This window comes from Solwaraspora sp. WMMD1047 (genome assembly GCF_029626155.1).
GTDB lineage: Bacteria > Actinomycetota > Actinomycetes > Mycobacteriales > Micromonosporaceae > WMMD1047.
Genome location: NZ_JARUBL010000001.1, coordinates 2,512,802 through 2,628,144, shown reverse-complemented (window position 1 = coordinate 2,628,144; position 115,343 = coordinate 2,512,802). Strand labels below are relative to the sequence as shown.

At 69.0% G+C, this 115,343-nt stretch carries 105 protein-coding genes, 5 pseudogenes and 1 riboswitch (2 of these 111 running past the window's edge); of the genes and pseudogenes, 42 read left to right on the top strand and 68 right to left on the bottom strand.

Annotated features, from left to right (window positions below):
- The 5 genes from O7627_RS12130 to O7627_RS12110 form a co-directional block, all read left to right on the top strand.
- Positions 1 to 665: the 3' end of a GAF domain-containing sensor histidine kinase gene (locus tag O7627_RS12130; RefSeq protein WP_278093601.1), read on the top strand. The gene continues 1,219 nt to the left of window position 1, outside the view; only the last 665 of its 1,884 coding nucleotides appear in the window; the start codon falls outside the window, past its left edge; it ends in the stop codon at positions 663 to 665.
- Between the two features lie 311 nt (positions 666 to 976).
- The gene (locus O7627_RS12125) at positions 977 to 2,014 is read left to right on the top strand and encodes a radical SAM protein (RefSeq protein WP_278093600.1); all 1,038 of its coding nucleotides are present in this window, start codon (positions 977 to 979) and stop codon (positions 2,012 to 2,014) included.
- A 62-nt stretch (positions 2,015 to 2,076) separates the two neighbouring features.
- A complete protein-coding gene (lanL, locus tag O7627_RS12120; protein WP_278093599.1) occupies positions 2,077 to 4,884 on the top strand; it encodes a class IV lanthionine synthetase LanL in 2,808 nt (935 codons plus the stop codon).
- A 50-nt stretch (positions 4,885 to 4,934) separates the two neighbouring features.
- On the top strand, positions 4,935 to 5,039 hold the full coding sequence (locus O7627_RS12115; RefSeq protein WP_278093598.1) for an ALQxL family class IV lanthipeptide: 105 nt from the start codon (positions 4,935 to 4,937) through the stop codon (positions 5,037 to 5,039).
- A gap of 124 nt (positions 5,040 to 5,163) precedes the next feature.
- Positions 5,164 to 6,921 carry a prolyl oligopeptidase family serine peptidase gene (locus O7627_RS12110; RefSeq protein ID WP_278093597.1) on the top strand — a complete coding sequence of 586 codons (1,758 nt, stop codon included), beginning with the start codon at positions 5,164 to 5,166 and terminating at the stop codon, positions 6,919 to 6,921.
- Positions 6,922 to 6,954: 33 nt separating this feature from the next.
- On the opposite strand, the gene O7627_RS12105 is transcribed toward O7627_RS12110, so the two are convergent.
- The 4 genes from O7627_RS12105 to O7627_RS12090 all read right to left on the bottom strand — a co-directional run bounded on the left by O7627_RS12105 (position 6,955) and on the right by O7627_RS12090 (position 11,207).
- Positions 6,955 to 8,421 (bottom strand): DUF3237 family protein, encoded by a 1,467-nt coding sequence (locus O7627_RS12105; protein WP_278093596.1) that lies wholly within the window; start codon positions 8,419 to 8,421, stop codon positions 6,955 to 6,957.
- A 148-nt stretch (positions 8,422 to 8,569) separates the two neighbouring features.
- Positions 8,570 to 9,214 (bottom strand): response regulator transcription factor, encoded by a 645-nt coding sequence (locus O7627_RS12100; RefSeq protein ID WP_278093595.1) that lies wholly within the window; start codon positions 9,212 to 9,214, stop codon positions 8,570 to 8,572.
- A complete protein-coding gene (locus O7627_RS12095) occupies positions 9,205 to 10,380 on the bottom strand; it encodes a histidine kinase (RefSeq protein WP_278093594.1) in 1,176 nt (391 codons plus the stop codon). Before O7627_RS12095 ends, O7627_RS12100 begins: the two co-directional genes overlap by 10 nt.
- Positions 10,381 to 10,400: 20 nt before the next feature.
- The gene (locus tag O7627_RS12090; RefSeq protein WP_278093593.1) at positions 10,401 to 11,207 is read right to left on the bottom strand and encodes a DedA family protein; all 807 of its coding nucleotides are present in this window, start codon (positions 11,205 to 11,207) and stop codon (positions 10,401 to 10,403) included.
- 351 nt (positions 11,208 to 11,558) lie between these two features.
- Between O7627_RS12090 and O7627_RS12085 the strand changes: the two genes are divergently transcribed.
- The 9 genes from O7627_RS12085 (at position 11,559) to O7627_RS12045 (ending at position 19,752) form a co-directional block, all read left to right on the top strand.
- Positions 11,559 to 11,837: an MSMEG_0570 family nitrogen starvation response protein gene (locus O7627_RS12085; protein ID WP_278093592.1), complete on the top strand. Its 279-nt coding sequence runs from the start codon at positions 11,559 to 11,561 to the stop codon at positions 11,835 to 11,837.
- A complete protein-coding gene (locus O7627_RS12080; RefSeq protein ID WP_278093591.1) occupies positions 11,834 to 13,162 on the top strand; it encodes an MSMEG_0569 family flavin-dependent oxidoreductase in 1,329 nt (442 codons plus the stop codon). The genes O7627_RS12085 and O7627_RS12080 overlap by 4 nt, the downstream gene beginning before the upstream one ends.
- Positions 13,159 to 13,971 carry an amidohydrolase family protein gene (locus O7627_RS12075; protein ID WP_278093590.1) on the top strand — a complete coding sequence of 271 codons (813 nt, stop codon included), beginning with the start codon at positions 13,159 to 13,161 and terminating at the stop codon, positions 13,969 to 13,971. Before O7627_RS12080 ends, O7627_RS12075 begins: the two co-directional genes overlap by 4 nt.
- Positions 13,972 to 13,985: 14 nt before the next feature.
- Positions 13,986 to 14,498: an MSMEG_0572/Sll0783 family nitrogen starvation response protein gene (locus tag O7627_RS12070; protein ID WP_278093589.1), complete on the top strand. Its 513-nt coding sequence runs from the start codon at positions 13,986 to 13,988 to the stop codon at positions 14,496 to 14,498.
- A 10-nt stretch (positions 14,499 to 14,508) separates the two neighbouring features.
- Positions 14,509 to 15,561 (top strand): MSMEG_0568 family radical SAM protein, encoded by a 1,053-nt coding sequence (locus tag O7627_RS12065; RefSeq protein ID WP_278093588.1) that lies wholly within the window; start codon positions 14,509 to 14,511, stop codon positions 15,559 to 15,561.
- Between the two features lie 34 nt (positions 15,562 to 15,595).
- Entirely contained in the window at positions 15,596 to 16,954 is a 1,359-nt protein-coding gene (locus O7627_RS12060) for an MSMEG_0567/sll0787 family protein (RefSeq protein ID WP_278093587.1), read from the top strand.
- 73 nt (positions 16,955 to 17,027) lie between these two features.
- On the top strand, positions 17,028 to 17,873 hold the full coding sequence (locus O7627_RS12055; protein ID WP_278093586.1) for a carbon-nitrogen hydrolase family protein: 846 nt from the start codon (positions 17,028 to 17,030) through the stop codon (positions 17,871 to 17,873).
- Positions 17,873 to 18,700, top strand: a complete 828-nt coding sequence (locus O7627_RS12050; RefSeq protein ID WP_278098255.1) for a carbon-nitrogen hydrolase family protein — start codon at positions 17,873 to 17,875, stop codon at positions 18,698 to 18,700. The genes O7627_RS12055 and O7627_RS12050 overlap by 1 nt, the downstream gene beginning before the upstream one ends.
- Positions 18,700 to 19,752 (top strand): MSMEG_0565 family glycosyltransferase, encoded by a 1,053-nt coding sequence (locus tag O7627_RS12045; RefSeq protein ID WP_278093585.1) that lies wholly within the window; start codon positions 18,700 to 18,702, stop codon positions 19,750 to 19,752. The genes O7627_RS12050 and O7627_RS12045 overlap by 1 nt, the downstream gene beginning before the upstream one ends.
- A gap of 172 nt (positions 19,753 to 19,924) precedes the next feature.
- Here O7627_RS12045 and O7627_RS12040 read toward each other — a convergent pair whose 3' ends face one another.
- On the bottom strand, positions 19,925 to 20,572 hold the full coding sequence (locus O7627_RS12040) for a hypothetical protein (protein WP_278093584.1): 648 nt from the start codon (positions 20,570 to 20,572) through the stop codon (positions 19,925 to 19,927).
- Positions 20,573 to 22,670: 2,098 nt separating this feature from the next.
- Here O7627_RS12040 and O7627_RS12035 point away from each other — a divergent pair.
- The 5 genes and pseudogenes from O7627_RS12035 to O7627_RS12015 all read left to right on the top strand — a co-directional run.
- A pseudogene (locus O7627_RS12035) lies at positions 22,671 to 23,258 on the top strand (helix-turn-helix domain-containing protein); the annotation flags it as partial.
- A gap of 262 nt (positions 23,259 to 23,520) precedes the next feature.
- Positions 23,521 to 23,751, top strand: coding sequence for a DEAD/DEAH box helicase family protein (locus O7627_RS12030; RefSeq protein ID WP_278093583.1), 231 nt, complete (start codon positions 23,521 to 23,523; stop codon positions 23,749 to 23,751).
- Complete coding sequence (locus O7627_RS12025; RefSeq protein WP_278093582.1) at positions 23,739 to 25,223, top strand: hypothetical protein; 1,485 nt, start codon at positions 23,739 to 23,741, stop codon at positions 25,221 to 25,223. The genes O7627_RS12030 and O7627_RS12025 overlap by 13 nt, the downstream gene beginning before the upstream one ends.
- Positions 25,220 to 25,579: a hypothetical protein gene (locus O7627_RS12020; protein ID WP_278093581.1), complete on the top strand. Its 360-nt coding sequence runs from the start codon at positions 25,220 to 25,222 to the stop codon at positions 25,577 to 25,579. Before O7627_RS12025 ends, O7627_RS12020 begins: the two co-directional genes overlap by 4 nt.
- Before the next feature lie 564 nt (positions 25,580 to 26,143).
- Positions 26,144 to 27,994: a hypothetical protein gene (locus O7627_RS12015; protein WP_278093580.1), complete on the top strand. Its 1,851-nt coding sequence runs from the start codon at positions 26,144 to 26,146 to the stop codon at positions 27,992 to 27,994.
- 88 nt (positions 27,995 to 28,082) lie between these two features.
- Here O7627_RS12015 and O7627_RS12010 read toward each other — a convergent pair whose 3' ends face one another.
- The 7 genes and pseudogenes from O7627_RS12010 to O7627_RS11980 form a co-directional block, all read right to left on the bottom strand.
- Positions 28,083 to 29,444, bottom strand: coding sequence for a HEPN domain-containing protein (locus O7627_RS12010; protein ID WP_278093579.1), 1,362 nt, complete (start codon positions 29,442 to 29,444; stop codon positions 28,083 to 28,085).
- 474 nt (positions 29,445 to 29,918) lie between these two features.
- Entirely contained in the window at positions 29,919 to 31,253 is a 1,335-nt protein-coding gene (locus tag O7627_RS12005) for an ATP-binding protein (protein ID WP_278093578.1), read from the bottom strand.
- 72 nt (positions 31,254 to 31,325) lie between these two features.
- A pseudogene (locus O7627_RS12000) lies at positions 31,326 to 31,624 on the bottom strand (hypothetical protein); the annotation flags it as partial.
- A 144-nt stretch (positions 31,625 to 31,768) separates the two neighbouring features.
- Positions 31,769 to 32,584 carry a hypothetical protein gene (locus O7627_RS11995; RefSeq protein ID WP_278093577.1) on the bottom strand — a complete coding sequence of 272 codons (816 nt, stop codon included), beginning with the start codon at positions 32,582 to 32,584 and terminating at the stop codon, positions 31,769 to 31,771.
- A gap of 144 nt (positions 32,585 to 32,728) precedes the next feature.
- On the bottom strand, positions 32,729 to 36,994 hold the full coding sequence (locus tag O7627_RS11990) for an AAA domain-containing protein (RefSeq protein WP_278093576.1): 4,266 nt from the start codon (positions 36,992 to 36,994) through the stop codon (positions 32,729 to 32,731).
- A gap of 1,058 nt (positions 36,995 to 38,052) precedes the next feature.
- Complete coding sequence (locus O7627_RS11985) at positions 38,053 to 39,465, bottom strand: caspase family protein (RefSeq protein WP_278093575.1); 1,413 nt, start codon at positions 39,463 to 39,465, stop codon at positions 38,053 to 38,055.
- Positions 39,462 to 39,815, bottom strand: a complete 354-nt coding sequence (locus O7627_RS11980; RefSeq protein ID WP_278093574.1) for a hypothetical protein — start codon at positions 39,813 to 39,815, stop codon at positions 39,462 to 39,464. The genes O7627_RS11985 and O7627_RS11980 overlap by 4 nt, the downstream gene beginning before the upstream one ends.
- Before the next feature lie 400 nt (positions 39,816 to 40,215).
- Between O7627_RS11980 and O7627_RS11975 the strand changes: the two genes are divergently transcribed.
- Entirely contained in the window at positions 40,216 to 40,407 is a 192-nt protein-coding gene (locus O7627_RS11975) for a hypothetical protein (protein WP_278093573.1), read from the top strand.
- A 619-nt stretch (positions 40,408 to 41,026) separates the two neighbouring features.
- Here the strand turns inward: O7627_RS11975 and O7627_RS11970 are convergent.
- From O7627_RS11970 to O7627_RS11870, 21 genes are all read right to left on the bottom strand, one after another.
- Positions 41,027 to 41,362, bottom strand: coding sequence for a hypothetical protein (locus O7627_RS11970; RefSeq protein ID WP_278093572.1), 336 nt, complete (start codon positions 41,360 to 41,362; stop codon positions 41,027 to 41,029).
- 759 nt (positions 41,363 to 42,121) lie between these two features.
- The gene (locus O7627_RS11965; protein WP_278093571.1) at positions 42,122 to 42,709 is read right to left on the bottom strand and encodes a PIG-L deacetylase family protein; all 588 of its coding nucleotides are present in this window, start codon (positions 42,707 to 42,709) and stop codon (positions 42,122 to 42,124) included.
- A gap of 23 nt (positions 42,710 to 42,732) precedes the next feature.
- Positions 42,733 to 43,644: a 5'-3' exonuclease H3TH domain-containing protein gene (locus O7627_RS11960; RefSeq protein WP_278093570.1), complete on the bottom strand. Its 912-nt coding sequence runs from the start codon at positions 43,642 to 43,644 to the stop codon at positions 42,733 to 42,735.
- Positions 43,644 to 44,744, bottom strand: a complete 1,101-nt coding sequence (locus tag O7627_RS11955) for a glycosyltransferase family 4 protein (protein ID WP_278093569.1) — start codon at positions 44,742 to 44,744, stop codon at positions 43,644 to 43,646. Before O7627_RS11955 ends, O7627_RS11960 begins: the two co-directional genes overlap by 1 nt.
- Complete coding sequence (locus O7627_RS11950) at positions 44,741 to 45,316, bottom strand: phosphoribosyltransferase family protein (RefSeq protein WP_278093568.1); 576 nt, start codon at positions 45,314 to 45,316, stop codon at positions 44,741 to 44,743. Before O7627_RS11950 ends, O7627_RS11955 begins: the two co-directional genes overlap by 4 nt.
- Positions 45,313 to 46,245, bottom strand: a complete 933-nt coding sequence (locus tag O7627_RS11945; RefSeq protein ID WP_278093567.1) for a radical SAM protein — start codon at positions 46,243 to 46,245, stop codon at positions 45,313 to 45,315. The genes O7627_RS11950 and O7627_RS11945 overlap by 4 nt, the downstream gene beginning before the upstream one ends.
- On the bottom strand, positions 46,242 to 47,282 hold the full coding sequence (locus O7627_RS11940) for a glycosyltransferase (protein ID WP_278098254.1): 1,041 nt from the start codon (positions 47,280 to 47,282) through the stop codon (positions 46,242 to 46,244). The genes O7627_RS11945 and O7627_RS11940 overlap by 4 nt, the downstream gene beginning before the upstream one ends.
- Positions 47,276 to 47,779, bottom strand: a complete 504-nt coding sequence (locus O7627_RS11935) for a DUF6884 domain-containing protein (protein ID WP_278093566.1) — start codon at positions 47,777 to 47,779, stop codon at positions 47,276 to 47,278. Before O7627_RS11935 ends, O7627_RS11940 begins: the two co-directional genes overlap by 7 nt.
- Positions 47,776 to 48,351, bottom strand: coding sequence for an SUMF1/EgtB/PvdO family nonheme iron enzyme (locus O7627_RS11930; protein ID WP_278093565.1), 576 nt, complete (start codon positions 48,349 to 48,351; stop codon positions 47,776 to 47,778). The genes O7627_RS11935 and O7627_RS11930 overlap by 4 nt, the downstream gene beginning before the upstream one ends.
- A gap of 17 nt (positions 48,352 to 48,368) precedes the next feature.
- Positions 48,369 to 49,154, bottom strand: a complete 786-nt coding sequence (locus O7627_RS11925) for an RNA-directed DNA polymerase (Reverse transcriptase) (RefSeq protein ID WP_278093564.1) — start codon at positions 49,152 to 49,154, stop codon at positions 48,369 to 48,371.
- Positions 49,155 to 49,317: 163 nt separating this feature from the next.
- On the bottom strand, positions 49,318 to 50,028 hold the full coding sequence (locus O7627_RS11920; protein WP_278093563.1) for a 7-carboxy-7-deazaguanine synthase QueE: 711 nt from the start codon (positions 50,026 to 50,028) through the stop codon (positions 49,318 to 49,320).
- Complete coding sequence (gene queD / locus O7627_RS11915) at positions 50,021 to 50,410, bottom strand: 6-carboxytetrahydropterin synthase QueD (protein ID WP_278093562.1); 390 nt, start codon at positions 50,408 to 50,410, stop codon at positions 50,021 to 50,023. The genes O7627_RS11920 and queD overlap by 8 nt, the downstream gene beginning before the upstream one ends.
- 3 nt (positions 50,411 to 50,413) lie before the next feature.
- Positions 50,414 to 51,157 carry a 7-cyano-7-deazaguanine synthase QueC gene (queC, locus tag O7627_RS11910; RefSeq protein ID WP_278093561.1) on the bottom strand — a complete coding sequence of 248 codons (744 nt, stop codon included), beginning with the start codon at positions 51,155 to 51,157 and terminating at the stop codon, positions 50,414 to 50,416.
- The gene (folE, locus tag O7627_RS11905) at positions 51,154 to 51,786 is read right to left on the bottom strand and encodes a GTP cyclohydrolase I (protein WP_278093560.1); all 633 of its coding nucleotides are present in this window, start codon (positions 51,784 to 51,786) and stop codon (positions 51,154 to 51,156) included. Before folE ends, queC begins: the two co-directional genes overlap by 4 nt.
- A gap of 133 nt (positions 51,787 to 51,919) precedes the next feature.
- The gene (locus tag O7627_RS11900) at positions 51,920 to 52,144 is read right to left on the bottom strand and encodes a helix-turn-helix domain-containing protein (protein WP_278093559.1); all 225 of its coding nucleotides are present in this window, start codon (positions 52,142 to 52,144) and stop codon (positions 51,920 to 51,922) included.
- A 406-nt stretch (positions 52,145 to 52,550) separates the two neighbouring features.
- Positions 52,551 to 53,186: a hypothetical protein gene (locus tag O7627_RS11895; RefSeq protein ID WP_278093558.1), complete on the bottom strand. Its 636-nt coding sequence runs from the start codon at positions 53,184 to 53,186 to the stop codon at positions 52,551 to 52,553.
- A 170-nt stretch (positions 53,187 to 53,356) separates the two neighbouring features.
- Complete coding sequence (locus tag O7627_RS11890) at positions 53,357 to 54,208, bottom strand: DUF5753 domain-containing protein (RefSeq protein ID WP_278098253.1); 852 nt, start codon at positions 54,206 to 54,208, stop codon at positions 53,357 to 53,359.
- Between the two features lie 463 nt (positions 54,209 to 54,671).
- The gene (locus O7627_RS11885) at positions 54,672 to 55,328 is read right to left on the bottom strand and encodes a TetR/AcrR family transcriptional regulator (RefSeq protein WP_278093557.1); all 657 of its coding nucleotides are present in this window, start codon (positions 55,326 to 55,328) and stop codon (positions 54,672 to 54,674) included.
- Positions 55,329 to 55,627: 299 nt separating this feature from the next.
- A complete protein-coding gene (locus tag O7627_RS11880; protein ID WP_278093556.1) occupies positions 55,628 to 56,248 on the bottom strand; it encodes a GNAT family N-acetyltransferase in 621 nt (206 codons plus the stop codon).
- Complete coding sequence (locus O7627_RS11875) at positions 56,245 to 57,777, bottom strand: APC family permease (protein ID WP_278093555.1); 1,533 nt, start codon at positions 57,775 to 57,777, stop codon at positions 56,245 to 56,247. The genes O7627_RS11880 and O7627_RS11875 overlap by 4 nt, the downstream gene beginning before the upstream one ends.
- A 44-nt stretch (positions 57,778 to 57,821) precedes the next feature.
- Positions 57,822 to 58,460 (bottom strand): GPP34 family phosphoprotein, encoded by a 639-nt coding sequence (locus tag O7627_RS11870; protein WP_278093554.1) that lies wholly within the window; start codon positions 58,458 to 58,460, stop codon positions 57,822 to 57,824.
- 369 nt (positions 58,461 to 58,829) lie between these two features.
- Between O7627_RS11870 and O7627_RS11865 the strand changes: the two genes are divergently transcribed.
- The 4 genes from O7627_RS11865 to O7627_RS11850 all read left to right on the top strand — a co-directional run bounded on the left by O7627_RS11865 (position 58,830) and on the right by O7627_RS11850 (position 62,100).
- On the top strand, positions 58,830 to 59,705 hold the full coding sequence (locus O7627_RS11865) for a helix-turn-helix transcriptional regulator (RefSeq protein ID WP_278093553.1): 876 nt from the start codon (positions 58,830 to 58,832) through the stop codon (positions 59,703 to 59,705).
- Positions 59,698 to 59,898 (top strand): DUF397 domain-containing protein, encoded by a 201-nt coding sequence (locus O7627_RS11860; RefSeq protein WP_278093552.1) that lies wholly within the window; start codon positions 59,698 to 59,700, stop codon positions 59,896 to 59,898. Before O7627_RS11865 ends, O7627_RS11860 begins: the two co-directional genes overlap by 8 nt.
- Positions 59,899 to 60,175: 277 nt before the next feature.
- On the top strand, positions 60,176 to 61,510 hold the full coding sequence (locus O7627_RS11855; RefSeq protein WP_347404652.1) for a hypothetical protein: 1,335 nt from the start codon (positions 60,176 to 60,178) through the stop codon (positions 61,508 to 61,510).
- Positions 61,507 to 62,100 carry a flavoprotein gene (locus O7627_RS11850; protein WP_278093550.1) on the top strand — a complete coding sequence of 198 codons (594 nt, stop codon included), beginning with the start codon at positions 61,507 to 61,509 and terminating at the stop codon, positions 62,098 to 62,100. The genes O7627_RS11855 and O7627_RS11850 overlap by 4 nt, the downstream gene beginning before the upstream one ends.
- 89 nt (positions 62,101 to 62,189) lie before the next feature.
- Here O7627_RS11850 and O7627_RS11845 read toward each other — a convergent pair whose 3' ends face one another.
- Both O7627_RS11845 and O7627_RS11840 read right to left on the bottom strand, forming a co-directional pair.
- Positions 62,190 to 63,086 (bottom strand): hypothetical protein, encoded by an 897-nt coding sequence (locus O7627_RS11845; protein WP_278093549.1) that lies wholly within the window; start codon positions 63,084 to 63,086, stop codon positions 62,190 to 62,192.
- Between the two features lie 253 nt (positions 63,087 to 63,339).
- The gene (locus tag O7627_RS11840) at positions 63,340 to 65,277 is read right to left on the bottom strand and encodes an Hsp70 family protein (protein WP_278093548.1); all 1,938 of its coding nucleotides are present in this window, start codon (positions 65,275 to 65,277) and stop codon (positions 63,340 to 63,342) included.
- A 778-nt stretch (positions 65,278 to 66,055) separates the two neighbouring features.
- Between O7627_RS11840 and O7627_RS11835 the strand changes: the two genes are divergently transcribed.
- Positions 66,056 to 68,215: a BTAD domain-containing putative transcriptional regulator gene (locus O7627_RS11835; RefSeq protein WP_278093547.1), complete on the top strand. Its 2,160-nt coding sequence runs from the start codon at positions 66,056 to 66,058 to the stop codon at positions 68,213 to 68,215.
- A gap of 582 nt (positions 68,216 to 68,797) precedes the next feature.
- Here O7627_RS11835 and O7627_RS11830 read toward each other — a convergent pair.
- Positions 68,798 to 69,112, bottom strand: a complete 315-nt coding sequence (locus O7627_RS11830) for a hypothetical protein (protein WP_278093546.1) — start codon at positions 69,110 to 69,112, stop codon at positions 68,798 to 68,800.
- Positions 69,113 to 69,274: 162 nt separating this feature from the next.
- Here O7627_RS11830 and O7627_RS11825 point away from each other — a divergent pair, with 162 nt between their 5' ends.
- Positions 69,275 to 70,513, top strand: coding sequence for an IS701 family transposase (locus O7627_RS11825; RefSeq protein ID WP_278093545.1), 1,239 nt, complete (start codon positions 69,275 to 69,277; stop codon positions 70,511 to 70,513).
- Here the strand turns inward: O7627_RS11825 and O7627_RS11820 are convergent.
- Together O7627_RS11820 and O7627_RS11815 are read right to left on the bottom strand one after the other, a co-directional pair.
- Complete coding sequence (locus O7627_RS11820) at positions 70,489 to 70,965, bottom strand: hypothetical protein (protein ID WP_278093544.1); 477 nt, start codon at positions 70,963 to 70,965, stop codon at positions 70,489 to 70,491. The genes O7627_RS11825 and O7627_RS11820 overlap by 25 nt on opposite strands.
- A gap of 573 nt (positions 70,966 to 71,538) precedes the next feature.
- Positions 71,539 to 72,150, bottom strand: coding sequence for a hypothetical protein (locus O7627_RS11815; RefSeq protein WP_278093543.1), 612 nt, complete (start codon positions 72,148 to 72,150; stop codon positions 71,539 to 71,541).
- A 260-nt stretch (positions 72,151 to 72,410) separates the two neighbouring features.
- Here O7627_RS11815 and O7627_RS11810 point away from each other — a divergent pair, with 260 nt between their 5' ends.
- Positions 72,411 to 72,575, top strand: a complete 165-nt coding sequence (locus O7627_RS11810; protein WP_278093542.1) for a hypothetical protein — start codon at positions 72,411 to 72,413, stop codon at positions 72,573 to 72,575.
- 59 nt (positions 72,576 to 72,634) lie between these two features.
- Here the strand turns inward: O7627_RS11810 and O7627_RS11805 are convergent, their stop codons facing one another.
- The 6 genes from O7627_RS11805 to O7627_RS11780 form a co-directional block, all read right to left on the bottom strand.
- Positions 72,635 to 73,282: a hypothetical protein gene (locus O7627_RS11805; protein WP_278093541.1), complete on the bottom strand. Its 648-nt coding sequence runs from the start codon at positions 73,280 to 73,282 to the stop codon at positions 72,635 to 72,637.
- 205 nt (positions 73,283 to 73,487) lie between these two features.
- The gene (locus tag O7627_RS11800) at positions 73,488 to 73,877 is read right to left on the bottom strand and encodes a hypothetical protein (protein ID WP_278093540.1); all 390 of its coding nucleotides are present in this window, start codon (positions 73,875 to 73,877) and stop codon (positions 73,488 to 73,490) included.
- A complete protein-coding gene (locus tag O7627_RS11795; protein ID WP_278093539.1) occupies positions 73,874 to 74,506 on the bottom strand; it encodes a hypothetical protein in 633 nt (210 codons plus the stop codon). Before O7627_RS11795 ends, O7627_RS11800 begins: the two co-directional genes overlap by 4 nt.
- Positions 74,503 to 74,976: a hypothetical protein gene (locus O7627_RS11790; RefSeq protein WP_278093538.1), complete on the bottom strand. Its 474-nt coding sequence runs from the start codon at positions 74,974 to 74,976 to the stop codon at positions 74,503 to 74,505. The genes O7627_RS11795 and O7627_RS11790 overlap by 4 nt, the downstream gene beginning before the upstream one ends.
- Positions 74,977 to 75,102: 126 nt before the next feature.
- Positions 75,103 to 75,714, bottom strand: a complete 612-nt coding sequence (locus O7627_RS11785) for a hypothetical protein (protein ID WP_278093537.1) — start codon at positions 75,712 to 75,714, stop codon at positions 75,103 to 75,105.
- Position 75,715: 1 nt separating this feature from the next.
- A complete protein-coding gene (locus O7627_RS11780; protein ID WP_278093536.1) occupies positions 75,716 to 76,702 on the bottom strand; it encodes a DUF932 domain-containing protein in 987 nt (328 codons plus the stop codon).
- A 735-nt stretch (positions 76,703 to 77,437) separates the two neighbouring features.
- On the opposite strand from O7627_RS11780, the gene O7627_RS11775 reads away from it, so the two are divergent.
- The gene (locus tag O7627_RS11775) at positions 77,438 to 78,673 is read left to right on the top strand and encodes a tetratricopeptide repeat protein (protein WP_278093535.1); all 1,236 of its coding nucleotides are present in this window, start codon (positions 77,438 to 77,440) and stop codon (positions 78,671 to 78,673) included.
- A gap of 57 nt (positions 78,674 to 78,730) precedes the next feature.
- Here the strand turns inward: O7627_RS11775 and O7627_RS37180 are convergent.
- The 9 genes and pseudogenes from O7627_RS37180 to O7627_RS11735 all read right to left on the bottom strand — a co-directional run.
- Positions 78,731 to 78,954: pseudogene (locus O7627_RS37180) on the bottom strand (hypothetical protein); the annotation flags it as partial.
- Positions 78,951 to 79,616 carry a hypothetical protein gene (locus O7627_RS11770; RefSeq protein ID WP_278093534.1) on the bottom strand — a complete coding sequence of 222 codons (666 nt, stop codon included), beginning with the start codon at positions 79,614 to 79,616 and terminating at the stop codon, positions 78,951 to 78,953. The gene O7627_RS11770 and the pseudogene O7627_RS37180, both read right to left, overlap by 4 nt.
- A gap of 85 nt (positions 79,617 to 79,701) precedes the next feature.
- On the bottom strand, positions 79,702 to 80,862 hold the full coding sequence (locus O7627_RS11765) for a MarR family winged helix-turn-helix transcriptional regulator (protein ID WP_278093533.1): 1,161 nt from the start codon (positions 80,860 to 80,862) through the stop codon (positions 79,702 to 79,704).
- A 432-nt stretch (positions 80,863 to 81,294) separates the two neighbouring features.
- Positions 81,295 to 81,762: pseudogene (locus O7627_RS11760) on the bottom strand (M23 family metallopeptidase); the annotation flags it as partial.
- A 155-nt stretch (positions 81,763 to 81,917) separates the two neighbouring features.
- Positions 81,918 to 82,730 carry a replication-relaxation family protein gene (locus O7627_RS11755; RefSeq protein WP_278093532.1) on the bottom strand — a complete coding sequence of 271 codons (813 nt, stop codon included), beginning with the start codon at positions 82,728 to 82,730 and terminating at the stop codon, positions 81,918 to 81,920.
- Positions 82,731 to 82,792: 62 nt separating this feature from the next.
- A complete protein-coding gene (locus O7627_RS11750) occupies positions 82,793 to 84,385 on the bottom strand; it encodes a type IV secretory system conjugative DNA transfer family protein (RefSeq protein WP_278093531.1) in 1,593 nt (530 codons plus the stop codon).
- Positions 84,382 to 85,722 carry a hypothetical protein gene (locus tag O7627_RS11745; RefSeq protein WP_278093530.1) on the bottom strand — a complete coding sequence of 447 codons (1,341 nt, stop codon included), beginning with the start codon at positions 85,720 to 85,722 and terminating at the stop codon, positions 84,382 to 84,384. Before O7627_RS11745 ends, O7627_RS11750 begins: the two co-directional genes overlap by 4 nt.
- A gap of 35 nt (positions 85,723 to 85,757) precedes the next feature.
- Positions 85,758 to 87,545 carry a DUF87 domain-containing protein gene (locus O7627_RS11740; protein WP_278093529.1) on the bottom strand — a complete coding sequence of 596 codons (1,788 nt, stop codon included), beginning with the start codon at positions 87,543 to 87,545 and terminating at the stop codon, positions 85,758 to 85,760.
- Positions 87,542 to 88,474 (bottom strand): PrgI family protein, encoded by a 933-nt coding sequence (locus O7627_RS11735; protein ID WP_278093528.1) that lies wholly within the window; start codon positions 88,472 to 88,474, stop codon positions 87,542 to 87,544. Before O7627_RS11735 ends, O7627_RS11740 begins: the two co-directional genes overlap by 4 nt.
- On the opposite strand from O7627_RS11735, the gene O7627_RS11730 reads away from it, so the two are divergent.
- The 3 genes from O7627_RS11730 (at position 88,474) to O7627_RS11720 (ending at position 92,191) form a co-directional block, all read left to right on the top strand.
- Positions 88,474 to 88,731: a DUF5372 family protein gene (locus O7627_RS11730; RefSeq protein WP_278093527.1), complete on the top strand. Its 258-nt coding sequence runs from the start codon at positions 88,474 to 88,476 to the stop codon at positions 88,729 to 88,731. The two genes, O7627_RS11735 and O7627_RS11730, sit on opposite strands and share 1 nt — an antisense overlap.
- Positions 88,732 to 88,927: 196 nt before the next feature.
- Entirely contained in the window at positions 88,928 to 90,937 is a 2,010-nt protein-coding gene (locus tag O7627_RS11725; RefSeq protein ID WP_278093526.1) for a recombinase family protein, read from the top strand.
- Positions 90,938 to 91,177: 240 nt separating this feature from the next.
- Entirely contained in the window at positions 91,178 to 92,191 is a 1,014-nt protein-coding gene (locus O7627_RS11720) for a hypothetical protein (RefSeq protein WP_278093525.1), read from the top strand.
- A 116-nt stretch (positions 92,192 to 92,307) separates the two neighbouring features.
- Here the strand turns inward: O7627_RS11720 and O7627_RS11715 are convergent, their stop codons facing one another.
- From O7627_RS11715 to O7627_RS11700, 4 genes are all read right to left on the bottom strand, one after another.
- Positions 92,308 to 94,164 (bottom strand): hypothetical protein, encoded by a 1,857-nt coding sequence (locus O7627_RS11715; protein ID WP_278093524.1) that lies wholly within the window; start codon positions 94,162 to 94,164, stop codon positions 92,308 to 92,310.
- A 197-nt stretch (positions 94,165 to 94,361) separates the two neighbouring features.
- The gene (locus tag O7627_RS11710) at positions 94,362 to 94,799 is read right to left on the bottom strand and encodes a pilin (protein WP_278093523.1); all 438 of its coding nucleotides are present in this window, start codon (positions 94,797 to 94,799) and stop codon (positions 94,362 to 94,364) included.
- 269 nt (positions 94,800 to 95,068) lie between these two features.
- Entirely contained in the window at positions 95,069 to 95,890 is an 822-nt protein-coding gene (locus O7627_RS11705; protein WP_278093522.1) for a hypothetical protein, read from the bottom strand.
- Positions 95,891 to 96,000: 110 nt separating this feature from the next.
- The gene (locus O7627_RS11700; protein ID WP_278093521.1) at positions 96,001 to 96,264 is read right to left on the bottom strand and encodes a hypothetical protein; all 264 of its coding nucleotides are present in this window, start codon (positions 96,262 to 96,264) and stop codon (positions 96,001 to 96,003) included.
- 436 nt (positions 96,265 to 96,700) lie between these two features.
- Between O7627_RS11700 and O7627_RS11695 the strand changes: the two genes are divergently transcribed.
- The 3 genes from O7627_RS11695 (at position 96,701) to O7627_RS11685 (ending at position 97,912) form a co-directional block, all read left to right on the top strand.
- Positions 96,701 to 96,913, top strand: coding sequence for a hypothetical protein (locus O7627_RS11695; RefSeq protein ID WP_278092690.1), 213 nt, complete (start codon positions 96,701 to 96,703; stop codon positions 96,911 to 96,913).
- Positions 96,904 to 97,305 (top strand): type II toxin-antitoxin system HicB family antitoxin, encoded by a 402-nt coding sequence (locus tag O7627_RS11690; RefSeq protein ID WP_278093520.1) that lies wholly within the window; start codon positions 96,904 to 96,906, stop codon positions 97,303 to 97,305. The genes O7627_RS11695 and O7627_RS11690 overlap by 10 nt, the downstream gene beginning before the upstream one ends.
- Positions 97,306 to 97,462: 157 nt before the next feature.
- Positions 97,463 to 97,912 carry a hypothetical protein gene (locus O7627_RS11685; protein ID WP_278093519.1) on the top strand — a complete coding sequence of 150 codons (450 nt, stop codon included), beginning with the start codon at positions 97,463 to 97,465 and terminating at the stop codon, positions 97,910 to 97,912.
- A gap of 110 nt (positions 97,913 to 98,022) precedes the next feature.
- Here the strand turns inward: O7627_RS11685 and O7627_RS11680 are convergent.
- From O7627_RS11680 to O7627_RS11670, 3 genes and pseudogenes are all read right to left on the bottom strand, one after another.
- A pseudogene (locus O7627_RS11680) lies at positions 98,023 to 98,837 on the bottom strand (transposase).
- Positions 98,815 to 99,186, bottom strand: coding sequence for a transposase (locus tag O7627_RS11675; protein ID WP_278093518.1), 372 nt, complete (start codon positions 99,184 to 99,186; stop codon positions 98,815 to 98,817). Before O7627_RS11675 ends, O7627_RS11680 begins: the two are co-directional and overlap by 23 nt.
- 516 nt (positions 99,187 to 99,702) lie before the next feature.
- On the bottom strand, positions 99,703 to 100,203 hold the full coding sequence (locus O7627_RS11670; protein WP_278093517.1) for an SRPBCC family protein: 501 nt from the start codon (positions 100,201 to 100,203) through the stop codon (positions 99,703 to 99,705).
- Between the two features lie 204 nt (positions 100,204 to 100,407).
- On the opposite strand from O7627_RS11670, the gene O7627_RS11665 reads away from it, so the two are divergent.
- Positions 100,408 to 101,367 (top strand): DUF2267 domain-containing protein, encoded by a 960-nt coding sequence (locus O7627_RS11665; protein WP_278093516.1) that lies wholly within the window; start codon positions 100,408 to 100,410, stop codon positions 101,365 to 101,367.
- Positions 101,368 to 101,660: 293 nt separating this feature from the next.
- Here O7627_RS11665 and O7627_RS11660 read toward each other — a convergent pair whose 3' ends face one another.
- A complete protein-coding gene (locus O7627_RS11660) occupies positions 101,661 to 104,123 on the bottom strand; it encodes an ATP-dependent Clp protease ATP-binding subunit (RefSeq protein WP_278093515.1) in 2,463 nt (820 codons plus the stop codon).
- A gap of 147 nt (positions 104,124 to 104,270) precedes the next feature.
- Between O7627_RS11660 and O7627_RS11655 the strand changes: the two genes are divergently transcribed.
- Positions 104,271 to 104,948, top strand: coding sequence for a TMEM175 family protein (locus O7627_RS11655; RefSeq protein ID WP_278093514.1), 678 nt, complete (start codon positions 104,271 to 104,273; stop codon positions 104,946 to 104,948).
- Between the two features lie 310 nt (positions 104,949 to 105,258).
- On the opposite strand, the gene O7627_RS11650 is transcribed toward O7627_RS11655, so the two are convergent.
- Complete coding sequence (locus O7627_RS11650; protein WP_278093513.1) at positions 105,259 to 106,101, bottom strand: aldo/keto reductase; 843 nt, start codon at positions 106,099 to 106,101, stop codon at positions 105,259 to 105,261.
- 148 nt (positions 106,102 to 106,249) lie between these two features.
- On the opposite strand from O7627_RS11650, the gene O7627_RS11645 reads away from it, so the two are divergent.
- Both O7627_RS11645 and O7627_RS11640 read left to right on the top strand, forming a co-directional pair.
- Positions 106,250 to 106,831 (top strand): type 1 glutamine amidotransferase domain-containing protein, encoded by a 582-nt coding sequence (locus tag O7627_RS11645; RefSeq protein WP_278098252.1) that lies wholly within the window; start codon positions 106,250 to 106,252, stop codon positions 106,829 to 106,831.
- Between the two features lie 265 nt (positions 106,832 to 107,096).
- A complete protein-coding gene (locus O7627_RS11640) occupies positions 107,097 to 107,303 on the top strand; it encodes a hypothetical protein (protein WP_278093512.1) in 207 nt (68 codons plus the stop codon).
- Positions 107,304 to 107,310: 7 nt separating this feature from the next.
- Here the strand turns inward: O7627_RS11640 and O7627_RS11635 are convergent, their stop codons facing one another.
- The 5 genes from O7627_RS11635 to O7627_RS11615 form a co-directional block, all read right to left on the bottom strand.
- On the bottom strand, positions 107,311 to 107,502 hold the full coding sequence (locus O7627_RS11635; RefSeq protein ID WP_278093511.1) for a hypothetical protein: 192 nt from the start codon (positions 107,500 to 107,502) through the stop codon (positions 107,311 to 107,313).
- Positions 107,503 to 107,772: 270 nt separating this feature from the next.
- Complete coding sequence (locus tag O7627_RS11630) at positions 107,773 to 108,372, bottom strand: hypothetical protein (RefSeq protein WP_278093510.1); 600 nt, start codon at positions 108,370 to 108,372, stop codon at positions 107,773 to 107,775.
- A gap of 140 nt (positions 108,373 to 108,512) precedes the next feature.
- Positions 108,513 to 109,028 (bottom strand): GNAT family N-acetyltransferase, encoded by a 516-nt coding sequence (locus tag O7627_RS11625; protein ID WP_278093509.1) that lies wholly within the window; start codon positions 109,026 to 109,028, stop codon positions 108,513 to 108,515.
- A 197-nt stretch (positions 109,029 to 109,225) separates the two neighbouring features.
- Positions 109,226 to 110,098 carry a tetrahydrofolate dehydrogenase/cyclohydrolase catalytic domain-containing protein gene (locus O7627_RS11620; protein ID WP_278093508.1) on the bottom strand — a complete coding sequence of 291 codons (873 nt, stop codon included), beginning with the start codon at positions 110,096 to 110,098 and terminating at the stop codon, positions 109,226 to 109,228.
- An 11-nt stretch (positions 110,099 to 110,109) separates the two neighbouring features.
- A riboswitch (ZMP/ZTP riboswitch) is annotated at positions 110,110 to 110,192 on the bottom strand.
- Positions 110,193 to 110,640: 448 nt separating this feature from the next.
- The gene (locus O7627_RS11615; protein WP_278093507.1) at positions 110,641 to 111,123 is read right to left on the bottom strand and encodes a hypothetical protein; all 483 of its coding nucleotides are present in this window, start codon (positions 111,121 to 111,123) and stop codon (positions 110,641 to 110,643) included.
- 316 nt (positions 111,124 to 111,439) lie between these two features.
- Between O7627_RS11615 and O7627_RS11610 the strand changes: the two genes are divergently transcribed.
- Positions 111,440 to 111,577 (top strand): hypothetical protein, encoded by a 138-nt coding sequence (locus O7627_RS11610; RefSeq protein WP_278093506.1) that lies wholly within the window; start codon positions 111,440 to 111,442, stop codon positions 111,575 to 111,577.
- A 173-nt stretch (positions 111,578 to 111,750) separates the two neighbouring features.
- Here the strand turns inward: O7627_RS11610 and O7627_RS11605 are convergent, their stop codons facing one another.
- Positions 111,751 to 112,356, bottom strand: coding sequence for a hypothetical protein (locus O7627_RS11605; protein ID WP_278093505.1), 606 nt, complete (start codon positions 112,354 to 112,356; stop codon positions 111,751 to 111,753).
- Between the two features lie 402 nt (positions 112,357 to 112,758).
- Between O7627_RS11605 and O7627_RS11600 the strand changes: the two genes are divergently transcribed.
- The 3 genes in view from O7627_RS11600 to O7627_RS11590 are tightly spaced (at most 43 nt apart) and all read left to right on the top strand, a layout consistent with a single transcriptional unit that may run on beyond the window.
- Positions 112,759 to 113,496 carry a hypothetical protein gene (locus O7627_RS11600; protein WP_278093504.1) on the top strand — a complete coding sequence of 246 codons (738 nt, stop codon included), beginning with the start codon at positions 112,759 to 112,761 and terminating at the stop codon, positions 113,494 to 113,496.
- A 43-nt stretch (positions 113,497 to 113,539) separates the two neighbouring features.
- Positions 113,540 to 114,502 (top strand): DNA methyltransferase, encoded by a 963-nt coding sequence (locus tag O7627_RS11595; protein ID WP_278098251.1) that lies wholly within the window; start codon positions 113,540 to 113,542, stop codon positions 114,500 to 114,502.
- A protein-coding gene (locus O7627_RS11590; protein ID WP_278093503.1) for a site-specific DNA-methyltransferase crosses the window boundary here: on the top strand, positions 114,499 to 115,343 show its 5' portion. Its footprint extends 262 nt past the window's final position; the window shows 845 of its 1,107 coding nt (coding positions 1–845); the start codon lies at positions 114,499 to 114,501; the stop codon falls past the right edge of the window. The genes O7627_RS11595 and O7627_RS11590 overlap by 4 nt, the downstream gene beginning before the upstream one ends.

The following is a 115,343-nucleotide window of genomic DNA, read 5'->3' as shown; positions in this document are numbered from 1 at the left end:
AGCTCGGCCCCTCGGCCGCCTCCGTGGAGCTCACCCGCGACCTGCAGACCGCCCGGGAGCGCCTGGTCCGGGCCCGCGAGGAGGAGCTGCGCCGGCTGCGGCGCGACCTGCACGACGGCATCGGATCCAACCTGGCCGGCGCCCGGATGCTCGTGCACGCCGCCCGCCGGTGCGACGAGGCGCGCCGCCGGGAACTGCTCGACCAGCTCGACGGCGACCTCGGCGACGCGGTGGCCGAGATCCGCCGGGTCATCGACGATCTGCGGCCACCCGCGCTGGACCGCGGTCTGGCGGCGGCGCTGCGGGCCGCGGTCCACCGTCGGGAGACCGCACCGGTGACGATCACCCTCGACCTGCCCGACGGCCCGGACGGGCTGGGCGAACTGCCGGCGGCGGTCGAGGTGGCCGTGTACCGGATCACCGACGAGGCACTGACAAACGTGGTCAAACACGCGGCCGCCACCCGGGCCCGGGTCACCGTGGTACGCGACGCCGGCCGGTTGCGGCTCACCATCGACGACGACGGGACCGGGATCGCCGGACCGCGCGCCGACGGGGTCGGGCTGGAATCGATGGCGCAGCGCAGCCAGGAGCTCGGCGGGACGTTCGAGATCGAACCACGGCACCCAGGCACCCGGCTCGTGGCCACCCTGCCGCTGGTCTGACGCCGTCGGCCATGCCGCCGGCTCGACGCCGTCGGCCGTGCCGCTGGCTCGACGCCGTCGGCCGTGCCGCTGGCTCGACGCCGTCGGCCGTGCCGCTGGCTCGACGCCGTCGGCCGTGCCGCTGGCTCGACGCCGTCGGGACGGTGTCCCGGCGCGTCGGGCGATCGTCCCGGGCGGTGCGGGCCGCTGTCCCTGCCGGCCGGGCACCACTCGGCAGCAGGCTGAGGACGTGCCCGGGAGACCGGCACAGTCCACGTTGATCAGCAACCGGGGCAGCAGGCCCCGGCGCCGAGCCACCCGGGAGGGCCACCATGCCCGAGCCACCCGCCACCGCGGCGCTTGTCGTCTGGGACATCACCTATGCCTGCCCGCTGCGCTGCGTGCACTGCTATTCCGAGTCCGGTCGGCGACCTGCCCGCCAACTCGGCCACGCCGACCTGCTGCGGGTGGCCGACGCCATCGCCGAGCTGCGCCCGATGGCCGTCGCCTTCGCCGGCGGCGAACCGCTGTTGATCCCGGGACTCGCCGAGGTCGCCGAGCGACTGCGGCGCACCGGCGCCAGGATCGGCCTCTACACCAGTGGCTGGCGGCTCACCCCGGCGCAGGTGGAGATGATGGAGCGGGCACTCGACATCGTCCACGTCAGCGTCGACGGGGCGACGGCCGCGGTCAACGACCGGATCCGGGGCCGGGCCGGCGCGTACGACCGGGCGATGGCCGCGCTCGGGCTGCTCGACGCCGCGGCGGCCCGGCGCCACGCCGCGGGGCGCAGCGGGTTGGAATTCGGCATCGACTACGTCGTCACCCGCGGCAACCTCAGCGAGGTGGAACTGTTCTGCCGGGAGGTGCTGCCGAGGTTCCCCCGGCTGCACTCGGTCTCCTTCGGCGCGGCGGTGCCGTCCGGGCTGGCCAGCCGGCCGGGCTTCGTCGAGCACGAACTCCTCGACGACGCGCAGTGCGACCTGCTGACCGATCCCGGTTACCTGCGTCACCTGCGCTCGCTCGCGCCGGCCGGCACCCAGGTGCTGGCCGTCGACAACCGAATCCTCGCCGTCCACCCGGACGCGGTGGCCCAGGGACGGGCACTGCCGCTGATGCAGGTGGAGCCGGACGGCGGCGTTCGGGCCATGGCCATCTACGAGGGCATCGTCGGCAACCTGCTGACCGACCCGCCCGAGCAGGTGTGGCGGCGGGCCGTGCAGCGGTGGAGCGACCCGGTGGTGGTGGCCGCGCTGGAACCGGCCCGCACCATGCGGCAGTGGGCCGAGGCGCTGCGCAAGCTCGACCACCACTTCGGCACCGACGACGACCGCGCCCGCATCGACCGTCGCCCCGCGTACCAGCCCTGACCGGCACCCCGCCGCTCGTCCCGTCCAGCCCGTCGACCCAGTTGACCCCGGGAGGTCACGCCGTGCACGCCGAAGCGACGACAAGCAACGACGAGGCGCTGCTGATCGACCTGGTCCGCCCCATCGTGGCCCGGTACGGCGGCGACGACTGGACGGTCACACCGACCGCCTTCTGGTGCCACGTCGAGCCGGACGGCCGGCGGCACCGGGTCCAGGGCTGGAAGCTGCACCTGTCGGCCACCCCGCTCTCCGCGCCGCTGGTCCTCTCCCGCGCCGCCACCGTCCTGGCCCGCCACCGGGTGCCGTTCAAGTTCGCCGGGACCCTGCACCGCGCGGCGGAGCTGGTCTCCCGGCACTTCGAGCGCAGCGGCGGCGGCAAGTTCATCACCGCGTACCCGGACGGCGGCGACGACGAGATCCGCGCCCTCGCCGAGGAGCTGCACCGGGTGACCGCCGGCCTGCCGGGTCCGGGAATCCTCTCCGACCGGCCGCTGCGACCGGGCAGCCTGGTGCACTACCGGTTCGGCGCGTTCCGGGGCGTTCCCGCGCTGGGCAACGACGGGGTCTACGAGGTCATGCTGACCGCCCCCGACGGTACGGCCGCGACCGACCAGCGCCGGCCGTGGTTCACCCCGCCGCCGTGGGCCCCGACCGACCCGTTCACCGGGCGACCGGCCCGACCGCCGTCGTACGGCACGCCGACCGCCGCCCGGCCGGTGCTGCTCAACGACCGCTACGAGGTACGCGAGGTGATCCGGCACGCGTACACCGGTGGCGTCTACCGCGCGATCGACAGGCGCACCGGGACCACCGTCATCGTCAAGCAGGGTCGCCCGCACGCCGGCGCCGACATCACCGGTCGGGACGTCCGCGACGCCCGTCGGCACGAGGCCCGGATGCTGCAGCGGTTCGACGGCGACGCGCGGGTTCCCCGGCTGGTGGAGCTCTTCACCCAGCAGCAGGACGTGTTCCTGGTCCAGGAGGCGGTGCCCGGCACCACGCTGCGGCGCTGGGTCGCCGACCGGACCGTGCCGGCCGACGCCGACCGGTGGGGCCCGGACCCGGCGACGGCGGTGCGCGTCGCCGGCGACCTGGTCGGCCTGGTCGAGATGGTGCACGGCGAGGGACTGGTGCTGCGGGATCTCAACCCGAACAACGTGATGATCACCGACGACGGCGAGCTGCGCCTGATCGACCTGGAGGCCCTGGCCGGCAGCGGCGACCCGGTGGTGCGGACCTACACGCCCGGGTACGGGGCGCCGGAGCTGACGCGTGGTGCCTTCGTCGGCCCGCCGCCGGAGCCCGCCGCCGACCTGTTCAGCCTCGGCGCGACGCTCTTCCATCTGGTCAGCGGGGCGGATCCGGTGCTGCCACCGGACGAGCCGCCGGCCCGGCCGGACCTGGATCGCCTAGACGCGTGGCTGGCCACGATGGGGACCGGCAACGCCGCCGCCCGGCACCTGGCACCGGTGATCCTCGCCCTGCTCGCCGACGACCCGGCGGCCCGGCCCGGCCCGGAGCGGCTCCGGGCCGTGCTGCGGGCCGTTGCCCGGCCCGCCCCGGCCACTACCCGGACCGGTGCGGCGACCGAGGCTGCCACCCCGACGTTGGCTGCGGCCGGTGCCGCTGACGCCCGATGGGACCGGATGATCAGCGACTCGATCGGGTTCCTGGCCGCACAACGGCAGGTCGGGGCGGCCGACCGGCGCTGGCCCGCGCACCCCCGGGACCCGCACACCGACCCGTACAACGTGCAGCACGGCGCCGCCGGGGTGCTCGGTGCGCTGACCCGCGCGGCCGGGGCGGGTGCCGACCCGGCGGCCCGGGAACTGGTCGCGGAGACCGCCGGGTGGTTGCGCGCCCGGGTCGCCCGGGAACCGCGCATCCTGCCCGGCCTGTACCTGGGCCGGGCCGGCACGGCCTGGGCGATGCTTGACGCGGCCGGCGTACTCGGCGACCCGCAGCTTGCCGCCGACGCCGCCGACCTGGCCCGGCGGCTCCCGCTGAGCTGGCCGAATCCGGACGTCTACCACGGGCTGGCCGGGGCTGGGCTCACCCACCTGCGCTGCTGGGAGGCCACCGCCGACCCGGACTTCCTGCGCCGGGCCGCGGCGACCGGTGACGCGCTGGTCGCGGCCGCCGAACGGCACGGGGGCCAGGTGCGCTGGCCCGTCCCACCCGACTTCGCCTCGGCGCTGGCCGGTACGCGCGGCCTCGGCTTCGCCCACGGGGTGGCCGGCGTGGGCACGTTCCTGCTGGCGCTCGGCCGGGCCACCGACTCCCGGGCCTACCTCGACCTGGCGAGTGCCGCGGCCGGCACCCTGGCCGCGACCGCTCTCGACGACCGGGGGGCGGCCTACTGGCCGAGCGGTGAGCGGCCTGGTCCGATGACCGCACACCTGTGCAACGGGTCGTCCGGGATCGGCACCTTCCTGGCCGGTGCCTGGCGGCACCGCCCGGACGAACGGCTCGGCGCGCTGGTCGCCGCGACGGCGCGGGCGGTCCGCCGGATGCGCTTCTGCGCCGCCCCCGGGCAGTGTCACGGCCTCGCCGGTGACGGCGAGTTCCTGCTCGACCTCGCGGGGCTGCCCGGGCTGGCGCACTGCCGGGGTTGGGCCGCGGAGCTGGCCGGCAGCGTCCACGCCCGGCAGGCGCTGCGGGCGGGGCGGTTCGTCAGCGCCGACGAGAGCGGGGACACCTTCCGCGCCGACTTCGCCGCCGGCGTCGGCGGGGTGCTGGCCTTCCTGGTCCGTCTCCGGCACGGCGGCACCCGGTCCTGGCTGCCCCGGTCCTTCACCGACCTGTTCGAGCCGGCCGCGCCCGCCGAACCGGCTGCGGCGCCGGCCCTGATGGCTTCCGCCCGGAGCTGATTTCCGGGCGGACCGTGATCCCGACGAGGAGACCGAGGAGGTGAAACAACATGGAGCTCGACGTGAACGCTCTGCAGGTTCTGGTGGAGGCCGAGACCGAGGTCGGTCTGTACCCCTGCACCTGGATCAGCTGCACCCTCACGATCTCGATCTGAGATCGCGGGCCGCGGCGGCGGGCCGCCGGTCCCCGCAGCACCGCGGGGGTCGGCGGCCCGAACCAGGGCGGGGCCGGCGGCGTCGAATGCCGTCGGCCCCGACACCCGGCGAAAGGAGTCTTCCGTGTCACGAAGCAGCGAGCCGGACCGGCGGGCCGAGTCACCGCAGCAGGCCCGGCTGAATCTCCGTTTCGACGCCCGCGGCGTACGGGCCGCCTGTCTCGGGTCCGGCTCCGACGGCGGGCTGGCCGTGGAGGAGTGGGACTGGTCCGACACCCGGCCGCTCGTCCGCCGGCTCGGCACCGGGCGTCCGGTGACGGCCGCCTGCCAACCACTTCCGGTCGGCGATGGCCGGGTCCTGGTCGCCCGTCCGGACGGAACCCGGCACACCCTCCGTCTGCTGAACCCGGGGACGCCGGACACCGAGGAGACCGTGGCGGTGCTGCCCAACTCCCGGCTGGCGACGCTGCCCAGCCACGACAGCGACCTCCTCGCCTGGTTGATCGCCACGGACGGCGGCGAGACAACGGTGCTCGCGGTGGACGGCGCCGACCACCCGCTCCGACCGGTGGTGGCGGTGCCCGGCCGGCTCGCCGGGGCCGGCTGGCTTGCCCCCGGCCGCCGCCTGGCGGCGAACCACGTGACCGGCGGGCGCAGCGTGCCGGTGACGCTGGACCTGGCGGCCGGGTCGGTCGAACCGCTGTCCACACCGGACATCGGGGTGCTGCTCACCTGCCACCGCGCCGGCTCGGCGCTCGTCGCGGGGCGCGGGCCGGACGGCATCCGGCTCGGCTGGCTGGACCCGGCCGCGACCGGGGTCCGGTGGCCGGCCGGGCTGGCCGGGATCCGCGGCGAGGTGCTGCCCCTCGCCGCCGACCCCAGCGGCCGATGGCTGGCGCTGCGGGTCACCACCGGCGCCCGGTCCCGGCTGCTGATCCACGACGACCGGCACGACACCAGCCATCCGGTCGCCGCACCGCCCGCGGTGGTCCGGCTCGCCGCCTGGGGTACGGCGGGACTGCGGGTCCTCTACTCGGCGCCCGACCGGGCGGCGGCGACCGGCACGGTCGAGCCGGACGCGACCGGCTGGACGTTGCGGCCCACCGAGCCGGCCACCGGCGAGCCGCCCCGGATCGAGAATTTCGCCGGAGCGGCCGGGCCGGTCGAGGCGGTGGTGCACGGGCCGGACTGGCGGACCGCCCGCCGGGTGGTGATCGCTCTGCACGGCGGCCCGGAAGCCGCCTGGGACCTGGGGTACCAGGCGGTTCCGCACCGGCTCGGCGAGGTGGGCGTGAGCGTCATCGCCCTCAACCAGCGGGGCAGCACCGGCTACGGCGCGGCGCACCGCGGCGCCATCGTCGGCGCGTGGGGGGTGCCGGACCTGGCCGACATCCGGGCGGTGGCCCGCACGGTACGCACGGCGCGTGCCGGTCCCGGCCGCGAACGACCCGGCCTGTACGGCGTCAGCTACGGCGCCTTCCTCGCGCTGCTCGCCGTGGCCGCCGATCCGCACGCCTGGACGAGTTGCGTGGCGGTGGGACCCTTCACCAGCGCCCCGGCCCTGCACGCCGAGGCGGCGCCCGCGGTCCGCTCGCTGATCGAGCGCCTCGGCGGGCTGGTCACGGCCGAGGACCGGCTCGGTGCCCGCGACCTGATCCGGCTCGCGCCTCGGCTGCGTACCCCGCTGTTCGTGGTGCACGGTGAGCGGGACCCGATCATTCCGGTGGCGCAGTCCCGGCGGCTGGTGGCCGGGTTGCGGACCGCCGGTCACCTGCCCCGTTACCGGGAGGTCGCCGGCGGGGGCCACGACCCGCTCGGCGAGCCCGGGGCGGAGCCGCTGCTGGCCGAGGTCGTCTCGTTCCTGACCGGGACCGCCCGCTGATCTGCGGGCCGCCGCTGGTCCGCTGACCGTCGGCTAGCGGCGTTCGTAGAAGGTGATGCTCACCCCGCCCGGCGCGGAACCCGGGTCGGAACTCAGCCAGGTGTTCGCGTTGAGAAACGCGTACGGGCCGGCGACGCGGGCCTCGAAGGTCGGCACCAGCCGGCCGAACGGTCCGCAGTTGCGGACCAGGATCAGCTCCCGGTCGTTGGTCAGCAGGGTGTATCGGGCGTCCAGCGTGGTGGTGGAGCCGATCAGCTGGTAGTCGGCGCCGCCGGCCAGGATCGATCCGGTCACCCGGCCGCTGGTGGTACCGCCGGTGATGGGGATGATGTTGCGGGTTCCGCGTTTGCTGGCGCCGACGGAGAGGCTGCCGCCGAGCGTGACGGTCTCGGTGAAGATGGCGGCGCCGCGCGTGCCGCTGCCCGGGGCGCAGTTCCAGAGCTGGTTGGGCTGGCCGGCGGGATCCGACAGCTGGATCCGCGGCTCGGCCGGAGTCACGCCGGAGACGTCGTACACGGTGAGTTCGAGGGTGTTCGTCGCGGTGTCCACCACCCGGGTGCCGACGAACGTCCCGGTGTTGAGCCAGGCGTGCGGGCTGGAGTTCGGGGCCTCGAAGTCGGGGACCATCCGGACCGTCGAGTCACCGGCGGGCGCGACCCCGCAGCTACGGAGATAGATCAGGGTCCCGTCGCCGGCCCGCAGGACGGTGATCTCCTCGACCTCGATCGAGCCGTTGCTGAGGGTGAGTTCCAGGTCGAGGCCGCCGGTGAGGACGGTGCCGCTGACCCGGTCCCCGGTGAACGTGCCGCCGGTGATGTCGAGGAGGCGGCGGTGGCCGTACTGGGTGACGCCGACGTCGCGGATGGCACCGAGCCGGGCCGCGACGCGCAGGACGAGCCGGCCACGCACGGGTGACACGATGCCATTGGGCACGCTGCATGTCCACGACGGGTCGGGCACGATCGTCGACTCCGGGCCGCCCGGCGTCGTACTCGGGGTCGGGGTAGGGGTTGGCGTGGGTGTCGGGGTTGGCGTGGGCGAGGGTGTGGGGCTGGCCGGATCGGTCGGTGAGGTGGTCGGGTTGACGCTGCCGGTGCAGGGGGTGCCGTTGAGCGCGAAGTCGGTCGGCACCGGATTGCTGGCGTTGTTCCACGACCCGTTGAACCCGAACGACGCGCCCGTCCCGGTGGCGAGGGTGCCGTTCCAGGTGGTGTTGGCGACGGTCACCTGGGCACCGGCCTGACTGACTGTCCCGTTCCAGAGCTGGGTGATCCGCTGCCCGGCGGTGAACGACCAGGTCAGCCGCCAACCGCTGATCGGGTCGCCGAGGTTGGTGACGGCGACGTTGGCGCCGAAACCGCCGGGCCACTGGCTGGAGACCGTGTAGGTGACCCGGCATCCGGTGGCGGCGTGCGCCGAGGTGGCGAGGCCACCGGCGGCGACCATGACGGCGGCGGCGGTCGCCAACGCGAGCAGCGGCCGACCGTGCACGATCCTCACCGGGTCCTCCCACAGCGGCGACCGGACGCCTCGTACGCAGGGCCGCGCTACAAGCAGTCTCCTGACTCAATCGAAGTTCGTCAATTGATACCGCCGAATGGGTGGCCACCGCCTCGGCGTGGGCGCACCGGACGGGCCTATTGCTTCGTCAGGTGCCGAGGTAGCGCAGGATCGCCAGCACTCGACGGCTGTAGCCGGTGGCGTCCGACAGGTCGAGCTTGTCGAAGATGGTGTTGACGTGCTTCTCGACCGCGCTCTGGGAGATGTGCAGGCGGTCAACGATGCCGGCGTTGGTGTGTCCCTGCGCCATGTGTTGCAGCACCTCGCGTTCGCGCGGCGTGAGGCGACCGAGCGGGTCACCGTGGCTGGTGGCGGACATCAGCTGCCGGACGACTTCGGGATCCAGCGCGGTGGCGCCCGCCGCCACCCGGTCGAGCGCGTCGAGAAAGTCGTCCACCTGCGCGACGCGGTCCTTCAGGACGTAGCCGACCCCCTCGGAGCGGTCCGCGAGCAGTCGGGCCGCGTAGCGCTTCTCCACGTACTGGGAGAGAACCAGTACCCCGATGCCCGGCCAGGTTCGGCGGATCTCCAGCGCCGCGCGCAGGCCGTCGTCGGTGTTGGTGGGCGGCATCCGCACGTCGGTGACGACCACATCGGGCTGGTACCGCTCGACAGCGGCGCGAAGTTGGCCGGCGTCCGCAGCGGCCGCCACCACCTGGTGGCCCTCCTCGGCGAGCAGGCGAACCAGCCCTTCCCGCAGCAGGGTGGAGTCTTCGGCAAGAACTATCCGCACGGCAGCCCCACCCTTATCTCGGTCGGCCCCCCGGCCGGGCTGGCCAGCTCGAACCGCCCGTCCAGCGCGGTGACCCGACGGTTGAGGCCCTGAAGACCACTGCCCTGCGGGTCCGCGCCGCCGGCACCGTCGTCCCGCACCAGCATCTCCACCCCCGCGCCTCGGGCGCTGATCTCGATGCTGATCACGGTAGCTCGGGCATGTTTGGCGGCGTTGGTGATCGCTTCACGAGCGACGAAGTAGAGCACGGTCTCCACGGCCCGGGGCGGCCGGACCGGAACGGAATAGCTGATCTTGACGGGTACGGGCGCGCGTTGCGCGACCTGGGCCAGAACTTCGTCGAGAGGACTGTGGTCGAGCGCCGACGGATAGACCCGCCAGGCCACCTCGCGCAGTTCCTCGATGGCGCGTTGGGCGTCCTCGTGTGCCTGGACCAGAAGCTCCCGCGCGGTGTCGGGATCGCGGCTGCGTCGGGCGCGGCCGAGCTGCATACCGAGCGCGACGAGACGTTGTTGGAGCCCGTCGTGCAGGTCGCGTTCGATGCGTTGCCGCTCGGCGTCGACCGCGGCCAGCACGCCGGCACGGCTGGCGGTCAGCTCGCTGATCCGACGCTGCAACGCCTCCCGGCTGCCGTCCTCCAGCAGCCTCCGGGCCAACCGCCGGTCGAGGGCGGCGACGCTGGCGACCGCCTGCAGGTTGACCACCAGCAGAGCCGACCCGATGAGCACCTGCAGCAGCAGCTGCGGGACGGACAGGGTGCCGGCCAGCACCGAGCGCACCACGATTGCGGCGAGCAGCATGCCGACGCCGAGCAGGCCGAGCGTCAGCGCGCCGAGCAGGCCGGGTAGCAGCCGCGCCGCCAGGTAGGCGAGTGATCGCGCCCCACCGACCCGCAGCGGCGGTGGATCGGGCAGGCCGGCCGACCGCGCGAGGCGGCGCCGTTCCCACTCGGCGACCTGCCGCGCGTACCCGAAAATCACCGTGACGACCCGGCGGCGAGCGACCGGTGCGACGGACGCACCGGCCGCGACCACCCCGGACAGCAGCAGCGCCAGCGCCTCGCCCGCTGCGGTCAGCACGCCGACCGTGACGCCGGCCAGTGGCTGGCCCCACCTGGTGAGGACCGTGAGCCGGGACCGGCTGGGTGTCGCCTCGTGTTCTGCCACGTCGTCCGCCCCGTTGCCTCTCAGCGCACCGTGGGTGGCGCGGGTTTGGTAGCCCCGCTCCCCGATCGGTTGTCCTCCGCGTGACGCGGCGTTCCGTACACCGTGCCACGCCCGGCTGACGATGCCCGCCGGGGACCGGCAGCCGGGTTCGACCGGCGGTTCCGGCGCGTGCGCACCAGCCTGGAGACGACAAGGTACGCGACCACGAGCGCGCAGGCGACGATGACCAGGTTCTGGAACGCGCCGACGTAGGACTCGACCGCATGCCAGTTGTCGCCGAGCAGGTAGCCGGCCATCACGAACGCGGTGTTCCAGATCAGGCTGCCCAGCGTGGTGTAGAGCAGGAAGGTCGCGAGCGGTATCCGCTCGATTCCGGCCGGAATCGAGATCAGGCTGCGGAAGATCGGAATCATCCTCCCGAGGAAGACCGCCTTCGCGCCGTGCCGGGCGAACCACGCCTCGGTGCGGTCGATGTCGGCCAGCTTCACCAGCGGCAGCCTCGCACCGATCGCCCGGACCCGGTCCCGCCCGAGCAGGGCGCCGAGGTGGTACAGCGCCATCGCACCCACCACCGAGCCCAGCGTGGTCCAGGCGATGGCGGCGAACAGGCTGATCCTGCCCTGACTGGCGGCGAAGCCCGCCAGCGGCAGAATCACCTCGCTGGGAATCGGCGGGAACAGGTTCTCCAGGGCCACCGCCAGGCCCGCACCCGGACCACCGAGCCGCTCGACCAGGTCAGCCGCGAAACCGGCCAGATCACCGTCCGGCGGCTCCGCCTGGGTGGCAACCACTTCGGCTCGAATCGACACGTACCAGGAAAAGATCATGCCCCGACGCTACGAATCCCGCGCGGCCAGGACCATGAGGTCGACCATCGACCTCAGCCGGCCAACCTCAACGGCAGAGGTACGGAAAACCGCACCCACGGTACGAGTCGAGCCGGTGGTCCGGTTGTTGCCAGATCGCGTGCACCTTGTCGGCAGTCGTTTGCGGGTGACGACGCGGTTTCGAAACGCTGGCTCACGCAGTCGCTGCAGGCCCGAAATGCTCCGGACACACCCGGTCGTTGTGCGGACCTTCTAACGCCTGCTTGTTCCGGATGAAACCGCGGCGAAATCGATGCTGCCTTGACTGCTCTCACGAACAGCGCAATTCCCCTGGTCGGATGAGGTGCCGCCATGCCGGAACGGTACGTGTTGGTGCGCTGGCCTGACGGGTCGAGGCAACGGATCTACTCGCCCTCGACGATCGTCGAGGACTACTTCAGACCCGGGCAGCGACTGCCGGTCGCGGACTTCGTGGCCCGGGGGCGCGCGGCACTGACGACCGCCAGCGACCGGGTCGAGGCGGCATTCGGCTTCCCCTGTCAACGAGCGGTCCGGTCGATGGCGGACATCGCGAGGGTCGCCGCCTTCCACGGCGACGGGGACGTCACCGTGGAAGGGATCGAGGCGTGAAGCTCGACGGCACACACCGGGCGGTCGCAGTGGTCGGCGGCGGGCAGGCCGGCTTGTCGATGAGTTGGTACCTGCGGCAGTACGGTGTCGACCACGTCGTCATCGAGCGCGACCGGGTCGGGCACGAGTGGCGCGACCGCCGGTGGGACTCGTTCTGCCTGGTGACCCCGAACTGGCAGTGCCAGTTGCCCGGCTTCGGTTACCAGGGTAGCGATCCGGACGGCTTCATGGTCGGCGCGGACGTCGTGAGCTACCTGGAGAAGTACGCCGCCAGCTTCGACCCACCCCTGGTCGAGGGCGTCGCGGTGAACCGGCTGCGGCGTACACCGGATGGGGTATTCGAACTGGTCACGACGGCTGGGACCTGCACCGCGGACCAGGTGGTGGTCGCGACCGGGCCGTACCACAACCCGGCCGTGCCGCGGATCGCCGAGCGGCTGCCCGGCGACGTCACACAGCTGCATTCGTCGCAGTACCGCAACCCGGACCAACTTCCGGCCGGCGCCGTGCTGGTGGTGGGTACCGGCCAGTCCGGCTGTCAGATCGCCGAGGATCTGCACCTGGCCGGACGGCGCGTGCACCTCGCGGTGGGCAGTGCCCCACGCGCGGCCCGCCGGTACCGGGGCCGCGACACCCTGGCCTGGCTGGACGAGATGGGCCACTACGCAAGGGGCATCGACGAATTCGGCGACGCGGACGAGGTACGGCTGCGCGCCAACCACTACATGACCGGCCGGGACGGTGGCCGCGACATCGACCTGCGAGCCTTCGCGACCGAGGGGATGCGGCTGCACGGACGGCTGACCGGCGTGCGCGGATCGACGGTGACCTTCGGCGACGATCTCAAGGCCAATCTGGACAGCGCCGACGCGGTCGCCGAGGGCATCAAGGATGCCATCGACCGCCACATCACCGCGGCGGGCATCGCGGCACCGGCCGAGGACCGCTACGTCCCGGTGTGGCAACCCACCGACGGCGCGACGGCGATCGACCTGACCGCCGAGGGCATCAGGGCCGTCGTCTGGAGCACCGGCTTCCACCGCGACCACCGCTGGATCGAGGTACCGGTCTTCGACGGCCGCGGCTACCCGACCCACGCCCGCGGCGTCACCAGCTGCCCCGGCCTCTACTTCATCGGCCTGCCCTGGCAGTACACCTGGGGCTCCGGACGGTTCGCCGGGGTGGCCCGCGACGCCGGCTACCTGATCGGGAGAATCGCCGCGGCCCGCCGCGAGCGGATCACCGAGGGCGTCAGCTGGCTCGCCGGCACGCCGACCGAGACGTACCCGGACCTGGACTGGTTCACCCAGCGGGCCGCCGCATGAGAAGCAGCCTGAACGACGCGCACCGGCACCTCGGCGTGCTGCCCGCGTACCCGTTCTACGGCGGACCGCCGGTCAGCCCGGCGACCACCGCCCGCGCCACCATCGACGAGCTGATCGCCGACCTGGACGCCGAGGGAACCGCCCGTGCCCTGGTCCTGCCGAACTACGGCGTGCCCGACCCGGATGTCGCGTTCGGCTTCAACGAACTCGTGGTCGAGGCGGCCCAGCGCGACGACCGGATCCGCTGCGGACTCTGGGTCTCGGCGCAGGACCGCGACCGGGAGCGGACCGCGGCCGCGCTGCGGTTGGCCGGCGAGGACGGCGTCCGCGCGCTGAAGGTGAGTTTCCTGCTCGGCGGGACCGTCGACGACCCCGGCCTGGAGCCGATCTTCGCTGCGGCCCGGGCCCACGACCTGGTCGTCCACGTACACACCTCGCCCGGCGCCGCCTCCGACATCGACCGGGTCGGCCAACTGGTCGACCGGTACGCCGACGACGTCCGGGTGCACCTCGTGCACTTCGGCGGCGGGATGAGCGGCCACATCAAGCTGATCGGCACCCGGTTCTTCGACTGGGTGGCGGCAGGAAAGCAGGTCTACACCGATCTCTCCTGGGCCATCGGGTTCGCCCCGCGCTGGCTCGTGTCCGAGATCGACCGCCGGGGCCTCGGGCACGACCGGGTGCTGTTCGCAAGCGACGAGCCGTGGGGCGACCACGCCGGCGAGCTGGCCCGGCTGAGCACCGCAGTAGGCGGTGCCGAACTGTCCGAAGCCGTTTTCCAGACCACGTTCGACAAGCTCTACGCCTGAAGGAGAAACCGACCATGACCGACCTCACCGAGCTCGAACAGCAGAGCCTGAACGAGATCCCGCACCCCGCGCTCGCGGAGGGCTCCAGCATCTACGGCGGCACCAAGGTCTTCCCCGACTACAAGGCCGAGGAGGGGCAGAGCTACTTCACTCTCGTGCACGGCATCGCGCACGAGTCGTCGGTCAGCTTCGTGGCCGTGCTGCAGGCGACCCGGGCGCTGCGCAAGGGTTTCGAGTCGGCCATCTACTTCTACGGACCCGGCTCGCTGAACTGCCTGGCCACCCGCGGCTTCCCGACCACCGGCGCGTCGGCCTTCCCGGGCGAGCACAACATCAACAACTCGCTCAAGACGTTCATCACCGAGGGCGGCAAGGTGTACTGCTGCCGGTTCGGGCTGTCGTTGCACGGCGCCCGCGAAGAGGACCTGATCGAGGGCGTCATCCCGACGCACCCGCTCGACGTCCAGGACGCGCTGATCCACTACGCGCGCAAGGGCGCGATCATCAACTCGACCTACATGTTCTGAGGTGGCAACGGTGAGCGTTGGCATCCGGACTGACATAGCCGTGCGGGGTGTGCGGGTCGAGGCGCCCGTGCGGCGCCCGGCCGGCGCCGGGCCCAGCGACGATGGGCACCTGGTCATCGACGGTGCCAACGCCGCCCTGCCGATCAACCCCGAAAGCCCATATCAGGTACGCGGTGAGCGGCTCTGGCTCGGCGAGGTCGACACCGGCCTGTCGCTGGAGCTCGTCCGCCGGCCCAGGTTCTACGACCTGAGCACGGCCGACGGCGTGCCCTACGAACAGATCGCCCGGCTGCACGGCAGGGACGTGCTGGCCACGACCGTGGTGCAGACCTGCATCCGGTACGCCGAGGAGCAACGCTGCCGGTTCTGCACGATCGAGGAGTCGCTGCGCGCAGGCGCCACGGTCGCGGCCAAGACGCCGTCGCAACTGGCCGAGGTCGCCGCGGCGGCGGTGCGGCTCGACGGCGTCAGACACATGGTCATGACAACCGGCACCACCACCGGTCCGGATCGCGGCGCGCGCAACCTGGCCCGGTCCGTGCGAGCGGTACGCGAGGCCGTACCCGGCCTGCCGATCCAGGTACAGATCGAACCGCCCGGCGAACTCTCGGCCATCGACGAGCTGCACGCGGCCGGCGCGGCGTCGATCGGCATCCACGTCGAGTCGCTCGACGACGAGGTACGCCGCAGGTGGATGCCGGGCAAGGGCGCCGTTCCGATGGCCGAGTACGAGGCCGCCTGGGACCACGCCGTACGCGTGTTCGGGCGCAACCAGGTGTCCACGTACCTCCTGATCGGTCTCGGGGAGGATCCCGACGAACTCGTCGCCGGCGCGGCCGGGCTGATCGACCGTGGCGTCTATCCCTTCGTGGTGCCGTTCCGGCCGACGGTCGGGACGCTCGCCCGCCGCGACGGGGTGCCGGGACCCACGCCGGCGCTGGTCCGCGACGTCACCGTGCGGGTCGCCGCGCTGCTCACCGACGCGGGCATGCTCGGCACCGACCAGAAGGCCGGCTGCGCCGCCTGCGGCGCGTGCGGCGTACTGCGGGCGGCCGGCGCATGACCGGCCGGTCAGGGCCTGCCCGCGGAGGTACGGCATGACCGATCTCGTGCCGGCCCTGCTCGGACCGCACGTCATCGTCGAGCGGGCCGAGGAGCTGACCGGCTACCACCGGCTGCGCGAGCGGGTCTTCGTCGACGAGCAGGGCCTGTTCGACGGCTCCGACCTCGACGACCGGGACGACGATCCGCGCACGGTGGTGCTGGTCGCCCGGTCCGCGCACGGCGAACTGCTCGGCGGCGTGCGCGTCGGCCCGGCCGCCGACGGCCCGGACCTCGGCTGGTGGGTGGGGGGCCGGCTGGTCGTCGACCCGGCGGTCCGCGGGGCCAAGGCGATCGGACCGACTCTGGTGCGCGCGGCCTGCGCCTACGCCGAGAACGCCGGTGCGTTGCGGTTCGACGCGACCGTGCAGGCCCGGCACGAGCGGCTGTTCCGGCGGCTCGGCTGGCGGAGCGTGCGACCGGTCACCGTGGCGCGGCGGCCGCACACGCTGATGCGGTGGCCGATCGGACGGTTGGCCGCGCTGGCCGCCGCCACCAAGAATCCCCTCGGCCAGCTGCTGCACGACCTGGCCCCGGGTGGCCCCGGGTTCGTCGGCGACGACGGGGCCCCGGTGCCCGGCTCCGACCTGATCGCCGCGTGCGACGCGATTCTGCCGTCGATGGTGGAACGTGACCCGGACTGGGCCGGCTGGTGCGCCGTACTGGTCAACATGAACGACCTTGCCGCGATGGGCGCGACGCCCGTCGGTCTGCTGAATGCGGTCGGCGCCCGGGACGCGGCCCTGGCCGCCCGGATCCTCGGCGGGCTGCGGCGGGCCGCGCGGGCCTACGGTGTGCCGGTCCTCGGCGGGCACACCCAACTCGGCGTGCCCGCGGCCCTGTCCGCGACGGCGCTGGGTCGCACGACCCGACCGGTCCGCGGCGGCGGCGGGCGCCCCGGGCTGCGGGTGCGACTCACGGCGGACCTCGGCGGTCGGTGGCGGCCCGGCTACCACGGCCGGCAGTGGGACTCCACCAGCCACCGTACGGCGTCCGAACTGCGCGGCATGCTGTCGTTCGTCGCGAACGCGTCGCCCGCTGCCGCCAAGGACGTGTCCATGGCCGGCATCGTCGGGACGCTGGGGATGCTGGCGGAGGCCAGCGGATGCGGGGCGGTTCTCGACGTGGCGCGCGTACCCCGGCCGGCCTCCGCGACCGTCGGAGACTGGCTGACCTGCTTCCCGGGCTTCGCGATGGTCACCGCCGGCGATTTGGTCGACACCGGGGCCGGACCGGCGGTCGGGGCCGACTGCGGCGAACTCACCACCGGTCAGGGCGTCCAACTGCGGTGGCCGGACGGGGAGCTCACCGCCGCCATCGACGCGGGTGTCACCGGGCTGGGAACGGCGGCATGACGGGCCTCCGGTGGCCCACCGGGCGCACCGGACACGGCGCTGGCCGCGACGGCACACGAAAGGCGGGCGAAGCATGGCGGCAATCAGGATCGGCGCGGTGGCGGAGGCGTTCGACCGGGACCTCGAAGGGGACTTCGCGACGATCGAGAAGCTGATCGCGACGGCACGGGCGGACGGGGTGCAGTTGCTGGCGCTGCCCGAAGCGTGCCTCGGCGGATACCTCGCACACCTCGACGGGGGTGCGGACGAGCCACCGGCCCTGCGCGTCGACGGGCCGGAGATCGCCCGACTCGCCACGCTGGCCGGGCAGATGGTCGTCTGCGCCGGCTACTGCGAGGCCGACGGCGACAAGCGGTTCAACAGCGTGGTCTGTGTGCACGACGGTCGGGTCCTCGGCAACCATCGGAAGGTGCACCAGCCGCTGCGCGAGAACGCCAGCTACGACTCGGGCGACTCGTTCACCGCGTTCGACACCCCGGTCGGTCGGATCGGGCTGCTGATCTGCTACGACAAGGCGTTCCCGGAGTCGGCGCGGGTGCTCGCGCTGGACGGCGCCGAGATCATCGTGGTGGTGTCGGCGTGGCCGGGCAGTCGGACGGACGCACCGGCCGACCTGGCCGAGGACCGGTGGACCCGCCGGTTCGACCTGTTCGACCGGGCCCGGGCGTTGGAGAACCAGGTGGTCTGGGTGTCGGCGAACCAGGCCGGCCGATTCGGGTCGCTGCGCTTCGTCTGCAGCGCGAAGATCGTCGACCCCGGTGGCGACGTGCTGGCCTCGACCGGCACCGCCCCCGGCCTGGCGGTGGCCGATGTGGACGTCGCCTCGGCGCTGGCCGCGGCCCGCCGCTCGATGGGTCACCTCCGCGACCGCCGCCCCGACACCTACCGCACCCACGCGGCGTCGATGATGTGCCGGTGATGACCCGGATCGCCGCTGCCGCGGCCCACTTCGGCCGCGACCTCGACCACGCCCTCGGGCGGATCGGCAAGCTCATCGACGACGCCCGCGCCGCGGGGGCCGAGCTGCTGGTGCTGCCCGACGCGGCGATCGGCGGATACCTGGCCGACCTGCGTCACCCCGACCCGGCCGCGTTCCCACCGGCGCTCAAGCCGGACGACCCGATCTTCGAGCGGATCGGCGCGATGGCCCGGGACATGGTGGTCTGCGTCGGGTTCTGCGAGGCGGCCGGCGACGACCGGTACAACGCCGCCGTCTGCCTGACCGGCTCGGGCGTACTCGGCCGGCACCGCAAGGTGCACCTGCCCGCCGCCGAGGGCGTCGCCTACCGCGCCGGGGACACGTTCGCGGCGTTCGACACCCCGGTCGGGCGGCTCGGGATGCTCATCGACTACGACAAGACCTTCCCCGAGTCGGCGCGCACCCTCGCACTGGACGGCGCGCAGATCGTCGCCTGCCTGTCCGCCTGGCCAGCGAGCATCACCAACGCGGCGCCGAAACTGTCCCAGGACCGCCAATCCCGACTGTTCGACCTCTACGACTGCGCCCGGGCCGCCGAGAACCAGGTCGTGGTGGTCTCCTCCAACCAGACCGGCGCGGCCGGCGGGATGCGCTTCCTCGGCCAGGCCAAGGTGGTCGGACCGGCCGGCAACATGCTGGCCCGCACCTGGGCGAAAGCCGGACTCGCGGTGGCCGAACTGGACGTCGCGCGGGAGATCGCGACGGCCCGGCGGGTGCTGAACCATCTGCGCGAGCTGCGGCCGGCGACCTACCGGACGGCGCGGTGATGCGGATCGCGCTGCTCAGCTACTCGACCCGGCCACGCGGCGGGGTCGTGCACACGCTCGCCCTGGCCGAGTCGCTGGCCGAGCTGGGACAGGAGGTGACGGTCTGGACGCTGGGCCGGGGCGGCGACGCGGGCTTCTTCCGGCCGGTCGACCCGCGGGTACGGCTGGCCGTCGTACCGTTCCCGGACAGACCGAACGAGGGTGTCGGGCCGCGCATCCTGCGCTCGATCGCGGTCCTGCGGGCGGCCTTCACCCCCGAGGCGTACGACGTGGTGCACGCCCAGGACTGCATCAGCGCGAACGCCGTCGATCGGTGTGTGCGCACGATCCACCACCTCGACCAGTTCACCACCCCCGAACTGGCGGCCTGCCACGAACAGGCGATCGTCCGCCCGTACGCGCACATCTGTGTCTCCGCCGCGGTGGCGGCCGAGGTGCGGGCCGGTTGGGGTCTGATGCCGGTCGTGATTCCGAACGGGGTGGACGCGGCCCGGTTCGCCGCCGCCAGGCCGGACACCCGGCACGGCTCCTATCTCCTGGCCGTCGGGGGCATCGAGCCCCGCAAGGGCGCGCTGGACCTGCTCGATGCCTACGCGCTGCTGCGCCGGGACCTGCCGGAGCTACGACTGGTCATCGCCGGTGGGGAGACACTCTTCGACTACCGCGCCTACCGCGCCGCGTGGGAGGCACGCGCCCACGAGCTCGGTGTCGAGCCGGTGGTCCTCGGCGCGGTCGCGCACGACGAGCTGCCCGGCCTGGTCGCCGGGGCGGCCGCGTTCGCCTTCCCGTCCGTCAAGGAGGGCTTCGGGCTGGCCGCCATGGAGGCGTTGGCGGCCGGAGTTCCAGTCGTCGTGCGCGACCTGCCGGTGCTCCGGGAGGTCTTCGGCTCCGCGGTCGGCTACGGCGCCGATCCACCGTCACTCGCCGCGGCGCTGCTGCGCGCCGTCACGGAGCCCGATCCGACCCGCCGCGCCCGAGGCACGGCGCTGGCGCAACGGCACACGTGGGCCTCGGCGGCGGCCCGGCACCTCGACTTCTACGCCTCGCTGTAGCCGGCGGCCACGGAGTGGATCGTGGAGCGCGCCGACCCCGCAGTACGGGCGGGCGGTGCTGGTCTCGGCCGGCTACATCGTCGCCGCCAAGGCGGTCAGCGCAGCATCGATCGGCGATGCCTACGGCTTGCTGACCATCCAGACGACGACGTGCAGCCGGTACGCCTGGCGGTCAGGTGGTACGCAACCGCCAGCCCTCCACATGGGTCGGTGCGATCGCGTTCTGCGGGTAGTAGCCCCACTCCTCGCAGCGGTTGTTCGGGCCGGGCGGCTGCTTGTTTCCGGCGATGCGTTCCGTCCGGTAGGCCTCGATGGCGTAGCTGACCTGATACGCCTCCACCCCGTACTCGGCGAGCAGCCGGGTGCGGGGTGGCACCGTCGTGCTGATGCTCACGCCGCGCGCTGTGGTCACGCTGGACACGATCGAGGTGTTGACCGAGGTGGTCAGCCACTGCGTGGGCTGCGTCTGCACCCCGACCGTCGCGGTCACGCTGTAGGTGCGGGACACGCTCGACGTGATCGTGTAGCTGACGCTCAGGTCGGTGCCCGAGTTGTCGAGCAGCTGGCCGTCACTGACGAGGAAGGTGGGCACCGCGGAGTGCAGCGTGTACCGGTAGCCCTCCCAGATCTGACCGCCCCGGCTGCCGTGGACCACCTTCCAGCCAGTCAGGCCCGCGGGACAGGTGACCCAGGCCCCCGCGCTCGCCGGGGCCTGGGTCACCGCGAGGCCCACCGCGGACAGGAGCCCGGCCAGGGCGCTCACCACGCCGAACCGCCTGCGCCGGACGCCGCTCGTACGTCGCACGGTCGTCGCCACCATCACCATCTCCTCTCGTCGATGGTGGAGACGATCGATCCACAACCGTTGTCCGGTCAAGGCATGCGGGGATGGATGGTGCGAGGTTGCGTCAACCCGCAGCGCGGCGCTACAGAAATTCGCAGCCGCCACGACCGGCAACGCAATGGACCCCGCACACACCCACTCAACGCGAAACAGAACGTGCCCGCGACGTCACGCAAGAGATAGCCGTCACCTCGCCAAAGGTACCCAATAACCAGTAAAACGGCCAAAGTTAAAGTAAGTGGGCCGGCATCCGCGGCGTCTACGCCCACGTCCCCGAACCCATGCACCAACCGCTGCTCACACCCTGCAGAGCCGATGGCTGGGCAGCGGCGGCTCCTGGTAACGACCGATCAGCAGCCTGGTCCGTTACCCTGGGAGCAGAACCGCTCCCACGAGCCAAGATCACACTCGCCAGTAGGCGCTGATCAAAGCTCTGACCAGCGGTTTTGGTGGGCGATACTGGGTTTGAACCAGTGACCTCTTCCGTGTCAACACGGTCCACCCAACGCCGCGATCTGCCCAAACCTCGTCCAGGCAGGTCACGGCATGTCCCTTGAACGCCGTTGACATCCGTTCGACGCCGTTCACGTCCGGCCGCGGCACCCCATGATCCAATCCGCCAGGAAGGGCAACCGGGGAGCACCGCAACCGCAACCACCCGACCACACCGGACGAACATTGCGAAACGCTCCTCTCTTCCAAGCGAATCGCCGCGCCTGATCAGCGCAAACACCTCGACCGACGGGAGTACTCACACCGTCACCACGAGTCCACGGAGTCCGACCTCAAACCATGATCAAGCGCCTGGCCGAACAACTCGGCGTACATCTTGAGGCGCTACAGTACGCAACTGGACGGCCGTGGGCACCAGGCCACGGCTGCCTTCGTCGGTGTCTTCAAGGTGTTGCGCATCTGATCTGGTACGAATACGTGGGCGTTTGTACAGCCCCTGCTGTTGCGCTCGCCACTGTTCAATTGCCCGGTCGTCAACGTCGGTCTCGCGGATCGACCGGTCCGGGCGCGGTCTCGGCAGCCCGCTGCAGGATATCTAGCCACCGTTGTGCGGCTTCGACACCGACCATGAGCTGTTCGGTACAAGCGTCACGGCGCCGGCGAACCCCCATCCGACGATTGATCCACCCATTCACGTGCGGGTACGGGCCGGCGCCGACGGCCACGAGTCTGCCTGCGAGACGGTGCAGCACTGCCGCGACCGCCAGGTCGCGGCCTTCGTTCTCAGGAAACGGGTTGTCTATAGGTACCGACGCGCAGGGCTCGCAGTATCCGAACATCCTCCCCGCCTGCCCGCTACGGCACCCCACGCAGATGTACCCGTCGCATACTGCGCACAAACCGTACGAGCTGTCGCTGTGGTCGTGCCGCTGCTCGGGGAATGCCGCGTCCCACGCTGCGGCGACCGTGATGCAGTGACCAGTACACACCGGCTTGGGAGGTGCCGGAGGCCGGGTCGCCTCGTACTCGCAGAACCGGCAGCGTTGGAACTCGTAGGCAACAGGCTCTTCTTGGCAGTCGACGCATACCGGCTCACCGCAGGAAGCGCAGCTCACCATCGACCCAGCTGGGACCTGCCATACCCGGTACTCGGACTGGCAGCCGTCAGGGCATGGCCAGCGGACGAACCACCACGCCTCTTCTGCGTCTCGTCGGATTCGCGCCGCCTCATCCGCCTCATCCGCCTCGTCCGCTTCGTCCGGCACTGGCACGATGACGGCGGCATGAAGGTACGGCTGGTCTTGCTCAACCATTCGCTGACGGGCGGCACGCTTGCGGGCCTTGTGACGTGTCATCGCGTTCCCCAACCGGCGGAGCCCCGCGCACCCCCGCCGTCACGACAATGACAGCCCGATTCCGGGCACGACGAAGTTAGGACCACGCGAGTCGGAGACCCTTTCCCTCCTCACAAACAGCCCCCACGCGGGCGAAGGCTGGACCGGAAGGTCGGCAGGCGCGAGCTGCCGTCCGACAGCATAGCCGTTCTGATGTCACAGCCTCCTAAAGACTGACCCCCAGGAGTCTCCGAATTTTGACAGATCCTCTGCGGTATTTGAAGAGAGTGCTGAAAGTGGAGGATTGGGCGGAAATCCGCCGTTTGCGTCGTGCGGAGGGCGTGCCGATCAAGGAGATCGCTCGGCGGCTCGGGGTGGCCCGAGATACGGTGCGGGCTGCGTTGGCTTCTCACCGGCCGCCGAAGTACGACGCCGTCCGCAGGGTTCGATCGTGGATGCATACAAGCCGCAGATCAGAGCGTTGCTGGCGGAGCGGCCGCGGATGCCCGGCCGGTCGTGGCTGAACGGATCAAGTGGCCGCACTCCATGCCGCCGTTGCGGAGGCGGCTGGCGGTCATCCGGCCGGAGCATGCCGGTATCGATCCGGTCGACCGGACGGTCCACGAGCCCAGCACGAAGCTGCCGGTGCTGGTGATGACGCTGGGGTTCTCCCGGTTCATGACCGCGGTGATGATCCCGTCGCGGCAGGCCGGGGACATCTTGTCCGGGATGTGGCAGCTGATCTCCGGGATCGAGCGGGTGCCCCCAGGACCCTGGTGTGGGACCGAGAGTTTGCGATCGGTGGAACCGGCCGGGTCTCGGCGCCAGCGGCGGCCTTCGTAGGCACCTTCGCCACGCAGATCCGGTTGGCGCCCCGGTACGGTTCGGTCGATCGTGGACGTGACCGTCTTGCCTCGCGACACGACCTCGCCGCCTCACTATCTATCTGCGTCCCGTACCGCGTACTGCCCCGGCGGGGCCGGACGGCCGCGGCATTACGAGCATGGCGCAGGGGTACGACACCGCCGGTGTCGCGGCGAGCACCCCGAAGTAGGCGCAGGCCCGCGAGGGCCGTCGCCGGACAGGTCGCCAGCGCCCCGCGTCGTAGAGTTGACCGCGCGAACGGAGGAATAGACGGTGGCACACGCAGCGGTACCGGACTTCGAACAGCGCCTCGTCGACTTCGGTTCGGCGAGGTTCACTCAGCTCCGGCCGGGCCAGCGCCAAGTGCTGGCCGCGTACGCCGAGCAGCACCTCGACACCGCAGACCTGGCCATCGAGATGCCGACCGGCGAGGGCAAGACGCTGCTGGCCTTGCCGATCGCCGACAACGCCCTTGACCGCGCGGATGGTCGGTGGCCTACCTGACCGGCACGCGCCAACTCGCCGAACGTGTCGAGGAGGAAGCTGAAGCGCTGAGACTGGATGTCGTCCGGATCTACCTATCCGCCACCCTCGGCTCGATGGACGACCTACAACGGCGCGTCGGTGGCCGTCCGGTCACCCGCCTGACCACCGCTGAACCGCTGCCGCCAGGCGCGACGGGCGAGCGACTCCTGGTACTTAACCCCAGCGCGGGGCAGCCCTTCGACCAGGACGTCCTCGGCTGGGCACTCAACCAAGCCCAGGCCGCGGGAGGCCGGGCCGCCTGGTTGTGCGGCAGCCACGCCGAAGCCGACACCCTCCAGGAGATTCTCACCACAGACGGCCAGCAGGTCTACCGCCTTCGCCCCGGCGACGACGCGATGGTCGACACCTGGAGCCGAGTCGCGAACGGGCACCTGATCACCGCGGGCCGCTACGACGGACTCGACCTCGCGGGCGATGTCTGCGATCTGGTCATCATCACCGCCGTCCCGCAGGCCAGCAGCGAGTTCGAACGGTTCGTCGTCGCCTACCTCGGCGACGCCAGTTTCATGCGTCACCGCGTCGGCCAGCGGGTCACCCAGGCCCTCGGCCGCGCCAACCGCGACGCCACCGACCGATCCCTCTACCTCGGCCTGGACCCCACCTTCGCCCATATGCTCGCCGACCCGGCAGTCCGCAAGTCGATCCCCGCCGGCACCGAACCCACCATCCGCACCGCGCTAGAAATCTATGACCAGGGCTGGGACGGCACCCTGCGCGCGTGCTCTGCATTCTGGCAACCAGCCGGGCACACCCTAACCTCGGCCCGGCCCGTCGACGCGGCGGGTTCTCGACGCAAGGCGCGACCTGGCCGCAACACTGGTGGAAGCGGCGACGTATCCAGTGCCGACGCTGAAGTCTCAGCGGCGACCGACCTCTGGCTCGGCGACCACGCGGGAGCAGCCAAGAGGGCTAGCGAAGCCGCGACCCAACTCGCTGCCGCCGGAGAAACCGAGCACGCCGCGTTCTGGCGCTACGTTGAGGCCCACGCACACTTCGACCGAGGACGCCCGCAGGACCTGGCCGCCGCACGCAAGGCGCTAGAGGACGCCACCTCCAACGGCCCGCGCACCACCTGGTTCCGCCGGCTGGCCCGCACCGTCGCCGACCTCGAAGGCTACGAGCAGACAGCCGACGACACCGACCGGTTCTTCCTCGCCTGGGACGATTGGCGCCGCGAGGCCGGTGCTCGGTTCGACCGTGTCCTGTCCACGGGTCGCGCCCTACTCACCGGCAGCCACGACGAACAGTGCGAAGGGCTGAGATGCTCGCCCGCCTCGTGGGCGCCAGCGGAGAACGCCCACCCAAGACCGAGCAGAGCGCCACGGACTGTCGTTGGACCTGGTCCACGGTCAAGCGCGCCGAACGTCGGGTCTGGGAGGTCAAGACCATTGCCAAGGGCAATCCCAAGCCACTCACGCGCGGCGACGTGAACCAACTGCTCGGGCAAATCGAGGTCGAGAACAGGCGCTCGGCGAAGACCCGCGTCTACGGCTGCTTGCTTACCCCGGCGAGCACCACCACGGACGACGCCGCGGAGGCGGCCCACGACAAGGTCGTGTTGGTCAACCACGGCGCGGCTGTCCGGCTCTACGACATGCTTGCTGACAGGCTGCGCCAGTACGACGCGCTGTGCGGCAACGGCAACGCCGAAGCGCGCGGTGAAGCCCGCACCAGGATCGAGGCACGCCTACCTCAAGAAGACGGCTGGCTTGGCAAGCTACTCAGGCCGTCGCTCGGGAAGCTCGTCACTGTCGACGACGTAGCCGTCATCTTCCCGTCGACCTGACCGGTGCCGTTGACGGACGTGGCGCGGAGCGCTCGGCCCAGTCCCGTCCCGGACCGTACCTGGACGCTGGGGCGGGTGCGTGGGAGCTGCCAGCGGCGGCTTCGTGTGGCAGGTAGGCGTAGCAGGTTTGAGCGAGCGATACCATTGTCGGCCGACGACATGTTGCGGCACATGAGATCGGAGATCCATTTGATGATGCCGGGTCAGTCCACGTGGACCGGTGGATGGGCATTGCTGGAACGGCTCCTCACGCAGGCTATGGACTTGTCCGGTACGGGCGTCCCGGTGGTCGTAGACATGGAAGGCGATCCTCTATCTGCGTTAGCGATCGCAGGGTGGGAGCATGAGCAGGCTGTCTCGCTAGAGGACATGGTGGATGTCGTCCACCGGCGGCTGCCTGACGGCCCAGTGGTCCTAGTGCCACCTTGGGATCGGCTCCGACCGGAGGTAGCGACGCTGCACCAACGCGGAATCGCGGTACGAAACGCCCACGAACTGGTGCTGGCGAACTGCCGCCCAGCAGGGGATGACCCAGTGCTTCTCACGCTTGTCCCGGCGAGCACTATGACGGACCTGGGACGCAGTCAACTACGGGCAGTCATCGCACAGGACTGGCAGGCGACGCTCGTGGTGTTCGCCCGCGGGTTCCTGCCGCATATACATGCCACCTTCGAGGTCGCCGCCATGCTGCTGCGCCGACGCACGTTGGAACCGAGGCCATCGCGGATCTTCCGCGTTCCAATGAACGAGGACGCCAAGGTCGTGGAGGCGGACTTCACCCGCCTGCTGAAGATGGCGGGTGGAAGACGGACCTTCGGCTACGTCATCCGCGATCCTCTACCACCCGGTGAAAGTCTGGCGTTTGACCGACACGACCCTGCGGTACTGGACCGGCGTACAGCGCTGTCAGAATTCGGCCGGACCGTGACGCTCGGGGACATCTTCGACCTGCCGGCATCGGCTATCCATCCGACGCATGACCGTCAGTTGCTACACAACGATCCCACCAGCGGCAGCGTTCGAGTGATCACGGGCCGAGATGTCCGGCCCAACGGGATCATCGCGCCGCCTGATGAAAAGACCAAATGGGCTGATGTGCCACTGGATCCTTGCCTGCGCCCCGGTGATCTGCTGGTCCGGTCGATTTACCAAGCCCACGACCGGAGCGGACTGGTCGTCGCCGAGGTGAAGGCCCACGACCTGCCCGCCGTTGCGGGTGACACGGTGATCGTGCTGCGCCCGGGCACCTCGCTGCGACCATACGAGCTCTCGTTTGCACGGCAGTTTTTGAATACGCCTCTGGCGAAGACGCTGGCGTCTTATGGTGGCGGGGCTCGTATCCTCAGGAGCGCCCTGTGCGAATTGCCCGTGCCTCAACCGGACGAGACGCTCTCCTCGGCATTGATCGACCTCACCAGAGCGGCTGAACGGCTGGACGAGTGGCGGGCCGAAGCAGTCAGCCTTGTTGAGTCGGCGCTGGCGGAGGAGCCGCAGAGAGCTAGGGCTCGGCTGCTCCGTTCGGGCCGCCTCCTGCGGATGCGGACGGAGGCAGCCGCGCTGCTCGACGACCAGGGGCACGCCATACGCACCAGGTATCCACACCCCATCGCATACCGGTGGCGTCAAGTTGAAGCCGAGCTGAGCGGCGAGCCGTCCTTGCACGCATACGATGCCGTGTTGGAGGCAGCCGAAGTACTGCTGAGCTACACGGCGATCATCGCCATCGTGATGGCAAGGCATGCTGGCGTCGAGATCTCCACGGTGAGAGGCGTTCGCGACAAACTCGCTGGCGGCCGAGCCGGCCCCACGTTCGGTGACTGGGTCGCAGTCCTCACCGAGGTGACCGGCAAGAAGTTCAAGCGTCTCCCGAACGACCAGCCTCTGATTGAGGTGCGCCGAATGCTCGCCGCCAAAGAGATGAGGGACGCCTGCGCTCGGCTGGCTGAGCATCGCAACGATCGAGCACACCTACGTCGCGGCGACCTGGCCGAGCTGCTGCCGGATGCCTACGCAGGACTCAGGGTCCTCTTAGCGGGTGCGGAGTTCCTCAGCGACCTACGTCTCGTTCACTTGTCAAGTGTCCGGTGGGATGCCCTGCGAAGGTCGGCGACGGTGTCGCTGCAGGAACTCATGGGCGACCACTCCGTCGTTCCGGCGACGGTGATCGAGTACCCGAGCAATGAGTTGGAACGAGGAAGTCTCTACATAATGGACGCGGAAGGCAGCCTGCACTTACTCCGCCCGTTTCTCATTGGAAGAAACTGCCCCACGTGCACACAGTGGTCCACGTTTCATGTCGACCTGACGCCGCAGAACAGCGACGTCGTTCTCAAAAGCCTCGAACACGGACACACGATGAACGACGACACCATGCGTGAGCCATTGCGACAGGTAGGACTACTCCCTCCGGAATAACCTCGATCAAGATCGCTGCCAGTCTGATCTGACCCGTCGCAGTGTACGGCGAACAGCCATCAGGCGACTTACGCGGTATACCTCTACCTTAAGGTGAATCGCCATACACGTCAGGCATCCAGGATTTGGCGCGCAAGAGAAAGAATTCAAGGCGCCGTTCCCGCATAAGCGCATCAGCGATGTCCTTGGTTGCTACGCCAGCTTCGCGGAGCATTAGGGCGACCAGGGTCCAGTACAGAGACTCTGCGAGGATCAACTGTTCCTGCTCAGAAATCGGGGTATCTCCGTGTAACTGGTGCGCCATCCGATTACGGGCCGCTTTAACTTTACCTACCCACAGATCCGGCCTTCGGCCAAATACTTCCTGATTAATTTCGCCCATCTCTCTAATTATCCGCAAAAGTCGATGACCAAATGTGGGCTGACCAATAAATGACAATCCGTCATTAACCGCCTTAAGCACGTCCGGACCGAAGCGACCAAATATGCGGCGGCCAGCTCGACGAACCACTCTTGCCACATCCTTAGCCATGCGTGGCTCATCGTCGTAAAACCTTCGATGCATACCTTCTACCGCAGACGCCAACTGAAAGACCGTCGTAGACAGGTCCTGCTCTCGTAAAAACCTCGCGGCGGCTACCGCCGAACCAAGCGGATCTAGCTTTGCATGCATGGAGATCCACTTAGCAATTCGCGACAAACCGACTGCAGAGAACTCGATGAAATGGGCGGCACGCCGCTCCTCGTCATCGCGCAATTTTCCCCAAACCGTCGGACCATAAACGCGAAACCATCTCTCCGACATGTCCGCCGGTGCCACGTAAACGCTTCGCACGTCGCATTCGCCATCCGCGCATATTGTGGTGAGAACCCTAAGCGGATCAACATGGTCAGCAACTATCGCATCAAGATTTCTTGGCGCTAGATCACTAACCCAATACGACACGGCGCGCCATAGCTCCAACGATAACGGACCCGATCCCCGCTTGCCGTACGAGCCAAAAAAGGTCAGCCTTCCGTCTCCACTCGGAATTTCAACGGGATCAACCTTCGGACTATGAACGGTCGCAGAAACGCCCTGCGGCCCGAAGTTCCACGCCAGCCCTTCCTGCCCGCTCCAGCCCTCAAGACCCGTAAGCTCGATGCGGATACCGACATATTGATCATCCGCGTCCGCAAGGAGTCCCATCGCCGTCAACGCATATCTCGCACGGATCTGTTCCCTCTCCCCCACTGACGAGAAGGTTTGGCGGGCGACGTACGCATCAAGGAGCGTTACATTTCCAAGTTTGTCCAAATTGCCATGAATTGTCATCCGGGCCGACGATGGTCTACCGAACGCTGTCAGGACACCAGCCAGTTCAAGAACGGGCGCCTCGCCCGCTAGGTCGAGCCTGCCGGCCACCTTGTTTTCAGTGCCGGCTAGCCAGAACTGACCCTCGACGACCATGTCTGTCCCTCCAACCTGTCCCGACTGTTTGGCCTACTCGCTTCTACTCCATCGCCAGCCGCCACGAAAGTAGCCAAACGTACGGGGGTGCCGCCCCCACGGAGCGGGCGGACGGTATGACCCATGAGGTGCCGAATCCGTGCCCAATGTCGAGCGGCCTGCCCTAGAACACCACTTGAACAACGTCATCGACTGGACCCCGAAGTCCTTCGCGATCTCCTCGACCGTTACACCCGGGTCGCGGTCACGGGCAACCCGCCCGACCTCATCGCGGAGGCTTAGGCACAGCGACATCCTTCCAGGCCGCCCACGGGGCAAGCCATCTCAGATATCACCTACCGGTGCAGCAGACCCCGGTGACATCCTCGGCCGATGACGAAGAGTGACAGTGAGGCGAGCGCCGCCCGGCCCGAGAACGGCGGAGCGCCAAGTCAGATGGCAGCGCCACACGCCGCTCGACGAGAGGCGCAGCGATCACTTCTCGCGATCGCGCTCCTCGTCCAGGTTTTCCAGGTCAAGCGTGCTGGCACCTACCGTAATGGTGAACTCGCCGGTGAGGCGCCCCCGGACTTCGGCAGCGGTTGCGGACCATGTTGCGGTCAGCGTGGCGCCCGGTTCTTCCTGTACGAGCAGCGGCACCGGCTCCAAGGTCACAGCGTCTTCCGCACGCAGCTCGAAGTCGTCGTACTCGATGGTGACCGAGCCGCTGTCTCGCACTGTGAACGAGGGACCTGGGCCGGGATACACGGGCGTGGGGATGTGCGGTGCGAAGTCGAAAGCCGGAAGGCTTGGGACGAGATTGCGAACGGTGGGCGCGCCGAGTGGCTTCGGGGGGCGCGGGGCATCAGGGCGGTCTCCGTCCAGTGCCTCGACCAGTTCCTCGGGGTAGCCCTGCACCTGCCCAGGGACATGCACGACAAGCCGAATGGCGGTGTAGCCAATGTCGGTAGGATTGGTCACCGTCAGAGTCAACGAGGCGCGCTTGTGCCGGAACAGGTCCCAAGCTCCACGATGCACGAGAACTTCCTGTGCCCCGTCAAGAAACTCTTCAACTTCCTCGGTGTACTGCTCTTCGGTACGAGTGTCTGGGACTGGCCGTAGGAACCCGCTGCGTACGCCCACCATGTCCACGCCGGGATGACGAGCGGGCCGGTGGCGCGCGGCAAGGAGAGCGGGGCGTCGCTGTCCTACCCACCTGCTCACCACATCGTGGATGTCGGGCGACTCTTCGATGGTCGGCGGGGTCGCTGCCACGGTCATCTGCAGACTCGGGGTGCGTTCGAGCAAACGAGCCTGAAGCAGGTCGAGATCGCCGGGGTTGGCTGGATCGGTACGGCCGGTGTGGCGGACAAAGATGGTGGTGGCTTGGAATTTCTCGATGTGCTTGCGGAGGCAGTGGATGGGGTCACCGGGCTTTGGCGGGTCCACGATCACGACGAGGACCTGTTTTCCGTCGACCGTGACGTACTCCGGCGTCCACCGCACCACGTCGCCAGCGTACGGACGCACCCGACCGATCAGGGTCTCCGGGTCGATCGTCGCTATACCGTTGATCGCGCCGGGCTCGACGCCGACGAGGAGGTAGCCGAAGCCGCCGGCCCGCTGAGCGGCGGCGGGCTGACGGTTGGCCAGCCCGATGATGTGCTTGACGATGTGAGCTAGACCAGCCGTTGTGGTCAGGTCAAGGGTCGACTTCCACTCGATCCAGCGATGCTCGTCGTGAGGATCGGCGCCCTCGACAGCTCGAACTAGAGCGGTGAGCTGGCTCGGACGCAGCAGCGGTGCGGAGGTATCGATCTGGAGAACCACGGCAGTAACAATAGACGCGACCGCCGACGAAAGCTCAGCCGTTATCGGCGGCTGGTCGATAGTGGCACGTGATCAGCCGCGTTCGGCCGCGCCGCGCGCCTCCGACAGCAACCGCTGTGCGGTGCGCGGCGAGATGCTGAGCTTCCGCGCCAACTCCACGCCGAGGCCGCGCCGGTCACGCCCGGTGCGATGGGTCTCGGTCAGGAGTGCGATAGCGGCCGACAGCCGAGGGTCGTCTGCGTATGGGTGTGGTTACGGGCACCGGTCGTGCTGGGGGTGCGGCCGGTGGATTGTCGGCCGGTGCGAGCGTCGGCGACTGCCCACACGGTGCGCCGGTACCACAGGCGGCGAAGTCGCCCGTCTGGCAGCTTCGGCCAGGCGGTGCCGTTCCTGGGCGTGGCCTGCGGTGCAATCCTCAACTACAGCTACGTATGGGCCATTGGTCACGCGCTACTTGGCGCAGCCGCACATGCTCCGCCTACTACCTGCAGGGCTCGGCGCCGGCGCTGCCTTAGTTAGGTGGCGGTCGCCGCTAAATCGTTGAGTGCCGCGTTGATGACGGGCCAGCACATACTGACCGTGTCCTGGTCTGGAGCGTGGCCAATCCTTACCTGCGCGTTCGGGTGGACGAGGTTGCGATACTCCCGTAGTTTGCCGGCGAAGCCGCGGACGTCGGCTTGAATCCACTGTTCCCGGTGGGCGGTCTCGATGAGGTCGTGCAGCGTCCACTTTTCTGGTTTTTTTTCGGAGCCCAGCATGCGGGTTTTCACCGCATCGAGCAGGACACCTTCGAGGAGGCTGCCGAGCATGATGAGCGCGCTGACGTACGCGCCGTTGCGGTCGCAGATGCGTGCTTCGTTAAGCCGGCCTTCAAGCACGGTGGCAAGATCGGTGTCGCGGACGAGGTCAGCCATGGTTACGTGCAGGGATACGTCTGGTGGTTGTTCCTGGTCGTTTGGCCGCTTGTAGGGTCGGATGATGGGTCGTCCTTGGCTGTGCGCGATCTCGAAGCCTTCGGTAGCAAGGATCGTGTTGAGTAGCTGGGTGACTTCCGCCGCGGCCAGGGGTTCGTTGCGGTGAACGTATTCTCGCCGATCGGCGAGTCGGCAGACGACCGAGTCGATTGCCCCTGGCACGTGCCGGCGAGTGCGGAGTTGTTCGGTGAGCCAGGCACGCCGTGGTTCGTTGTTGTATCGGGCGACGTTGTCCCAGCCGGCTTGCTGTAGCAGTTTTGGGAGTTCTCCGCCGCGCCGGTAGATGGGGTAGTCGTCTCCCCCGCAGGCGACGCGGGCAATTTCGTCGAGGGTGTTGTCGTCGATGCCTTCGAGCACGGCGTCTCCTAGGAGTCGTCTTCATCGTCGGACAGGAGGGCGGGTTTCCACCGTGCTTGCTGACGGGGAGCCGCGGGCAGGGAACGCGGTTCGATGCCTCGTTGCTGTAGCTGTTGCCACAGGGGTTCGAGTGCGGCAATCGGGTCAAGCAGGTACTCGCTGTCGCGGATGCGGATGAACTGCCAGCCGGCTCGGCGCAGCTCGCGTTCGCGGTGGAGTTTCCTGCTCGACCTGGTCGGGCTGTAGGGGTCGGCTCGGTGTGTCACATTCGACGGCGAGTCGTCCGTTGTCGCCGACGACGACGAGGTCGATGGTGCGGTGGTCGACTGGGTACTGGGGCACGACGGCGTATCCACGACGGCGGAGTTCTAGGAAGACTCGCTGCTGCAGTAGCGAGTCGAAGGGTTCTGCACGGATGTCGGCGGTGATGTCGTCGAGGTCCGGGTCGATGGAGAGGGTGGCTGGTGGGTGCATCATGTAGGTCAGTAAAGAGTGGCGTAGGTCCGTGGGGTTGAGGCTGTTGACTGGCACGGAGGTGAACAGCCACAGCTGATCGCGGGCGCGGGTCGCGGCGACGTTGTACCGGCGTTGCTCGGTGCGGCTGGTCAGGGCTCGTTTGGCCTTGGTGACGACCATCGAGAGCATCACGATGTCGCGTTCGTCGCCTTGAAATTCGGGTGGTTGGCCAACTCGAATTCTTCGTCGTCGGATCTCAGTGGAGTCAATGCGCTCGTTGAGCAGCTTGTCGAGTATTTGTACCTGTTTGCCACCTTGTAAGGCGATGATTCCGATGCTCTTATTCCGGTACATGGGATCGTCGATGATTTTCTTTACGTGGTCGATCACCGTTTCAGCTTCGGCCTGGTTACGTAGGGTGAAGTTGCGTCCTATCTCCGTGGCCCCTTCTACGTGGATCACTTTAAGTGGGTCTAGTCGGTCGGCGCCGAACTGGCGTAGGGGTATCAGGCGGTTGTCATAGAACTGCGCTGAGGACCAACCGATGATCTCGGGCATGGATCGGAAGTGTTCGGATAGCCGGATCACGTCAGGGAAGTGCGTGGATAGTAGTTCGTAGAGGTTGGAGGTAGGGCTGAAGCCGTTGCGGCGGCTTAGGGGCATCTCGCTGAGGTGGCGGTCCAGGCTTTCTTCGATGGTCTTCAGTTCGTTGTGAGATCTGAGGCCGGGGGCACATTGTTTATCGTCTCCGACCACGATAACTCGTGGCGCAAGCCACAGGAGGAAAAGAGCGTCGATGCTGGCTTGGCTGGCCTCATCGACGATGACGACGTCGAACGCATTCGGCTGCGGCGGGATGGTGTCGGTGACGGCCGCCAGGGGCATGACCCATGCGGGGACGGCCTGCTGGGCGTCCTGCATCGCCTCGCGTGCTGCCGCGAGGTAGCGATCTTTGCTCTTGACTTTGCCTCGGCCGAGACTGCCCATGTGGTTCCTGTATGCCTGCAGCGCTTGCCGCTGCCGCTCCGTCATGCGGGTCAGGCATTGAAGGAGGGCTTGTTTGCCTACCAGTTCGGCGGTCGTGGTGCTGAGCTGGGTCTCTACGTCGTCGATGCGTTGCTCGTGATCGCGATCGGCGCCGGGTTCCCGGACGAGTCGGTGGTAGGTGACTGCCGCCCCCCAGGCCCACGCCGCCTCGATGTCGTCGAGCCGTTGTCCCCAGGTCGGGTCGCTGAGACTGTCGGTCAGCTGCTGGGCTAAGGTTGGATGGACGTCGGCGAGCCGGCGGTAGAAGCCGTCGCAGCGGTCTTGAGCGCATTTGTCGTCCCTGGCGCGATCGAGGGCCGCTCGAGCGTCGATGTAGTGTCCAACGTCCCGGTGCCGCAGCGCGGCAGCGACCTTGGCGACCTCGGGGGCGGAGTCGGCCTGCACGGACCATGAGTGCAAGGCGTCGATCGTGCGGGACAGGGTTTCCGTGGCGTGCCGTGCCCCAGCAATGACGGATCGTCCACGAGCGACGCGGACCAGGAGATCCCAGTCCTCGGGGCTGCGGACCGCATACCTGACCCCGTGGCGGCGCAGCACCTGCTCGATTGCGTCGCGGGCGGCGGTGAGTGACCGCAGGGCGGCGGCGGTCTGCGAGACGTCGTTGAGGTGCGCCACCCGTCGGCGAAGCGGCCCGGGTACGACGGGTGCACCGACTGACGCCCATGCCTCCAGCGCGGCGGTTACGGCGGCCTCGGCCTTCAGAACGGTGATCAGCGCGGCGAGGTCCCTGGCCGTCGCCGGTGGGGCGCCGTCGACTGTGCACACCTCGAGCAGATCCGCAGCGTTGACTTGCGCACGGGCAGGTAGATACCTGCGGAGCCGGCCTCCCCGGGAGAAGTGGCTGCGTAGGCGCTTGGCCTGGCCAGCAAGGCGGGTCAGGTTTGCTGTGGTCAGCGGTGTGCTACCCAGATCGATCTCACTGCTACTGAGCGCGGCCAGTGCGCCGACGTGCGGCTCGACGTCTCGCAGTTCCATGAACAGTGCATGCCAGTATGCGGGGCTACGGCGGGCGAGGAGCGCGTCAGCGGCGCTGCGCCGCCAGTCCGAAGGCCCCCAGTCCGAGATGAGGTCGGGTAAGCCGCAGGTAGCGAGAGCGTCGGCTGCCGCGTCGACATGCCGCTCGATATCGGCCAGGGTGGCATCGTCGAGGGTCGCCATGACCCAACGGGAGCTGGTGTGGTAGGGGCCGAGGATCCGCTCCGCTCGGCTGATCTTGTCAAGCATCGCGGCGACATCAGCCGCAGGCGGGACCAAGTCGGCTCCCGGAATACGTTGCCCAGCACGGGCAACGCGCGCCGGCGTGGCTGAGGTTAGCAAGTGCCACAGCTCTCGGGCCTCGCCGCCGGACAACGGCACACCCGCAGCGGCCCCGGCGGGCAAGGGGTCGATCCAGCTATACCTGTCCCGTCCTGCAGCGATCAGTTGGACCAGCCTCGCCAAGGTGCCGGTGTAGCCGGGCGCTACCGGGGGGTGCGTCAGATACTCCTGCTCACGGACCGATCGCAGGTCTCGGACTGCCTGGGCCAGCGCGGCAACGAGCTCGTTGCGCCGAACCCGCAGGTGCGCGATGTCTCGGCGGAGTTCATCTGTGCTGACGGTGGCGGTCAGGTCCGACAACGCGGTGATGCTGCGCTCAGGTTCGTCGCCGGCGCTGCGCTGCGTCCCCGTCATGAGGACACAGAGCTGTCTCACGGCCGGCGGAAGCTGATCACGCAGTACCCGAAGTGCCTGATCCTTCTGGCTTGTGATCAACAACCGCTGACCGTCGGCCAGCAGGGCACAGATCAGGTTCGCGATCGTGTGGGTCTTTCCCGTTCCCGGCGGTCCCTGCACAACGACCGTCGTGTCAGCATTCAGCTTTTCGAGCACCCTACGCTGCTCGCGGTTACTGGCCAGGGGGAACAACGGATCGCCGCTGACGCTCGGACGATCACCCCTGCCTTCGTTCTTCAGCATGGCCAGACGATGTTCCGGCTCAATGGAGGTAACCAGTTGTGCCAGCCCAAGAGGCGCCGGACTGTCTTGACCATCGAGGCTGTCCGCGATCGCGCTGTAGAACCTCTCCAGCCCGCTGCGGTCGCGAGGACGCAAGAACAGAGCAGGGGCCAGCGTCAACCGAGTCTCGTCCCCCTCGATGAGGGCCGGCGGCTCCCGCTGATCCGTGGCGAGCTGCAGCGGCCGGTTCCAGAATCGCCGCTTCCACTCCTCCAACCACCGAGACAACTGCGGTGAGAAGGGGTGCAGCCCCGTGGTGTCGGTGTCGGACCAGGGAAGACGGCCCCGGCTGGCTCTGTAGCCGTCATCGGCGGTGAGGAAGTCCTGATGTTCGATCCTCACCCGCTGATCGACGGGCACCACGACCCGCAGTGCGTCCGTTTCCGGATCGCGAGCGATCTTCGCGCTCCAGATGAGTAGATGGCGCCGAATCATCCAACGCCCCTCGACGCAGGAGCTGATAAGGCCAGCGCCGAGGACCAGTTCGTCGGTGTCGATCCGCTGGGAGGCTTCACGTTCGAGCCGCTCCAGCCGGTCGTACACCGCACGTTTTGCACGGGTGCCACGCTCATGCTCAGCCCATGTCAACCACTGGGGGAGCAAGCTGTCATAGATCCGCTTCGCGGAGTCGGGTTCGACAGGATCAGCAGGCGTCATACCGCTGGACACACTGCCCAACTGCGGCGGGGATCCTTCAGGGTCACTCCACTCCGCCTCGGTGATCAACCCTTGCATGGCCGTCGGCAGAACTGGAGGGTCGGACGGTGGGTGATACTCAACCTCCAAGAGCACGGACGTGCTTGATCGAGGACTGGGTCCTTGCGAGTCGCCCAACCAGTAGGCAGCGTCATCATCGACCGGGTTGCGATCCTGTTGGCGGTAGGTCTTGACCTGCTCCAGCAGGTAGGCCACGAGGTCACGGGTTAGTCGTTTCACGTCGGGACTCGTTAGTGACACGGACTCCGACACACTGCCTCCTCGGGCTAGCCCAGCCCTACAGGATGCATGCAGACCGCCACGCATCGCAACAGCGCCCAGGAACATAAATCTCTCAAAGCCACCCAACCTCGACCGAGCCGGTACTCCAGCCACCCTCGCTGGACCTACGGAGGCGAAGCCGAGCCCGAAGACGGGCAGGTCATCAAGCAATAGATCACCGATGGGGTCTGTAAGAACAACCGCCCTGGCTCACATCCGGTGGCAGCAGTGAGTAACGGTCTCCGCGGGCTGACGTTAACCACCGGGGCGTCTGGGCTGATCTGCGCGGTCGGCGCCCGTTGCTGCGACCTTTGGCTGATCGGGTCTGGGCTGCGCTCGGGGTTGTCAACGGCGTTGGGGCGTCTGAGGCCGGACTTCGTCTCCGGCCACGACCGTGGCCAGGTCCTCGTTTACGTGGCGGTGGTGCTGGGTGGGCGCGGTGTCGGTGGCCGGGGCCACGAACCTGCTGTCGGCCTCGCGGGCGGTGCTGGGTCAGATAGCCTCGACCCCGACCACGTGGCGGCGCTGACCGAACTCGACGCGGGCCGCCCTGGCCCTGGTCGCGAAGGCCCGCCCTGCCCACCGGCGGGCGACGTGTACCAGGCTGGCTGCCCGGCCCGGCGGATTCCCGTGGCTGCGGGTGGCCGAGCAGGACTGGACCGGCTGGATCGTGCTCGACGTGGACGCCTCGCTGGTGGAGTCGCATTCCGACACGGAAAGGCGCCACGGGCACGTAACAAGAAGCACGTGTTCGGGCTGCGCCCGATTGTCGTGTCCTGCGCGGACCCCGGCGAGATCCTCTAGGTGCTGCGGCCTGGGAACTCGGGCTCCAACACGGCCGTCGGCCACGTGGCTGTGCTGTCCGAGGCGGCGTTGACCCTCGGCGGCCAGGTCCGCCGCGGCGTCCACGTCGCTGAGGTCGCTGGACTGCTCACCCTCGCTGAGGTATGGCCCGAGGGCATGCGGTTGATGGCCTGCACTGTGTATATCGGTCACCGGCGGTAGTTGACGTACAGTACGCGGCCGATAACTAGAACCGCGAAGCCGGAGAGCAGGTTTCCCACGATGGCAGTGCCTGCACTCTGGTCTTCCCAGCTCCCGGTGACAGTAATGGCGACTACCACTACTTCGAGGATCGCTGCCACGATTCCTAGGGTCCAGAGTAGGCCACGTCCGAAGGCCGCCCAGCTGCTGTGATTACGTTCGGCCAGGTCGGGTGGTTCGGGCGGGACGCCGATGGCCGCCTCGATCGCGTCTCGGATCTGTCGCATCTGATCGTTCACGGCCCGGGCAAACGATACTGAGGCCCGATCGTCCATCGGGGGCCGTCCGGCGCCTGGCCCGTAGCGGCTGATCGGCGCCGGCTCGACGCCTTTCTGGATTATTTGCAGGTAGCCGTAGTGGAGCATGGTTGCCGGTTTGAGCGCCACCGCGGCTACTTCGCTGATGTGCAGTTGCCGTTCGCCCTTGAGGGCGGGACCCATACCGTTCTTGCCGATAGTGATCCACTGCCCGTCGAAGGCTGCGTAGCCGAGCACACCTCGCGCCCGCAACGGCTTGGTCTCGGCGTCGGCTGCCGGACGGCTCACCTGCGGTATGGGCGGCGGGCTCGCCTGCGGTACGGGTGATGGGCCGACTGGTGCGGCGATCGCCGTGGTGTCGGCTACAACCAACGAACCTTCGCCCATGCCAAGCTTCCGAGGGCGCTGCGGTGATGGCCCGCTCACCACACGGTGGTAGACGTACTCGTAGAGTTCGTCGACGGTGATCCGGCCGTCCCGGTCAAGGTCGGCCGCGCCTGTCCCGATGCCCGCGACGACGGCTTCGGTGAAGTAGGACGGCCGGATGATTGCTGAGTTGACGTCCTCAAAGCTGGCCTCCCGCTCGCCGGACGCCGTCAGCACCGCGACCCCGCTGCCTTCTGGCAGGCCCCGGACGAGGACATCGACGTCGGGCTCTACGGTGGTCCGGGCTTGCATACCGGCGATGAAGCCACCGCTGAAGCAGCAGTCGACCAGCACCACCGTAGATTTGGAACGGCTGTCATAGACGCGGTCACGTACCCACTCGGCAGCAACCGCGGTCGCGCTCGGATACTGCTTTTCGGTGTCGGAGAACGCGAAGTAGAGCTTGCCGTGCCTGTCCGGCAGCCCGTGAGAGGAGAAGTACAAGACATTGAGGGCGTCATCGACGCGTGCCTGTTGCAGGAACTCCTCAATGGCGCGTTGCGCCTCGCGCGCGGTGCAGTCCACCCGGGGCGACACCTCGGTGTACCCGGCTTCGTGCAGAACCCGGCCCAGCTCTTCGACATCGTGCCGAGGCGACCGCAGCTGCGCCAGAGAGTCGTCGGCGAACGTGCCGCATCCGATCAGCAACGCCCTGCGCCGCCGGGATCTCTCCCTCATGACGCATCGTTCACGCTGCGCAGGAAAGCGCTCACGAGCTCGTCGCGTTGTGCTTTCGACACCCGCCCGCGAAACCGGTTGCCACCGATCTCGACCTCAACGTCGGATGGCTGACGGCTCAACCACGAGGCGATGACCCCCATGAGACTCTCTACCACCATCGGCGCCAAAGTGATCGCCAACGCCCCGAACGCGACCAGGCCGCCGGACTTCGCGCCCTCCGGAGCCGTCCCAGAGTCAGCCAACTCAGCGTTGTCCACGTCGGTGGCGAGCACCTCCCGTTGCAGCTCAGAAACTAGTTCTGCCACACCGTCGGCATCGAGACCGGCGCACACCACGAGTACAGACATGTGAACCTGATCCATCGAGACCACCAATTCCGTCAGCTAGGCACGGCGCGAGGCAACCGCGACTCTAGCGACTCTCGATGTGATCATCACCGACCCCACAGCGCTTCGGGCACACCCGGGGGGGTGAGGATGCTGTTGATCGGCTGGTTGCTGTCTCGTTGCCTGGAGTGCGTTCACTCCACGGGAAGTGAAGCCGGGGTTTGTCGGCGGCGAACTCGGTCCCTGCTGACCGAACCGGCGGCGCCGTGGCCGAGGGTCATCGCAGCCCTAGTCCGGCCGGGCGCGGGCCCAGGGGGTAGAACCCGGAGCGGGAGACCGCCAAGGGCCACGACATCATCAGTCGCGCGGGTCATCCCTGGGGGACACACCGACCGGCGTGTCCGGTCGTACCCTCAACACCATGGCCGCCACAGAGGACCTCGCCACCCGCATTCAGACCCGTCTGACCAGTGCGCTTTACGCCCAGGAGCGCGGCACCTTCAGTACCGCTTGGCCCGCCCTGGCCGGCGAGGACGGCGTACCCCGACTCACCTTGGACCAGGTCGCCCGGCTCGCCGCCGCCGAGGCCACCGAAGCGCGTGTCGAGCCGTGATGGACGGAGGAGACATCGCCGCCTCAGTCGGGTCGCAGCCTCGGTCGTCGTCTCAATCGCCGCCCTGATCGTGTCGAACCGCTCACTCAGGGAAGCACGGCGCGCAGCCACTTGCCGCCGAACTGTCCGCCCGGGCCGCCGTACGGCAAGCGGAAGCCGCCGAGTCCGCCATCCCTCCTCCGCCACCACAAGTCGCATGGCGCATCAACTATGTCGCCGGACAACTATACGTATTGCGGAACGTCGGGGCCGGAACGCGACGGGAGTCAACATCGGGGAGAACGACTTCGTTCTCATGGAATGGGCTGACGACGACGTCCCGGTGACCGGCCCGTGCAGTTTTGGCACACGGCGAGTGACCCGACCCCGCTGCGGACGGCTGCGACGCGAGCGCCGTTCCTGTAAGCGTCTGGGCCGACAGCCGATGCTCCAGCTCTTGGAGTATGAGCGACTCGTACCAGAGGCGATCAAGCTCAACGCCGCCAGCGCAGGGCTATCGCAAAGCTGTTTCGACGGGAACGTCGCAGCTACGCGCCAGGGCTTCGAGCCCTGGCCGACCGCGCCGCAGTGCAGGACTGGATGGAGGAGTGGCGCTGGGCACGTCTCGCGGGACAAGCGTTCACTCCAATACCTCAGTCTCCGAACCGCGCACCTCGTAAGTTAGCTGGCATGCAACTTGTGCGTCTCCGTCAGGGGCGACCGCCGCCTCCAACAACAGCGAAGTAAGGAGTTCGCTCGCAACCTCTATGTCGGTTGCAGGCGGGATGGCCGCTTCAGCCGTGATCGAACTTTCTGATGCATCGGTCTCGGTGGAGACGTTTTCAAGATCCCCTGCCTCCTCTGCGAGGAGTAGCGCCTCCAGGATGCGGTTGGCTTCTTTCCGGAGCCGGTCTGCGGGTATTCGCCCCTCGGGCCGATCGCTCGGGGCGACCTGCAACGTGACGCGAACCCGCATGACAGTTTCCCGTCCCTCATTTCTGGCCAACACCGGAGTTTCCGTGCCCACCTCAACAATTGCTGGCCGTAGTCCAAAGGATTGGTGGGTTTGAAGTGGGCCTGCCGAGAGTGCTCCTTGCATGGGCAGATCACGTCGCAGCTCTTCGAGTGAACTTCGAAGGTGAACCCACGGACGTACAGGATCGCGAACACCCTCTCGACCTCTGGATCGGGGTGATGGGGGTACAAACGCAGGGGGTCATCGATGATCTCCATAGAGGTCTGTACGCTACCTCCCTCTAACGACACGATCGGCACTCTGGTTACGCAACGGACTTAGCCACAAAACCCTGGGCTTTCTATGCGACTTTCATTCATATATTTTTTGATCAACTTGGGGCAACCGAGACGGACACCATGTCCGTCGGCAACATATCGCCTATCCGGTAGACCCGAGTAGAGATAGCCGTTTGGTTGAGTCGGCCTGGGCCGTGGTGTAGGGATTGCCCTGGTCCGTTTTCCCCAGGCCGCTCGCCGAACCGCCGCGCCGGACCCCGCAGCGGGCCCCTCCACGACCGCCGTGAGGCGTAGTTCGATGCCGCCCAGGGCCTGGGGGGATCTCGCTGCCGCAGTACCGGTACCGAGTGACCGGACTAACGCGATGTTGAGCAATTCGACTCCGTCGACTGTTGGCCGTTTCCGCGATCGGAGGTGGTTCGACTGCGGAGCAAAACATGGTATGGAATTTCGGCGCCGGTGACAATTCGCGTTAGAACAACTAGAGACCGATGGCCGGGAACAGGCGGCCGAGAATCGGAATTGGCCGGAATGCTTCGGCATGCCGGACGCCTATCCGCTGTCCGTGCAACCTACCGAGCGCCTCAGTCATGGGGCCGAAGTGTTCATTGATCGGTTGAGACCGATGGCATCGTAATGCACGCATTTTGATTTCGAATGTCTCGGTGATATCGATGATGGCGGGTAGGTAAAGGGGATGGCCGAGTCTGTTGAGGTTGTTGTAGCCGTCAGAGGTATATAGGCGTTGTGGGCGGCCGGCAGAAATCACGATCTCGGGGATTGCTGCGAGCACAGCGTGGGCGGCGTGCTGATGCTCGGGGTGTATGTCGTCTGTTGGGTGAGTGATCACCACAGCGGGTTGACTTTCTTTCAGGACTGTCTGGATGGCCTCGATGGTTAGGTAGTCGAGTTGACGGAGTTGGGCGCCGAGAACCGTGGCTCCTGCCTCGGCTTCGTCGTCGCGTGTTTCGTCATGGCGGGGCGTGACGATGGTAATCTCCCAGCCGTCTCGGGCGTGGCGCGCAAGAGTTCCTCCTGCCCACAGTTCGGCGTCGTCGGCGTGGGCCATGATGGTCATAATGGACGGGGCGGCTACCACAGGCCGAGTTCTTCCACGATCTGGGCGGGTGCCGGCAGTGCCGGGCTTGGTATGGCGGTCGGGATTAGTGGTAGGGCTACGGTGGGGTTGAGGCGGATCATGGTGCGCCATTTGATGGCGATGTCGAGTTGTGCGGCGACGGTTCGGCCGCGTCCGGTAGTGAGGCGTCCGGATTGAGGTAGGTCGTCGAGGGTGAGGCCGTCCGTGAGGAGCGTTGCTGCGGTTTTGGCGCCGATGCCGGGGATGCCGGGGATTTCGTCGGCGGGGTCGCCGGCTAGGGCGCGGAAGTCGGCCCATTGGGCGGGTGTGACCTGGTGCCGTTCGTACACCTGGGCCGGGTCAACATGGCGCTTGCCGGCGCGGAATCTGGTGTTGAGGACGAGGACGCGTTCGGTAACGAGCTGGTAGTAGTCACGGTCTCGGGACATGATCAGCACGGGTCGCGGAGGTGGTGTGGCGGCGACGAGGGTGGCGATCACGTCGTCGGCTTCCTCGTGGTCGATTTCGATCCATTTGATGCCGTGGTTGTCGAGGCCTCGGCGGACGTCGGGCAGGTATTGGAGTGGTTCGAGGGCTGCGGCGTCGGTGGGTCGGTTTGCCTTGTAGCCGTCGTGTTCTGCTTTGCGTGCAGTGCTGCCGTGTTCGCCGTCGAAGACGACGATGATCTCGGGTCGGCCGCCGGGTACCTCGTTGCGTACGGCGACGCGTAGCAGCGCGAAGAACGCGAACAGGCCGGTGAGGGTGCGGGTTTTGTCGCGGGAGTAGATCGGGGCGGGGAAGCCGAAGGTGGCTCCCCAGAGGAGGTTGTGGCCGTCGACGAGGAGCAGCGGCGGCGGTCGGTCGTCTGGGGGTGCGGCGTCGGCTATCGGGAGCATGTGTTGCTGGATGCGCGGGTGACCGCCCATCAGCTCACCACCTTCACGAGCAGGTCAGCGATCTGGGCGGGCCGATAGTCCCGCGAAAGGTAGTAGCCGGCCCGTGAGGTTCGGCCGTACGTTACCGGGTCTGCGAGCAGATCGTGGGCGGCTCGCCACAGTGCTCCTGGTCCGTGTGGGCGGGGTACGACGACTCCGCCTTGTCCGATGAGTGCGGGCAGGTTGTCCACGTCGTAGGCGATGACGGGTGTGCCGCCGGAGAGGGCTTCGAGGGCGACCAGGCCGAATGTTTCGGCCAGGGAGGGGACGATGACGGCGCTGGCGTCGGCGAGCCAGCCTGCTGTTGAGCGCCATGGTAGGCCGGGAAGGATCGTGAGCTGGCGGTGTGTGGCCGCTTCGGCGCGGCAGGCTTGCAGGAGACGGGTCTGGTCTCCGGCTTGCGGTTCGAATCCGGCGTCGGCGAGGGCGACGTGAGTGGGCCGGTGGATGGGGGGCGTGGCGGTGAGGAGTTCGTGGACGCCTTTCTCGGGTCCGAGTCGGGCGAGGATCTTGATCGGGGCTTGTTGGCGGAGGTGTTCGCGGTGTTCGGTGTCGGGGGCGGCGGGGTCGGTCAGCAGCGGGTTGGGGACGACTCGCCATCGTGTGGTGTCGTAGCCCCGGGCTGTGGCGCGGTGCAGGACGACGGTGGACGGGGCGATGACCGCGGTGGGGTGGCGGGCGAGCGCGGCGTGGAGGTCGGCGTCGTGGCCGACGACGTGGATAGCGAGGATCCGGCGGCTGGGGGCGTTGGTGGGCATGACCCGGCCGAGTCCCCAGAGCCCGTCGACGTAGATGGCGATGTCGACCTGGTGGCGGCTGTAGATCGCGAGTAGTTCGTGTTGTAGCGGTTTGGCGGCTTGGTTGATGGCGGTGCGGAGGGTGTCGTCGGTGGTCGGGGTGGGGATGTGTAGGGCGTTGATGTGCGCTATCGGGATGCCGGTGTAGCTGGTGCCGGCGGTGGGGTCGGCGGTGATGATGACGGGGTGGTGTCCGAGGGCGCGGAGGCCGGCGGCGGTGGCGGCGACGGCGCGTTCCATTCCGGCGGGGGCGTCGGGTCGCCAGGACGCCAGGACGAAGGCGATGGCGGTCATGCGGGTTGTACTCGGTGCGGGAGGGTGAGGTCTTCGATCGGGTGGCCGTGCGGGATGGGGTGTTCCCATGGGAAGCGCACCCAGTCGTTGACGTCCCAGAGCCAGAGGCGGGGGTTGTGGTCGGAGCCGGTGTTGCGGCAGAGGGCTGCGGTGTGAACGGTGCAGGTGGCGGCTAGGTGCGGGGCGAGGGCGGGTAGCAGCGTGGTGAAGGTGGCTCCGCTGCCGCTGATGTCGTCGACGAGTAGGACGTTGCCGTGTAGCCGTCGGCCGCGTAGCCGTACGACGAGCGGGTGCAGGTCGTGGCTCACCGTTCCGGTGGCTTGGTGGTAGGGGTCGTCGGTGGTGTTGTGCTTCGCTGTGACCTGGTAGGTCGGTGTCCGCAGGGCGTGGGCGATGGTGGCGGCCGGGGTGAGGCCGCCGTTGGCGATCCCGACGACGGCGGTGATGTTTCCGATCCGGTCGGTGGCGGCCTCGGCCAGCATCCGGGCGCCGTGCTGGAAGACGTCCTGGGTGAGTCGCAGGATCCGTTGATGGGCGAAGACGCGTTGTGGGTGGGCCGGGTGGTGGTTCATGCTGATCCGTCCTTCCCGGTCAGGGTGAGGTCCGTGGCCTGGTGTAGCGGGCGCAGGCCGGTGATCTGCGCGGCGTGTGGGGAGTTGCGCCAGACGCGGCCGTCGGCGCGGATGACGGTGAACCCGCTGGCGGCCTCACGGCTCCGTAGGCGTACTCGCAGGTCGGGTGGGGCGTCGAGGCGGTTGAGGATGTCGGTCGCTTCCGCGTCGGTGAGCATCTCTGCGGTCAGGTCCGCTGCGGCGCCGATGGGGAGCATCTGCAGGAAGGTCACTCCCCCAACGCCGAGGTGTGCGGCGAGGTCGATCGCGCGTTGCGCGTGTGTCTTCGTGGAGTTCATGAGGACCATCTGTGTCTGTACGGTCAGGCCGGCGGCGCGAGCTGCGTGGATGCCGTCGATGGCGCGGGTGAAGCTGCCCGCGCCGCGGATGGTGTCGTGGCTGTGCGGGTCGGGGCCGTCGAGGCTGACCCGGATCGCGTCGATGACCTCGGCGAGTTCGTCGGCGCGGCGGGCGAGGTGCCAGCCGTTCGTGGTGACCGAGAGCGCCGCTTTGCCGCCTGCGGTCACGGTGCGGGCGAGGTCGGCGAGATCGGGTAGCAGGAGTGGTTCGCCGCCGGAGATGTCGATGCCGAGGATGTCAGCGTCGGCGAGGACACCGGCAATGCGGTGCCGTTCCGGCCGGCCCGCTTCGGGGAGGCTGGTGTCGTCGAGGCATTGGGGGCAGTGCAGGTTGCAGCGCACCAGCGGGGACCAGCAGATGCTCAGCGGTGTGCTCCGGTTCTGTTTTGCGGGTGGGGCGATCGGCCAGGTGGTGACGTCGCGGTCGTCAAGGGTGAGGCGTCCGGGTGGCGCCGGGCGGGGTGCACGGTGGGTGAGGCCGGTTGCCGGGTCGTGGATGAGGTGGCCGTGGGCGCCGAAGGTCCGCCTCATCGCAGCCTCCGGGTCCGGGCGAGCAGCTGGTGGGTGGCGGCGCGGAACGCGGCGCGGCGGCCGGTTGGCGGTGGCTGAGCCAGCAGCCGCCGGTAGTACGCGACGCGCGGCGCGGCGGTGGCGAATTTGGCTTTCCACGCGTCGCCGGGGTGGGGTGGGTCGAGGTGGTAGCCGCGGGCTTGGCGCAGGGGGACGACTGTGCAGCCGGCGGCGATGAGTGCCGCGCCGAGGTGGGTGTCCTCGGTGCTCCAGCCGATGCCGAAGCCGGTGTCGAAGCCGCCGACGTCGAGTGCCACCGCCCGGGGCACAGCGACGAGTGCGGTGACGACCATCCGGGGTAGGTCCCAGTCGTGGTAGATGGCTGCGTTGCCGAGGTCGATCCAGTCGCGGGTGTGGTCGAGAGGACGCCCGTGGATGGGGCGTGTGTAGGTTTGGCCGCTGTAGAACATCGGCTGGTTGGCGGGGGCGCGCCAGTTGACCCGGTGGTCTTGTTCGAGGTCGGGTTCACCCGGGGGCAGTGTTGGCCTGCCGCTGGCATCGGGTTGGTAGGCGATGTTGTGGCGAAAGCCGACGAGGACAAGATCGTCTGCGGCGCGTGCGCCGATGTCGGCGAGGACGTGGTCGGGCAGCACCATGTCGGCGTCGAGGTGCACGATGGTGTCGCCTTCGGCGATCGCGATGCCGAGGTTGCGGGCGGTGGCGGCGCCGACCTGGTGGGGCAGCCTGACGGCGGTGTCGACGGTGTGGTGCGCGGCGATGATCGCGGGCGTGTGGTCGGTGGAGGCGTCGTCAACGACGATCACCTCGACCGAGGCGGCGGTGTTCGCGGCGGCCAGCGCGTCGAGGACCGGACCGAGGCTGTGGGCGTTGTTGTGGGTGGGGATGACGATGGACAGGCGGGCGGTCCGGTCGGGCCCGGGTGGTGTGAGGGCGTGCCAGTCGAGGGCGGTGCGGTCGGTGAACCGCTGGATGTGGGGTCGGTAGTCGTTGCCGCGCTCGCGCAGCGCGTCGGCGAGGGTGTGGCCCATGGTCACCATCCCCACCGGTCGAGGATCGTGGCGGCGTGCGGCCATCCGTCGGCGTGGTCGGGTATCCAGTGGATAGGTGGTCGTGCGGGTAGTGCGAGGAGGTCGGCCAGCGGTACGAGGTAGAGCGGCTCGGCGATGATCAGAATCTCCTCCGGGGTGCCGTCCACGTCGAATTCAGCAACAAGGCGGTGCCGGACGGCGGACCGTAGTTCGGCGGCGCGTGGCGCGTCGAGTGGTCGGTCGTACCAGGCGAGTGGGGTGTCGGCGGTGACGAGTCCGTGTTGCGCGGACAGGATGCGGATCCTCGCTCGCCTGGCCGGCGCGTCGCCCAGTCGCGCGCGTAGCGGGGGTACGCAGCCTCCGTCGTAGAGGTCCAGCGCGGGTTGCGGCTGCCCTGTGGTGCGCTTTTCCGCGCTGCATCCGACGATCACGAGTCGCCTCGTCGGGTCCGCGCCGAACGGCGCAGCGGTGACGGTCGGGTTCTGGGTCGGGGTGGTGTCTTTCATGGGGTCTTCACCAGCCGGATACCGATGCCGGGCGAGCGCAGGTCGTCCGGGGCGGCGTTGAGGAAGGTGCAGCGCGCGTAGAGGGGTCGGGAGGCGTAGGAGCCGCCCCGGATCACATGTCCTTGCCCCATGACGGGGGTGGCGGTCCACTCCCACACGTTGCCTGCCAGGTCATGCACGCCGTCGGGCGTGGCGCCGTCGGGGTGGCTGCGGACCGGAACCGGCCCGGTCGGTGAGGTGTCGGAGCTGGTGAGGTTCGCTCGCGCCGGTGTCCAGGGCTCGTCGCCCCACGGGTAGCGGCGTTGCTGGGCGCCGGCTGCGATCCATTCCCACTCGGTGGAGGTGGGCAGCCGGCCGCCGTGCTGCGCGGCGAGGTCCGTGGCCCCGGCGAAGTCGACGCCGGTGACCGGCAGGTCCGGGGCCGAGGTGGGCCACCCGAGTTGCCCGCGGGTCAGCGGCGTGATCGTCACGAGGAGGTCCGTGACCAGGCGGGGCCGTTGGGTGTCGCCGTAGCGGCAGGTCCCCCCTGCGACGGCTCGCCACCGCAGGGGCGTCACCAGCTTGTCGATCATGGATTCTCCAAGGCGTGTCAGCCGTCGATCAGGAAGAGGTCTTCGGGGTTCGCGAGGTGTGGTGGCCGTACCGCGCTCTTGCGGGTGTTCGGTCGTAGCCCTGTCGAGGCGAGCGCGTCGGTGATCTGGCGGTAGGCGGTCAGCGCCGCGTCACGGTCGGGGGTGAACGCGGTGTAGTTGTCGGCGAAGCGCACCACCGGGACGTTCAGGTGCTGGTCGACGTGGGCCAGGCGCAGGTGGAACAGCACCGGCCACAGGCCGGACCCCGGCGCCAACGGGGTGGGCAGGCCGTCCAGCGCGGTGCGGAACAGGGCGAGGAACGAGCCGTCGGCGACGTGCGGGGCGAGCCAGTCCACGAACTGGTCGGCGGTGCCGCCCTCGGACGCGCCGGCAACGTCGATATCCGCGACCCACCGTTTACCGGCGTTGACGTGGTGGGTGGCCTGGCGGACGGCGGTGATCCGATTGCGTCCGGGCCGATATCCCGAGACCCAGTCGGCCAGCATCCGGCGTTCCAGGACGGGCTCGAGCGCCGCGCGCATCGCCCGATGGACGATCCGGTCCTCGACCGTCGGGATCACGGCCGGGAACGTCTTGCCGGTGTACGTGGTGAGGTCCACCGTCCGCAGTGGGCTCGGCTTCCACACCCGGTGGCGGAGCCTGTCCGCCAGCGCCGTCAGGCGGGCGTGCATGCCGTTGCGGTACTGGCCCCAGGTGAGTCCGTCTGCGCCGGGCGACGCGCCGCGTCTCATGCAGGTGCGGGCGGCGCGGACGAGGTGCGGCTGGTCGAGGAGGTACGGCATCAGGGAGTGCGCTACGGGCGCACCGTGCGCTACCGTTTGGTCAGCCTGGACGGCAGGAACGATCCCGCCCGCCACAGCGTCACCGGAGCCGCTACCCCACACCCGCGGCCGAGCAGGGCGGGAACGACGGCCCCGTCCAGGCCCGATCACCCGGACTTCCTGGTCACCGGCCACGTTGATCACCCCAGCACAGCACGTGCAGCCGACTACTGAGGTTCCATCCGCGTCGGACCACGTCGTTGGCGACCGCTTGGGACACCGCGACCACCTGCTGCGCCGTTGTCCCCTCGGGCATCACCCAGACCGGACCCAACCCGTACGCGGTGCAGAGCTGGTCGACCTCTGCCAGGTCGTCCGTTCCGTGTACGACGAACTTGAACACCGCCTTCCCGCCGGCCATCAACGCGCCCAACGCAGTCGGGTTGATGCGGCGGTGGTCATCGGTGGCGGCGGCGAAGGTTGCCAGCTTCGGTGAGACGTTGAAGGCGCTGACCAGCCGCTGGAGGTTGGCCGTCGGGGCGATGGTGCCGTTGGTCTCGATCTCGACCCGCCGACCCGCGGCCGTCAGGCTGGCGACGACGGGAACAAGCACCTCCTGCTGCAACAGTGGCTCCCCACCGGTGATCACGACCAGCGGGGCGGTCTGGGCCAGCACCCACGCGACGACCTGCTCCCCCGGCAGCCGCTGGGTTTCCGTCCGGAGGTCGTACCGTGAGGTGTCCCACGTGAACGGGGTATCGCAGGGCGGGCAGGACAGGTTGCAGCGCGACAGCCTGACGAACACCGCCTGCTGCCCGGTCGATGGCCCCTCCCCCTGCACCGTCGGCCCGAACATCTCCGCGACCAGCAGGGGCCGCGCGGCGCGCTCAACCATCGCCGCCCCCTGACGCTGGCAGGTACTCGGCGTACGTCGTGGGCGTCTCCGACACCCGCACCGACTCCACCCACACCCCGCCGGGCAACACCAGGTTCGCCGTGCACCAGTGGTAGAAGTGCCGGGCCAGCAGCTCGCTCGTCGGGGCGACGTCGAGCACCTCGTTGAGGAAACGGTGGTCGAGCGTGCTGTCGATGTACGCCTTCACCAGTGACAGGTCGGCGAAGTCGGCGACGAACCCCGGCCGGCGCAGCACCTCAGCGGCCAGCAGGATACGAACGGTGTAGGAGTGGCCATGGACCCGCCCGCACTGGTGCCCCTCGGGCAGATCCGGCAGCCAGTGAGCCGCTTCGAACCGGAACTCCTTGCTGATCCGGAACACCCGCTACACCCCCCGACGGTCGGAGGCGACGTAGAGGGTGGGATCGGGAACCCCGGCCAGGTCGAACGCTTCCCGGCGTTCCACGCATGTCCCGCACCTCCCGCAGTGGCGCTCGCCGCCCCGGTAGCAGGACCACGTCTCGGCGAACGGCACGCCGAGCGTTGCGCCGAGGGTGACGATATCGGCCTTGGACATCGCCGCGAACGGCGCCAACACCCGGAACCCGTCGACCAGGAATCCCTCGTTGGCCGTCCGGGCGGTCCGCTCGTACGAGGTCACGAACTCCGGCCGGCAGTCGGGGTAGATCGGATGGTCACCGGCGTGAGCGCCGAAGACAACCGCGTCAGCCCTACGCGCCACGGCCACGGCAACGGCGATGTCGAGCATGGTCGCGTTGCGGTTCGGCACGACGGTGGAACGCATCGAGGCGTCCGTGTAGTGCCCGTCCGGCATTTCCACGGCGTCGTCGGTCAGGGCCGACCCGGTGAGCACGGCGCCGATCCCGGACAGGTCCACCAGATCGTGAGCCGCGCCGACAGCGGCGGCGGTACGGCGGGCGTGCTCCAGCTCGATTCGATGCCGCTGCCCGTAGTCGACCGACAGCAGACTCAACCGGGTCCCGAGCTGGTGCAGCCAGTAGGTCACCACCGTGCTGTCCAGCCCACCCGACACGATGACGACCGCGTGCCGAGGCGGAGGATGGCTCCCCGCCAGACCCGGACCGCCCGGTACGGGGATGCCGGTCACCGGGACACCTCCGGATCATCGACGGACGCCAGGATCAGGAACTCGGCCCGCGCCGCGGCGTCGTCGACGAACCGGCCGCGCCACGCCACCGTCACCGTCGTCGCGCCGTGGGCCCTGACGCCCCGGCGCGTCATACACAGGTGCTCCGCCTTAACCACCACCCCGACACCCAGCGAGGCGAGGTTCTCGTCAAGCCACCCGGCGATCTGCTGGGTCATCTCCTCCTGAATCTGGGGGCCCCGGGCGACGTGGTCCACCAGCCGTGCCAGCTTGGACAAGCCGACGATCCGATCCTTGGGCAGGTACCCCACGTGCGCGGTCCCCACGAACGGCACAACGTGGTGGGCGCACACCGACACAAACGGCACCGCTCGCGCCAGCACAAGATCACGATGCGCGGTCTCGTTCGGGAACGTCGTCAACTCAAACGGCCGCGAGGTGAACAAACTGATGTACGCCGCGGCCATCCGCTCCGCCGTACGCCGCGTCGACTCGGTGTCCAGGCGCATCCCCAGCGAGGCCAGGAACGCCGCAGCGGCGCGTTCCACAACGTCGTCGCTGCTGATAACCCCTGCGCTGCGATCCGATAGCGGTCGCGCGTCTCCAGGTTCGAGAAGCTGAGTACTCATCGGCCTTCCCTTCAGTCGAAAGGTCCACGACGGCACGCGCCGCGGAGTACCGGTATCGAGGTCGAACTGTTCGTGGTTGTCCGTGCGCCCGAGCGAAGCCGAGGCCACCCGGACGCGAGAAGACGCGGTGGGGCTACTGGGCGGCCCGGCGCCGGTGGGGTCCGCCTCGTGTGCGCATGGTCGCGCCGCCTTCAGCGAGGATTCGGTGTACGAATCCGTAGGAGCGGCCGGTGTCACGCACGATCTGGCGGATCGAGTGTTTGTCCTGCTGGTAGCGGCGGAGGAAGTCCTTGGTCAGCGCGGCGCGTTCCGGGCCGACGATCCGCCGGCGGGATTCGAGTGGCTGGTTTCTGCTCATTGGTCCTCCGTCAATTCGGCACGGCGCGCGGGTGTGGGTGTTCGGAAGCTCGGGTTGCTGGTCGCATGCGAGACCGTGCGGATCGGCACGGCCCAGGCAGCAGGTCGGGTCTTCGAGGGGGTCATGTGGGCGGGCTTGGTGAACGGCTGGGCTGACAGCAGGTGCTCTGTTCCCCGGTGGTGGGTGCGGAGCCGGCGGAGTCCGTAGTCGGCTCGACCGACGAGGAGCTGACCAGGACGCAGCACTCCCCGGGACCGGTGAGACTCACCCGGCGCTGGTTGTGCGGTCTGCTCCTTGTTTGGGCCGATGGCGGGCTCGACGGTGGCGGGCCTGGCATCCGCTGGAGGAAGCGGCCCGGTTGACGCAGATTCCCAGGGACGGGGAGGCGGTTGGTTGGTCATGGTGGTCACCAACCCTCCCGATCGGCGGCGAGCTGGTGGACCGTGTTCGACGCGGTGTGCAGGTGGAGCCGGATCCGGACCGCCCGACTGTGGGCCTCGTCGGTGACGAGGTCCATCGGTGTTGGGGCGTGGATGGTTGAAAGCAGGGTGGTCACCTGGTCGACGAGGCCGGCGGCGGCTTCTAGGTGGATCGCTGTCGCGCGGATCTGGTCGCGGGTCCAGCGGCCGAGAGCCGCCGGGGTCGGGGTTCGCGGTTGGCGCGCGGGGGTGGTTGCGGCGCGGGGTGGCCGTGGTCTGCGTCGGTTGCCGATGACGGCGGTCAGGGCGCATGCCGCGCCGGCGGCGACGGCCAGGACCACGGTCGTCGGGGACCGGCGATGCTGCAGTCCGAGGGTCACGGCGGTGACGGCTGCACTGAGCACGGCGATCGGGATGAGCCGGTGAGCGGGCCGGTCCGGGGCGTGGAGAAGGTGATGCAGGTGGTCGCAGTGGTCGGCGGCCTGCTCGCAGGCGTCGATCGCCGCGTCGAGCGGGCCGGTGAGGTGTCCGGTGAGCTGCTGGAGCTGCCGGGCGGCGGCGCGGGTGTGGACGGCGGTCAGGGCGGCCCGTTCCACGACCGCGTTGCGGGTCCCAGCTGTCAAACCGGCCGCAAGCGCGCGGGCGTGAGGGCCCGTGGAGGCGACCGGGGGCCGGACTGCCAGCGGGGTCGGTAGCCGGTAGGGGACGGCGTGAACACCGGCGGGGGTCGGAGGTGCGGGGGCGTTCGCGGTCATGGTTGCGGCCTCGCGGGTGGCCGGTTCGGCGAAGCGTGTCATCGGGTCTGTTTCCGGATGTCGGCCAGCCGGGTGGCCGCGTGCCGGTCGCTGCTGTCGCAGGCGCGTAGGCCGGTGAAGGCTGTCTGGTACCGCTTGACGATGTCGGGGTTGTCGTTGAGGGCGGTGTCGGTGGGGGCGTCGTCGAGGTAGACGAGGTCCGGGTCCTGGTCGGAGTTGAAGTGCAGGATGACGAACGGTCCGACTCCCGTGCCGGTGTCGCTGCCGGCGGGTAGGACGGTGAGGTCGAGCCAGGGCTGTTGAGCGAGCGCGATCAGGTGGTCGAACTGCCCGATCATGACGGCAGGGTCGGTGCTGACCGGGCGGCGTAGTGCCGGTTCGGTGAGCGTGACCTGGATGCGCCGCTTCCCGGTGAGAATGGCGTGTTGGCGTCGCATCCGCGCTTTCACCCGCGCCTCGACGTCCCGGTCGGACATCGGGTGCGGGGCGGTGGATTGGATGATGGCGCGGGCGTACGCCTCGGTCTGCAGGAGTCCGGGTACCGCGCGTGGGTGGACGCACCGAAGGGTGCGGGCGTCGGTCTCGTACCGGAGGAACTCCAGGAACGAGCGCGGGTAGATGTGGCGGTAGGTGTCGGCCCAGTGCCGCCTGCGGGCGAGCCGTTGCAGGGCGACGAGGTGGTCGACGCGGTCGGTGTCGGTGAGACGGTAGTGGGCGAGCAGTATCCGCAGGGCGCCAAGCCCAATAGCGGTCGCGCCCGTTTCGATGGAGGGCAGCCGTGCTGGCGGCCAGCCGAGGTCCCCGCTGACCGTCGATAGCGGCAGTCCCGCGTCGAGGCGGATCGTGCGCAGGGTGACGCGCAGGCGTCGACCGGCGGTCGCGGGCCCCATCACGGTCACCGAACAACCCCGTGCAGACCCGGAACGGCAGTGACCGCCTCGGCCCACCGGCGGCTGCTGCACGGGTAAAACGTGAGTCGTCCCTCGGCGAGGCACTGGGCGCACATGCCGTCCTCGTTCGGGGTGTGCAGGGCGTTCACGGCGGCGGCGGTGGCCGCGAGACAGGCCGGTGACTCGACCACTGCAGGTGCGGAGGCTGGTGCCGGCGGTGAGGGCGGTGCGGTCGTCACTGAATGCTCCTAACCGTGGAGAGGTTGGTGCCCGCCCGCCGGCCGTGCCCCGGGGGCGCAGTCCGGGGTGTGGCCGGCGGGCGGGTGGGGCGGCGGCGCTGCAACGCTGCCGTCCCAGCGGTGGTGCTCGCTGAACCCTCCAAGGGCCAGCACCACCGGGCTTGTCGGACTCCGACCCGGATCGTGGATCGCTCGCCCGCGGCCGTTCGACGGGTCGAAGGTCGTCATTGGTGGCCACCGGCGGGGATCGGGGTTGCCTGTTGCCTAGGTCGGCCGCCTCGCCTGTCGGGTGCGCTCGGGTGTACCGCACCGTCGGGTCGACCGGCCGGCCCGGGTGGCGTCCCGTGCCGCCTCAGGTAGAGGTCGAACAGCACCTTGGCTTCGGCCAGGAGGACTTCATCCCCGTCGGGGTTGCGGAGGAAGGCAAGGGTGATCAGGGCGTCGGCTGCCACCACCGCGATCTGCACCGCGCGTCGAAAGCCCGCGTCGTCGATTCCGAACCGTTGCGCCAACTCCCTGCTGATCTGGTCGCCGGTGTCGACGCGTTCCTCGGCGAGCAGCTCCGCCTCGCCCACGTCCCCGAAACGCAGGATCCGAACCCCGGGCACATCGCGGTGCACGGCGATGTACTCGTCGAGGGCAGCCTCGGCCCCCTCCCACCAGTGGGCAGGTGTCTCAGCGGCGAACCGGTCGCTGAGCCGATCCAGGTACACCTGGGTGTTACGTCGACGCGCTGCCCGCAGGATCGCCCGCAGGTCGGTAAAGAACTGGTAGAGCGAGCCGGTGGAAACCCCCGCCCGCTGGGCGATCACCCTGGTGTTCAACCCGTCGTAACCGACCTCTTCAGCCAACTCCACGCAGGCGTCCAGGATCAGATGCACGCGCAGGAAACTGCGCTCCTGGCTCGGCCGCCGCCGCAGTGGATCCTGGGCTGGCCTCGTCGGCCGCAGGTGGTCAGGAACGTGCGGCTGCACGCGATTCTCCGCTCTAGAAGGGCGAACAAGGGTTGCGGGTGCCGGGGGTGGTGGGAGTGGTGTGCCGCCGGCCGGAGGTCCGGCGGCACACCACCGGCGCGCGGACCCCGCACCCGTGAGGGGCGTGAGCGGTGCGGGCCGCCGCTCCCCTACCTCGTTTCCTGCCCGAAAGTTGCAGCCGGTCGAGGCGGGGTCGAGCAGGTGATTCAGCTTCCCGGGTCGCGGCCTACCGGCCGGGGCGGACGGCGCATCGGCCACAACGGCGGACCGTCGGGCAGGTGGAAAGGTTCACCCGCCTCGTAGCCGTGCCGCAGATAGAGGTCACGACTACCCCCACTGCTGGCGTCCAGGCAGGTGGGCACACCCGCCAGGTCGGCGACGGCGTACCCGTGACGCAGCAGCGCGCTACCGCGGCCGGTGCCCTGCAGATCCGGGGCGACCGCGAGCAGCGCCAGGTGGTGGTGCGCCTGCCCGTGCGGATAGTGGGCATCGAGCAGGGCGTCCAGAGTGGTGAACCGGTCGGTGTCCGGGCCGCAGACCGCCCGCAGCCGCCGGTCGTAGTCGCGCGGTGGGGCGACCGGCCGGGTGCGGTCGAACCAGACCGCGACCCCGCTGAAGTCGGCGAGCAGATCGACACGGCCGTGGAACAGGGCATGCTCGGCCAGGATCGCCATCTGATCCCGCAGCACCCGGGTCCGGCGGCCCGGGTCGGGCACCAGCCACCGGGCGACGGCCAAGGGGGTGAACGCGTCGGCGATCAGCTCGGCGGCGGTGTTGAGGTCGTTCCACCCACCCGCCACGACCCGGGGAAGAAGGTCGGTGGTCACCGGCTGACCTCCCGCCGGACGGAGCTGGTGTAGCGGGTGCCGGCCGTCGCCCTCGGAGTCCTCCCGGTTGGCAGGGCGGCCTTCGCTCCCCGCCCGATCGCCGCGTACACCTCAGGTCGTCGATGGCGCAGCCACCACCCCCACAGCGTGCCGGCGACGCCGACCAGCAGATACCCGGCCGGGACCGCTGTGGCCAGCCAATGGCCAGGCGGTACGCCGAGCAGGACACCGAAGGTGTCCACCGCGACCACCACCACCCCGGCCAACCCCGCCAACGCGATGGCGGGGGCGACCCGCGCCCGCCACACCGTCTCCACATGCACGTGCCGGGCGAAGAACCCGAGCACCGCCACCGCCGTCACCGTGATCAACAACAGGACGCCGAGGCCGCCGCTGGTACCCGCCCAGAAGAACAGGTGCACCAACGGATCCCACCCCCCGACCGCCACCACCACGATCACCACCAGGCCGATCCCCGACTGCACCAGCGACGCCGCCGCCGGAGCATTCCCCCGCATCGTCGTGCGGCCGAGCCCGGCCGGCAGGACCCGCTCCCGGCCCAGGGCGAACATGTACCGGGCCACCGTGTTGTGAAACGAGATCAGGGCCGCCGCGATCGAGGTCGCGAACAACACCAGCCCGACCGTCACCGCCAGCGAACCGAGGTGCTCGCCGGCGAGGGTGAACACCAGACCGGTGGACTCGTCCTGCGACCGCGCCACGATCCGGTCCGGGCCGGTTGCCACCGCCATCGCCCACGCACCCACCGTGTACAGCACGGCGGTCACGCCCACCGCGATGAACGTCGCGGCCGGGATCGTCCGGCTCGGGTCCTTCGCCTCCTCAGCGAACACCACCGCCGCCTCGAACCCGACAAACCCCAGCAGCGCCAGCACGAGAACCGCCCCGACACCCGCCCCGAACAGATTCCCCGGCACCAGCCCATCCAGTGCGATCGTGCCGCCGGCCGGGTGCGCGAGACTGGCCAGGCTGAACACCACGATCACTGCCACCTCGGCCAGCAGCAACACCGCCAGAACCCGACCGTTGACCTCCACCCGCAACACCCCGAGCGTCGCGGTCACCGCCCACGCCACCAGGGCAATCAGCCACCAGTACAGCGACACCCCGAACCACGACTCGATCACCGGACCCGCCGCCGCGCCGACCGCCCCGTACAAGCCGACCTGCAACAGGTTGTAGGCCACCAACGCCACCCACGCCGCACCCACCCCCACCGGCCGGCCGATTCCCTGCGCGATGTAGGAGTAGAACGCGCCCGCGTTAGCCATGTACCGGGCCATCGCCACGAACCCGACCGCGAACACCGCCAACAACACACCAACCACCGTGAACGCCAACGGAATACCGATCAGCCCCGTCGTCGCGTACCCGGTCGCCACCACCCCCGCCACCACCGTCAACGGCGTCGCCGCCGACATAACGAAGAACACCACCGCCGGCACACCCAACCGGCCCGCCGCCAGCCGGTCGGTCACCGGATCGAACCGTGGGTGAGGTAGCGCCATCAGGATCGCCTCCAAGGGGGAAAGAGAATGAGGAAGGGTGGGGCTCAGCCACGGGCAGTGAGGACCACGTCTCCGACAGCAGCTTGCGTCGCCCGTACGAGTTCGTACGCCGGCACCCATACCGAGGCCACCGCTTCGTCGGCGTACCGGCGGACCTCGGCCGGGACGCCGTCGAGCAGGATTCGGTCCAACCCGGTCGCCATGCACAGCCCCACCAGGAACGACTCGTCCGGGTAAAGCGGATGCCGCCGACGCAGCTTCATCGACAGCAACGCCGACGGCACCGCTGCCCGGTTCGAGTCCGCCGGCACGTACACCACGCTCTTGCCCCCGAAGAACCTGCGGCTGCTCTCCGGGCGCAAGTAGCCGGCCCGCCACAAGCGCTCCGCCACCAGCCCGGACGCGGAACCGCTGAAGAACTGCACCCACGTACGCACGTCCGAGTGCCCCGGCTGAGCCGCGAGCTGATCGAACACCGCGTGGGCCAACGCGTCCTGCGGCACCGTGCGGCCGACCAGCCGAAGTTTCCCATCCTGAAGCCACACGTTGCCGGCGTAGAGCAACTCGCCCAGCAAAGCCGATGCCAATCCCAATCCGAGGCACCGCGTGGCCAGTCGGCCGCGGCCTGTGGTTTCGTGGTGGCCGATAAGGTAGAACTGGTCAGCCAACGCCAAACTCACCATCGCCTACCTCCCGACCTATCTCGATGTGGTCATAAGACTTCGTTGGTGCTTGTCGCAAACGGTTCCGAGACTGAGTTCTTCCTGACGGTGCTGAGCGATCCTCAAGCGCCCGCCGTGTCCGCCAGCGCTCGGCGGGCGAATCGACAAGTGGCTTGTGGTAGGTCCACCATCACGGACAGTCCACAACTGCGGTAATCCCTGTTTACTGCCTGATCCGATGCCCGTTCTGATGCTCAGATGTCCCTGACCAGCACCTCGTCGCCGGACCGTGAATGTCCGCCCAGGGCTGCAGCGGAGACCGGGGTTACGCTCCCCCGTGCCCGGGCGCATAAGCCCACCACCGTTGATGGCCGCTCTCGGAGGTGCGTCGTGATCAGTCCGTTTGTGCGTCGCAGACGGCTCGCGGCCGAGCTGATCCGTCTGCGCGACGAGCGCGGGTACTCGTCGGCCCGCGTCGCTGTAGAGATCGGCGTCGCACGCCAACGGATCTCGCGGTTGGAGAACGGACATGTTGCCCCTGACCTCGACGAGATCATGCGAATACTCCAGCTGTTCGGAGTCAACCAACAGCGATGGCAGCAGATCATGTTGATCGCCCGCGAGGCGCAGGAGCGTGGGTGGTGGGCCAAGTACGCGGACGAGATGGGTAGCCGGCAAGCTCTATACGCAAACCTTGAGGCGGGTGCGAGCGAGATCCGCGAGTACCAGATGGTCTATCTGCCGGGTCTGTTGCAGATAACTTCGTACACCGAGGCGCGCGTGCGGATCGATCGTCCGGATGGTGCCACCTTCAGCCATGCAAGGGCGCTGGAAGCCCGCGCCGGGCGCCAACGCATGCTGGAGCGGCCAGGCGGCCCACGGTATGAAGTGATAATCGACGAGCTGGCTATCCGCCGCTTCGCCGCACCGGCGCCTGTGGTTGCCGACCAGCTGGACCACCTTGCGCTCGTCGGGCACGACCGCAGTGCCACAACCATCCGAGTACTTCCGTTATCAGCCAAGATCCGACATTACACCGTCCCTCGCTCAGCGTTCTTCGTCTACCGATACCCGGACCCTCATGACCCCGTGGTCGTCGCGGTCGACACGGTCACAGACGACCTCGTGCTGACAGAGGAGGCGGACGTTAACCGATACTTTGATTTGTACGCCAAACTGCAGGAGGCTTCCATGGCGCCGGGAGACAGCCTCGACTTCCTCGCCGCGACGGCCCAAAAGATCAGAAGGGACCTTCACGATGAATGACCGGCAGTTCGGCACATGGTTGAAATCCACCCGAAGCGGCGGTGCTGACAACTGCGTCGAAGTCGCAGCCACCACCGACCTACACGTCGGTGTCCGAGATTCCAAGAGCCCTCGCGGCAACGTCCTGGTGTTCGACCCGGATAGCTGGTCCGCCTTCATCGAGGGTCTGCGCAACGGCGAGGTCGATGCTTAACAGGCAGCGAGCGGGCCGAGGGCCGCTCTCCGGGATCGGAGGCTTCGTCCAGCGGGACACACCAGTGCGCCAGGCCCGCAAGATGATCAAAGTCCTCGGCTTGATCTGCGCAGGGGCGCACTGGGACGATGTGGGAACGTAGTGCCGGGGCGTGCGGTGCGGCGCGCCATCGATGGACCAATCCTGGAGGCAGATTGTGGGGAGGGAGATCGTCCCGAACAACCGCCTCAGGGCTGCCCGCAAGGCACTAACCTCCCCTTCCGGGTCCGGCCGCCCAATGTCTCGCCAAGAGCTGGCCGACGTGTGTAACGCAGAGCTGGCTTCAAGATTTGCTAAGCAAGGTCGTAGGAACCGCTGGGCAGGGCTGACCGAGAGGACTATTGGCGCGCTCGAACGCGGCGAAATCCGGTGGCCCAACGAGGACTACCGGTGGGCGCTATGTATGGTCCTGCGAACCGACGAAACCTCATTAGGGCTGTACATTGACCGACCCATCAACGCTGACTCCGGCGAGCAGTCGGGAACTGCGGGGCCAGCCCTCCACCAACAGCGCCCGGAGACAGCTTTAACTCGCTGGCGGACCGACCATGAGCCCAATTCATCCCGGTTCGGACAAACGCAGGAAGGCTTCGACTCTCCCAGCAGATGGCGAACATGGTTGTGGCGGGGCGTCCTTTCCCGAGATCGCGGGCAGGACATCTTGTCGATTGACAAGCTAGAGGCTGCCCTGCGACACGGCAATCTCGCCTACCAAGGTGCTCGGTACAGCAAACTGCGTAAACTGCCTCTCCTTATCGGCGGGGCCGAAGCCTTGTTCGCCGCCGAGCAGCCCAAAACCGTGGATGTCCCCAGGGTCGCGCGAGCCGTCAACGGTGTATACCTCCTGGTGTCGAAATTGGCCGCCAAGCTCGGCGACGGCGAGCTCGCATGGAGAGCTGCGGATCGCGCCCGTTGCTTCGGACTGATCGCCGCTGACCCCGCGCTGACCGCTATCGCTGCCTACCAGACCGCGTGCGCTCTCGCCAAGCAGCCCGGGCGCGCAGCGGATGCTGAAGAGGAAGCGGTAGCTGCCGCTGAAGCCATCGCACGACATCAGCTACATCGCACGCCCTCCTACCTATCGGCATACGGAGCGCTCCTGCTACACGCAGCCGTGGCGGCATCTCGTCAGGGTGACGGCCGTAGCGCGAACCGCCACCTAGAGGCCGCTGGATCAGCCGCCGAGCAACTCGGCCGCAACGGCAATGAGCTGTGGACCGCCTTCGGGCCGGCCAACGTCCAGCTCCACCGAATCTCAGTTGCCGTCGCCTTACAGGACAACCGGCAGGCGCTCCACGACGCCGACCAGCTTGATACCTCGCAGCTTCCAGCAGCGCTGACCAGCCGACGCGCCCGAGTACACCTCGACCTTGCCGTAGCCCACAGCGCTACGGGCAGTTCAGACGCCCAGGCGATGCTCCAGCTATTGGAGTACGAGCGGCTCGTACCCGAGGCAATCAAGCTCAACGCCACCGCCGCTGAGCTCATCGCGAAGCTGCTTCGGCGGGAACGCCGCAGCCACACGCCGGGGCTACGAGCCCTGGCCCACCGAGCCGGAGTGCAGGACTCATGACCGATGCCGCCAAAGTCGTCCTGCTCGTCGTGTGCGCGGCACCGCCGGCCGCCGAGGTAGCCGAGTTGGTTGAACGGCTCCAAGACGACGGCTGGGACGTGTACCCGGTCATGACCGATGCTGCCACCGCATGGATCGAACCGGCAGCCCTCGAGCGGGCCACGGGTCACCCGGTCAAGCGCGAACTCCGTGGACCGCAGGAGTCGAAGTCCTTGCCTAGAGCCGACGCCATCGTCGTCGCGCCCGCGACCTTCAACACGATCAACCAGTGGGCCGCTGGGATCAACAACACGGCGGCGCTGGGCATTCTCAACGAGGCGCTGGGAGCGAACACGCCGATCGTCGCCTCGCCGTACGCCAAGGCTGTGCTCGCCGCGCATCCAGCCTTTCAGCGCAACCTCGAATTACTCGCCCGCGCTGGCGTCCGGTTCACCGCCACCGATGCCCTGCGACCGGTCGCCCCCGACGGACCGTTCCAGTGGGAGATCGTGTCTGGCGTCCTTCGCGAGGTCCGATGCACGACAGGCGCATCCGTCGGCCCGGGCCAGGAGGTGCAAGGTGAGCTGCCGATGCCTCAGGTGGATCTTTGACCGTTCCTCAACGCCAACCACGGCGCGCACCGAATGGGGGAAGCACGTTCGCTGCCGTCCTGTATCCGCACGGGCGCACATCGCGTGGGCTACTGGTTCATGCAGACCTCGACGGAGTTGGCCAGCTCGTCGGCGCCACCGGTCAGGTGTCTGATAAGGCTGACCTGGTTCCAGCGAGGCTTGAGCTGGCAGACCCGACCCTTTTGCAGTGTCTCGACCGGGATGGCCTCCACAGTCGGCGGATAACTCTGTGACGCGACGAGGGCGTACGCATCGTTCACGCTGATAACGAGAACGGAGCGGCTTTGTGGCCGATCGTCCACATTCATCCTAGTTAGACCATCGACGATGCGGCCGACAGCCACCCTGGGGAAATGGTCGATCCGACGCCACCTCCACTCCGCTACGGCGCCCAGCCCCGCCAACGATCCGGTAATCACCAACGCCAGGACGACGATCCGCCAGCGCGGACGGCGATGCCGTACGCGCAACCAGGTGAGGCTGACACCGAAAACGACCAATTGCAGTCCGAGATAGTTCAGCGGCACGAACAACCCCAGGAGTCCGGCCGGCACCAGCGCCAGCAGGTTGGTCCAGCCCGCACTGAGGCGAAGCCATCCGCGAGCCTTCGCGAAATAGACAAGAGAAGCCACGATGGTCGGCGAGAATAGTGGCATGAACTGGACGGCAAGGCCCAGCGGGTTGCCTTCTTGCACGATGGATCGGAGCAGAATCGTCTGATCGGTCAAGGCCAGCAAGAGGATGACGACAAGGATCGGCAGTGTGGTCAGCGTTGCCGGCATCACGTCATCGGCAAGTGTCGCGCGTTCGCCGGACGAGTTGACCGTGGTGGTGCTGATCGTAGACGCGTCACCGAAGACAGCGGCGCCCCCACCCTCGACGTGGAGGCGGATGTTGGTGTGCTGCTTTTTCCATCCCTGCTTGTCTATCTGGTGGCGCAGGCGCCTCGGTATATGACTCGGCATCTGCGCGACGGTACAACGAGGAGACAACGGCGAGTTCAGCCAGTCGCAGCGCTTGATCTTCGCCTTCGGTGGGACAGGGTGGTCTTCGACTCTGGGTGGTGCTCGAGGCGCCGGTCTCGACCGCCGGGCCAGCGGTGTTACGGCGATGATTGATCATCACCGCCGCTGGCCCTCTTCCTGTCGACCTCCAGGAGCATCCGCCGTATGTCACAGCAAGCCCTAAATGAGCCATTTCGGGCACTTGATCCGGTCCCTAACGGCCCTGCTCGCGGGGGAGGATCGGGAAGGTGTTGGAGAGTTGGGGGTAGGCGGTGGTGATGGTGGTTGCGGTGATGGTGAGTGCCCACCAGGTGATGGCGATGGTGTAGGCGATGGTGAGGGTTGGGACGTTGCCTGCGGTGGCGACCGCGGCGAAGCCGATGCCGAGGATGAGCGCCAGGCCGGTTCGGGATAGTGCGTGGCGGGTGATGGTGAGGGCAATGCCGATTCCGGTGATGGCGGCGCCGATACGGGTGGCGGACGCGGCGCCCCCGGGGATGAGGTTGCTGCCGGTGGTTGTGGCGTAGCGCATGGCGATGATGCCGGTGGCGGCGAGGAGGGTGGCGGTGAGGGGTAGTCGGGTGCGGCGTAGCCAGGTGGGGATGGCGTTGGCGGGGAGGTGGGGTCCGATGGCGGCGATGAGGAGGAACGCTGCGGCTAGTGGTGCGGCGGAGAGGATTGCCCAGCGTGGGTAGGTGTTGTCGGCGAAGTCGACGGCTGAGCCGATCGCGAGTCCGTAGAGGGTTGCGATGACGAGGCCGAGGAGTGCGGCGGCTGTGTAGGTGCGGCGGATGAGGCTTCCGGTGGTGGGGTCGGTGTCGTGGGGTAGGCCGTGTAGGTAGGTGGTGGGGGCGAGGTTCGCGATGGTGTAGGCGCAGAGGAGGACCATGATGGCGGCGGCGCCTATTTCTTCGACGCCGACCCGGACCTCAAGGCGGCTGCCGAAGTAGATGTCGGCGGTGGCGACGGTGTGGATGAGCAGTGCGAAGGAGGCGGCGGCGGTGAGGATCGGGGCGATGAGGTGGCGGGGGGTGAGTCGGGTGCGGGGCAGGTGAATCTGTCCGGCTCGGGTGGTCGTAAGGCTGTGGGTGGCGTGGAGGGCTCCGTCGGCTGCGGCGATGTCGGTTCGGGTGGGGATGATCGGGGTGTGGCCGGTCGTCTCGTGGAGGACGTTGGTGAGGTGCGGTAGGTGGGCGCCTTCGCCGATGAGGATGACGGCGGCGAGGGTGGCGGGGTCGAGGTCGGCTGCGGCGAGGACCTCGGCGACGGCGGCGGCTAGGGCCTGGTGGGCGGGTTGGGTGGCGGCGGCGAGGTGGCGTTGGTCCAGCACGGTGGGCGGGTAGGGGTCGGGTAGGGCGACGGCGGCGCGTGGGGCGTGGCGGAGGTCTTCTTTGGCGCGTCGGACGGCGTTCTGTAGGGAGCGTTGGTCGCGGAGGTCGTCGAGGGTGTGGGGGGTGGTGAGTCGGGACCAGCGCTGCGGGTCGGCGTCGCGGATCGGCTGGCCTGCGTGTTCGGTGAGGATGGCGTCGATGTCGGCCCCGGCGGCGCCGGGAACGGCTGCGGTGGCGAGGATTTGCACGCTGGTGTCGGTGTGTTGCAGGACGGTGAGCTGCAGGGTGTGTGCTGCGGCGTCGCAGACCAGCACGCAGGTTCCCGCCGCCGGTGGCGGCGAGGCGGCGGTGAGGTGGGCGGCGACGGCGACGGGAGCGGCGACGAGGTCGGGGGCGGGTAGGCCGGCGCGTTGGGTGGCTTCTCGTACGAGGTCGCGTCGCCGCGGGCCGAAGGTCGGTGGGATCGCGACGGCCACTGCGGTTGGTGGTCCGCCGGCAAGGCGGGACGCTTCAGTGTTGATATGCCGCAGGACGGCGGCGAGAACATCGACCGGGTCGACGCAGTGGCCGGCGATGGTGGTGGGTCCGGCGGTGAGGCCGGTGATGGGGTCGGCGAGGTAGCAGTCTGGACGGTCGAGGGCCCGGCCGAGGCCGGCGGCTGCGGGGATGAGCGCACCGGTGGTGGGGTCGACGAAGACGCCGCTGGGGGTTACCGGCGTGCCGTCGGGCATGACGATCGTCTGTTGTGCGTCGATGGCGAGGACCGCCGCTGCGGTGGTGGCGCCGATGTCCACACCCAGCCGGGAATGCGCCGTTGCCATGCGGCCGTTCTCCTCTACCCGGCGATCACCGTCAACATGATTCGACCCCTTTTGGTGCACTCCTACGGATGGTGAACATTCCTCGATAACGGGGTTGGAGATCGCCATCGGAGCGTGTAGAGGAGAGTGAGTCAGGTATTCACTCACGTCACGGGGAGGCGTGCTGCCGGCTTCATCTGATCGGCCGCGATCGTCGCCGCCCGTCCAGTCGGCCGGGCTCGATGCCATCTGGCCAGCGGGAGCGTCCCCCCGGCCTGGTCCGCCGGGCGGGGGCGGCCGTTCGCGGTCGGCCGGGCGGCTGGCCTTCTCGATCAGCACGCTCGTGGTTCTCCTGTGCGGCCCGCCGGTCTTCCTCGCATCGGTCGTGGGGTGGCCGCTGCCCACGACGTGGCCGACGAGCGGGCAGGTACTGGATTGGCTCGGCCAGCCGAGTCTGATCACCATCGACGTTCTGATCAAGGTCGCGGCGGTTGTCCTGTGGGTCTTGTGGGCCGGGCTCGTCCTGGTCGTCCTGGGCGAGGTCATCGCCAGGGCTACCCGGTGGCGGCTGCCTCGGATCCCACTGCCTTCGACGGTTCAGAGTCTGGTCACGGGGTTGATCGCCGGGTTGAGCGTCACGGCGGGCAGCAGCGTCGTCCACGCCGCCGCGCCGCAGGCTGTTCCCGCAACGCAGCCGGCGGTGCCGCAGCAGCGCATACCGCAGCCGGTGCTGTCACCACCGCGCGCCGACCCGGTACCGGGTTGGGCTGCCACGGCGCCGGGTGGTGCCCATCGTGTGGTGCGAGGGGACACGCTGTGGGACATCGCCGACCGCAGGCTCGACGATCCACGCCGATGGCCGGAGATCTACGCACTGAACAAGGGCAGAAAGCAGTCCAACGGGTACGCACTCACCGACCCGGACGTTCTGCACACCGGCTGGGTCCTCGGCCTACCCGCCCGGCAGGCAACTCCGCCCCGACCTTCCACCCCGGACGTGTCACCTCCGGCGCCGCCGGCCGACCCGGATCCGACCCACTCTCCCGCACCCGACCGGACCCTTCCCGGTGACGGCCCGACGACGGCTCCCACGCCCGAGGCCACACCGTCCGCCGGAGAGCTGGAGGACCCGGGTTCCGAGCGGGACGATGGTCACCAGTCGCCGGTCGACTCGGACGGCGTCCGGCTGCCGTCCCACGCCTGGGTCAGCCTCGGTCTCGCCGCCCTCATCGCCGCCACCGCCGCGCTGCTGCGGCTGCAACGCCGCCGCCGCACCCCACTGGCCACCACACCCATCCCGATCCGCACCGAACCCGCCGCTACGCCCCTGCCCTCGTCACTGCGTGTGGCCGATGCGGCCGGCAGGCGGCTGCTGACCCCACGTCCCGGGCGCCATTCCGCATCCGAGGTGATGCCCGCGCCGCCGCCGACACCCGCTCCGGTCGGACACGACACGCACGGCCAGGAGGTCAGCCTCTTTGATCTGCCCGGTGCCGGAGTAGCGCTGAACGGTGTCGGAGCCCTCTCGACCGTCCGGGCGATCCTCGCCGCCGCGTTGTCCACCGGCGTCGTCGACCACGCTGCCGCGCGACCCATCGTCGTCACCACCGGCGGCACCCTCAGCCGGCTCCTGCCCACCGGCGTGGAACCCGCCGGCCTCGACCCCGACCGCACCGCGTTCGACGACGACCGCCTCATCGTCCTGGCCGACGCCAGCAACGCCGTGACCCATCTGGAAGAAGAGATGATCCACCGGCGGCGGCTACTCGACACCATGGACGCGTCAAACGTGGCCGAGGTGAACGCCCGCGGCGACCACGCCGAACTCCAACCGCCGTACGTGATCATCCTCGCCGCGGACGACGCCCGTCGGCACGCGGCACGGATCGCGGCCGTCGCCACCCACCGGCGCGCCCTGCACCTTCATCCCCTCATCCTCGGCGACCTCGACGCGACACCCGGGTACCACATCGACGCCGACGGCACCCCCACCGACGACGCCGCCTCGCCCGTCGCTCGGTGGTCCACCCTCACCGCACCGGACCTCACCGACGTCCTGGATCTCCTCCGCGAAGCAGCACCACGACCGGAACCCGGCACCGACGTCACGCCACACCACATCGAGTCCGAACCCGAGACGGCCAGCAACACCGCCACCGTCACCGCGATCCCCACATCGGTCAGCAGTCAACCAGCACCGGTCACGCTGACGGTCCTCGGCCCGATCACCCTCACCGTTAACGGCGCACCGATCACCACGGGCGTGCGCACCGGGTCCTACGCCGTACTCGCCGTCCTCGCCGCCCACCCGGCCGGCCGCACCCTCGACCACCTCACCGCCACCCTGCACCCCGACACCGAACCCACCACGGCCGCGCGGCGGGTCCACACCGACCTCAACGCCGCCCGCACCATCCTGCGCAAGAGCACCGGCATCACCGGCAAAGGCAACTTCATCACCTACGACAGCGCCACGACCCGCTACCGTCTCGACCCCGCCCTGATCGACGTCGACCTGTGGCGCATGCTCAACGCGATCGACCGCGCCAACAAAGCCACCGACGACACCAGCTGCCTGACGGCACTACACGAGGCCGCCGACCTGTACGGCGGGGACTTCGGCGCCGACCAAGACTGGGCCATCGACCACGCCACCACTCACCGCCACCACATCCTCAACGTCTACGCGCGCATCGCCGAACTCCTCGAACCCGACCACCCCGACCAAGCCATCGCCGCGCTGGAGAAGGCCATCGATCACGACCCGGTCAACGAGGAGCTGTACCAGCGCATCATGCGCATCCACGGACGCCAACACCGCCCCGACGCCGTCCGACGCACCCTCCGGCTCCTGGAAGAACGGCTCACCGACCTCGGCGAAGCCGAAGTCTCCGACACCACCCGCCGGGTCGCCCAGCGCCAACTCGACCCCAAGCCACCACCGTCGCAGACCCCGTAGCCTTACCGCTCCAGTAGCCGCTGGCAGTGATGCCGGTCACGAGTTGCAACTTGCATAGATTCTTGCATAGGAATACACGGATTCCACTGTCCGGATGGCGCCTGGAGCATCGCCGGGCGCCGGCCGGCGGTACGGCATCTACTGTCCGCCGCAGCCGCAGGCGCGGAACTGACCGACGAGCGCGCGGAGGAGGGGTAACCGCGGGTCAGGCCGTACCCTGGCGGTTGACCCGCCCCTGGCCGGCCGCCTTTGACCGGCCATGGGCGCGCTCGGTGCCGGCCGATCCGGTCGCGGTGCGCTCATGCCGCTGGACTGGCGAGTGCTCCACCGTGGCCCCCTGCCGGCCCCGTGCTCCGCCGCCCGGGTGCCGGCGGCCCCGCGCCGACTCGCCACCGCTGTCATGCTTGTTGCGCTTTTGGCTACCCATGCCCGGTGGGTACCCAATGCCCGAGCGTCCATGCTTTCGGGCGTGACGGCTCCGGCGAAGGATGCCGAACTGCTCGAGCTCGACGAGGTGCTGGAGCGGACACGGACCGCGGGCGCCTCCGCACCACCCCCCAACTGGCCCATGGCGTGTTGGCCTTAGCTAGGTGGGGCAGGGTCGTGCGAAGGAGCGGACAGGTCAACGCCCGTACGGTTCTGTGTTCGTACGCGTATCAGGAACGCCTCAAGCGGCTCGGCGGACGTCCACCAGGAGCTGTAGTAGTCCCGAAACGAGCTCACAGACGAGGGCGCGTCGAGCCGGTGACCGCTCATGAAGGATCCTTCCGACGTCAGAAGGATCAGGACAGCCTTCTCGTCAATGATGGCAATGTTGATCGCGTCGACGTCACCGTCGAGCGGGACGACGCGGGCGTGGTAGTTGGCGACGCCGCGCATCTCCTGCTGGTGCTGCACTAGTACTCCAACGTCAGTTGGCTTCGGCGTTGGGCGTGGCGCGGGCATGAGGACGGCCACTGTGTTGATCATCGATGGTTTGTGAGGACAACCGAAGATCGTGCAGTGGCCGCGTGCCACAGCGTAGACCCCGCCCGGTGGCGGCTCATCTTGGACGAGGCGGTGACGCGTGTCGCTGACCGGTTCGTGCGGGCCGAGCCGCGGGCGACGGCTGGGCAGTTCGTGGAAGGGCTGCTGTCAGACACCGAGCGGAAGACCTGCTGGTCGCTTGCGGAACGGGCGGGGCACACTGATCCGCAGGCGATGCAGCGGCTGCTGCGTACGGCGGTGTGGGACGCCGATGCCGTCCGCGACGACGTGCGTTCGTGGCTGGTCGAGCAGCTCGGCCACCCCGACGCCGTGCTGGTCTGCGATGAGACCGGGTTCTTGAAGAAGGGTGTGTGCTCGGTCGGGGTGCAGCGGCAGTACACCGGCACCGCCGGCCGTGTCGAGAACAGTCAGGTCGGGGTGTTCCTGGCCTACGTCACTCCGCACGGGCGGGCGCTGATCGATCGTCGGCTTTACCTGCCGGAGGCGACCTGGTGTGACCAGCCCGACCGGCTGGCCGTCGCCGGCGTCCCCGACCAGGTCGGGTTCGCCACGAAGCCTGCCCTGGCTCGGCAGATGATCGCCGCCGCGGTCGAGGCTGGTGTCCCGGTGGGGTGGGTGACCGGTGACGAGGTCTACGGCGCCGACCCTGGCCTGCGCGCTGACCTGGAACACCGCGAGATCGGCTACGTCCTGGCGGTCGGCTGCGACCGGCGTGTGACCGTTAACGACGGTCGGACTCTGATCCGCGTCGACGACCTCGCTGGGCGGATCCCCACCCGCGAGTGGCAGCAGCACAGCTGCGGTCCCGGGGCGAAAGGTCCCCGCGACTACCTGTGGGCGTGGATCACCACCGCCACCCGGCCAGACGAGCACCGGTGGCTGCTCATTCGCCGCAACCGCACCACCGGCGAAATGGCCTTCTACCTGTGCTGGTCACCCCGCCCAGTGTCGCTGCACACCCTCGTCACCGTCGCCGGCTCCCGTTGGAGCATCGAAGAGCTGTTCCAGACCGGCAAAGGCCAAGTCGGCCTCGACCACTACCAGGTCCGCGGCTGGACCGGCTGGCACCGGCACATCACCCTGGCCATGCTCGCCCTGGCCGTCCTGACCATCCTCGCCGCACAACAGCCCGACCCCGACCCCAATCCGAAGATCATCGCATTGACGGTCGCCGAGATCCGCCGACTCCTCAACGCCTTCCTCCTCGCCACATCGCTACCGTCAGCGCACACCCTGCACTGGTCGATCTGGCGACGAACATCCCAAGCCCGCGCCCGACGAGCCCACTACCAGCGCAGACAAGCCAAATGACGTTGGAGTACTAGCCACCGAAGCATCTCACCGCGATAAGGCTCAGCCGAGGGCACGCCGATGATCCGGTGAAACGAGGCCCCAGGGTTGCGCCTCATCCACTGCACAACGTCCCGGAAGTACTGCTTCGCCGCAGGCGACTGGAAGCTCGGCGGTGGGGTCTTGCGTACATAGCTGGTGTAGATGCGCCGCTCTGCTGATTGCACCAGTCGGCTGAACGAGGTGAAGAACTCGTCGCTGTGATTGTAGTGGGTGAAGCTGGACGGCTTCTGGTTATCCCGGATCTCCATCAGCAGCGACAGGACGATGTAGAGCGCGGCGAAGATCAGTGGGATCTGCCACTTGACGTCCCATGCGAGCAGGTTGGCCAAAACCGAGCTGCCGACGACCACCGGCAGTGAGATCAGAAGTGCCCTGCGCTCGACAGACTGCACATCTAACTTCCGGCGCACCGAGCCCTCCTCACGCCGAGGTAGTCGCCGCAGAGTACCGCCGAAAGTCAACGGGCGGGCCGGCCATGTATTCGACTTCAGCTTCACCGACACACTGGGCGTGGAAACGCGCTGTTTGTCGACCAGCCGCGGTGCTTGCGCGACGGCGCCACCACCGACTCGAAGGCTCGCCCGAGCAGCGTTCTGGGAACGATCGCGTCCCTCATCGGCCTTCGGACTGAGGGAACCCGCTCGAAACCCTCGGGCGTGCGCTACTAACAGCACCGCACCGGCCCGTCCCAGTGTGAGCGTGACGACGCCGAGCTGACCGACCGGATCACCCGGAGCCGTCTCGTGCGGTGCAGCGGGACTTCTGGCGGCGCATTGCGTGGAGAGTAACGACGCTGGAGGCCGCGGAGGCTGTGGGTGTGTCGTGGCCGGTCGGGTCCAGGTGGTTTCGTCCTTCCTCCTCAACGACTCTGCCAGCCCTTCGGTATGGTCAAGCAGCCACGTCTTGCCTGCTCACGGCACGAATCAGGAATGCTCCTAATGAGTCGTGATGTATTGGGCGTCGCGAACCTCCCGAGGAGGTGGTTACTGCGAAGGGTTCAGGTTCGAGGTTTCCGGCGGAGTGGTCATCAGGGTGCGGACGAAGGTGAGCACATCATCGACGGGTACACCCGCCTGCCGAGCCCGGTCGGTGGCCATCAGGAGCAGGTGAGCGACCATCCGCTCTTGCCAGTCGCGGTTACCCGCCCATTCCCACAGCTTCTCGAAGCCGAGATCGTTGCCGTCGAGGCCGTAGCGATCGCGGACGTGCGTGATCAGGGTGCTGATGGCCTCGAAGCGGCTGGTGCCGGGGCGAACGCAGCGCAGCCCCGGGTGGCCGTCGAAGTCCATGAATCGGCAGCCGGTCGGAGGCGCGGTGGCCAAGGCTGCCAACGACGCTGCTGTACCAGGCTCCTCGACGGGTGCTGCGGTGAACAGCAGGTCGAACACGTACAGGTCGTTGCCTCGCTCGTCAACGACGGTGACATCCAGGTCTTCGGCGTCGGACCAGGTCAGGTCACGCTGGCGTGCCACCAGCTGCCGCGCCTCGAACTCGGCGGCGCTCGGATCGTCGATCGTCGCCTGGCCGGTGTTCGGCACGCTGACCGTCCAACCGCCGTCGGCTGATGCGGTGAGCACCACGCGAATCGGCTGCATCAGGCCAGGGTAAGCCGTCGCCAGGGCACGAACGAGCCCACCGGCAACGCCCAGCTCTGCGGCGGTGAAAGTGCCCGTCGCCCTCGTTGCGCATGCGCGGCTTCGGGACTGCCGGTCGACCACAACCTCCCGCCGCAACGGCCGGCCCTGACGGCGACCCACGATCGCGGGCGGGTCTTGACCGCCGCGTTGAGGCCGGCGTGGATAGGGCCCGGTGCCTGACCGGGCACCGTCCCGAACACTGTCAGGAGGAACAATCCATGACCGACCGGACACATGCGCTGCGCACGATCGAGGTCGACGCCGACGTGTACGACGTGCTGGAACGGACCGCCTCCACCCGGGGAACCGACATCAACGGTGCACTGCACTACCTGATTGCCGTGCCATCAGCCCCGGCCGCTGCGGACGACGACGAGGACTGACCCAGCAGCCCAGGAGGGTGTCGTCGAGTCCAACCGGCCTCGGCGGCACCCGCCGGCACTCAACCAGGAGAAATACCGTCTGCTGCCTTCGCGACGGCGAGCAGCCGTTGCGCGGTGCGGGGTGTGATGCCGAGCTGGTAGGCGAGCGCGACGCCGAGGCCGCGCCGGTCACGTCCGGTCCGGTCGGCTTCGGTCAGGAGGGTGACGGCGGCGGGGAGTCGGGGGTCGTCGGCGTAGGGGTGCGGTTTGCGGGCGCCGGTGGTGCCGGGGGTGCGGCCGGTGGATTGCCGGCCGGTGCGGGCGTCAGCAACGGCCCAGACAGTGCGCCGGTACCACAAGCGGCGGCGTCTCCCGTCCGGCAGCACGTCGACGCGGTCGGGGCGGTTGAGGAGGGTGTCCGGCAGGTTGCGGTACGAACCGTACCCGAGGACCCTGGCCGCCTCCCCAGACCCGATCAGGTCTGTTGGCTCGCCACGGCGGTCGACCTTCGTCAGCTCGGCGCGCTTCGCCGCTTGGTGGGCGGTATGGAAGGCGTTGATGTCGTCGAGCCAGAACCACTCGCGGCCGTCGTGGGTGAAGCCTTCGGGGAAGCCGAAGCGGGAGCGGTGGCGGTGCCAGTGGTTAACCGTCGAGTTCGCCGCGCCGGTGTGCGCGGCAACTCCTGCCCGGTCGAGTGCGGTCCGTCCGCGGATCGTGCATCGTGCCACGCCGCCATTCTCCCCTCCGGTTGCTCACCGCCGGCGCCGTGCTTCCAGTTGAGGCGGGTGTGGCTTGCGCCCGTAGGATCGGCGGTACGCCCCGGCCCGGGCGAATGCGGCGGTGTGGTCCGCAGGTGGCCCGGGGTGGGCGAGGTGGCCGGTCGGGAACTACGCGCACCCTCGGGTGTGCCCGCCGGCCACCGACCCGCCCCGGTTACCCCTTCGGGCGGAGCACCTTCCACGCGACCTGCGCCATCGTGTGGATGGGCAGGGCTGCGATTTTGGCCTGGGTGGCGGGTTTGATCGCGTCGTAGACGGTCAGGATGGCGGCGGTGATCGGGTCCAAGATCACCCCGTCGATCTTGCGGGACATGCCGCGCCTGGCCTCGCGCAGCAGCTCGATGACGCGGGGGTCGCCTGCGGTCGCGTCGTCGGGGATCATCTCGATCTCGGCCGCCGTTTCGCAGTCGGGGCAGGTCACGAGGTGGGTGTCCTCGGTGATGCGGCTGGACGGTACGTCGGCGGCACCGCATCTCGGCCATCCACGGCGGGGGGCCTTCTCGTGGGTGAAGGGCGGCCACCCGGAGTACTGCGGGGCGGTCATGGGGCTCCGTCCGACGGGTCGGGCCAGATACCGAGCGGGTGGCCGGGGGTGATGCCGCCTCGGCCGGGCGTGAGGGTGGCGAACAGGTCGCTGTAGAGGCTGTGCAGCTGGCCCCGTAGCCGGGCCAGGCGGTTGCCGCGCCGCATCTTCGCGGGCATGGCGTCGCTGACTCGGCTGATCAGTGCGTAGAGGTCACGCTGGTCGATGAGGGTGGCGCAGCCGTGGCAGGCGGTCCATCGCTGTCCCCATTGCTGGGTGAAGGCGTGCGCGGTGTCGACCCGGTGCACGCGGGCGGCCCGGTGCCGGTCGCGGTAGTCGGCGGCGTTGACGCGGACCGAGGTGACCTTCCGGACGTCGGTGGCGCGGTCGGCGGTGAGGTAGATCCACGCGGCATCCGGTGCGGAGCAGAAGTCGCACTCGATGAGCGGGTCGGCCAGCTCGGTCAGCGGGACCGGGACGGCCGGGTGGTCGACGGTGCCGCCGCGCATCTCGGCCGCGTGGTGGAAGGTGAGCCGACCGGCCGAGGTGTGCTGGTTGAGTGCCCGACGGCAGGTCCGGCAGTAGAAGACCACCGGTTCGCCCTCGAACTTCTTGCCCGGGGTGGTGGCGGGGTTGTCGGGGGCGGTCACCGGTCGTCGTCCTCGTCGCGGGGCCGGACGGCCGACAGGGTGGTGATGAGCTGCTCGACGCGGACTAGTTCGTCGCGGAACCGTTCGCCGATGAGCCGGTAGCCGGCGGGGGTGGGCTCGGCGTTGACGAAGCCGGGCAGCGCGGCGGGTTCGGGTCGCGGTCGCGCGGCGGCTGCCTCGGCGTCGGTGATGGCGTCGCGCCAGCGGTGGGCGGCGTTGTGCAGGCAGCCGATCAGGAAGTCCCACTCGTCGGCGGGCACCGTCACGGGCACGGTGTCGGCGTCGGTGAGGGTCAGGGTGTAGGTCTGGCCGATCTCGTACCGGTCAGGCCGGGCCGAGTAGACGGTGAAGCGGGTGGCGCTCAGCGGTACGCGGAAGACGAAGGCGTGCTGATTGTGCAGGGTCTCGAAGTAGGTGGCACGGCACTCGGCGGTGGTGGGTGGGCCGCTGGCCGAGGGGGTGGGCGGCATCAGAGGTTCTCCGTTTCGTGTCAGGTTGGTCGTTGGGCCAGGGATCGGAGCGGGGCAGGCAGCGGTGGCCCGGTGTGCCGCGCGGCCGGGGGTCGGACCCGCGGCCGGCGCGGCACGTCGCGGCGGTCAGGGGTGGGCGGGCGGTGGTGCGGTGTAACCGTCCGGGGTGGCCTGGTGGCCGGTGGCCCGGTTGGTGGCGAATGGTGGTGCGGCCTTTACGGGGGGCAGGCCGGCGTCGAGTTTCTGGCCGATCCGGTCGAGCACGATCGCCCCGTTGGCGGTCAGGTGCGCCCCGACGGCGAGGGCCTGCGCGCCGGTGAGCAGCACGGCGAGGCGGCGGGCCGAGGTGTCGTGCACGTGCAGCTCGACGTGGCCGTTGGCCAGCGGCCGGACCGGCAGGAACCGCTCCACCTGCGCCGCGTCCGGTAGCGCCTGCCGGATCGCCTCGACCAACTCCGGCCACCGCGCGTTGACGAGGACATCCCACTGGGCGGCGCGAGCGGCCAGGACGGCGTGTTCGGCCTCGCTGGCCGAGTGTTCGGCCAGCGCGCGGGCGACCTCGGCCGCGGCGAAGGTCACGCACATCTGATTGGCCAGTGCGATCACCGCCTCGGCGGTCGGCGCCGGTACCTGCAGCGGCGACGTGGTGGGGTCGGTGGGAACGTGTGCGGTCCCGGCGACGGGGTGCCCGCCGGTACCGGGGCCGGGCGCGGCGGCCCGGCCCCCGTGCCGGCCCACCTCAGACCGCCAGCAGCTCGAACGCGCGGGCCTTGATGTCCGTACCGGCACCGGACAGCGCCCGCGTCGCCCGGACGAGGTCGGTCTTGGCCGGGGCGAAGTGGTCCACGTACTCGGTGATGGCCTGGAATCCAGCCCACCGGGTGCCCGTGATCGCCTTCTGCGTGTCCGCGTCGCGGATCAAGTACCGCAGCGTGGCGGTGCGCTGCTTCGCGTTGTTGCGCGCGGTGTCGGAGGCGTCGTCCGCGAGGGGCCACACCTGCGCGACGATCTTCTCGAACTCGCCCATGGTCAACGACTCGTTGATCATCTTCTCGGCTTCGGTTTCGAAGGCGTCGAACGCCTTCCACATCAGCCCGAGGGCCTGCCGGGCCTCGGCGATCTTGCTGGTGACGTTCGAGGTGTGCCGGAACGTGTACGAGCTGCGCGAGCGCTGGTAGGCCAGTGCCTGGGTGTTGGCACACACGATCCGTACCGGGGTCGCGTCCAGGCGCAGCGAGGCGGTGCCGTCGTGGCTGGTGGTGGCCGCGAGGTAGAGGTCCATGTCGTCCACCCCGGCGATCCGCATCGCCTGCGGCAGCTTCATGGTCACGAACACCGACCGGCCCTTGCGCATCGACCCGGCGGTTTCGAAGTGCGCGCCGGAGGCGTCGACCAGGAGGTTGAGGGTCTCGGCGACCTGCTCGTTCTGGACCACGCTGTAGTCCTCGCCGACCACGCCGAGGTACTCGGTGTCGCCGGTGGCCGGGTTGGTCCGCACGGTCATGTACTTGTCGGCGCAGTCGACCTTCGTCACCCCCCGCTCGGTGACCTCAATGCCCTGAAGGGCGATCTTGCGGACCTCCCAGCCGCCGAGCCACGCCTTGCTCATGACCTCCTGCGCGGTCATGCACGCCTCGGTGACCGTGCCGAGCTGATGCCAGGCAGACAGCCGCGCGGAGGCGAAGGCCGTCTGTCCATTAGCGAGCGTTTCGAGTTGGTGTGCCACGGCGGCACTCCTTTCCGGTCGTGTGGTGTTCGGGTGGGCGGCGGGTCCGGGGGCTACGACCCCCGGCCACGCCGTCACTAACAATGTTTCCTACCTCCACAGGTCGATCAAGGCGATCCGGTGGAGTCGATGAAGGTTTCTGCGGCGAATCTGACGCCCGCCGCCTGGGGTGGGCCTACCGGGTGTCGCCGGCCGGGCGTAGTCGCCCGTCCGGCCCGTACAGGTACGCGCGGACCGTTGTGAACGGGGCCGGTAGGTACACGGGTGAACCCATGTTCGGGGATGAACCGGGTCCGGTAGGCGCGGGTGATGCCCAACAGGTACCGGTCGGGTTTGTCCCCATGCGACCCCAGCGGGATGATGCCCCCCCGGGCCGGTCGGCGCAGGCGCGGCGGCGCCGGCCCAGCGCCAGATGCGCACACAGCGACAGCGCGGCGGTCATGCACTCGGGATGCCAGGGTCCACGTAGCGCATCAACTCGGCCGCCGAGGTCCGCCGAGGTCCGCCGAGAAACGCTACTGGGGCAGGGGTATATTCCGGGCTTGCGGTATTCTCATGGCTGGCGATTGGGACGAAGGGCTAGGCCCTAGACGGGCGCAGAGGGCGAGATCCGTCGGGCTGGTTATGTGGCGGCGGTAGGGCAGGAGTTGTCTATTGGCATCCGTGCAGGGTCATCCGGTCGCTCTTGCGTCACGATTGCAACAGGCGATTGAAGCCGTCGGCTTGGATGGCGCGTTGTCAAACGAGACCGTGGTTGCGCTGAACGACCTCGCACAGGCGCTCGGCGATGACGAGGCGCACGACGACCTCGTTGTAGGTCTACTCAGCGACACCGTGAGCATGATCAGGCGCCTAGCGATGCGCCACGACCAGGCCGTGCCGATCCTTGCGACCCTGCTGGACGTCCTCGCTGGTGTTCACCGGCGGAACCTCCGCGCTGAAGTAGCTCTTCCACTGGCCGAGGAACACGTCGCGATCCGCCGGTCACTCACGGCCGCCTCCGCAGATCCCCAGCACCGCGTCAAACAGGCCCGCGCTCTTGCGGAGCTAAGCCGCACTCTCAGCGTACTCAACCGGCACCATGAGTCGCTGGCCGCCGCGCAAGAGGCTGTAGCTCAGGTCCGGGAGGCCAGCGCGGCTGGCCATCCAGCCCTGCGCGAACTCGCTGACAACCTGTCGAACCTCCAACGTTGCCTGTATTCAGTGGCTCGGTCCGAGGAGGCGCTCGCTGCGGCCCAGGAGGCGGTGGGCGTGGAGGCGCAACTGCGACTTGTAGATCCCACAGGCGACCCAACCCGATTCGCGGAAGCCCTCACCGACCTTGCCTCCCGCCTGGGAGATCTCGAGAGATACTCGGCGGCGGCAACCGCAATGCAGGAGGCGGCTGCGCTCCTTCGGCAGCTTGCGTCCGAGGGATCAACCGACGCGCAGTACATCTTGGCTGACGCTTTGGACAGCCTGGGGTACTACACAACAATGGCCGAGACGTGGCCTGAGGCGGTCGCCGCTTGCCGGGAGGCGGTCGCGGTGCGACGCCGGCTGCCGGCGCGGGAGGGGACACACGACGCCGTTCGGTTGGCCGGGGCGTTGCACGATCTAGCGTCCGCACTGCGTGACGCAGGGCGGCCCGAGCAGGTTGCGCAGGTGATTGGTGAGGCGATCGTGCGGTATCGGCCACTGAGTGAGGCAGGTCTGCTTGCGCCCGGCGACCTCTGGAGGTTCGCGACCGCAGTCGGGCTATACCGGCTCCAGCTCGTCGAGGCCGGGCAGCACCAGACTGCTCTTGCCCCCGCACGCGAACAGGTGACGCTATACCGTCATCTCGCCAAGGAGCGGCCGGACCGGCACTTGCGGCACCTTGCTCAGGCGCTTGAGTCACTCGCCGATATCCTCACTGTCCTAGGTCACCACTCAGAGGCCGCCGCCGCGCACGCTGAAGCCGAATCGATCAGATCGTCCGCACCTATCTGATCATTTGTTCGGACGGGCTGCTGGCTCAGCCTGCGACACGTTGCCGCGTCCTCGGTTCACCCAGTACCCCATCGGTTGGCCGCACAACGAGCACCTCCGTTCGACAGCGAGGCGGGTCGAGACGGTGGTGTTGATGGTGGTGAAGTCCACGTGCGACCTGTAGCCGGCCGGGTCGGGTTGGAGATGGGCAGGCCGCGCCGCGCGTCATGGGGACGCGCGGCCAGCGATGCCGGGATGTCGGGCACAGCTGCGGCCGGGCCGTTGTCCGATGGGTCGGTCACGACGCACCGGCCGCACGACCGGGCCGGGCGTCGGTCACGGTGACGTGCGGTTGCTGGGACCGCAACACCGCCCGCGCCTGTTGCCATTGCGCCTCGGTCAGGCACCGGGTGACGGGGTCGAGACTCGCGAAGGCCATCGTGACGGCCATGAGGTCGGCCGCTTCCACCGAGTCGAACACGGCGACCATGTCGCCCCCGGCGACCACGTACACGCGCGCCTCGTCGGCTGGCCGCACCATCGGAGCGGTAGGGGCGGTGCGACGGTGTTCGGTCAGCCACCGGTCGATGACCTCGGCGGGGTCGCCGGTCAGGGCGCCGGTGTCGAGGCCTTCGCCGTCGAGCCACGCGAGGTGATCGGCGACCGTCCAATCGGGGTGGATGAGCCAGGACTGCCGGACGGCCTGCCACATGGTCAACCGCGCCGGTACGCCGACCGGGTCGGCCGGTCGCGACCCGCCCGGGCCCGGCACCGCACACACCGGGGTGCCGTCGCGGTGCGACGCCACCGGACGCGAGGCGATTGCGTCGAGGGGCCAGTCACGCGGCGGCACGATGCGGGCCGCTGCCCCGCACTCGGGGCAACGCAGCGACCCCGACGCGCCCGCCGGCGCGTGGCCGGCGTGGTCGCGGTCGGGGTGGTGGTGGTTGTGGGGGGTGGTCATGATCGGTTCCTTCCCGTGGCGGTTGTGGGGGGGGCATGCGGGTGCCGGGGCCGGGCGTGATGCCCGGCCCCGGCGGGGCGGTAGGTCAGGCCGCGACCAGCACGGCGGCCTCGTCGGTGCCGGCCTCGTCACCGGCGGGGATGTCGTTGTTCTGCGGCGGGGTCATGAACGCGCGGACTTCGGCGGTCGGGGCGGGCGCGTCGTCGGCCAGGGCGTAGGTTTCTGGAGCCTCACGGGTCAGGACCAGCACGCCGAGTCCGGTCAGCTTGGCCATGCCGTTGCGGACCGCGCCGGGGCTGCGCCCACCGACCTCACGAGCGACGGTGCCGGGGGTAACGTCGTGGCCGGGGCCGAGGTCGCGCATGAACGCCTCGACCCGGTTGCGCAACTCGTTCTTGCCCAACTTGGCCGACCCGTCGCTGTTGATCTCACCGTTCGGGCGGCCGGTGCCGGTGGTGCGGCGGGCCGACGGGCGGCGGATCTTGCGGGTGTGCCCGCACGTCGGGCAGGTGGTGTGTGTCGGGGCGTTGGCCGGGTCCACCGTGGTGAGGTCACCGTCGGCGATGACCCACAACTCGTCGCCGTCCTCGGTGACGGGCAGGCGGCGGGCGGCACCGGCGACCTCCATCGCGGCGAGGATGGTGTCACCCATCGCGACGGACAGGCCGCTCTCGTTGATCGCCTTGTCGGCGGTGATCCCGTCCGGGTGCCCGCCCAGCACACCGGCCATGATCAATACTTTGAGGTCGGGCTGACGCACGGCGGCCGGCGCCCCGGACACGGGTGCACCGGAGACCGGGGCCTCGGACAGCGTCGCCTCGTCGGGCGTGCCCGCCGAGGCGTCGGCGTCGGGCGTCGCCTTGCCGGCGGTGGTCGGGGCGTCGTCGGTGGTGGGCTCGTTGGCCGGGTCGGGAGTCGGGTCCGTGGTGGCGTCGTCGGTGTCCGGGGTCGCGTCACCGTTCGCGGGGTCGGGCGTCGCCTCGTCGGTGGTGGCCGGGGTGTCGTCGGTTGCGGCGACGGGCTCCCAGGTGTCGGCGGCCCTGCGGTTGCCCTTGCTCGGGTCGGGGGTGCGGGTGGCGGTTCCGGCGGCCTCCATGACCGACAGCGCCTCGGTGACGACGGGCAGCGGCAGGTTGGTTTGTCCGGCGAGTTTGCGGCTGGTGAGCCCGGGGTGGTCCCACAGCGCGGCGGCGACGGCGGACCGGGCCTCGTCGGTGCCGGGGGTCAGGTTGATGTTCGCGGTCATGGCGAATACACCTCCGTACAAGGGGTCGACAATTGGCGATTCCGCGTGCGCCTAATGCGCTTTCGTATGGCGGTCCGCCGGGGCGTTTGTTGTTGCCTACGTCCATGGACGCTCGATACCCGATGGTTGTCAACCCCGCCGCCCAAGACTCTTTACCCGCCCGGCGCCACGCCGATTCCCTCCTCCGTTTCCGCAACCGCTATAGCCGCACGGACACTGTTTAACGGCCCCTGTTCACCGCTGGGCCACTTTCGGCACGCCCCCTACCCCTACCATAGGGTCGGCACAGCACGAACCGCACGCGCTGCCCTACGGGCTCACGGTTTTCGGGGCGTCAACGGCGACCGCCGCGCGGTCCGACGGGCCGACACGCGACGGTCGCCGCACTCTGTGAAAGCGAATTCGGATGGTGCGGAAAATCACTTCACGGGTCTACAGGGCGACGCCTTGTCGGCGCATAAACGACACCGGGTCAACCGCATTGTTGGCGCCTTCGTGGATCTCTAAGTGCAAATGGGGTCCGGAGGAGTTTCCGGAGCTTCCGACGTGGCCGATGGGCTGCCCGGCGATCACCGTTTGCCCGACCGTTACGGTCGGTTGTCGGACCATGTGGCAGTAGCGCGACACGATGTCGCCAGCATGGCTGATGTCGGTGTACCAGCCGCACCCACCGAGGCCGGGGTAGCCGTCACGGTCGCACGGCATCGGCCCGCCGGTAGGTTCCCACGAGTCGCCCCCGGTGTTGCACCGCACGCGCACCACCACCCCGCCCGATGCGGCCCGGATGACGGTTCCTTTCGGGGCCGCGATGTCGACGCCGTCGTGCCCGGGGCGGTCGGCGGTGCGGAACCCGGAACCGACCGCCCCCGCCACGGGACGAGTCCACCCGGAGGAGCTGATCGGTGCGCCGCCGCACTCGGGCAGTGTGCCGCCGGTGTACGCCGGTCCGACGCAGCTACCCCCGCCTCCGGCGCCGAACACCGACGAGACGACTCCGGCGGTGGCGGAGGTGAGCAGCACCAGCGCCACGGCGGCCCCGACCGCAGCCCAGAGGGCTACCCGTCCCACGACGCACCACCCCCGGACTGTTCGGGTAGGTCGGTCAGGCGCAGTCGGTCGGGGTGCCCGACGATGCGCCAGACCGGCCCCGCGGGCCCGGATGGCGCGGCGTGGTCAGCGGCGGCGGTGGCCACTGTCACCCCGTCCGGCACTGCGGCCTGTCGGAGGTGGGCGTGCAGGTTGGTCTCCCGGGCGGTAGTGGGTAGCCAGAACAGGACCGGGTACGCCCGCCGGGGCGGTAGCGCGGCGTAGCCGGCGAGTTTGCCCGCCACCCGCCGCAACGTCTCGGTGCCGAGATCTACTTCGACCCAGAACGGCACCGCCGGGCCGTTGTCGGCCCACACGCCGTGTCCGTCCGGGCGTACCAGGTTGCCGCACGCTTCCCGGCAGCGGGCCTCGTTCCACCAGCGCACCAGCCGCGCGCCGGGGTGGGTGCGGGCGTGCCCGGTGAGCGCGACGAAGAAGCCGTTGACCGTGATCAGGTGGGCCAGGGTCGGGGACATGGCGAGGCGGGCGGTGGCGTCGCGGACGGCGGCCGGGCGGGGCAGCGGCTCACCTCGTCCGGCCGCGAGGATGGCCGCGCCGACCGGGCCGAGGGTCCACCTCCACGCCTGCGAGCCGGGCCGGTGGTAGTGGCGGAACCGGTCGAGGATGTCTCGATCGTGGAGGGTGTTGAGTCGGTTGCGGGCTCGGCCGATCGACCCGAAGGCGAGGTCGACGAGTTGGTCGGTGGTGAAGGTGCGGTGCTGGTCGAGCAGGTCGAGCAGGAGCCGGTCTCGGGGGGTGAGCCGGCCGAGTTCGGCGGCCACGACGGACGCCGTCAGGCGGAAGCTGCCTTTGGCTGATCTGCGGGTAGGAGGGATATCTCTTATCAGTCGGTTCCGGTCCACGGGTCCTCCTCACCGCCGTCGACCTGCGCGTACGACGTGTTCAAGGGGGCGTGTTCACCCGGTGGTTCGGGGTCGTTGCGCTGCTCGTTGGACCGCTCGTTAGAGGTCTCGCTTGACCACTCGCCTTGAACGGTGAAGGTGTTACGACCAACCAGGTTCGCCACCGCGGCGTCGGCCGGGATTGACGACTCGGCTGAGGCGGTGGCGGCTTCGCCGAGTAGCCGCCGACGCTGCTTCACCGCAAGGCCGGTGTGGTTGCGTGCCGCGCGGCGCAGCTCGACGGCACGCCCTGGGATCGCCGGTGGTGGAGGTTCGGTGTCGGCGGTGACCGGCGGGACGATCCGCCCGCCCGCGACGGGACGCAGGACGACTTCGTAGCCGCCGAGACGGATCAGGTCTCCGTCATCGAGGTATGGGCGCAGGTGCCGTGCCTGGTCGATGGCGTCGCGGGGGGCGAGGGCGAAGTACACCTTGTTGCGGGCGTTGGCGTCGATCGCCTCCACCATGTCCCCGGACAGCTGGCCGAGGTACTGGTGAGCGAGGACGAAGCTGGTGTGCAGGCCGCGGGCCTCGGCCAGGGCGTCGTCGATCCCGATGGGCAGGTGCAGGAAGTTGTGGCACTCGTCCAGCACGATCATCGCGTCCGGGCGGTCGTCCTCGGGGATGCGGGCGCGGGCGGTGGTGGCCTGCCACAGCCCGGCGAGCAGCAGGGAGCCGACCAGGCGGGTGCCGTCCTCGCCGAGGATTCCCTTGGGTAGCCGGGCGAGCAGGACGCCGCCGTCGAGGATGTCGGCGAAGGAGAACGTGGTGGCCGGCACCCCGAACAGCGACGTCGCCATCGGATGCGCCAATACGAGGCGCAGGCGGGACAGCAGCGGAGCGGCCAGGCCCGAGCGCTGCCCGGCGGGCAGTTCGTTGAACCCTTCCCAGAACTCGCCGAGGGTGTTGCCCTCCCAGGCGTTCAGCCGTGCGGTGACGGCGTCGACCCGCTTGGCTCTCCAATCCGCGTCGGACAGCAAACGTGGTAGGTGGGCCAGGGTGGCGCCGTCGAGGTGGGCGAGGGTGAGCAGTCCGTGGTAGCAGATGTCGGCGGTGCGGTGGCCCCACCACCGTGACCACACCTTCGCCATCACCGCCGTGAGGTTCGCGGCGACATCGTGCGGGCTGCCGCCATGTATCGCCGGGTCGAGCAGGTTGATCGCCGGGGGGCCGTCCCGCTCGTCGGGGTCGATGAGGACCAGGCGGTCACCGCACTGTTTGGGAAACCGGGCGAGAAGATCACGGATGAGGTCGCCTTTGGCCGGGTCGAAAGCGGCCACTCCACGTCCGGCCTCAACATCGTCGAGGATCATCCGCATCAGCAGGGTCGTCTTGCCCGTGCCGGTCGGCCCGATGGCGTGGACGTGGTACCGGCAATCGGCCAGGGAGATCCCGACCCTCACCGGGGGTCCGGCGTTGGCGACGCCGATGACCTTGCCGCCCAGTCCGTGCCGCTGGTCGACCGGGACCAGGTTCAGCCTCCCGTCGGCCGGGCCGATGCTGCGCGCGGACGCTGTCGTGTCGATCGTGTTCATGGCGTGCTCCATGCGGTCGGCGGTTCCTCGTCGTCGCCCGCGCCGGGGTCTGCCTGCGGCACCTCGCCGGGGTTGGCCTGCTGGCCGAAGGTCCGGAAGACGTCGCGAGTGGCCGCTCGGCGGCGCGACGCCGCTGCGGGCAGGCCGTAGGCGGCCGGTTCAGTGGGCAGTCCGGCGAGGGCGGCGGCTTCGGTGATGGAGACGAGGCTCATCCGGTCCTGCGGCGCCCACCGGTCTGCCGCCGCGCGCGCACCGCGCCGCAGTCTGCGGCGGATGAAGTGCGCCGACAGCAATCCGAACCCGGAGCTGACATCCGCGGCGGCAGCGGACGCGGCAGCCCGAGTCGGGCCGGCGGCAACCGTGTGAACGGCGACGAGGAGGTGCGGTGCGTCGGCGAACTTGGTCCTCGCCTGCCGGGCCAGCTCGGCGCTGTACGGGTCGGCTGGTCCGGTGTTCCGCTTCGGGGCCGATGAGCCGGGGGTGACCAGGTTGAGCACGGTGAGGATCCCGGCGCGTACTGCTTCGCCGAGCAGCCCGGCGCCGTGGGCGGTCCGCCGTGGTCGGAGGGCGCGCTGCGGGTTGGTCATCGCGCGGCGGAGCAGCCGCAGCCGGTGGGCTGGCGCCCGGCCGAGGTGGACTTGCAGGATCGCGCCGCCGGTGCGCCCGGCCGAGGCGAGCCCTCCGTAGACGGCCCGGAGCCTGTCCTCCTCGGGAGCGCCCGCGTCCATGCCTCGGCGCGACGTCAGTGTGGTGTTCTCGACAAGGGGCAGCCATTCCGGCTGGGTCGGCCAGACCGCGAGCGCGGCGACGGCACCGGTCGTCGGGACGGCCGGTGGGCGGGTCTGTTCGGCGCGTGCGCCGGGCCAGCCGCGTTGCAGCAGCCGCACGACGGCGGTCGGGGTGACACCCGGTGGCAGCCACAGCCCGCAGCGCATCCCGATCGGGTCGGCGGCGACTTCCCAGACGAGCCGAACCGGGCGCAGCGCCCACCGACGCGGCGCGGGCAACACGGTGGCCAGCAGCCGCCACAAGCCGATCGTCGCGGCCGGAGTGGCGGTCACCGGCGGGGTGATCTCCAGCCACCGCGCGGCGGCGGCGTGCCGCCGCCAGATGTGCCGCCGCCACAGCCTCCACCCGACCCGCACGCCGATGAACGCCGCCACAGCAGCGAGCAGCAACGGCCACCGGTCGCGGACGGCTGCGGTCGCCTCGTCGCCCCAGGAACCACACAGCAGCTCGCCTACGACGGAGTCGGGTACGTCGCCGTGGCCCGGTACGCACCCGGCGGGGTCCGCAGGAGACGGCGGGGATGGGGACAGCGTGAACGAGGCGACCATCGGGAACTCCGATCGGTGATGTGAGACGAGCCGGATCAGCGGCGGCGGCCAGACGAGGCGGTGACCGGGCCGGTGACGATCAACTCGTGCTCGGCGGCGGAGGCGTGGCTGTGGAAGGCCACCCGCGCCGACCCGGCCGTCAGGAGCGCGTCGCCACGTTGGCAGGACAGCAGGAACGTCCGCTCGCCGTCGGTGAGCCCGAACGCATCAGCGACGGCGTCGATCGCCTGCGGCGCCTGCCGCAGCAGCACCTGCGTGGCGGCGTTGGAGACCACGGCGCGGCCAGTCTTCGTGGCGAGCACATCGGCGGCGTCCTGAGTGACGACGGTCAGTCCGACCCCGTACTTGCGGGCGGACTTGGCCAGGGTTTCCAGAAACACGCCGCCTCGCCCGCCGGACAGCAGCTTCCACGCCTCGTCCACCAGCACCATCCGCAGCACGTCCGGTCGCTGCCCGGAGGCGGTCGCGCGTACGGTGCGCCAGATCGTGTCCAGGGTCAGCAACGTGCCGACCGGGTGAAGCTGCTCGGGTAGGTCCCTAATGGCGAACACCACGAGGTGCCCTCGGGCGGCGGTAGTGGTCGGCCCGTCGAACAGACCCCTCATGCTGCCCGCGACGTACGGGTGCAGACGGGAGGCGACCCGGCGACCGGCGTCGTCGGTGTCCTTCAGCGCGGCCGTCACGTCAGCCAGCAGTGGCGCCGGCCGCCGCCAGGTACGCGGGTCGGTGGTGATGCCCTTGGCCCGGTACGCGGCCAGCACCGCCACATCCAGCGAGCGGGCCTCGTCGCCGGGCAGGGGTGCGCTGACGGCGGTGTCACCGCCGGCCATCACCGCCACGAGGGTGTGCATGAACCGTGCCCGGTCGTGGAGGGCATCATCACCCGGCGGCAGGTCGAGAGGGTTGATCTTCACCCCCGGTGCGCCGAGGCGGATGACGGTGCCGCCGACCGCGTCGGCCAGCCGCCGGTATTCGTCTTCGGGGTCGATGACGAACGCCTCCACGCCGAGGCACAGGTTGCGTAGCAGGTCGAGCTTGGCCAGGTAGGACTTCCCTTCCCCGGAGCGGGCGAGGATGACCGCGTTGTAGTTGGACTGCGCCCACCGGTCCCAGACCACGACGCCGGCCGAGTGCAGGTTCAACCCGAACAACACCCCCATGCCGCTGTCCCCTGCGGTGGCGGGCAGGTCGGGGCTGGTGAACGGAAACGCGGCGGCGAGGGCGTCGGTGTCGAAGACCCGTTTCATCCCGAGCGCGTCAACGCCGAGGGGTAGGCCGCTGATCCAGCCCTGCACCTGCCGCCAGGTCACCGGCGCGGTGTCCAGCAGCAGCGAGGAGGCCAGAGACCGCACCTCAGCCACCCGATCCGCGAGGTCTTCGGGGCTGGTGCCGTGGACGGTCAGGTACAGGCCGAGCCGGAACAGCTTCGCCTCGCCTCGAGCGACCCGACCGGCCAGCTCAGCGGCGTCAACCGCGGCAGCGTCGAGTTCCGGATCATCGAGGCGGCCTTTGGCCGCCTCGTGGCGACGGGAGGACTCGAACCGGCCGCGCTGCTTGCGCAGCCGCTGCGATGCCACCGCCGGCGGGACCGGTTCGATGTGGAAGGCGGCGTCGACCAGACCCGGGTAAGACAGGATCGGCTCGGCCCACCCCGGGCCGACCTCGGCCGGGTAGCCGACCACGACCAGGGTGGTGGAGTAGCCGTCCCCGACCCGCACGTGTCGGCCGTCGACCTCGACGGCGTCCGGGGAGCCGGGCAGGATCGTGGCCGGCTCGGGCGGCGCAGACCGCCGCGTCGGCAGCAGTGCGGAGAGCAAGTTCACCGCTGATCACCTCCGTCAGATGCGGAGTAGGGGGCACGGGGTGGGGCGGTGGGGTCGAGGCTGGCCGCGAGCCGCACCAGGACGTCGTGCCCGTCCAGGACCCGGGCGGGAACCTCGCAGCCGGCGAGGGCACGTACCGCCTCTGCCGCTGCGTGGGCGGTGTGGTGCGGGCCGCGTCGGCTCCGCACGGCGACGGTGATCTGCCGGTGCAGCAGCTCGCGCCGCGCGGCCAGGTCATCGAGGAACGCCACGTGCGCGCGGGCGGCCTCCTCCAACGCGGGATGTGGCAGCCCTGGTGCGGCGGTGAGAAACCGGTCGGCGAGGTAGGTCAGGTCGACCTGCTGTGCCCGCACCACGATCTGCACCGGCCCGTCGAGACTGTGCAACCAGCGGGCGAACCCGGCCACCAGGCCGTTCTGCTCACCCGCCGTGCGCAGCCCGAACGCCACCGTCGACGCGGCGACCAGACCGGCGGTGCCATCTGGGCCGAGATCGATCAGTCCATCGCCGGTGATGCCCTTCGCCGGCAGCCGTAGCGGTGCGGGCAGCGGTAGCCGGTCACCCGGCCCGACGGTGGTGGCAACCCACGCCGGAGCCGGGATGACCGGTCCGTCGGCCGGCACGAGCCAACGCGGGCTGCGGCGGTGCCGCAGGGCGGCGAGGACCCACGCGTCGAGGCTGATGCCGTCACGGCGGCCGACCGCCAGAAGGAACGCCCCAGCGGCGAGCGGCGTCGCCCCTGCGAGGAACACCAGCGGATGCACCACCGTGGCGACCGTCGTCCAGGCGGCGTAGAGCAGCAGGCCCGAGATGGTCAGGATCACCAACTGTCGGCCCGACATGCCGAACGCGATCCTGTCCGGCCGCTCGATATCCGCCGGGATACGAGCTTTATAGGGCTCGTCGTCAAAGTTCTTCTTCGGATTCATTGGTCGTTACGCACCCTTTCCACCCATTGAGAGGTGAGGAGTTGCCGGTGTTGTTCAGCGCCCGGATGAAGGGCGTTCTGGTGTTCGTGTGCGAGAGCGACGGCGGCAAGCGGCGGGTATCGCTGCCCCAGTCGTGGACGGATCGAGGCCCTGAGGCGATGCCGGACCGGTTCGCCGTGGACGGACTTACCGCCGCGCGGGCGTTGGTTGACGCGCTGGCATCCCGGCTGAGCGATGACACGGAGGATGCGCGATGATCATCTCTGTTGTGGACAGAGCGGAGTCATCCGGCCGGACGGCGCGAGCGGAGATGAGACGTGGGCGCCGGCTGGAACCAGGTCGAGGCTGTGATGGCGGTGGCGAACATGACCGCCGCGGTGCTGGTGGCACGGGCAGGTCGTGGTGAAGGCGAATTCGAAGATCACGACGTCGCATCGCGGCAGGCTGGCGGTGGTGTATGTGCGTCAGTCGAGCGTGGTGCAGGTCCGGGTGCACGGCGAGTCGACGACCCGCCAGTACGGGCTGGCCGCGACCGCCGTCGAGATGGGCTGGGCACCGGGCGGGGTGCTGACCATCGACGCCGATCTCGGGGTGTCCGGCCGATTCGGCGCGCACCGCGACGGGTTCACCGAACTGCTGGCCCGGGTGTGTCGGGGCGAGGTCGGCGCGATCTTCGGCCTGGAGGTGTCCCGGCTGGCGCGATCGTCCGGGGAATTCGCCCGGCTGCTGGAGTTGGCCCGGCTCACCGACACGCTGTTGGTCGACGCCGATGGCGTCTACGACCTGGGCGACGTCAACGACCGCCTCCTGCTCGGCCTCAAAGGCAGCATGAGCGAAGCCGAGTTGCACCTGCTCACCGGCCGGCTGCATGGGGCGAAGCTGGCCGCCGCGCACCGTGGTGAGCTGCGCTCGCCGCTGGCGGTGGGTTACGTCTACGACGACGGCGAGGTCGTCGTCGACCCGGACGAGCAGGTCCGCCAGGCGGTTGAGGACCTGTTCGCCGAGTTCACCGCGACCGGGTCCGCGCTGGGTGTCGTGAAGGCGTTCGCCACCACAGGGCGGCTGTTCCCGCAACGGAAGTGGGGTGGTGCCTGGGACGGGCAGATCAAGTGGGGCCGGCTCACCCATTCCCGGGTGCTGCAGGCGGTCAAGAACCCGGTCTACGCCGGCGCGTACGCCTACGGGCGCAGCTACGACGCCCGGACCGTGCGCCCGGACGGCACTGTCGCGGCCAGCCGGGTCAAACGCGCCCGCGCCGAGTGGACCGTCCTCATCCAAGACCACCACCCCGGCTACATCACCTGGCAGCAGTTCCTCGACATCGAAGCCAAGCTCACCGCCAACCACACCAAAGCCGGGTTCCGGCCGCCCCGCGAGGGCTCCGCGCTGTGTCAGGGGATCATCTTCTGCGGCGTCTGCGGAGGCCGGATGGGCACCCGCTACGGCGACGCCGGCCGGGTGCACTACCTCTGCCAGCACAGCAACCCCCACCGCACGGACGCCTGCCGCACCGTCGCGGCGGTCACCGTCGATGACGCCGTAGCCGCACTGCTGTTGGACGCGGTCACCCCGCAGCAGCTCAAGCTCGCGGTCAAGGCCGCCGATGAGCTGACCGACCGCTACACCCGCAGCCACCGCGCCGCCGAACTCGCCGTCGAACGCGCCCGCTACGAAGCCGACCGCGCCGAACGAGCCTTCAGCAACGTCGACCCCGACAACCGACTCGTCGCCCGCACCCTGGAAAGCAAGTGGGAAGCCAAACTCCAGGCGCTCGCCGACGCCGAAGCCGCCCTGGCCACCGCCAGGGCCGCCCGGCCGCCGCTGCCCGAACGCGACGCACTGCTCGCCCTGGCCGCCGACCTGCCGAAGCTGTGGCACCACCCCGACACCCAGGCCCGTGACCGCAAGCGGCTGCTGCGCACCCTGATCGCCGACGTCACCCTGCTGCCCGAACAACACAAAGACGAAGTCCGCATCGGAGTGCGCTGGCACACCGGCGCCGCCGACGAGATCACCGCCGGCCGGATCGGACCCGGCCGCACCCCCACCGTCGCCCTCGACCTGATCCGCCGCCACGGCGCCACCCACACCAGCGAACAAGTCGCCGACATCCTCAACGACGCCGGGCTTCGCACCGGACGCGGACACCGCTGGACCAAAGGCGGCGTCGCCCGCGTCCGCGAGGCATACACCATCCGCGGACCCCGCACCGTCGCAATCCGAAACGGCGAGATCAGCGTCAAACAAGCCGCCGCCGAGCTGGGCATTCCCGCCGACGCCATCTACAACTGGCTCGCCCACGACCAAGTCCCCGCCCGTCGCGGTCCCAGCGGACGCTGGTGCATCCCTTGGGACCCCGCAACACAAGCGATCTACCGGGGAAAGATCGCCGCGTCGGTTCGGCTCAGGTCGAGGCTCCCAGGTCTCACCGCGACGCCGGACATACCTTATCCACCAACATAAACAGCCTGTTGGGCACAAGATCGGGAACGAGGGCACCCGAACCGTCATCTCAGTGCTCATGGCAGTCTGACCGAAACGGGCCCGACAATCGGAGGCGATGATTTGACCGGCTGGTCGGCGATGGCGGGCACTCACCAGTTCGCCGTGCCCCACGAAACCCATGCCCGACACGTGGCCACAGCCTTGGCGTCGTACGGCTTCGCCTATGTCACAGCTCGGCCTTCGCCTCGTGGCGGTTGGATGGTGACCGCCGTCGATGACGGACCGTACCCGGTCGATGCCACTGGCCACCGCATGATCGACGCTGTCGGTCGCGCCGCTGCCCTCATCGCCCGCCAGCACGGCGGCTACCCAGAAGGCGGAAGTCGCTGCGACGTGACCATGCTGCAGATCATCCGAGGCCCCGACGCCCCGATCGTGTACGCAAACCCCGGCGCACGGCCCCCAACGCCAACCATCGAGGTCGTCGCACCACCACCAGCGGCACCGCTGACCCTGACTCCTGACCACGCCGAAGACACGCCCATCGACCTGTCTGGGCTGGACGAGATCCCATGGTCCGACCTCGAACACGCCCACGGACGCGCGGAGGACATCCCCGACCTGCTGCTGGCGCTGGCAGACCCGTTCGGCGACTGGGACCAAACCCTCGACGAGTTGTTCGGTGACAACCTGCTGCACCAGGGAACCTGCTACTCGGCCACCGCGCCCGCATTGCCGTTCCTCTCGCGCATGATCACCTCCGGGGCGCTCCCCGCCAAGCAGCGGCTCGACCTCTATGTATGGCTGCTCATCGCCGCTGATCGGTGGGCTGACGGACTGCTTACCGACGCCGACCGCGCCGCAGCCGAAGGCCGCCCGCCCCAACCCGGAGCATGGACCCTGGACGTCCACTCCGCCGTCGATGAGCAACTTCCTGCGTTGCTCACTCGATGGCATACCGAACCACCAGCGGTGAAGTTCGTACTGGCCTGCATGGCTGCCCTGTATCCCCACCACGGGCGTCAGATCCTCGACCAGATCACCAGCATGGCGCAGGAGTTCGACGGAACTCAACCTGGCGCATATCTGCTGCTGGCCGGAGCCCTGGTACACACCCGCGACGACCAAGCTCTCGCAGTCGCGACGGACATCGTCGCCTGGGAAGAGAGCCACGACCCTGACTGGCTGAACGCAACCAACCTGGCTGTCGCCGTCACGACGGGACATGTCCTCGCCGAAGGAGCACTGCGCGCTCTCGGCAACATCGAGTAACGCGGTACTTCGGCTCCAAACCAGTCCGACCAAACCCCACCAACAACCGCAGAGAGGGCAGTATGCAGCGTCCGTCGGCACCCGAGCCCGCATCGGAGCCTCCTCGCTGGTGCGGCTCATCGCCGATCACCTCTCGGTTTCGGCGCCCTGCGCCGCCCCGGGGCGGACGAGCGAGCCGACGGCGGTTCGGCGGGAACGGCGGTCGGGCCCGCCGATCTGGTGTCGGTCGTCGGGGACGGCCTCGCGGCCGGGGTCGGGGATGGGCGGGGCGGCGGGGTGGGGACCGGCGGCCGCCGGCCGTCCGGGGGCGGCGGTGTGGACGAGGCGGGCGGGCGTGGCCGAGGCGTCCTGGTGGCCGGTGCCCGCTCGACGGCGGTCGGGGGGCTCGGCTTGGTGGCGGCTTGCGGGCTGGGGGTGGCACGCCGCGCTGCCGTTGGCCGCGTCCCCGGTGTCGAGGCTCGTCGTGGCCTGCCGGCCGCCGGCGTGTCCGGTGCCGTCGAGAACACGGGTGTGACCGGGGCAGGTGGCCGGCGTGGGGCGGTCTGCCGCGCTGGTGCGGCCGAGAACGTCACCGCCGGTGCCACACCGCCAGGTGCCGGTGCCGGTGCCGTAGTCATGGCATGGCTGAAGGCGACCCGTGCCGGTGGCGCGGCCGGGGCCGGCGGGCTCGGCTGAGGTGGGGACGGGTGAGAGAACTCGACGGCCGGGACCCCGCCGGACGGTACCGGCATCGGGGTGGACGGCGACGATGGGTGACTGAACGCAGGAGCGGCGTTCGTCCCGGACGGCGCGGGCAGCGGCGTGTCGGTGACCGGTGCGTGGCTAAAGGCCACCGGCCCCGGCGGGGACGGACGGACCGCAGCCGCCCCCGCACGAAGCGGCCGAGGTGGACGGGACTGACGCCGGCCAACGGCCGATGGACGCGGACCAGGTGGGCGAGGTGCCGCCCGTCCGGCGGACTGGGCCGCGCTCACGCCGCCCAGGATGCCGGCCGCCGCACCCAGCGTCTTGATCATCAGGAAGGCGTGGACGAGTTGCCCGATCAGCCCTCGGCCGCTGCGCTGCCCGAGCGGGCCGAGGATGAACTGTCGCATCCAGCCCGGCAGTTTGATCAGCAGCCACAGCATCGTCAGGCAGACCACGACACCAAGGAGCCCGGCTCCGGTCGCGGGCACACCCAACGCGGTCGGCCCGGCGGGAGTGAGGAACACCTTCACCGTGGCCATGACGACGATGGCCTGGGCGAGTTGCAGTCCGAGGCAGGCCAGGACACAGCGCCACCACAGGTGGGCCACACCCTCGGTGAGCGGGCTGGCGTGGCAGATCAACGCAGCCGGGGCGACACCGAGCAGGATCACCAGCGCCGCCAACCGCAGCACGAACGTGAACTCCAGAACCAGGCACATGACGATCACCGCGATGACCAGCAACGCCATCAGAAACCCCTGACCCTGCAGGGCGCCATCCACGATCTGCCGGATCGCGGTCGCGGCCGTCGGCCCGTCGATCGTGTTCCCGGCGATGGCCACCGTCAGCGCGTTGGTCAGCTCAATGGCCTTCTGCCCGATGATCAGGCTGCAATTGGCCAACACCACTCCGACGGCGATGCGGGGCAGCACCTGCTTGAGGCCGTACCGGTTTTGCAGGGTCTCCCGAGCGGTGACCAGGAACCCTCCGGCGATGATGAACAGCACCACGACGCCGTTGGCGGTGATCAGGCTGGTCGTCCAGATCGCCTTGACGTGTTCGTTCATGGTCAGGTCGGGGGTGGACAGCCACGTAGCGCCGAGGGCTTCCATCACCGGCTGCAGTGCCTGCTCGGCAGCCCACACAACCAGGTCCACGACGGCCTTGCGGACCTGGCCCTCGATGTCGTACCAGGCCGGGTCCTCATCGACCTCCGGCGACGGCTGCCCGGGGATGGTCGGGGCAGGACCGGGCGCGGGTGCCGGCGTAGAGAGAGGTGGTTCCACGCCTGGCGGGCGCACGCCCGGGTCGGGAACACCGGGCGTCGGCGGCGTCCCGGGCGCGGTGGGGGGCGGCCCTGGCGCGGGACTCGGCTGGGCGTTCGCTGATCCGGACCAGGCCAGAGCCAACCCAACGACGATCATGCTGAGCAGGAGCGCCGCGCGCCGAGACATGCCGCGCGGTCGTGCGAGGCGGATGGTCATCAGGCCACCCACCCACCGACGATGGTGACCAGCAGCGGAGCGAGCAACACACCCGCGTAGCCGATCGCCGCGCTACGCAGGGCGAGCTTGCCCTTCTCGACTTCACCGGGATCACCGCTGGTGTAGCGCAGGAAACCGACCGTGAGGCACAGAGTCGCCCAGGAGAACAGAAGGCCGACCAGCCACAGACGGATGTTGTCGATGACCTGCGCGATCGACTCGACAGCCAACACCACCGAGGCAGGCTCGGCCGCGTACACCGTGCCCGGCATAGCGACGACGGCGACAGCAACCGCGGCGGCACCGAGCAGCCTCAACACGGCGCTGGCCGCCAGAACGCATCGAGGCAGGCGGCGGACCAACGAGCGTCCGCCCCTGCCGGTCCCGAGACGACGGCGAGCCGCCGCCCCGGGACGACGGAAGGGGGTATACCTCATGGCTTGGGCACCTCCGGTGCGCACGCCCGGCCAGGTGTGGGGTGCGCGAGTGGGCTTCGGCGAAGGCAGGACCTGGTTGCAGGGGCGACCTGTGGTGCCGACCGGCGCGGCCGTCCTCCTCACCGAAGTGGCGGCGGGCCGGGGACCGTGCGGGGTGTCAGCGCCGTCAGCGGGTCCGGTCGGACAGGTTCACCTTTGCGAGAAAGTCCCGTACTAGGGGATTACAGATCCCAGGCCAGGATTGGAAAGCTGCAGCTCAGGCAGGCTGATCACGGACGCTTCCGGCTGGTGGGCGCGTCGAGGACCACCAACGCAGTGGCCTCGTTAATCACCTCCGTGTACGGATCGGACAGCTCACCGGAATCGATCGCCGCCCTGAGGCGGGCAACGGCGGCACTGCGGCGCTTGTACAGATTCCAGCGCGGCTGGCCGGTCCGTTCGGCGTAAGCGGTGAGGCTGACTTCCTCCAGGTACGTCGCGCCGATCAATTCCGCCTCCGGCGCGGTGATAATCCCGGCCTTGAGCGCACTTGCAAGAACGAAATCCGGATGCCCGTACGGCGCGGGAGGCAATACCGCTCCCGGAGCGTGGTTCGGCACCCCACACGAAGCCGGCTCCAGATCACGCAACTCAGCGCGGGCCTTCGAGAACGCGGCGGACAACAGGTTCCCGACCACGCCCGGCCTAGCCACATCCACCGTGCCGAGAGCGCGGAGGAAGTGCTCGACCATGGCCGCCTGCACATCGCCGGCGAACAGCTTCGACAGCAAGTACGCCTTGAAGCGCAGGCCCGGCAGTGCGACACCGACCGCGCCCGCGCGCCAAGCCGGATCCCCATTACGGGCGTGCTGCACCAGCAGCCTCCATGCCGCATCCCGGGCCGGGTAACTGCAGGACGGGTGCATCAGGATCGCCGACAGCTCAGGCAGCGCAATCCGACGCCGGGGCAGACCGTGGCCGAGGCTACGGCCGTCCACCGACAGCGGGCTCGGCCCCTGCCCCATCAGCCGGAACCGGTACTCGATGTCGCTGAGCAGACTCTCACCGCGCGGCACAGCTGCAGGTACGACAGCATAGGGATGACGGTCCATCGTGGTGCTCCCTCGTGATGACCACTTGCCGAACGGCGGGAGTGCCGGTCGGCGCTGCGCCACCACGCCACCAGGGCCTCTGCACAGATCATGAACACTTGTGATCTTGTTCAAGGGTGCGTCGGCAGGTGTTCAACCCGGCCGCAGCCGGCCACACCGATACGCTGCACCATCCGGTTAGGCAGCACAGAGCACTGGGAGCACACCCCGCGGTAGGGGCTGTTCAAGGCCCGCTGCGCCGCGAGCAGCCGCATCGAGACGGCGTTCTTGAGCACGCCGCACCAACGCTTGCGTCCATCGTCATCCAGCAAGACGGTCGACAGAACCGGAGACTGCAGCCCGGTCGTCGAGGGATGAACGACGATCTTGTTCAAGCCCGTTGAGGACCTTGGTCCATCTGCAGCCGACCACATCCCGATCGGCCTCTCCATGACACTGGCCTGCGTCTCGATCCCCGGTGACTGCCTGTTCAAGCGACCATCCTCGGATGGCACGTGACGTTGGCCCAAGGACCGGGGCTTCGTCGGCGAGTTTGCAACCAGTCGTTGGCCACGTTCGACACCACCGTGCAGGCGATGCCTTCACGGATGTCCACGAGAACCGGCGCCACTTGTCGATCATGACTTGGTCTGGCGCAACGTTGGGCAGGGCGCCAGCGCTACTCTGCGTATGTCGTTGTGATCACACAACTCCGCCGACTGTGCGCGGATCTGCCGATGAGAGCATGTCGGTGGATGGATGATCTACCCCGATCGGCGTCGTAGTCTAGTTGATTTTACTTGATCTATCTAGCGGACTAGGCTAGAGTCCATGAAGCGGGTCGACCTCATCAAGAAGATCGGTGCAGCGGCAGCCAAGGCGGGCAAAGAATTCGTGCTGCTTCGGGAAGGCGGTAGTCACTCGATCTTCAGGTGCGGCGGCGAGAAGATCGTCATACCCCGACACAGGGAAATCAACGAACATACCGCGCGAGGCATCATGAGCGACCTCGATGACCAACTTGGGGAGGACTGGTGGAAATGACGACCTACTCCGTGTCCTGCCGACGGGTCGGCAACTGGTGGGCCATCAGCGTGCCCGAACTCAAAGGCGTCCACACCCAGGCCCGCCGGCTCGACCAGGTCGCCGCCATGGCTCGCGAGGCGATCGCGTTGCTGCTCGAGACCGACCCGGCCGCAATCAGCATCGAGGTATACCCAGAGCTTCCCGGAACGGTCGTGGCAGCACTGGACGCCAGACGGACCGCTCGGGACGCCGACGAGAAGGCCGAACAAGCGACCACAACAGCCGTACGGGCACTCCTTGGCGACGGATACACCGTCCGAGACGCGGGCGCTCTTCTGGGATTGTCGCCCCAACGCATCTCACAGATCGCCGCCCAGAACACCACGCGTCCCACCTCAAGTGCGGCGTAGGAACTGCCGGATTTCACTGTTCTGCCGCCGATCGGGCGTCACGGAGCGTGACCAAGGATGGCAGAATCAAGCGCGGTCGTTCCGATGGGTGGACGTCGCATGACCAGGTACATCGGCCGCCGGCATTCCCTTGGTCCTTGATGGCATCCTGGGTTGGATGGGCGGCATGGTGGATCTGAAGGACGGGCACGACGACGTCGTTGGTGTGGTGCGGAGACTGCTGACGGGGGACCTGCCCGCTGAGTGCGATTGGTCCGGATTCCCATGGGACGACGCCCGGATCTGGTACCGGGTGACGATCGTCGCCTGGCCGTCCGGTGAGGCGGGTGAATGGGTCAAGGTTGTGATCGGATGCGCGCAGCAGCCTGCGACGTTCGGTGTTCCCAATGGCGCGACACCAGCCGTGAGCCGGTACTTGGACTTGAGCGAAGCCCAGCGCTCGCGAGAGTGGTCGGTGTATCCAGGCGACCCGGCCCAGGACCTAGGTGTCTGGATCCATCTCGCGGCAACGGTACGCCAAGTACAGAACGCGTTCGATGCGCGAGCGCTGCACCGCGAACATGACCGGACATTCGGGCTTGTGGTGCGACGCCCGGTTCCGGCATGACAATGGGCAGGCCGCATCGCACGCCTGCACGCTGACCTCGATCAAGGCACGCCGCCTGGGTCATCTTAGCCGCGCTCCCACGCGCCGCGCGGATCTGGCACCCCTCTTTGTCAAGCGGTGGTTGGGTTCGGTGTTCTAGGGTGATGGGTGGCGGGTCCGGGAAGTGACTGTTCCGAAGTGTTGACCTCGGGGTTTGGGTCAGCCGCGCTGGATTGAAGAGTCGCCCCCGGTTGTCCTCCCGGGCCCGTTTCCAGCCGCTGGATATCGCGGAGCATGCGCCGGTAGACCACGTCAGACAGGCGGCGTTTCAACGCCCGGATGGCTTCCATCGCGGTCTTGCCTTCGGCGAGGCGGCGTCGGTAGTAGGCGCGGCCTGGGGTGTCGTGGCGGAGCTGGACGATGGCCATGATGTGCAGGACGCGGTTGATGCGCCTGTTCCCGGCCCGGGACAGGCGATGCGTTGCTGGTCGCCGGAGGATGCGTCCAGGGGTGCGGTGCCGTTCCAGGAGGCGAAGTGGCTGCGGCTGGTGAAGCGGCGGATGTCACCGATGTCGCCGATCAGGCGGGCCGCGCCGGACGGGCCGATGCCGTTGAGGTCCTGCAGGCTGCTGCCGCTTGCCGTGACCAGGTCGGTCAGTTCCTTCTTAGCGGCCTTGATCTTCTTGTCGATGCTGACGAGTTCGGCGATCAGTTCCGAGGCCAGGCGCCGGCGGGTGCGGCCGACGAGGTCGCGTGGGCGGATGGTGGCCAGTAAGGCGCGGGCCTGGTCGGCACGCAGGAACGTCTTCGCGCCGCCGGGCAGGAGTTCCAGCAACAGCTTGTGGATCCGGTTGAGTAGGTCGGTGCGGGACCGTCCGAGCTCGTCGCGGCGGTCGACGAGCAGCCGCAACGCCACCGTCTCGTCATCGACGGCTACCTCCCGCATAACCTCTGGCGCGTAACGCCGCCACGGCCACACTGTGCGCGTCGACCGGGTCGGTCTTGCGTCCTTGACCGGTGGCGAACACCCGGACCCGGGCGGACAGTTTCGGTGGCACGTCCACCACCGTTTCACCGTCGGCGACCAGCCGCTGGGCGATGTGCCGGCCGATGCCGTAACAGCCCTCGACCGCCCAGATCCGCTCTGGGTGGCGCCGGCCGGCCGCGAGCATCGCCCGGTAGCCGTCCCGGTCGGTGCCGAACCGGCCGCCCGCCAAGACCATCTCCTGATGGTCGATGACCTCGATCGTCGCCGACCGTTTGTGCGGATCCATCCCGATAACGACGTGCCCCATACTCGCCTCCTCGATGTGACCGAACCGGGTTCAGCGAGGAGGGCAGCGCTACTTTGAGCTGGGCAGTCCCCTCTGGAGCCACTCCGCGCCGCGGTGACCGGCGGGGTACATGCCAGATGAGAGCCACGCCCCAACCACAGACGGGCAGCCGCAATAAGAGCTACCCCACCGATCACCTCGACCAAGCCTGGCCGGGCTGCGGTCGTAGATCCAGTAAGTAAGTAGCCGCGAACCGATCGCTACGCAGCGAATCCCTGATGCCGCTGGGCGAGCCGTGCGGTCGTGGCGATGACAGTGCGGGCCAACCGCCAACTGCGCATTCGTGCGAGTCGGTGCGGGGGTGTCCCCGCTGCGAGGGCGTGGTTTCGCTCGACACCGCGTCCGGCCACCTCATCAGGGTCTTCGTTCCCGCCGACCCCGGAAACCAAACTCCCTACCCTGTCCAGGTACGTCACTCTGTGTGACGCTATACCATTACCCTCGCTCCAGTTGCTGCCGAGTTGAGTGGCGCCGTCGTCAGCACTCGAGGTCGTTCTTCAGGATGGTCATCGCCGTCTTCAGCCGCTCGGTGTAGAGCGGCAGCAGGTCCTCCTTGATGGCGCTCCGGGCTGGTTCGTCCACCGGGTTCAGGGCGTATGTCCACTCGATGCTCGTGGTGCCGTCTTCCTGGTCGCTGAGGTACCAGGACCCTTCGATGCTGTCGATCACCTCGCGCAGCCGCGGCGAGGTGAAGGTGTCGATCCGGTACGAGAACGAGTTCGGCGGCTCCACCGTCAGTAGTTCTTCCTCGTTGGTCGAGCCGTCGTCGGAGGTGTTCGTCCGGCGCAGGCCTGGGGTGTTCCAGGCGGTGGTGACGCTGCCGGCCACGATTGCCGGTGAGTGTCCGGTTCTGGGGGCGAGGTGGCTCAGGTCGGCGTTGATGACGTACTCGAAGACGTGGCCGATGGGAGCGTTGACGGTACGGGTGATCCGGACGAAGTCGTCCCCCACCTCGGTGCAGTCCCGGTCGACACCCATCACCGCCTCCTGTCTCCGTCGGCCCTGGTACAGCTAGTCCCCGGTAGGCGCCGACTCATTCATCGGCGCCCCGGCGGCCACGTCGGAACCGCCGGTCAGGCTGGTACCGGCTACGGGTGCGGGCAGTCACTGGGGGTGCTGGAGACCGGTACGGCCACCGCCCGCGTCGGCGTTTCGCGGCCGGCGCGGCGGGAAGCCCGCCGGATGAGCGGTAAGCAGATGGAGGGCGACAACCAGCGCAGGCGCTCGCTCGCTCGGCAGGCCCGCAAACGCGGCCAACGGCCCAGCGAGACAGGCGCAACGCTCGGGTCCGGCAAGCAGCCCGAACACCTCGGCAGTGGCCGCCGGGGCGAACGCCCCCCGGATTTGATCCGGAACAGGCCGGCCACCGAGCCGGCCACGCCCGCCCGGACCTGGCCGCTGCCGGATTCCCCGCCGGGTCGGCAACCGACCGGCGAGTCGGTCCGCTACCGCGACCTCGTGACCTCGATCGGGCGCCGCCTCGGGACCGACTTCGATCAGGCCCGGGTGGCCGCCGAGGCGACCGTGGTCGCGCTGGTCGCCGTGCTGGACCAGCCCAGCCGGGAACGGCTGATCGACGCTGTGCCGACCGAACTGCACGACGGCGGGCCCGCCGCCAACGTCCGGCCACACCGGGACCTCCCCAGGTTCCTGACGGAGGTGGCCAGGCTCAGCAGCCGAACCCGGGAGCAGGCCCGATACCAGGCCCAGGCCACACTCAACGCGCTCGCCGAGCAGGACCGCAATCTGATCGACTCGCTGGACATCCCGGCCGAGTTACGGGAGCTGCTGGAACCCGCCGAAATCGGGGGTGGGCTCGTCGATCCAGGCGGTGGGATCGCGCCGCTCACCGACGACGAACTGCGCGCCGCCCTGGCCTCGCTGCCCTATTGGTCGGGAGACCGGAACGCGCTGTCCCGCACGATCGACCTGCCACCGGACGACCTCGACCGGGTGTTGGGCCGGATCGCCCGCCTGCGGCCGGAGACGGGCCGCGCTCCGAGCATCGGCCGGCAGCCCAATGGCAGCGCCGTGGTGCTCATCCGCACCGCGAGGCGCAACGCCGTCACGGGCCTGGACGTCGCGCTCGCCCATCAGGTCGACGCGGTGATCGACGGGGGCGGCGCGGGCGATCGCGGTTGACGGGCTACTGACTGGTCCAGCTGCCCATCCGCCGCGAGACCGGGTTCCACGGCGTGGTGGATGGACCATCGTGGTCGGGTCGCTGCTCATCCAGTTCCAGAACTGGACCCGGCACGAGACGCGGGTGATCGGCGAGACCCGGCTCCACGTCGATCACGCCGCCGACCTGGCCGACCTCCGCACCGAGACGAGGCGGCTAGTCGAAGCGTCACCGCTGTGGGATCGGCACCAGTGGACACTCCAGATGGTGGACGCGATGCCCAGACCGTCGTCGTCCGGTAGAAGGACGGGCGTCACGTGGCGGCGGGCCGGACCGATAGGTCCAGTTCGCCGCCGCCGACGTTTACCTCGATGGTGTCGCCCGGATTCGCCCGGTCATCGAGCAGCAGGGTCGACAGCCGGTCTTCCAGTTCGCGCTGGATACTGCGCCGCAGCGGACGCGCCCCGTACTCGGGCTGGTAGCCCCGGTCGGCCAGCCATTGCAGGGCCTCCGGGCTGACCTCGAGGTTGATGTCCTGGGCGTGCAACCGGCGGCGGGTGCGGTCAAGCAGCAGGCCGGTGATCTCGAGGAGTTGCTCCCGGTCCAGACCGGTGAAGACGATGATCTCGTCGATCCGGTTGAGGAACTCCGGCCGGAACCGTTGCCCCAGCATCCCCATCAGTTCCTCGCGCAGGTCACTTACCGGACGCCCGGCCGTCTGGGCGGCCAGAATGCGGTCCGCGCCGAGGTTGCTCGTCATGATCAGGATGGTGTTGCTGAAGTCGACGGTGCGCCCCTGCGAGTCGGTGAGGCGGCCGTCGTCAAGCACCTGCAGCAGCGCGTTGAACACATCGGCGTGCGCCTTCTCCACCTCGTCGAAGAGCAGCACCGAGTACGGCCGGCGTCGGATCGCCTCGGTGAGCTGGCCGGCCTCCTCGTAGCCGACGTAGCCCGGAGGCGCCCCGACCAGCCGGCTGACCGTGTGCCGCTCCTGGAACTCGCTCATGTCGAAGCGAATCATGCTTGACTCGTCGCCGAAGAGCGCCGCGGCGAGCGCCCGGGCCAGTTCGGTCTTGCCGACGCCGGTGGGTCCGAGGAAGAGGAACGACCCGTCGGGCCGCTGGGGGTCGCTCAGCCCGGAACGCGATCGCCGTACGGCGGCGGCCACGGCCCGGACGGCCTCGTGCTGGCCGACCACGCGCTGGTGCAGTTGCTCCTCGACGCGCCTCAGCCGCTGCTTCTCCACCTCCGTGAGCTGGGTGACGGGCACCCCGGTACGGCGGCTGACCACCTCGGCGATGTCGCTGGTCTGCACCTCGGGCACCGGGGGAGTGCCCTCCTGCGCCGCCGCCAGGTCCCGCTCGGCCGCACTGATCTCGGCCTTCAGCCCACCCGCGCGCTGGTAGTCCTCGTTCGCCACCGCGCTGTCCTTGTCCCGGCGCAACCGCGACAGCCGCTTCTCGATCTCCTTCTTGTCCGGAGCCGGGGTGCGCGACCGCAGCCGGACCCGCGCCCCCGCTTGGTCGAGCAGGTCGATCGCCTTGTCCGGCAGGAACCGATCGGTGATGTAGCGGTGTGACAGCTCGGCCGCGGCGTCCAGGGCTTCGTCCCGGTAGCGCACCTGATGGTGCGCCTCGTACCGGTCGCGTACGCCCTTGAGGATCGCGATGGTGTCCTCGACGCTCGGCTCCGCCACCAGGATCGGTTGGAACCGGCGTTCCAGTGCCGGGTCCTTCTCGATGTGGCGGCGGTATTCGTTGAGCGTCGTCGCGCCTACCACGTGCAGTTCGCCGCGGGCCAGGGCGGGCTTGAGCATGTTGCCGGCATCCATCGCCCCCTCGCCGCCGCCTGCGCCGACAACGGTGTGCAGTTCGTCGATGAAGAGGATCAGCCCGTCTTCGGCGGCCGTCACCTCCTCGATCACGTTCTTCAGCCGCTCTTCGAACTCACCGCGGTACTTGGTGCCCGCCACCATCCCGGACAGATCGAGTGCGACCACCCTCCGGTTGGCCAGGGTTTCGGGGACGTCGCCGTTGACGATGCGCTGCGCGATGCCCTCGACGATCGCCGTCTTGCCGACGCCCGCCTCGCCGGTGAGCACCGGATTGTTCTTCGTACGCCGGGAGAGCACCTCGATCGTGTCGTCGATCTCGTCGTCCCGCCCGACGACCGGATCGAGCCGTCCGGCCCGGGCGTCCTCGGTGAGGTCCCGCCCGTACTGGTCCAGGGTGGCGGTGGTGCCGCCGCCCCGGCCGCCGGCGCCGCCCGCCGGCCGGGTGGGTCCGGTGACGGCCCCGCCGAGCGCGCGTAACGCCCGGCCCGCGGTGGTCTCCGGGTTCGCGGCGATGCCGAGCAGGATGTGTTCGGGTCCGATGTACGTCGCGCCGGACCGCCTCGACTCGCGGTGCGCGTCGAGCAGGGCGCGCTTCGCCGCCGGCGCGAGCGGAGGCGTGTCCTCGCGTGGCCCGCCGCGGGGAAGAGCCGCCTCCATCTGCCGGGCCAGATCGTCGGGGTCGGCGCCGCTCGCGTCGAGGAGCCGGCGGGTGGGGTCGGACTGGGCAGCGGCCGACAGCAGGTGCTCGACGGTGAGGTACGGGCTGCCGGACGCCGTTGCCTGCTCAGCCGCCCGTTGCAGCAGTTGCCGCGATTCGGTGGAGAGCAGCCGGGACAGGTCAACGCGCTCCACCGGACGCCCCGCGAACGGGTCTCCCCCGAAGAACCGACTGATCAGGTCATCCAAGGAGCCACCGGGAATGCGGAACGCGTCGAGTGACATCTCGTTACCTTCCTGTCGGTGGGTGGTTCCTCGGCACCGGCCCACCTGAACGCTACGCACCTTTCGCGAGGGAAGGAGGATATTGTGGATTTGGGTGTCGGTTGCCAGGAGCCGGTTACCGTGGTCGTTCGTGGGTAGCCACCAGCCGTGAGCGGGCCAATCGACGACATGGGCACCCGATCGGACACCAGCCGTGTCATAGCGTTCAGCGATGCCGTTCTGGCCATCATCATCACGCTGCTGGTGATTGATCTCCGGGTGCCGGACGTACCACCCGGTCGCCTGCTGTCAGGGCTGCTGGAGCAGTGGCCGGGTTACGTCGCCTATCTCGCCTCGTACGCCTACGTGGCCGTCGTCTGGCTGAACCACAAGGGGTCGTTCAATCGCGTCAAGGAGAGCGATCGGGGGCTGCACTGGGTGAACCTCTTCGTCCTGTTCACCACCGCGCTGCTGCCGTTCCCGACCGCCGTCGTCTCGGACGCGCTTCAAGAGCACGACCAGCAGGACCAACGGGTGGCCGTCGCCTTCTACGCGCTGATCGGCGCGCTGCTCTGCGCGAGCTGGCTGGCGTTCTTCCACTACCTGGCCCGGCGCAACGACCTGCTCAAGGACGAGGTGAGTGAGCGGCACTTCCCCGCCGAGCGGGTCCGGGCACTCGTCGGGGTCATCCTCTACGTCGTCGCAGGACTTATCGGGTACCTGGTCGCACCGCTCGCCAGCCTGGTGATCTTCGTCGTACTGCCGGTTTTCTACGCCGTCACCAGCGCCGGTCTGTACCAGGTGCCTCTCACCCGCCGGATCGCGCCTCGCCCTCCGGGGACCTGACGGTCCGGCGACCGGCTCAAAGACGGCGCGGGAGGTGCTGACGCAGTCCTGGCGGTTGACCGGACCGAAGGGCGAACGGCTCGAGACCCACCGGGTCGGCACCCAGCAACGGCGCGCCCGGAGCCCACCGGGAAGCGCGGGCATAGCGGCGCCGACGCGCCGCTTCCGCCCGCTGGAATCGGGGGACGCCATTTGCGGCCCCGCCAGGCCGGCCGAGTAGAGGATCAGATCCGGGTCGGACCGTCGATGGGCTGGGCGAGCCGATGGCGCCGACCTCGACCAGCGCCAGCCGCCGAAACGGTCGGTGACGCTACAACATCTCCAGCGGTTGCGGGCCGGCCGGCGGGGGGAACGCCGTGTCGAGTGCCGCCAGGTCCTCCTCAGCCAGATAGAGGTCGCGCGCTTCCGCGTTTTCCCGGGTGTGCTCGGGCTTGGACGACCGGGGGATGGCCGCAACCGTCTCCTGCCGCAACACCCAGGCCAGCGCCACCTGAGCGGGCGTGACCCCGTGCCGGGCGGCGGTATCCGCGACCTGGGGGTGGCCGAGCAGTCGGCCCTGCTCGATCGGCGAGTACGCCATCACCGAGATTCGATGCTCGCGTAGCCACGGCAGCAGGTCGTACTCGGGACCGCGGCGGGTGAGGTTGTACAGGATCTGGTTGGTCGCGCAGGCGCCGCCGCCCGCCTCGAGTAGCTCCGTCACGTCGGAAAGATCGAAATTGCTCACGCCCCACTGCCCGATGTCGCCGGCGTCGACGAGTTCGGTGAACGCCTCGATCGTCTCCGCAAGCGGATGCGTGCCACGCCAGTGCAACAGGTAGAGGTCGATATGGTCGACGCCGAGTCGTTGCAAGCTGCGGCGGCAGGCTTGCACCGTTCCCCGTCGGCTGGCGTTGGACGGCAGCACCTTGTCGACCAGAAAGACGTCAGCGCGTCGTCCGACGATCGCCTCGCCGACGAGTTCCTCGGAGGCGCCGTCACCGTACATCTCCGCAGTGTCGATCATTGTCATGCCCAGGTCCAGCCCGGTGCGCAGGGCGGCTATCTCGTCGCGCCGCCGCGCGGGGCGCTCGCCGAGGTACCAGGTTCCCTGGCCGAGCACCGGCATCGTCTGGCCGGACTGCAGTTCGATCGCGTCAGCGGCGAGGGTCATGTCGTGACCTTTCCGGAGCCTTGGGGGCACGGTTGCCTGCGTTACCCGCTGCGACAGGCGGCACACCTCGTGGCGGACCTTCGCCCCGCATGCGCTCGCTGTGCAGCGGGCAGGTGGCCGCAGTCCGCCCCCGAGTGACATCAACCTTCTGTTTGCCGGTGCCCGCACCGGGAAGGCGACCACGTTCGAGCGATGCGCCGCCGACGGGGTGGAGGACGTGGAGTACACGCAGTCCCGGGCGGCCGCGGAGCAGGCGGGGGCCGAGATCCACCTGATCTCGTTGACATCCGGCGAGATCCAGTCGATGAACCAGGACATCAACCCGGACAACCGCTATCGGGTGGACCGGACCCTGGACGAGGCCAATCCGGCAGACTACGACGCCCTGTTGCTGCCGGGCGGGACGGTCAACCCCGACCGGCTCCGGATGACCCCGCAGGCGATGGACTTCGTGCGGGCGTTCTTCCAGCAACAGAAGCCGGTGGCAGCGATCTGCCACGGGCCTTGGTCCTTGGTTGAAACCGGAATGGTCAACGGCCGGACGGTCACCTCGTTCCCCAGCCTACGCACCAACATCCGCAACGGCGGCGGGACCTGGGTGGACCAACAGGTACAGGTCGACAACGGACTGGTCACCACCCGCAACCCCAGCGACCTTCCGGCCTTCTGCGCCAGAATGGTCGAGGAGTTCGCCCGGGGCGAAGACCCCCGCCAAACGGCCACGGCCTGACCTGTTGGGCTCAGGGTCGGGAAAGTTCTGCCGGGCTTGAGCCCTGCGGTGGCTATCCCGTACCCGTGACTCGACTACAGCGGTTGAAGGCTGAGGTTCGGGCTGGCACGGTAGTTCCGGGTCGAGGGTCATGACCGGTGTTGGCGAAGAATGCGGTACAGGGTGGGCCTGAAGCGCATGCGTTCAGGAGGTCCTTCGGGTCGACCTCGAACGGTACGCGCTTGTCCGGTGGTGTGTGACGTGCGAGATTCTCCTGGAGTTGGCGTTGTCGTCCCCGCTCCGGGCCGGGTCGTTGCACGCGCAGGGCGGTGTGGTGCCGGTCGTCGAGGCGCAGCACCTGCAGCAGGTCGGCCGGGACGAGTTGCCGCCGTTCGGTCTCGTCCGCCAGCAGCAGGTCGCGGTGGTCAGGGGCAAGGAGCCGGAACAGGTCCTGCGGCGGGTCTCGGCCGCGGCGTCCACCGACACCGCCTGATCCCGGATCATGATCGGTACCTGCCGGAACCGTACCCACCACGGTTCGCCCTCGAACGTTCCTGGAAGTTGTTGATCCGGTTGATCAACCGCTGTGTCCAGCTGCCGGTTGTGCCGATGAGACAGTTGCCTAGGCCGCGCAGGACGCTGACGACGTTGGCCGCGCGCGGGTTGTAGCCGACGGCGTCGACGAGCTGCACGACGAGTACCCGGACCTACTGCCAGCGTGGTACGCATTCCGCGGCGTGCGCGCACAGCGGCGCGCTGTGGAATGGCTTGTCGACAACCTGCTGCCCGACGACGAGACGGGCCAGCGGTTCGTGGCCGAGCATCCGGACCCAGACCTATGAAGACGCGCCGGGTAAGTCAGGCCGCATCCGGATCTGCCGCGAGCCGCTCGTCACCGAAGTCGACGGCGGGGGCTGCCCCCCGGTGTCGGTCGCACCGAGGCGCGTGCATCTGGTCGAGCGTCATGTGGGTTGGCGGTGGTGTGCCGGGAGGAGTAGCCACCGGGCGAAGCAGCTTTGGTCGTCGATCTCGGTGTACCACCTGACCCTGAGCGTGTATCCGTTGCTGCGGGCCCGCAGGAGCAGTCCCGTGTCCGGCTCCCGTGACGGAGGTCCATGCTCAGCCGGCGGCGGGCCTGGTTGAGGCGGCGACAGCGGCATCGCGTGCTCGCCTATTCCGTCGAGGGCGGCGCTGAAGATCGCGAGGTCGCCGCTGGGGACACTGAGGGCGTCACCGACATCATCGTCGGCCGATGGATAGTTCAGTGCCGATTCGAGGGTTCTGCGATAGTCCGGACCCGAGGCCTGGACTATCGCCAAGGTGCCCTCCGCAGACTCGAACACCTCCATCCAGCTGTCGTCACGAACCACCCCGTCAGCGCCGACAAGAAGAGCGGTAGAGCCGGCGACGGCGATACTGGTCTCCTCGGGGGTCATGTCGACTATCCGGTCGTGCTCGTCGTTGCTCATGCCGCGCCAAAAGCGGCGAACGGCGGCGTCGACGGCGAGGTACGGTTCGCCGTTCGTCCAGAGCCGCCCGAGGTGGGTCCAGGACGTATGCACGGTGCCAGTATCCATACGGCCGTAGCCACGGCTGGCCGGCGCCCAACGGCTCACTCTTCTGCCGCGATCCGCTCGTCACTCTGGATGACGGCGGTCCTGGCCATCTGCCGCCGGGCGTGCCGAGAACAGTGCAGCACACCCTACGCAGCGTCGTGGGTCATGCCTGGCAGTTGCGCGTGGAGGATCGTGGGACTCTCTCCATTGGAGAGTGTGAACACTTCGGTCAGATCGAATCCGCACCGGCGATAGAAGTCGATGGCTCGACCGCCGGTTGCTACCCAAAGTTGACCGATTCCGGTCCTGATGGACCATTGCTTAAGGCTGGTGACGAGGGCCGTTCCAATACCGTAACCACGACGTTGCGGATGAACAATCGCACCGACGACCCACGGGCCGCGGTCGGCAAGCTCGGGAAGGTCTGTTCGGGTAAGTCCGACGCCGCCGACGGCTTCTCCCGCGCCGTCTGTGGCGACGAAGGTTACCGGCAACGCCGTACGCCCCGTCTCGCGGCGTGTGGCATCGATGTGCCACTGAAGGTCCTCGCGGCCTGGCTCGTCCCCCCACTCACGCCACCGGATGCGTGCCAGCGAGATCAGCAGGTCCGGACGATCAGCCAATAGCTCGACTCTGATGGGCTCCGATCTGGTGCGGTCCATTTGATACACGGTACCGGCATGAGGTCGAGGTCGCCCACCAATATTACGGCGACTTTGCTGAGAAGCTTCTTCGTCACGACGGGATCTGAATGCACATCGCGTCGCTGATTCGAAGCATTATTCTGCCGCCTGGTCGAACATGCTGCCGTCGCACAGGGTGAGGGGTGAGTGTGTTCCCCAGGCTGCGGATGGGTTGGCTATGTACGACTGGTGGTTGCGTGTTCGGTGGCGGTGATGGCGTTGCGGAAGAGCATGGCGACCGTGGTGGGTCCGACGCCGCCGACGCGGGGGGTGATCGCGGAGGCGACCTGGGCGCAGGTTTCGTCGACGTCGGGTAGGAGGCGTCGGCCGGCGTATCGGACGCCGGCGCCGATGACCACCGCGCCGGGGTGGACGTGTTGCGGCTGGATGATGCCGGGGACGCCGGCTGCGGCGATGAGGATGTCGGCGCGGCGGGTGTAGCGGGGCCAGTCGTGGACGCCGGTGTGGATGACGGTGACTGCGGCGTTGGCGGTGGGGCGTTTCTGGGACAGCAGGAGTGCCAGCGGCCGGCCGATCGTGGCGCCGCGGCCGAGGATCACCACCTCGCGGCCGGCGACGGGGATCCGGTGATGGGCCAGCAGCGCCTCGATGCCCGCCGGGGTGCACGGTAGGGGGCCTGGAAGGCCCAGCGCCAGGCGTCCCATGTTGAGCGGGTGCATGCCGTCGACGTCCTTGGTGGGGTCGAGTGACTGCAAGGCGGCGTCGTAGTCCAAGTGATCAGGGATCGGATATTGCAGCAGGACGCCGTGCACGTCCTTGTCGGCGTTGAACCCGGCGATCACGTCGAGAAGTTCGTCCTGGGTAGCGTGCGCGGGCAGGTGCCTGTGGGGTGAGCGGAAACCCAGCTGCGTCGCCTGCCGCTGTTTGATGCGGATGTAGCCGGCGCTCGCGTCGTCGTCGCCGACCAGAATCGTGGCGAGGCTGGGGGTAACCCCTCGTTCCTGAAGAGCTGCGACCCGTCGGGCGATGTCGCGGAAGACTGCCTCGGCCACGGGGGCGCCGGGTAGGAGTCGAGCGGTCTGGGGCATGCGTACCTCCGCACGGTAGCCCAGGCGGTCGACTCCCGTGACAGGCTCCCCGATGGTCTGACCCATCCCCGTGCCGCCAGTCGCTCTGCCGACAGAATACCGGACATGAGCATCGACCAGCGCTTACGCCAGCGTGCGCACATCCGCCTTGTGTAGGGCGTACGGCGCGAAGCATGGCCGACAGCACACGCCTTCCCGGCCGGGGGGATCCTGCAGGTTGACCTCGCCACATCCCATTCATCTACGCTTCATGCGTGGAAGGGCTGGGCACGATTTTGCTCGGCCTGCTGTGCTGCGCCGGCGGGGTGATCGGGGTGTTGCTTCTTCTGGGCGCAATCGCCGCTAACATGCGGGACAAATGACGGCAGTCCGGACAGCGGTGCGGGTCATTCCCCGTCCCCCCTTGCTCCCGTCGGGAACGTCCTCTTCTGCCGCCGAGCGGGCGTCACTGAACGGAATCCCGACGACCGCCTACAGCGCCGGAGATCGGGTCGCCGTGTACATCCTGTAGGCGTCGAGCCGTCCGGTCGTGCCCCAGTGCGTCACTGCAGAGCGGCGCACCACACCGGGAGCGGTGGTGGTGGCTGCTCCTGCGGCATGCTTGCGCCTGCGGCATCGTCCGTAACGTCGACCAGCTCGCTGCACGAGACGACACCCGGCTCGGCGTCCGCAGCGGCTAACTGCACGACCGCCACCGCGTCGCTGGTCACGAGGTAAGGCGCTCGGAACGGGAGCTTTGCCGGAGGGAATGAGGACAGCGAACACCTCAGTGCACCCGCCTGCTCGTCGTACCACGCGTAGAACGTCCCCGAACTACGAGTGGCCAGACGCTGACGCAAGGCCGCCGCGACGACATCGAGCGCCGCGACGACCGCGGGCACATCCACGGCCCCCGCGCCGACGCTGTACGACCACGTATTCAGACGCACCTCCGTCACCGGGTCGTCCGGGAGCAGAGCCACCTCGTCGTCATCGAGGTACGACAGCACCATCGCTGCCAGCGACTCCGCGGGTTCGTGACGCATCGCCCGAACGTACCGGCAGCCCGACGTGATCATCGATCGGGGCCATATGACAATGACCAGGGGGACCGGATCCGCCGCGATCTGATCGCTACGCTGAGTTATCTAGTTCAGTGCCTGGCTGTAGCTTGTGCGGATGCCGGGCGGTCGTCCTTCTACCCGCCGGTCAACTGGACCACGTATCGGGCGAACCTAAGGCCATCTTGGTCCGGGTCCGTCCGTCCGCGGACCGAACCGAGCTCATGGTGCCGGATCCGGGAACGGGGAAGAGGTGAGTGGAAGGCTGGTCGGGCAGCGGGGCATACCGACAGTGCACGGCATGGATCGAAGCAACAACCCCCACGACCGGGACCGCGCCTTCGCTCAGGCCTCCGTGGTGCTCCTCGGCCTTGTCAACGCCGCGGGCCAGCTCGCTGCCCAGCACGAGCCCAGGCCACTCGGGGTCCAGGTCTCGTAGCCTCCAGGAGACTCGATCGCCAACCGTGAACGGCTCGCCACAGCACTGCATCTGCCAGTCATCCACCCAGACCCTGATCTCCACGATGTCGCGGGACTGCCCAGAGGGTAACCGCGACCCGAGCCCGCCGATCGAGGTGATGTCGGTGCGGTCGGATGCGGAGCCGGCCGGGCTCAATAGGGGGGCCGGAAGTAGAACTCGCGGCTGGGGCGGGGTCCGCAGTCTTCTGGTCGCTCGTACGAGGTAGCAGGTCGGTCATCCGCTGACGGCCGACGCAGCTGGCCGCGGAGACGATCGATCGATCGCAGGACTTCGCTTCGGTGGTTGGCTTTCTTGATCCAAGCGGGAAGGCGGCCCAGCATGCTCGACGCTGGTCCGATGCGTTCGCGCACGTCGGCGGCGACGTAGGACTGGAGCACGTCGAGATGGCTGGCGTTGTAGGCCCAGAGCAGATGTCCGCAGCAGGGCGTCTGCAGCCAGAGGGGCCGGCCGAAGAACGGGTCCTTGGGGCCGCTGAGGGCAACGCCGATCAGCGCCCCGCCGTTCCTCTGCGTTTGCGGGGCGACCCAGTCCCGGGTAGCGCCGCACTGGCTGCAAACCAACCGGCGGGGCCGGAACCGTAACTCGGTGTAATAGCGCAACGCGGGCAGGCCGGGGCGTGGGACGACCGTGGCCTGCCCCCCGCAGGCCGGACACAGGACATAGACAAGGTCGGTGTATGTGATCAGTGATCGACCAGGATCGAGGAACCGTCCGCCGGGAACGTCGTTGGCCGCCACGACTCGATCTTGGCGTACACGCCGGTTACCTGTCCATCCCGGTTTGAAAGTTCAGCCGAGCCTGCGATCGGTCCGTACCGCCAGTTAACTCTTCGCCGAGGAACAGCCCGCACCTTCAATAGCTCCATCAGAAACGACCAAGCCGCATCCGCTCATGCCGCAGGTAAGGCGGGCCCGCCCCCGGCTGCTTGTGACCGTGTGTGAGCGGCAGATCGTTGGTGGCAGGTGAGGCGGTCGCGACCGGCGGTGGCGTCAAGAGTCGCGAACATCGGTATCGGCAGGATGTTGTTGGTGCCCCGTGTTCAGTCACCTCTGGAGCCGGGAGTCATGAACAGAACCGGCTTGGGTTCCAATCCAGGGCTCGGATCTGTAATCCCCTAGTGTCAGCGCTCGTCGGCGGACGTGGCCCACACGCCCATGCCGAAGCCACGCATTTCCACCCCCGGTGACCGGCTGCAGCCGGTACCGGTCGGTCTACTTCTTCCCTCTATCGGCGTCTCCCGCACGCCCGGATCGGCGGTGCCGGACTGGCATGGCCTGTCCCCACGCCACTTGGCCTACCTCATCCGCCGCTACACCGATGTTGGTGACGTGGTGCTCGACCTGGAGGCCCACCCGACCGCCATCTCTGCGGCCACCTACCTGCACCGGGTGCCGGCCCGGCTGGTGGCCGGTGGCCGTGGCCTGCGCGTGCGGCTGCTGTCATCCGAGCCCGTCCGCAGGAATCGCAGCGTGGCACGCCGACCCGGCCGGGGCGTCGGCCTGATCCTCGTGACGCTGCCGCGAACTGGACAGCGCCTCGATACGGCCGGCGCGGCCTCGGCGATGAGTAGGTGGCGTTCGCTGCTGCGCCCCGGCGGGTTCCTGCTTGTCAGGCTCATCAGTGGGCAGGTTCAGGCGGACGGGGGCGGCGATCGCGCGTCGGTCATCGCCGCTGCCCGGGCCGCGGGCCTCTTCTACCACCAGCACATTCCCGCCGTCCTCGTCCCGCTGCCCGAGCACGAGACCCGTACCTCCCCCGAACACTCCGGCAAAGCCGACGACGGGCGTGGTCTGCTCACCGGCCGTCACCTGCCGACCGTCCAGCACCTGCTCGCATTCGGAACCACCGCCACCGGCGAGGAGAACACCTGTGTCTGAGCCTCGCCCGTCGTGGCGCACCGCCAGCTCCCACGACTGCGAACTGCCGCACCGCGACGAGCCGGACCTCGCGGCGTTGCTCGCCGAGGGTTACCTGGGCGCGGTCTGGCTCACCGGGCAAGCTCCGTCGCGTGACCTGCGGCGGGGCCGCTACACCCGTGACTCTATGACCCACCCGGGCAAGATGTTGCCGACCATCCCCCGGTACGCCATCCGCACCTACACCCAACCTGGCGACGTGGTGCTCGATCCCATGGCCGGTATCGGCACCACCGTCATCGAGGCCATGTACCTGGGCCGTCACGGGATCGGGGTCGAGTACGAACCCGGGTGGGTCGCCCACGCGACCGACAACATCCGCCGGGCCGAACAGGCAGGTGCCCCCGGTCGGGGCGAGATCTGCCACGGTGACTCCACCACGCTGCCGTCGCTGCTGCCGTCGAGCATGCGCGGCCAGGTCTCGCTGGTGATCACCTCACCGCCGTACGGGTCGTCTACTCACGGGCACGTCCGCACGCCCGGTCCGAGACGCGGCAAGGTCCGCAAGATCCACCACAAGTACGGCGACGCGGACAACCTCGCCTACCGCGACCAGGGCGAGTTGGCCGACGGGTTCACCGCGATCCTCACCGGCTGCCGCCAACTGCTGCGTTCCGGCGGGCACGTGGTCGTCACGGCCCGGCCCTACCGCCGCCACGGCGAACTCATCGACATCCCCGGCATGGTCACCGCCGCCGGAGTCAACGCCGGCCTGGAACTGGTCGAGGAGTGCGTCGCTCTCATCTGCGGCGTCCGCGACGGCGTGATCATCCCCCGCGCCTCGTTCTTCCAGCAGAAGAACATCCGCGACGCCATCGCGACCGGCGACCCGCAATGGCTCCTCCAACACGAAGACGTCCTGATCCTCCGAACCCCACTCGCCGACAGCGAGCTCCAGGCACGACCGTCCGCCGCACGACCGGGAGGCAGCGCCGGGCGCGACGGCGCGTCCGGAGGTGCGGCATGACGAGCCCGCCCCTGACCCCGACGCCCGAGCCGGCCCCGTGGTGGCGTGCCGGCCCGGTCAGCCTGCACGTCGGTGACGCGCACGAGGTGCTCGCGGCGTTGCCCGACGCGTCGGTGGACTGCATCGTCACTTCCCCGCCCTATTGGGGGCTTCGCTCCTACGACACCGGCCGGTGGAACGGGGGCCGCGCCGACTGCGGCCACGACGCCGCGCCGAGCCGGGCAGGCCCGCACCAGCCGCGGACCTGTCCGGCATGCGAAGCGGTGTGGACCGATGGCCAGTACGGGCAGGAGCCCACCATCGGCGAGTACGTCGACCGCCTCGTGGCGGTGTTCGACCAGGCCCGCCGCGTCCTGCATCCGCACGGCACGGTGTGGCTCAACCTCGGCGACTCCTATGCCGGCACCGGCCCGCGCACCGCGCGACCGCACGGCACCCGCAGCGTCATCGGCGGCAACTACAACCACCGGCAGTGGACGCCCGGAGCCGTCGCTGGCCTGCCCGCGAAGAACCTCATCGGTATCCCGTGGAGGGTTGCCCTGGCCCTGCAGGCGAACAAGTGGATCCTGCGCAACGCGGCGGTCTGGGCGAAAACCAACGGCCAGCCCAGCTCCGCCCGCGACCGGTTGACCACTACCTACGAGATGGTCTTCCTGCTCACCCGCAGCCCCCGCTACTACTTCGACCTCGACGCGATCCGCATCCCGTTGAAGAACCCCCACGATCGTCGGCTGCGCACCTCGACCGGCAGCCGGCCCGGACCAGGCGGCCACCGCGCACGGGACACCGACCCCACCCGACCACGTGGGAAGAACCCCGGCGACGTGTGGCCCTACCCCAC

Coding starts and splice junctions, on each gene's coding strand:
- O7627_RS11685 (WP_278093519.1), top strand. CDS start 97,463: ATGGGCGGCATGGTGGATCTGAAGGACGGGCACGACGACGTCGTTGGT.
- O7627_RS12075 (WP_278093590.1), top strand. CDS start 13,159: ATGAGAAGCAGCCTGAACGACGCGCACCGGCACCTCGGCGTGCTGCCC.
- O7627_RS11610 (WP_278093506.1), top strand. CDS start 111,440: ATGGATCGAAGCAACAACCCCCACGACCGGGACCGCGCCTTCGCTCAG.
- O7627_RS11930 (WP_278093565.1), bottom strand. CDS start 48,351: ATGATCGACAAGCTGGTGACGCCCCTGCGGTGGCGAGCCGTCGCAGGG.
- O7627_RS11860 (WP_278093552.1), top strand. CDS start 59,698: ATGAATGACCGGCAGTTCGGCACATGGTTGAAATCCACCCGAAGCGGC.
- O7627_RS12085 (WP_278093592.1), top strand. CDS start 11,559: ATGCCGGAACGGTACGTGTTGGTGCGCTGGCCTGACGGGTCGAGGCAA.
- O7627_RS11890 (WP_278098253.1), bottom strand. CDS start 54,208: ATGGGGCCCGCGACCGCCGGTCGACGCCTGCGCGTCACCCTGCGCACG.
- O7627_RS11745 (WP_278093530.1), bottom strand. CDS start 85,722: ATGGTCGCCTCGTTCACGCTGTCCCCATCCCCGCCGTCTCCTGCGGAC.
- O7627_RS11960 (WP_278093570.1), bottom strand. CDS start 43,644: ATGGGCGGTCACCCGCGCATCCAGCAACACATGCTCCCGATAGCCGAC.
- O7627_RS11965 (WP_278093571.1), bottom strand. CDS start 42,709: ATGGCCCACGCCGACGACGCCGAACTGTGGGCAGGAGGAACTCTTGCG.
- O7627_RS11980 (WP_278093574.1), bottom strand. CDS start 39,815: ATGTCTGTACTCGTGGTGTGCGCCGGTCTCGATGCCGACGGTGTGGCA.
- O7627_RS11815 (WP_278093543.1), bottom strand. CDS start 72,150: ATGCAGCCGATTCGCGTGGTGCTCACCGCATCAGCCGACGGCGGTTGG.
- O7627_RS11695 (WP_278092690.1), top strand. CDS start 96,701: ATGAAGCGGGTCGACCTCATCAAGAAGATCGGTGCAGCGGCAGCCAAG.
- O7627_RS11790 (WP_278093538.1), bottom strand. CDS start 74,976: ATGCCGCCCACCCCCTCGGCCAGCGGCCCACCCACCACCGCCGAGTGC.
- O7627_RS11850 (WP_278093550.1), top strand. CDS start 61,507: ATGACCGATGCCGCCAAAGTCGTCCTGCTCGTCGTGTGCGCGGCACCG.
- O7627_RS12125 (WP_278093600.1), top strand. CDS start 977: ATGCCCGAGCCACCCGCCACCGCGGCGCTTGTCGTCTGGGACATCACC.
- O7627_RS11955 (WP_278093569.1), bottom strand. CDS start 44,744: ATGACCGCCATCGCCTTCGTCCTGGCGTCCTGGCGACCCGACGCCCCC.
- O7627_RS11950 (WP_278093568.1), bottom strand. CDS start 45,316: ATGAACCACCACCCGGCCCACCCACAACGCGTCTTCGCCCATCAACGG.
- O7627_RS12015 (WP_278093580.1), top strand. CDS start 26,144: ATGACGGACCTGGGACGCAGTCAACTACGGGCAGTCATCGCACAGGAC.
- O7627_RS11925 (WP_278093564.1), bottom strand. CDS start 49,154: ATGCCGTACCTCCTCGACCAGCCGCACCTCGTCCGCGCCGCCCGCACC.
- O7627_RS11615 (WP_278093507.1), bottom strand. CDS start 111,123: ATGCGTCACGAACCCGCGGAGTCGCTGGCAGCGATGGTGCTGTCGTAC.
- O7627_RS11870 (WP_278093554.1), bottom strand. CDS start 58,460: ATGGTGAGTTTGGCGTTGGCTGACCAGTTCTACCTTATCGGCCACCAC.
- O7627_RS11855 (WP_347404652.1), top strand. CDS start 60,176: ATGTCTCGCCAAGAGCTGGCCGACGTGTGTAACGCAGAGCTGGCTTCA.
- O7627_RS11625 (WP_278093509.1), bottom strand. CDS start 109,028: ATGGACCGCACCAGATCGGAGCCCATCAGAGTCGAGCTATTGGCTGAT.
- O7627_RS12090 (WP_278093593.1), bottom strand. CDS start 11,207: ATGATCTTTTCCTGGTACGTGTCGATTCGAGCCGAAGTGGTTGCCACC.
- O7627_RS11720 (WP_278093525.1), top strand. CDS start 91,178: ATGGTGACCGCCGTCGATGACGGACCGTACCCGGTCGATGCCACTGGC.
- O7627_RS12040 (WP_278093584.1), bottom strand. CDS start 20,572: ATGGTGGCGACGACCGTGCGACGTACGAGCGGCGTCCGGCGCAGGCGG.
- O7627_RS11765 (WP_278093533.1), bottom strand. CDS start 80,862: ATGACCGCGAACATCAACCTGACCCCCGGCACCGACGAGGCCCGGTCC.
- O7627_RS11770 (WP_278093534.1), bottom strand. CDS start 79,616: ATGACCACCCCCCACAACCACCACCACCCCGACCGCGACCACGCCGGC.
- O7627_RS11920 (WP_278093563.1), bottom strand. CDS start 50,028: ATGGTTGAGCGCGCCGCGCGGCCCCTGCTGGTCGCGGAGATGTTCGGG.
- O7627_RS12115 (WP_278093598.1), top strand. CDS start 4,935: ATGGAGCTCGACGTGAACGCTCTGCAGGTTCTGGTGGAGGCCGAGACC.
- O7627_RS11620 (WP_278093508.1), bottom strand. CDS start 110,098: ATGCCCCAGACCGCTCGACTCCTACCCGGCGCCCCCGTGGCCGAGGCA.
- O7627_RS11900 (WP_278093559.1), bottom strand. CDS start 52,144: ATGAGCAGAAACCAGCCACTCGAATCCCGCCGGCGGATCGTCGGCCCG.
- O7627_RS11735 (WP_278093528.1), bottom strand. CDS start 88,474: ATGAATCCGAAGAAGAACTTTGACGACGAGCCCTATAAAGCTCGTATC.
- O7627_RS11840 (WP_278093548.1), bottom strand. CDS start 65,277: ATGGCAACGGCGCATTCCCGGCTGGGTGTGGACATCGGCGCCACCACC.
- O7627_RS11670 (WP_278093517.1), bottom strand. CDS start 100,203: ATGGGTGTCGACCGGGACTGCACCGAGGTGGGGGACGACTTCGTCCGG.
- O7627_RS11705 (WP_278093522.1), bottom strand. CDS start 95,890: ATGGACCGTCATCCCTATGCTGTCGTACCTGCAGCTGTGCCGCGCGGT.
- O7627_RS12055 (WP_278093586.1), top strand. CDS start 17,028: ATGGCGGCAATCAGGATCGGCGCGGTGGCGGAGGCGTTCGACCGGGAC.
- O7627_RS11970 (WP_278093572.1), bottom strand. CDS start 41,362: ATGCGGGTTCGCGTCACGTTGCAGGTCGCCCCGAGCGATCGGCCCGAG.
- O7627_RS12060 (WP_278093587.1), top strand. CDS start 15,596: ATGACCGATCTCGTGCCGGCCCTGCTCGGACCGCACGTCATCGTCGAG.
- O7627_RS12070 (WP_278093589.1), top strand. CDS start 13,986: ATGACCGACCTCACCGAGCTCGAACAGCAGAGCCTGAACGAGATCCCG.
- O7627_RS11650 (WP_278093513.1), bottom strand. CDS start 106,101: ATGACCCTCGCCGCTGACGCGATCGAACTGCAGTCCGGCCAGACGATG.
- O7627_RS11875 (WP_278093555.1), bottom strand. CDS start 57,777: ATGGCGCTACCTCACCCACGGTTCGATCCGGTGACCGACCGGCTGGCG.
- O7627_RS11975 (WP_278093573.1), top strand. CDS start 40,216: ATGGCCGCCACAGAGGACCTCGCCACCCGCATTCAGACCCGTCTGACC.
- O7627_RS11940 (WP_278098254.1), bottom strand. CDS start 47,282: ATGGTGACCATGGGCCACACCCTCGCCGACGCGCTGCGCGAGCGCGGC.
- O7627_RS11750 (WP_278093531.1), bottom strand. CDS start 84,385: ATGAACACGATCGACACGACAGCGTCCGCGCGCAGCATCGGCCCGGCC.
- O7627_RS12010 (WP_278093579.1), bottom strand. CDS start 29,444: ATGGTCGTCGAGGGTCAGTTCTGGCTAGCCGGCACTGAAAACAAGGTG.
- O7627_RS11945 (WP_278093567.1), bottom strand. CDS start 46,245: ATGAGGCGGACCTTCGGCGCCCACGGCCACCTCATCCACGACCCGGCA.
- O7627_RS11845 (WP_278093549.1), bottom strand. CDS start 63,086: ATGCCGAGTCATATACCGAGGCGCCTGCGCCACCAGATAGACAAGCAG.
- O7627_RS11935 (WP_278093566.1), bottom strand. CDS start 47,779: ATGAAAGACACCACCCCGACCCAGAACCCGACCGTCACCGCTGCGCCG.
- O7627_RS11710 (WP_278093523.1), bottom strand. CDS start 94,799: ATGAGGTATACCCCCTTCCGTCGTCCCGGGGCGGCGGCTCGCCGTCGT.
- O7627_RS11665 (WP_278093516.1), top strand. CDS start 100,408: ATGAGCGGTAAGCAGATGGAGGGCGACAACCAGCGCAGGCGCTCGCTC.
- O7627_RS11660 (WP_278093515.1), bottom strand. CDS start 104,123: ATGTCACTCGACGCGTTCCGCATTCCCGGTGGCTCCTTGGATGACCTG.
- O7627_RS12050 (WP_278098255.1), top strand. CDS start 17,873: ATGACCCGGATCGCCGCTGCCGCGGCCCACTTCGGCCGCGACCTCGAC.
- O7627_RS11800 (WP_278093540.1), bottom strand. CDS start 73,877: ATGACCGCCCCGCAGTACTCCGGGTGGCCGCCCTTCACCCACGAGAAG.
- O7627_RS11675 (WP_278093518.1), bottom strand. CDS start 99,186: ATGGGGCACGTCGTTATCGGGATGGATCCGCACAAACGGTCGGCGACG.
- O7627_RS11985 (WP_278093575.1), bottom strand. CDS start 39,465: ATGAGGGAGAGATCCCGGCGGCGCAGGGCGTTGCTGATCGGATGCGGC.
- O7627_RS12045 (WP_278093585.1), top strand. CDS start 18,700: ATGCGGATCGCGCTGCTCAGCTACTCGACCCGGCCACGCGGCGGGGTC.
- folE (WP_278093560.1), bottom strand. CDS start 51,786: ATGAGTACTCAGCTTCTCGAACCTGGAGACGCGCGACCGCTATCGGAT.
- O7627_RS11810 (WP_278093542.1), top strand. CDS start 72,411: ATGACCGACCGGACACATGCGCTGCGCACGATCGAGGTCGACGCCGAC.